Below are 110,479 nucleotides of genomic sequence, written 5' to 3'. Positions count from 1 at the left end.
CGGGTCCGCTTCGACGGCCTGCCCGGCGGAGAGAAGGACGTCGAGCTGTGGCTGCCGCAGCAGACCCGCACCGAGCTGGTCGGGCTGTGGGCGGACGCCGAGGTGCTGCCGCCGCGCCCGACCGGCCGGCGGCGCTGGATCCACCACGGCAGCTCCATCAGCCACTGCGCCGCGGCGGAGTCCCCGACCGCCACCTGGCCCGCGCTCGCCGCGGCCCTGGCCGGGGCCGAGCTGCTCAACCTGGGGCTCGGCGGCAACGCGATGCTCGACCCGTACGTCGCCCGGACCATCCGGGACCTGCCGGCCGACCTGATCAGCCTCAAGCTGGGCATCAACATCGTGAACCGGGACGCCTTCCGGCTGCGCTCCTTCGGCCCGGCGGTGCACGGCTTCCTCGACACCGTCCGAGACGGGCACCCGGACGTCCCGCTGCTGGTCGTCTCTCCCATCAGCTGCCCGGTCGTGGAGACCACCCCCGGCCCGACCGCGCCCGACCTGTCGGCCGCCGTCCCGCGGGTGGTGGCCATGGGCTCTCCCGCGGACGTCCCCGGCGGCGCGCTCACGCTCACCGTCATCCGGGCGGAACTGGCCCGGATCGTCGCGGCCCGGGCCGCCTCCGGCGACCAGAACCTGCACTACCTGGACGGCCGCCGGCTCTTCGGCCCGGGCGACGTCGCCGACCTGCCGGACGACCTGCACCCCAACGCCGCGGGCTACCGGCGGATGGGACGGCGCTTCGCCGCGCTGGCCTTCGGGCCGCGCGGGCCGTTCGCGGAGCGCCGGCGGTCCGGTCCGGGCGCGGTCAGCCCACGGTGAGCGGGCGCAGGACGCCGTCCGGGTCGTGGCGCCGCCAGAGCTCGCGCACCCGCGCGCCGGTGGCGCCCGGGTAGGCGCGGTCGAAGACGCCGGGCCCGGTGCCGCTCTCGAAGTTCACATAACTGCCGGTGCCGTGCTCGCGGACCGGCGCCCACAGGCGGTGCAGGTCGTCGTGCCCGTGCGGCGGGAAGAGGTTGCCCTGCGCCATGACCTGTGCGGTGCGGTGGGCGTAGGCGGTGGCGCCGGCCGGGACGTCGTTGATCGCGCCCCCGAGCGAGCGCAACTGGACGAAGGCCGGCCGGTGCCGGTCGCCGGCGGTCGCCATGACGGCGCGCGCCGCGTCCCGGGTCAGCGCCGGCAGCAGCGAGTTGGTGCTCACCACGGGCTGCCGGCCGGTGTTCGCGTGCTCGTGGGCGCCGGAGACCAGCGCGGTGTACGCGGCGAGCTGCGCGGTCGCCTGGAGCGGGCGGTGCCGCCCGGACAGCAGGGGGCCGAGGGCCTCGCGGACGCGGTCGGGGTCGTCGTCGGCCGCGGCGACGGTGACGGAGAGCGCGAGGGCCGGGCCGTTGGACAGGATGTGGGCGGCCGAGGTGAGCGTTCGCGGCGCGGCGGCCATCGCGGACGCCCACTGCGCCAGCGCGCCGCCCGCGGGGTCGGCCTCGAAGACCAGCTGGGCCACGCCGATGTCCCCCAGCTCCATCGCCTCGATCTCGAAGGCGGTCACGACACCCACGCCCGCGCCCGCCCCGCGCACCGCCCAGAACAGGTCCGGGTGGTGCGCGGCGTCGGCGCGCAGCGCGGTCCCGTCGGCCAGGACGAGTTCGGCGGCGCGCACCCGGTCGACGGTGAGGCCGTACGTGCGGGCGAGCCAGCCGATGCCGCCCGCGGTGGCCAGGCCGCCGGCCGCGACGTTGCCGTGGTCGCCCGAGCTGACGGCCAGCCGGTGGGGCGCGAGGGCGGCGGCAACCCGGCCCCAGCGGGCGCCCGCGCCGATCCGCACGAGGCGGGTCCCCCGGTCCAGGACCCGTACCTCGTCGAGCCCGGAGAGGTCGACGACGACACCCCCGTCGTTGGACGACCGGCCGGACAGCCCGTGGCCGCCGGAGCGCACGGAGACGGGCAGCCCCTGCGCCCGGGCCGCCGCGAGGGCGGCCGCGATGTCGCCGGGCCCCCGGACGAGGACCACGGCGGCGGGGCGGGCGACGGTGGTGTAGGTGGAGCGCAGCAGCGGGTAGCGGGAGTCGCCGGGGAGCACGGTCCGCTCCGCGAGGGCGGCCGGCACGGCGAAGGCGGCGGCCGGGGCGGCGCCGTGGCCGGGGTTCACCGGGCCACCCGCTCGCGTACGGCGGGCACGACCTCGCGGGCGAAGACCTCCATCTGCCGCCGGTGCGCGGTGACGGGCCAGAAGACGAAGGTGTCGAAGCGCAGTTCGGTCGCCCATTCGGCGAGGGTGTCGGCCCACCGGCCGGCGTCCCCGTTCAGGCCGGGGGCCCCGGAGCCGCCGATCACGCCGATCACGTTGTAGATGCGGCGGACGCGCGCCGGATCGCGTCCGGCGGCGTGGGCGGCCTCGTCGACGATCCGCTGGCGCTCCGGCACCTCCTGGGGCGGGACGTAGATGTTCAGCGGCGAGATCCAGCCGTCCGCCGCCCGGCCCGCGACCGCCAGCATCCGCGGCCGCTGCCCGCCGAGCCACAGCTCGACCCGGCGCTGCGGCACGGGGCCGGCCTGATAGCCGGGCACGGTGAGCACCTCGCCGCGGTGCCGCACGGGGCCGCCGTCCAGGGCGGTCCGCATGATCCGCAGCGATTCCTCGGTGTACGCCACCACCTCGCGCGGCGGCATCGGCGGCGCCCCCATCGAGCCGATCGCCTCCGGTATCCCGCCGCCGCCCACGCCGAGCCGGAACCGCCCGCCGGAGGCCGCGGCCAGGCTCGCGGCGGCCTTGGCGAGCATGACCGGGGGCCGCAGCCGCAGGTCGGCGACGTCGGTGAAGACGGAGATGCGCGAGGTGCGGGCCGCGACGAGGGCGGACAACGTCAGCGCGTCGAGGTGCCCGGGCTGGTACGGGTGGTCCTGCAGGGCGAGCAGGTCCAGCCCCGCGGCGTCCGCGGCGGCGGCCAGCTCCAGCGTCTCCGGCAGGCGGTCGGCGTCCGGGTCGAGGCTCAGTCCGAAGCGGAGCCGCTGTGCACGGTCGGTGGTGTCCATGGCTTCAGCGTCGGGGGGCCGTCGCCTTCGACAAAGACAAGGGTTAGTGGCTAATATTTTGTAAGTGACTTTCTATGAAACCACCGACTCCGGCATCGACGCCGAGGCCTGCACCGCCTTCCAGGCCGTCCTCGAACAGGTCGGCCGGCGCTGGACCGGCGCCGTCCTGCTGGCCGCCGCCCGCGGCGCCCGGCGCTTCACCGACTACCGCCGGATGGTGCCGGGCATCTCCGACCGGCTGCTCTCGCAACGCCTCAAGGAGATGGAGAGCCTCGGCCTCATCGGCCGCGAGGTCGTCCCCAGCACGCCCGTGCAGGTCCTCTACCGCCCCTCCGCCCGCGGCACCGAACTGCTCGCCGTCCTCGAACCGCTCATCGCCTACGGCCTGCGCCACGCGCCCGGCCCGCCGGCCGCCTCCGTGCCGGTTCGCTGACCCCGCAGCCCGGGTGGACAGCGGCGCCCGGGTCGGCCAGGCTGCCTCGGCGATCTTGTGCGGGCGAGGGATGGGGAGTTCGATGGAGCGCGTCCGTTTCCGGCCGACCTGGTACCAGAGACTGGCGCCGCTGCTGCCCGGCGCCCTCCTCGTCACCTCCCTGACGATCGCCGCGCCGCTGCTCTCGCCCCACCCCGCGGGCCCCGACTTCACGTTCGCGGCGGCGGTGTGGCTCGCGATGCCGGCGGCGCTGCTGCTGTCCGCGCGGTTCGGCGTCACGCTGACCCCTACGGCCGCGGTGGTGCACAACCCGCGGCGCAGGACGATCCGCTGGGCGGACGTCCAGGGCATCTGGGTCGAGTCGGGCACAGGAGTGCGGCGGGTGGTGATCTGCGAGGCGGGCGGCCGGCTCACCCGTCTGCGGGCACCCGCCACCGGCGTGCTGTACCAGGACGCGGCCTTCGAGGAGAAGTTCCGGACCATCGGCGAGTGGTGGCTGCGCCACCGCGGACCGCAGTGGACTCCCCTGCCCCAGCCGTGGCGCAGCCGGTGAGCCGGCTCCCCGACCCCGCGTCCGCGCGCTCACACTCACCCGGCTCCGCAATGAGTCACGCAAGAAACGCAAAATACGAACAGCCAGCCGCACTTGTGCATCACCATGCCGAAAACATCGCGCAGGAGCCTTGTGAACCGGCCTGACGGATCCTTACTGTCGCCTCACCTCACGACGTCCGCTCCGCCTCGAACGTCCCGGGCGGTCGCGCCTTACGAGAGAAGAGCTGGGGATGACACGGAGCAGCAGGAGTGCGTGGCGAAGAGCCGTGGCGGTCGTCGCGGTGGCGGCCGGCATCGGCGCCGGCATCGGCCCGGTCGGCGCGACGGCCCAGGCCGGCACCGCGTCGGCGAAGGGCGCGGTCCGTCCGGTCGTGACGCGGGCGGCACTTGACCCGGCGCTGGTCGAAGGCCGCGGCGCCGACCTCGGGTTCGTGGAGCAGGAGGCCGAGAACGCCGTCACGGACGGGGAGGTCATCGGCCCGGACCGGACCGCGTACACGCTCCCCGCGGAGGCGTCGGGCCGCAGGGCGGTCACCCTGCGGCCGGGCCGGTACGTGGAGTTCACGCTGCCGAGCGCCGCCAACGCGATCACTGTGCGGTACAGCGTCCCGGACGCGCCCGGCGGTGGCGGCATCACCGCGCCGCTCGACGTGACGGTGAACGGCCGCGCCCGTACGACGATGACCCTGACCTCGCAGTACTCCTGGCTCTACAACCAGTACCCGTTCTCCAACGACCCTCGGGCCGGACTGCTCCACGACGACTGGTGGATCACCGAGTGCGGCTGCGTGCCCAACGCGACCACCCCGGCCCCGGTGATCTCCAAGCCCTTCCGTCCGAACCACTTCTACGACGAGCAGCGCCTCCTGATGGGACGGACGTACAAGGCGGGCGACCGCGTCCGGCTGACCGTCCCCACGCGCGCCGGGGCCGTGCCGACGACCGTGGACCTCCTCGACTCCCAGCTCGTCGCGCCGCCCCGCGTCTCGCTGCTCGCCGCCAACGTCCTCGCCTTCGGTGCCGACCCGACCGGACGCCGGGACTCCGCGGGCGCCCTCGACAAGGCGATCGCCTTCGCCCGCCGCGCGCACCTGAAGGTCTACGTCCCGCCGGGCACCTACCAGGTCAACCGGCACATCATCGTGGACGACGTCACGATCGAGGGCGCCGGCAGCTGGTACACGGTCTTCAAGGGCAGGGAGGTCGCGCTCGACTCCCCCGCCCCCGACAACTCCGTCCACACCGGCGTCGGCTTCTACGGCAAGGACGCGTCGGCCGGCGGCAGCCGCGACGTCCACCTGTCGGGCTTCGCGATCGAGGGCGACGTCCGCGAACGCATCGACACCGACCAGGTGAACGGCGTCGGCGGGGCGATGAGCGACTCCACCATCGACGGCCTGTACATCCACCACACCAAGGTGGGCATGTGGTTCGACGGCCCGATGTCGGACCTGCGGATCACGGACAACGTCATCACCGACCAGATCGCCGACGGCCTCAACTTCCACACCGGCGTCACGGACTCGGTCGTCCGCAACAACTTCGTCCGCAACTCCGGCGACGACGGGCTGGCGATGTGGTCGGAGAAGACGGGCAACGCCCGCAACACCTTCGACCGCAACACCGTGCAGTCACCCGTGCTCGCCAACGGCATCGCGGTCTACGGCGGTACCGACAACACCGTCTCCGGCAACCTGATCGCCGACCCCGTCCGCGAGGGCAGCGCCCTCCAGGTGGGCTCCCGCTTCGGCGCCGAGCCGTTCACCGGGCACCTGTGGATCACCGGCAACACCACGGTGCGGGCCGGCACGTACGAGCTGAACTGGAACATCGGCCTCGGCGCGATCTGGTTCTACGCCCTGGAGAGGAACATCGACGCCGACATCCGCGTGACCGGCGACCACTTCCTCGACAGCACCTACAACGCGATCATGCTGGTCGCCGACTGGCCGGTGAAGGACACCTACTCGATCAGGAACGTGCACTTCAAGGACATCCGGGTGGACGGCACCGGTACCTCGGTCGTCAGCGCCCGGGTCGCCGGCTCGGCGTCCTTCGAGAACGTCGACGCCCGCAACGTGGGCGCGGTCGGCGTCAACAACTGCGGGTCCTTCAACTTCCCCGCCACCGGCTCCGAGTTCTCCCTGACCGACCTCGGCGGCAACGACGGCGGCGGCACCACGGGTCCCTGGCTTGGCGCGTGGCAGCTGCCCAACACCATCACCTGCGACGACCGTCCCCCGGTCGTCGCTCCCCCGGGTCCCACCCCCTGGTGACGAGCGCCCGTGCCCGGCCCGTGGGAGCCACGGGCCGGGCGCGGGCCCGCCCGCGGGGGCGACTTGACCGAACCCATAACCGCGCACCCCCTCCGGGACACCTGCGGATCCGCAACCGGCCATCTCCGCTTCGCCGAACGGGTGTCGGGTGGACACGGGCCGGCGACCAGCCGGCACATCACCCGTAAGGAACACGCAATGACACTTCGCGGGACGAGAACCGTGGGGACCGGCGCGCGCCGGACCGCCGTGGTCACCGCGCTGGCACTCGCGCTGACCGGCGCCGTGGGCGGGGCCGTGGCCACCGCCTCGGCCCCGGCGGGCGAGGAGACGCAGGGCCGCACGCCCGTCCGTGACTGGCTGCCGCAGACGCCGCAGAACTGGCCGCTCGTGGTGGACCACACCCGTACGCCCGCCGAGACCGTCACCCGCGGCCTGCAGCACTACAGCGAGACGTACGACACCGTCGGCGGCCGCCAGCAGATCCAGGTGCTCAGCGCCGACCTCGACGACCCGAACCTGCGGATCGGCATGGTCCAGGCCGGTGACACCGTCACCAACCCGGCGGACGAGACGCCGTCGTCGATGGCGCACCGCACCGGCGCCGTGGCCGGCGTCAACGGCGACTACTTCGAGATCCACGCCAGCGGACGCCCGCTCGGCGGCATCATGACCGACGGGCGCCTGCTGAAGAGCCCCAAGCCGGGCTTCGCCTCCCAACTGGGCGTCAAGCCGGACGGCACCATCGTGATGGGTTCGCAGACCTTCTCCGGCACGATCACCGACGGCTCCGCGACCCGTGCGCTCACCTCGGTGAACACGGTGAACGACCTGACCGCCGGCGGCATCACCGAGGTCACCCCCGACCTCGGCGACACCCCCGGCCTGCCCAAGGCCGCCACGCTGGTGCTCGGCCACGTCACCGACGGCGGATTCGTCGTCGAGGAGGTGCGGACCGGCGTCACCACCGTGCCGCGGCTCTCCACGGACCAGTTGGGTCTGCTCGGCGCCGGCGACGGCGGGCAGTGGCTGACCGACACCCTGCACGGCGGCGACAGGGTGGGCATCGCCACCCGCTTGTCGCCCGACAACGATGTCACGCAGCTGATCAGCGGCGTCGACACCCTGGTGAAGGACGGCGCGGTCTACAAGGACCCGACCGGCACCCCGCCGAGCGGCGCCAACCCGGAGACCGCGGTCGGCGTCACCAAGGACGGCAAGCACGCCATCGTCGTGGCCGTCGACGGCCAGGGCGGCGCCGCCAGGGCCTTCGGCGTGACCCGCGACCAGGCCGCGGGCTACATGGTCGCCCACGGCGCCTACAACGCCATGCTCTTCGACGGCGGCGGCTCCACCGGCATGGTCAGCCGCGCCCCCGGCGCCGACCGGGCCGAGATCGTCAACACACCGTCCGACCAGCCCGGCAACACCGAGCGTCCGGTCGCCAACGGCATCTTCTTCTACTCCACCGCCAAGGAGGCCGGCCCGGCCGTCGAGGTCGTGGTCAACGACGGCGAGCAGGTCACCACCGTCGCCGGCGGCTCCGTCCCGCTCGCGGTGCACTCCGTCGACCGGCTCGCGAACCCGGCGGCCGGCCAGGTCGACGTGCGCGTCGAGCCCTCGTCGCTGGCCTCGTACGAGGACGGCAGGCTCACGCCGCACCGTACGGGTTCGGGCCGGATCATCGCCCGGAACGGCCGCGCCGTCACCTCGGAGAAGCTCGAGGTCGTCAGCAGGCTGGCGGGTCTGGCGGTCTCCCCGGACAAGGCCGACCTGGACAACGGCGCCACCCAGCAGCTGACCCTCTCCGGCACCGTCAAGGACGGCGGCGAGGTGCGGATCCCCGCCGAGGCGGCCACCTGGAAGGTCACCCCGGAGAACCTGGGCACCGTCGACGCGCACGGCCTGTTCACCGCGAGCGGCGACGTCGGCGGTCTGGCCGAGGTCAGTGCCCAGGTCGCCGGCACCACCACGACCACCTCGATCGCCGTCGGCAGCGTGAGCAAGGTCATCGACCCGATGACCAGCCCGGACGTGTGGCGGCTCAGCAACAACACCACCGGCAAGCCGGCCACCCTCGCCGCCGACCCCGGCGTCGTCCCGCCCGGCTCCACCGAGTCCGGCTCGCTGCGCCTGGACTACTCGATGCCGGCCGGCTCCGGCGTCAAGCAGCTGGTGCTCTCGCCGCGCACGACCCTGAAGACCGACACCGACAACGGCCAGGTGCCCACCGGCATCGGCGTGTGGATCAAGGGTGACGGCAACGGCATCGAGCTCGCCGAGAAGTACATCGGCGTCAACGGCTCGTCGACCACGCTGTACCCGACGTTCGTGACGTGGAAGGACTGGCACCTGGCGGTCGCGCAGCTGCCGGCGGGCATGCAGTTCCCGCTGACCATCAGCTTCATCGACTTCCTGGCGATCAGCCCCAGCACCGCCTACGGCGGTTCGCTCAACGTCGCGGGCCTGCAGGCCCTCTACTCGCCGCGTCCGGTCACGGTGCCCGAGTACCACGCGATCCCCGACAACCCCAAGTGGCTGTCCTTCGAGGAGGACTCCGCCGACTTCGCCAAGCGCGGCACCACGATCCTCACCGGTGACGACGCGCACCTGCTCGCGAGCGACCCGGGTTCGGTCAGCAGCAACGTGATGGACTCCATCGCCGGGCGGCTGCCCACCCTGTCCCCGCAGGCACGCCCGGACTCCGCCCAGTTCCTCGGCGACATGCCGGACGACGGGAAGCCGGCGGACCTGCGGTACGCGAAGTCCAAGATCGACGCCCTCGGCGTCCCCGGGCGCGACATCGTCGGCAACCACGAGATCACCCAGGGCGCCGACGCCGAGAACGGCAACTACAGCGACACGTTCGGCGAGACTCACTACGCGTACAGCCAGGGCGCGGCGCGGATGATCGTCACCGACAACTCGCACGGCAGCCTGCAGTCCTCGGACCCGTTCCAGAACCCCGAGGGCGTTCAGTACCCCTGGCTGGTCCAGCAGTTGACGGACACCACCGCCAAGGACGTGCTGGTCATCACGCACATGCCGGCCTACGACCCCCACCCGGCCGCGAACAGCCAGTTCACGGACCGCTGGGAGGCGCGGATGTACCTCCGGCTGGTGCAGCGCTACCAGGAGACGCACCCGAAGCAGCACGTGATCATGATGTACGGCCACGCGCGCGGTTTCGCGGAGCAGATCCTCAACCCCGAGGGCGAGAGCGTCGGCACCGAGCAGGGCGGCATCCCGCAGTTCACCTTCGCGGACCTCGGCATGCCCGCCTACGCCCCGGCCGACCAGGGCGGCATCTACCACTTCGGTCTCGTCCGGATCGGTGACGACGGCAACCTGCAGTACACCGTCGAGCCCGCGCTCGCCTCGATCAGGGTCACGGGCCCCAAGGACCCGATCGCCCGGGGCGACCGCGTCGACCTGACCGCGACCGGCGACCAGATCGCCGGTGACAACATCGCACCGCTCACGATCCCGATCGCGGACCCCGCGTCCCACGTCTGGACGTCGAGCGACCCCAAGGTCGCCTCGGTGGACCCGTCCACCGGCGCCCTGACCGCCCACCGCCCCGGCACCGCGACCGTCACGGTGACCAGCGGCGGTGTGACGGGCACGGCCCAGGTCACCGTCCGCTGACCCCGCGGGGGTGCCCGCCCGGGCGGGCACCCCTGTCGCGGGCCGCGACCGCGCGCCCGCCCGCCACGACCCGGGCCTCTCACGGCAGTCGGTCGAGGGGCGGCCGTACGCGTTCCCCCCGCCACCGCCGTGCCGGTCCCAGCAGCGGGACCCGCATCACGCACAGGGCGAAGGCGAGCTGGCCCGACACGGGGATGACCAGCTGCTCCTCGACGTTCCGGAAGAGCAGGAACCAGGTGGGCAGAGGCAGGAGACCGGCCGGCGGAAGCCGGAACGCCAGGCTCGTGCGCGAGTTGAGGAGGGCGTAGTAGGCGCTGATCAGGAGTGACGGGATCGCGATCAGGGGGACGAGGGTGCCCAGAACGATTCCCCCTCCCCGGGCAGGTGGAGGTCCACCACCACCCAGGTGAGCGCGTAGGTCGCGGCGTAGCGCACGACCAGATCGCCGAGCCGCAGCCCGACGAACCCGAGATTGCGCCAGGGCGCGTCGGGATCCACAGCCGTCCCCCTCGTGACACCACGACTCAGCGGCACGCCGAGGTGGCATCCGCTGCGCAGGTCATCCCGGCAGCAATCTTGAACGTGTTCAATTCTGAGCGGACCACCCCCACGTACGCAGGATTCGGCGCCCCGCCGCCGCTACCCACGGCAGGTCCGCGGCGACTCACGGCGCCGCGCGCAGCCCTGCCCGGATCAGCGAGTCCAGCCGCCGCCAGGCCGGGGAGGCGGCGTTGATCCGGCCCTGGACGAGCGCGGGGATCCCGGAGGCCTCGTCCGCCTCGGGGGGCGTGCCCGCGCCGTAGCGGCTCAGGGTGGCCTCGGCGATCCGCCGGGCCAGCTCCTCGACGCGGGGATCGCCGGGATCGAGGCCGTACGCGTGGTCGTACCGCAGGAAGAGCTGCCGCAGCGCGGGATCGGACAGCATCTCGCTCTGGTCCCGGAAGAGCTCGGCCGCCCGGTCCGGGTGGGTGGCGAAGACCAGGATCCACAGATCCCGCTGGAGCTCGACCCACCGTGCGGTGAAGCCCCACCGCTCCAGGGCCTCCAGGTGGGCGTGGACCGCGGCGGGCAGCAGTGTCGGCTCGCCGGAGGCGAGTTCGCGCAGACGCGCCTGCGTGGCCTGCAGCCCGCGGATCCGGTCGGTCAGCCGGTCGTCGATGTCGAGCAGCGCCCGGCGCAGCTCCTCCTCACCGGCCGTCATCAGTCCGCGGATCCGGGCCAGCGGGACGCCGGCTTCGGCGAGCGTACGGATCCTGATGAGGGCGACGACGTCGTCCGCACCGTACCGCCGGTATCCGGAGACGTCGCGATCGGGCTCGGGCAACAGTCCCTTGGCGTGGTAGACCCGGACGGTCTTGACCGACACTCCGACGTACCCGGCGAGCTGCCCGATGGTGATCACCCGGCAATCGTGACACTTGACCCTGCCCCAGGGGCAGGGCCGCACCCTGACGCCATGGTGAACACGAACTTCGACCGCGAGACCCTGCGCGAACTGGCGGACGCCGGGAACGAGACCGCCCTCGACCGGCTGGCCGACCTCGCCGACGCCGCCGGGGACACCGAGGAACTGGGCGAACTGCTGGACGAGGGCTGCCTGCACGCCGGGTTCCTGCTGACGCGCCGCGCGTCCGCCGCGGCCGACCTGCGCGCACTGCAGCGCATCGCCGACGCGGGGTACGAAGGGGCCGGGACGGAACTCTCCCGCCTGCTGGGCGCCCCGTGCGCGGCGGCGCGTACGCGCACGGGGGACCGCACATGACGTCCCTGCCGTCAGGACGATGCCGCGGCCGACGGGCAGCAGCGAGCCCGCCCGGTCAGTCGTGCAGAAGACCGAGTCGCTCGGTGGCCCGCCGCCATCCCGCCGCGTCCGCCTGGGCGCGGGTGCGGAGCCGCGCCGCCACTTGCCGCAACTGCGCTCCGTCCGCCTCCCGGACCGACAGGAGGTCCTCCCTCTGACGTCGCACCTCGGCACCCGGCCCCGGCAGCCGGGGATCGTGCCGATCCGCGGCCATGGCGGTGACCTGGAGGCAGCGGAGGGCTCCGTCCCAGGGGCCGCCGGCGCAGGCCGCGGCCGCCTCCTCCATGGCCGCGAGCGCGTCAAGATGCATCATCACCGCGCCCTCGGGCTCCGCCTCCTCCAGGAACTCCTCCAGATCGGGGGCCTCTTCGCCGGGATCCTCGTCCTCGTCGCCGGCGAGCGGCACGTACGAGCGGAACACCTCGGTCATCGACAGGGTCTGGTAGTCCGCGACGTGCCCGGCCAACTCGTCGGCGACGTCCCGTATCCGGGTGGACGCGGATCCGTCCCCGTCCCCGCCCCCGTCCCCGTCCGCGTCCGGGAACCCGGCGACGGACCAGCATTCCCGGAGCAGTTCCCGCGCCGCTTCGGCCGCCCGGGGACCGTGGCGAAGGAAGCGCTCGTCGCCCAGGCACCCCGATATGCGCTCGGCCGCCGCAAGGCCGACCAACCCGGCCGCCCCCGGGTCGAGGGCGCCCAAGGCCGTCTGCCACTCGCGGAATTCCCAGTTCTCCATGCCCACCCCTGATACGACGCGTCCGTAGCGGCCGGCGTTCTCCCAGTCAGGTGGAAGCACGCCGTTTTCCATGCCCCGCGTGCGGCTGACGGTATCCACCTGCGCGGGATGGCGAACGTCTGCGCCGACGCGCCCCGAGCCGGCCACTCGCACCTTGCCCCGCAGGAAGCCCAGCCGCGAACGCCTACGTCTGCGTGGCGGCCACCATCGGCAGCGAGGCCCTTCCCGACAGCCGTGAGGAACCCGGGGCCCCGATCGCCGACCCCGCCATGACCTCGCGCCCCGCCCGATCGGCATCACGATGGACGTCTACACCCACGTGACATCGGCCACACAGCGTGAGGCCATCAGCCACAGGGACCGTCTGCTCAGACGCCGCCTCGACCGTGAGTGACCGCCCCCGTTGATGTCACCCGTGGATGTCAAACGCCCCGGACCGATCATGGTCCGGGGCGTCGTCGCTGCTCCCAACTGGAGCCGCCTGTCGGGTTCGAACCGACGACCTTCGCTTTACAAGAGCGGTGCTCTACCAGCTGAGCTAAGGCGGCACGGCACCGTCCCCGCTCCGGGGTGCCCGGGTGACGGGTGGGGCCATGAGAAGTGTACCCAGGCGGGGAGGGGGGAGGGTCCGGGAATTGAGGGCCGGGAGGGTGCTGACAAAGCGGGGCGGGCCAGGTAGCGTCGCGGAAGGTCCACACCCTGTGGACTAGACCTCATTCCTTTACTCGGATCGTCCGGCACGTTCCTGCCGGTGAAGGGACCACTGCACCATGGCTACTGTCACTTTCGACAAGGCGACCCGGATCTACCCGGGGTCCGAGCGCCCCGCCGTAGACGCGCTCCAGATCGACATCGCGGACGGCGAGTTCCTCGTCCTCGTCGGCCCCTCCGGCTGCGGCAAGTCGACCTCGCTCCGCATGCTGGCCGGCCTCGAGGACGTCAACGGCGGCGCCATCCGGATCGGCGACCGGGACGTCACCCACCTTCCGCCCAAGGACCGGGACATCGCCATGGTGTTCCAGAACTACGCGCTCTACCCGCACATGACCGTCGCGGACAACATGGGCTTCGCCCTGAAGATCGCGGGCGTCAACAAGGCGGACATCCGCAAGCGCGTCGAGGAAGCCGCCAAGATCCTGGACCTCACCGAGTACCTGGGCCGCAAGCCCAAGGCGCTCTCGGGTGGTCAGCGCCAGCGTGTGGCGATGGGCCGCGCGATCGTGCGTGAGCCGCAGGTCTTCCTCATGGACGAGCCGCTGTCCAACCTGGACGCCAAGCTCCGTGTCCAGACCCGTACGCAGATCGCCTCTCTGCAGCGCCGCCTCGGCACCACCACGGTCTACGTCACCCACGACCAGACCGAGGCCATGACCATGGGCGACCGCGTGGCGGTGCTCAAGGACGGTCTGCTGCAGCAGGTCGACACCCCGCGCCACATGTACGACCGCCCGGCCAACCTCTTCGTCGCGGGCTTCATCGGCTCCCCGGCGATGAACCTGGTCGAGGTGCCGATCGCCGACGGCGGCGTGAAGTTCGGCAACTCCGTGGTGCCGGTCGAGCGTGACGCGGTGCAGGCCGCGGCCGACAAGGGCGACCGCACGGTCACCGTCGGCGTCCGCCCCGAGCACTTCGACATCGTCTCCAGCGACGGCTCGGGCCTGTCGAAGGACGCGCCGGCCGGTCTGGCCGTCACCGTGAACGTCGTCGAGGAGCTGGGCGCGGACGGTTTCGTCTACGGCTCGGCCGAGGTCGGCGGCGAGCACAAGGACCTGGTCATCCGCGTCGGCGGCCGCCAGGTGCCGGAGAAGGGCTCCGTGCTGCACGTCGTGCCGCGCGCCGGCGAGAGCCACGTCTTCTCCACCTCCACCGGTGAGCGACTGAGCGACTGAGCGGCCGAGCGGTGACCGGCCGGTCACCCCACCGCTGAGGACCCATGTGGCCCGGCCCCCGCGCAAGGGGGGCCGGGCCACGGCCGTTCCAGGGAAGCCGAATCACGCCGCATTTGCGGTCATACAAGGGCGTTTCGACCATGTTCGTCAATGCGCCCGTAGTCGATCAAGGGGCATTCATCACTCATCAGAGTGGCTAAATGTCGCCAAATCATCACTCCTCGCTACCATCACTGCCGTGAACCAGGTAGCCCGCCGCATCGGCAAGTCACTCGCCCTCGTCCTCCCGGTCGTCCTCGTGCTCTCCGGAACCCTCGCCGTCACCCGCGTCCCGTGGGCGACTTCGGCGTCCGAGGCCCAAGTCCTCACCGCCTCGCACCAGAAGGAGACGGCGACCGCACGGTCGGCCCCGCAGGAGGTGCTCCGCCGCAAGCTGCTGGGCGAGGTGCAGCAGAAGAACCCCGGTGTCGCCCTGACGCACCTTCAGCGCGAGATGGCCGCGCGGCCCTCGCTGGCGCAGTACTGCGGCTCGATCGCCCGGTCGCTGGGCCGTGCCGCGGTCGCCAAGTACGGCTCGGTGCACCGCGCCCAGGCCTGGTCGCGGCCGGTCTGCGACACCGCCTTCGCGACGGGCGTGGCCTCGGTCGGATGACCCGTCGCGCGGGTCGCGTAGGGTGCGCCCATGACCGGCACGCCCGCGACCTCCCAGGCGGTGACCCAGGCCGTCCTCCTCGCCGGAGGACAGGGCTCCCGCCTGCGGCCCTACACCGACACCCGCCCCAAGCCGATGATCGAGATCCCGGGAACCGGGATCCCGATCATCGGCCATCAACTCGCCTGGCTGGCCGCCGAGGGCGTCACCGACGCCGTGGTCTCGTGCGGCCATCTCGCTGAGGTCCTCCAAGAGTGGCTCGCCGGCGCGGCGGCCGGGCTGCCGCTGCGGGTGACCACGGTCGTCGAGCGCGAACCGCTCGGCCGCGGTGGCGGCCTGAGGTACGCCGCCGCCTCGCTGCCCCGGCCCCAGGAGCCCTGGTACGCCACCAACGGCGACATCTGGACGCGGTTCTCCCTGCGGGAGATGGCCGCCTTCCACGTGGAGCGAGCCGCGGTCGCCACCCTGGCGCTGGCCCGTCCGCGCATCCCGTGGGGCGCCGTGGAGACCGACGAGTTCGGCCACGTCCTGGACTTCATCGAGTCGCCGCCCTCGCCGTTCCTGATCAACGCGGGCGTCTACGTCTTCTCCCCCGAGTTCACCGGGCTGCTCCCCGAGCGCGGCGACCACGAGCGCACGACCTTCCCCCGACTCGCCCGGGAGCGGCGCCTCGCGGGCTTCCCGCTGCCCCAGGGCGCGTACTGGCGGGCCATCGACACCGCCAAGGACCTGGCCGAGGCCGCCAAGGAACTCGCCTCCCGGCCCTGAGCGCCGGACGTCACGTCGCACAGGGGGCAGAACGGCCCAGAACGGCCCACCACGGGCACGAAGAGGCGGCCGGAGGAAGGAACCTCCGGCCGCCTCTTCCCTTGCGCCGTAGGGGCGTTACGCGACCTTCCCCGAGCCGTGCCGTGCCGGGGCGCCGAGCAGCCAGCCGGAGGTCTCCCCGCTGCCCAGCAGCCCGCCGAGCGCGCCGCCGCTGTCGGAGGAACCGCCGCCGCCGCTGCCGCCACCGCCGTTGCCGCCGCCCTGAGTCGGCGGGTTGCTGGGCACGGTGGGACGGGACGGGACGGACGGCGCGGTCTGCGCGGGCCCGCCGCCGGTGCCGCCGCCGCTGCCGGTGCTGGCCGAGGACGACCCGGGACGCGACCGCGTGGCGTTGGGCGCCGAGGACGCCGCCCCCGGGGCCGACGGCGAGGAGGACGGCGAGGACGAGGGACCGCCGGAACGGCCCGCCGAGGGTGTCGTGGAGGGCCGGGAGGACTTCTCTCCGGGCACCTCGGGCAGCGGCGAGCCCTCGAGGTTGTTGGTCGGCAGGTCCGTCGGGGCGGGGAGCTGGGACCTCGGGGTGGTGGACCGTACGGCGGTGCCGAGGGTGGCCCCGACCACGAGCGAGATCCCGGCCAGCACGGTGGCCAGCACCGCGCCGCGGCGCAGCACCCGGCGCCGCAGCTCCGTCAGCGGGGCGCGCGGGCCGAGCTTGCGCCAGGCCTCGCTGGCCAGGCGGCCGTCGGCGGAGTAGACCGGCGCCCCCGCGATGACCAGGGGGCTCCAGGCGGCGAGCAGGATGATGTCGGGCGTGTCGTACGCCGGGACGGTCCGCCAGCTCACGGTCACCAGCAGCGCCGCCGACAGCAGGGCGCCGATCGACGCCGCGAACCGCTGCCAGAGTCCGAAGACCGTCAGCACACCGGCGATGACCTGGAGGAAGGCCACCGTCAGCCCGGCGCCGATGGGGTGTGCGAGGGCGAGGTCGCGCAGCGGCTCGGCCATGCCCCACGGGTGGAGCGAGGCGAGCCAGGTGACCATCGAGCCGCGCTTGCCGCCGTCGAAGTAGACGGGGTCGCAGAGCTTGCCCATGCCGGCGTAGATCGAGATGAAGCCGAGGAAGATGCGCAGCGGCAGCAGGACGATGCCGAGGTTCATCCGGCGGCCGGGGTAGTAGGCGTGCCGGATGGGGTCCGTGCGCTCCCGGTCGCGACCGCGGCCGTACTCCTCGCCGGGCTCCTCGTACGGGTCGAAGTCGGGGTCCTCGTCCGGGCCGGCGGGCGGCGCGGTGTACGCGAACTCGTTGGTGTCCTCGGAGTCCAGGTAGTCGTCGTAGGCGCCGCGCGCGGGACGGATGCCGCCGAGCATCTCGCCGGGCGCCGGCGGCCGGCGCGGCGGGCCGACGACGGGCTGCGGCGGCTCCTCGATCCGCGGCAGCACCTGCGTCGCGGCACCGAGGTCGAGACCGTCCACCTGACCGTTGCGCACCGCGGCGAACAGCTGGCCGGCGGCGGCGTCGCCGGGCCGGCTGCGCCCGGACCACACCAGGGGGGCGCCGCGCCGCTGCGCGGCGGCGGAGGGGCGGACGGAGGTCGGGGTCACGGGGACGCGCTGGGTCCTCGTCAGGGCCCGGCCCGACGTCGCGCCGAGCTGCACGCGGAAGCTCGCGTGATTGACGATGACCTGGGCCGGGTCGGAGGAGACCTTGAGCATGTTGAGCACAGGCTCGTCGGTGATCGACGACGACCGTCCCCCCGGAGGAGTGCGGGGTGTTCTGGTGTCCACACTCATCTAACCGAGTGACACCCGATAAGGACACTGTGTGACGGGCCCCGTTGTGTCCGAGGCCCGTCAACCGGGGTTGCCGCCGGGGCGCGTCAGGGGGCGCGTCCCGGTCCGGAGGCCGGGGGCGCGCCCGTTCGGGCCCCGCGGCGCGCCGGGGTTCAGGCCCGGCGGCGCGAGGCCTCGTAGAGCACGATGCCCGCGGCGACACCGGCGTTCAGCGACTCCGCGCCGCCCGGCATCGGGATGCGCACCCGCAGGTCGCAGGTCTCGCCGACGAGCCGGGACAGGCCCTTGCCCTCCGAACCCGCGACGACGACGACCGGTCCGGCCAGCGCCTCGAGGTCCTGCAGCTCGATCTCGCCGTCGGCGGCCAGGCCGACGACCGTGAGGCCCGCCTTCTGGTAGGCCTCCAGGGTCCGGGTGAGGTTGGTGGCCCGGGCCACCTGGACCTGGGCGGCGGTGCCGGCCGAGGTCTTCCAGGCGCCCGCGGTCATCCCTGCGGCGCGGCGCTCGGGCACGACGACCCCGTGGCCGCCGAAGGCGGCGACGGAACGGACGACGGCACCGAGGTTGCGCGGGTCGGTGACCCCGTCCAGCGCCATGATCAGCGGGTCCTCGCCCGCGTCGAAGGCCTCGGCGGCGAGGTCGTCGGGGTGGGCGTACTCGTACGGCGGGATCTGCAGCACCAGGCCCTGGTGGTTGAGCCCGTTGGTGATGCGGTCCAGCTCGGGGCGCGGGGCCTCCATCAGCGGGACGCCCCGGTCGGTGGCGAGCTTGATCGCCTCGCGCACGCGCTCGTCGTTGTCGATGAACTGCTGGACGTAGACCGCCGTGGCCGGGATGTCGGCGCGCAGCGCCTCCACCACCGGGTTACGGCCGGCCACCAGCTCCGAGGTCGACTTGGCGCCCCGGCCGGAGGGGCGGCGCGACTGCGTGGAAGCGGCGCGCTTCACCTTGGCGTTGGCGGCCCGCTGCTTGGCGTGCCCCTTGCGTGCCTCCGCGGGCGGGGTGGGGCCCTTGCCCTCCAGGCCCCTGCGCCGCTGCCCGCCGCTACCGACCGTCGCGCCCTTCTTGTTGGACGTGCGGCGGTTCCTGCGCTGGCTGTTGCCGGCCATGGGTCACCTGTTTCCTGCTGCTGTTGCTGCTACTGCGTGAACGTACGTATGTCTCAATGATGACGCGGGCGCCCGGCTACCGGGAGCCGAGCGTCCAGCGCGGACCCGAGGGCGTGTCCTCGATCTCCAGCCCGGACTGCTGGAGCCGGTCGCGGATGGCGTCGGCGGTCGCGTAGTCCTTGCGGCCCCGGGCCGACTCCCGCTGCTCCAGCACCAGCCGGACGAGGGAGTCCACGACTCCGTGCAGGTCCTCGCCTCGGCCGTCGCCGGCCCAGTGCGGGTCGAGCGGGTCGAGGCCCAGGACGCCGAGCATCGCGCGCACCTCGGCGAGGCGGGCGACGGCGCTCTCCTTGTCGTCCGCGGTGAGCGCCGAGTTGCCCTGCCGGACGGTGGTGTGGACGATGGCCAGCGCCTGCGGCACGCCCATGTCGTCGTCCATCGCCTCGGCGAAGGCCGGCGGCACCTCGGCGGCCGGCTCGACCGGGCCCGCCATCTCGACGACCCGCTGCACGAAGCCCTCGATGCGCGCGAACGCCGACTCGGCCTCGCGCAGCGACTCCTCGCTGTACTCGATCATCGAGCGGTAGTGCGGGGTGCCGAGGTAGTAGCGCAGCACGATGGGCCGCCAGCGCTTGGTCATCTCGCTCACGAGGACCGAGTTCCCGAGCGACTTGCTCATCTTCTCGCCGCTCATGGTGACCCAGGCGTTGTGCACCCAGTACCGCGCGAACTCGTCGCCGAAGGCCTTGGCCTGGGCGATCTCGTTCTCGTGGTGCGGGAAGATCAGGTCGATGCCGCCGCCGTGGATGTCGAAGGCGGTGCCCAGGTACTTGTGGGCCATCGCGGAGCACTCCAGGTGCCAGCCGGGACGGCCGGGGCCCCACGGCGTCTCCCAGAACGGCTCGCCGGGCTTGACGGCCTTCCACATCGCGAAGTCGCGCGCGTCCCGCTTGCCGGTCTCGCCCTCGCTCTCCGGCTGGCGCAGGTTGTCGAGCTCCTGGTTGGACAGCTCCAGGTAGTCCGGGAAGGAGCGGACGTCGAAGTAGACGTTGCCCTCGGACTCGTAGGCGTGGCCGCGCTCGATGAGGCCGCGCATCATCTCGATCATCTCGGGCACGTGGCCGGTGGCGCGCGGCTCGTACGTGGGCGGCAGGCAGCCGAGCGCGTCGTAACCCTCGTTGAAGGCCCGCTCGTTCTCGTAGCCGATCGCCCACCAGGGGCGGCCCTGCTCGCCGGACTTGGTGATGATCTTGTCGTCGATGTCGGTGACGTTGCGGACGAACGTCACGTCGTAGCCGCGGTAGGCGAACCAGCGGCGCATGATGTCGAAGTTCAGGCCCGACCGGATGTGCCCGATGTGCGGGGCCGCCTGCACGGTCGCGCCGCACAGGTAGATCGAGACGCAGCCCGGCCGGAGCGGGGTGAAGTCACGGACCTGGCGCGCGTCGGTGTCGTACAGGCGAATAGTCACGCATCAAGGGTAGTGGCCCCGGGTGCGTGCGCCGTCCGCTTCGCGTGAGCTTCACGGTGTTGTGACGCTCGCGGGGGCCGTGGCACCGGCCGCCCGGCCTGCCGGCCGGCGGCCGCTTCACCCGTACGGCGGACGGCGCGGCCCCGCGGGCGGCGGGTCAACTCGTCCGGGCCGCCGGTCACTTCGCGTGTCGGACCACCAGGGCGGTCGCCACGGCGGCCAGTCCCTCGCCGCGTCCGGTGAAGCCCAGACCGTCGGTCGTCGCGCCGGAGACGGCCACGGGGGCGCCCACCGCGGCGGACAGGATCTTCTGGGCCTCGTCGCGGCGCTTGCCGATCTTGGGGCGCGGGCCGATGACCTGGACGGCCACGTTGCCGATGTCGTAGCCCGCCTCGCGGACGATCCGGGCCGCCTCCGTGAGCAAGGTCACACCGGGGGCGCCGGACCACTCCGGGCGCCCGGTGCCGAAGTGCGCGCCCAGGTCGCCCATGCCGGCGGCGGAGAACAGCGCGTTGCAGGCGGCGTGCGCGACGACGTCGGCGTCGGAGTGCCCGGCCAGGCCGTCCCCCTCACCCTCCCAGAGCAGGCCTGCGACCCACAGTTCGCGGCCCGCCTCGAAGGCGTGGATGTCGGTGCCGATGCCCACCTGGGGCAGCAGGGGGACGTGCGGGGCGGCGGCGGTCGGCTCAGTAGTCATCGGTGGCCCTCCTGCGGGCGAGCACGGCCTCGGCGAGGACCAGGTCCAGCGGGCGGGTGACCTTGAAGGCCTCCTCGTGCCCCGGCACGACCAGCACCTGGACGCCGAGCCGCTCCACCATGCTCGCGTCGTCCGTGACCGCCCCGGTGACCGTGGTGTGCGCCTTGAGCAGCGTCGCCCGGTCGAAGCCCTGGGGGGTCTGGACGGCGCGCAGCAGCGAGCGGTCCGGGGTGCCGACGACGGCTTCGGTGGCCGGGTCGATCTCCTTGACGGTGTCGGCGAGCGGCAGCCCCGGCACGACGGCCGGGGCCCCGTCGCGCACGGCGGCGGCGACGGCGTCGACCATGTCGACCGGCACCAGCGGGCGGGCGGCGTCGTGGACGAGCACCACCTCGACCTCGTCCGGCAGCGCGGCCAGGCCGAGCCGTACCGAGTCCTGCCGGCTCTCGCCGCCGGCGACGATCCTTATGTCCTTCGCCTCGGGCAGGCCGTGGCTGTCGAGCAGCGCCCTGACCTCGGCGACCCCGTCGGGGGGCGCCACCACCACGACCAGGGACACCGCGCGGGCGCGGGTCATGGCACGCACCGCGTGCACGAGGATCGGGACGCCGCCCAGGGTGCGCAGCGCCTTGGGCGCACCGGGGCCGAGCCGGACTCCACGTCCGGCGGCGGGAATGACTGCCGCGGTAGTCAGGTTTGTGTCCTTGGCCGAAATGGGTATCGCCTCAACGTGCCGGGCGCGAAGCCCCTGTCGGACCCTTCCGTGACCCCGACAGGGCCAGCTGCCCGGGCCCGGCACCCAGTATGCAGGGGGAAGCGACGCGCGAACGAAGACGAGGGGGCTCCTCGGCGTCGTCGAAGTGCCAGGTCACCGTGAAGGCGCCCCGGCATGCCGCAGTGCCCGGCGTATGGAACGCACCGGGCACCACGGCGGAAATCCGCGTCAGGACGCGAGGACCTCGTCGAGGAGGGTCTCGGCCTTGTCCTCGTTGGTGTTCTCCGCGAGCGCGAGCTCACTGACCAGGATCTGGCGGGCCTTGGCGAGCATGCGCTTCTCACCGGCCGACAGCCCGCGCTCCCGCTCGCGACGCCACAGGTCACGCACGACTTCCGCGACCTTGATGACGTCGCCGGAGGCGAGCTTCTCCAGATTTGCCTTGTAGCGGCGGGACCAGTTGGTGGGCTCCTCGGTGTACGGTGCGCGCAGCACCTCGAAGACCCGGTCCAGCCCTTCCTGACCGACCACGTCGCGCACGCCGACGAACTCCGCATTGTCCGCGGGCACGCGTACCGTCAAGTCGCCCTGGGCGACCTTGAGCACCAAGTAGGTCTTGTCCACGCCTTTGATCTGGCGAGTTTCGATGGCCTCGATCAGCGCGGCCCCGTGATGGGGATAGACCACGGTGTCGCCAACCTTGAACGTCATGTGACAGGTACCCCTTCCGTGGCTATCCAGGGTAACACGGGAACGGCTGGTTCTGAATGGCGTTTTCGCAGGTCAGGGCATATCTCGGGGCTTGACAAGTGCGACCGGAACGTGCTGCGAAGGACTGACGGAAGGCGGAATTCGCAGGTCGGAGCGGGTGCCGAGGGGCCCTGAAACGCCCCCGTTACACCCTGCGGACGGCCTGGACAAGGGGAGGAACATCCCGATTTGTCGCTCTCTTGCGGGGGGTCTCCCGCTACTCCGTTCGGCCGCCACGGGCTTGATGCGATCCATTTTCGCACCACGCCGGATTTCCGTCCGGCGGATGAACGGTAAATGGATCTTGCCGGTGTGGCGGGAATCGTTCGGTGGAATCCCGGAATGGATTCCGCCGCGCCCGGGCCGGACTGTCCGGCGCCCCGCGTAAGGCCCCCGGCGGCCCCTGGAACGCCCCCGGGACACCCGGGCGGGTGAAGCCCCGGCCCGCCCGGGGGTGGCCGGGTGCGGGCGCGCCGAACGGGCTCGGTAACCTGATCCCGCACCAGGTAACCCGTAAGTCCCGTACGTCCGTACCCCGCCCAAGGAGATGCCGCCGCCGTGAGCAGCAGCCTTCGACGCGGCGCTCTCGCCGCCGCCCTCGCACTCTCGCTCTTCCCGCTTGCCGCCTGCGCCGCCGGGAACAACGCGGAGACGCTGCGCATCAGGCCGGACAACGCCGCGACCAGCGTCGGCGACATCGAGGTCCAGAACGTCGTGGTGCTCACCCAGGCCACCTCCGACGGCTCCTCCTCGGTGACGGCCAAGATCTTCAACAACGGCGACGACCAGCAGACCCTGGACTCCGTGAAGGTCGGTGAGCTGGACGCCGATCTGTCCGGCCCGATCACGCTCCCCGGTCACAGCTCCGTGCTGCTCGGCGGCGACGGCAACGCGTCCGCCGTCTTCAAGGGCGGCTCCGAGAGCAAGAACGACGGGGACTTCAAGGACGTCGTCTTCGACTTCAGCAAGACCGGTGAGGTCTCCCTGCCGAGCCTGGCGCTGCCCGCCGCCGGCTACTACACCTCCTTCGGGCCGAGCGCGAAGCCCTCGCCCACCGAGACCGCGAGCCCGGGCGAGTCGCCCGCCGAGGGCGTCACGGCCTCGCCCACCGAGACGGAGACGATCACCGAGTCGCCCGCCGGCTGAGGCACCCCGGTACACGAAGGGGCCCCGGGAGCGCATCGCTCCCGGGGCCCCTTCACGTCCGGCGGTGCCGGCCGCGGCCGGTTTACGGCTCGAACTTGTAGCCCAGGCCGCGGACCGTCACCAGGTAGCGCGGGGCACCCGGGTCCGGCTCGATCTTGGCGCGGAGCCGCTTGACGTGGACGTCGAGGGTCTTGGTGTCACCGACGTAGTCGGCGCCCCAGACCCGGTCGATCAGCTGCATGCGGGTGAGGACGCGGCCCGCGTTGCGCAGCAGCATCTCCAGGAGGTCGAACTCCTTGAGCGGCAGGTCGACCTTGCCGCCGCCCACCGTGACGACGTGCCGGTCGACGTCCATGCGGACCGGTCCGGCCTCCAGCGCCGAGGGCGAGATCTCCTCGGGCTCGCCGCGGCGGCGCAGCACCGCCCGGATGCGGGCGACCAGCTCGCGCGAGGAGTAGGGCTTGGTGACGTAGTCGTCCGCTCCTATTTCGAGACCGACAACCTTGTCGATCTCGCTGTCCTTCGCGGTGACCATGATCACCGGGACGGTGGACTTCAGCCGCAGCTGCCGGCAGACCTCCGTGCCGGGCAGGCCCGGCAGCATCAGGTCGAGCAGGACCAGGTCGGCGCCGTTGCGCTCGAACTCGTCCAGCGCGTCGGGTCCGGTCGCCGCGATGGCGACCTCGAAGCCCTCCTTGCGGAGCATGTACGACAGGGCGTCACTGAAGGACTCTTCGTCCTCGACGACGAGTACTCGGGTCACGGAAGGACCTCCGGGGCGGGGATGTGATCGGGAAACGTCTCGTAGAGCGCGGAGGAGGAGCCGGAGCCGGGCCCGGGCTCCCCTTCCTCCGCCGCCACGGCGGTGGAGCGGTCCCGGGCGTCCCGGGACACCGCGGCTTCGGGCAGCCGCAGGGTGAAGGTGGAGCCCTGGCCTTCGGCGCTCCACACCGTGACCTCCCCGCCGTGGGAGGCGGCCACGTGCTTGACGATGGACAGACCGAGCCCGGTGCCGCCCGTGGCGCGCGAACGCGCCGGGTCGACCCGGTAGAACCGCTCGAAGATGCGGTCCCGGTCCTTTTCGGAGATGCCGGTTCCCTGGTCGGTCACGGAGATCTCGATCAGGTCGCCACCGGGTGCGGCGACCCTGCGGCCCGCGATCCCCACGCGGGTGCGGGCCGGGCTGTAGTTGACCGCGTTCTCGACGAGGTTGCCGAGTGCGGCCGCGAGCTGGCTGCGGTTGCCCCAGATGTACAGGTCCGGGGCACCGCCGGTGGCCATGGTGATCTGCTTGGCGTTCGCCGGATGGCGGCAGCGGTCGACGGCCTCGGCGACGAGGTCGTCGACGGCGACGGGCTCGGCGTCGTCGAGGGGGTTGTCGTCCTGGACCCGGGAGAGGTCGATGATCTCCTGGACCAGGCTGGTCAGCCGGGCGGCCTCGATCTGCATCCGGCCCGCGAAGCGCTCGACGGCCTCCGGGTCGTCACTGGCGTCCATCACCGCTTCGGAGAGCAGCGACAGCGCGCCGACCGGGGTCTTGAGCTCATGGCTGACGTTGGCGACGAAGTCTCGCCGTACCGCCTCGATGCGCCGGGCGTCCGTCAGGTCCTCGACCAGCAGCAGGACCAGGCGCGAGCCCAGTGGTGCCACCCGGGCGGAGACCGCCAGGCCCTCCCCGCGGCCGGCGCCCCGGCGGGGCAGGTCCAGTTCCACCTGCCGTATCTCGCCGTCCCGCCGCGTCTCCCGGGCCATCTGCAGCATCTGGTCGACGGCGAGCCTGCCGCCGCGGACCAGCCCGAGGGCGTACGCCGCCGAGCTCGCCTTGACCACCGTGTCGCCCTCGTCGAGGACGACGGCCGACGAGCGCAGCACGGACAGCACCGTGTCCACACCCGGCGGTAGTACGGCTGCGGCGTCGGGCCGCAGGGATGTGCGTGTGGGGCGGGCCTGTTCCCGCTCGCTCCAGCGGAACGCGAGCACAGCGATCACACCGGTGCAGAGCCCGGCGATCGCACTGGCTGCGGCGACTGCCGCGTTCACGTCCATACACCCAGGTTAGGGGGACGAAATGAGTGGCCCACAGGGTCGGAGCGTCTTCTCGAACGCGCGTTGCCAAGAGTTCACCGTGGTGTCAGTGCCGGTTCATTCCGGATGCTCGGGCGGTACGCGTGCGCCCGCGAGGTTGGGGGCGTGTCAGCGTGGGAGGACAATCCTCTTTTCGAATGGCTGAAGCGGCAACGGAAGGAATGCGATGCGCGACGCATATCACGAGGAACTCGACTCGATCGGTGACGGCCTGGTCGAGATGGCCAGGCTGGTCGGCTCCGCGATCGGGCGGGCCACCACGGCACTGCTCGACGCCGACCTCAAGCTCGCGGAGAGCGTGATCGCCGCCGACGAGAAGGTGGACGACCTGCAGCGCGAGCTGGAGAACCGGGCCATCACCCTGCTCGCCCGCCAGCAGCCCGTCGCGACCGACCTGCGGATCGTCGTCACCAGCCTGCGCATGAGCGCGGACCTGGAGCGCGCCGGCGACCTCGCCCGGCACGTGGCGAAGCTCGCACGGCTGCGCTTCCCCAACACCGCCGTCCCGCGCGACCTGCACAGCACGATCCTGGAGATGGGCCAGCTGGCTCAGCGCCTGATGGCGAAGGCCGCCGAGGTCATCGTCACCAAGGACGTCGACGACGCGCTGCAGCTGGAGGCGGACGACGACCGCATGGACGAGCTGCACCGCACGCTCTTCCAGCACCTGCTCGACGACCGCTGGAAGCACGGCATCGAGACGGCCGTGGACGTCACGCTCGTCGGCCGCTACTACGAGCGCTTCGCCGACCACGCGGTCTCGGTCGCCAAGCGCGTCGTCTACCTCGTCACGGGCGAGCACGCCGACGAGCTGTCCCCGCCGCCCACCCCGATGCCGGCGGACTAGGCCGTGTCGGCCGTACGGCGCGTGACGGCGCGCGGGGCGGGTGCACCCTCCGGGGGAAACGCTTCCGCGCGCCGTTGATGCGCCGGGGTGGGGCGTCGTTCACTGGTGAAAGGCATGCAGGCAGCCGTCGCCAACGGCAGAGGAGGGTAATCATGCCCGAGTCCCCCACGTCACCCACCGCCCGCGACCAGCCGTCCCCCGAGGGGACCCCGCAGTCCCCCGGCATCCGTGAGCTGCCCTTGCTCGGAGCGTGCGGCTGCGGATCGGGCTGCGGATGCGGCTGCCAGTCCGGAGCACCCTGCCGCTGCGGCGGCAGTTGCTGACTCCACCGACTCCACGCCACCCGCGTTCTTCACGCTCGGGGGCCCGTCCGGTCACTCCGGACGGGCCCCCGACGCCGTTTCCCCCGCTCACGCCCCGTCGTACGCGCGGCGCAGCGCGGCGAGGTCCAGCTTCTTCATGGAGTGCATCGCCTTCGTGGTCCGCGTGGCCTTCTCCGGGTCGGCGTCCGCGATCATCTCCAGCAACACCTCGGGGAACACCTGCCACGACACCCCGAACCGGTCCTTCAGCCAGCCGCAGGGGCCCTCCTCACCGCCGTCGGTGAGCTTCTCCCAGTAGTGGTCGACCTCTGCCTGGTCGGCGCAGCGGATCTGGAACGAGACCGCCTCGCTGAAGGTGAACTGGGGTCCGCCGTTGAGCGCCACGAACTTCTGGCCGTTGGCCGTGAACTCCACGGCCACCACGGACCCGGCGGGCCCCGGGCCGGCCTCGGTGTAGCGGCCGATCTTGCCGATCGCGGAGTTCTTGAAGACCGAGACGTAGAAGTCCGCCGCCTCCTCGGCCTTCCCGTCGAACCACAGGCACGTGGTGAATCCGTCGGTGGTCATCGCTGCCTCCTCCTGACGCATGGGCGCGTACGCCCTTAGGACGGCCCCGGCACCGGAAACTCATCGGCGTCACGGCGACCGCCGTCCCGGGTCATGAGCAGGTGGCCCCTGCGGAAGCGCTCCTCCGGTCCGGGCTCGCGCAGCATGCGGGCGGTCTCGGTGAAACCGGCGGTGACCGCCAGGGCGGCGAGGTCGTCGATCGGCCAGCGGTAGGCCGTCGTCACCTTGTGGTCGAACGCGTCGAGGGGGCCCCCGCCGGATTCGAAGAAGCCCAGAAGGAGGTGTCCGCCCGGGGCCAGGGTCCGGTGGAACTCGTCGAAGTACGAGGGCAGGTCGCGCGGCGGGGTGTGGATGACCGAGTACCAGGACAGGATGCCGTCCAGCTCACCGTCGGCGACGTCGTGCAGGGCGTCCATGGAGCCGACGTCGAAGCGCAGGCCGGGATACGCCTCGCGGGCGAGGCCGATCATCACGGGCGACAGATCGACGCCGAACGCGTCCAGCCCGAGGTCCCGGAGGTGCGCGGTGACGTACCCGGGGCCGCACCCCAGGTCGGCGACGGTCCCGCCACCGGCCGCCCGCACGGAGTCGGCGAAGGCCGCTATGACCGCGCGGTCCAGCGGTAGCGAGTCGAGGTAGTCGTGGAACAGCTCGGCATAGCGGACGGCGACGGCGTCGTACGCACCGGCCGTCGAGACGGAGTGAAGGGAGGGCTCGGTCACGGGCAACGACCTCAGGCTTCTAGACATCGGTGAACCAGGAGCCGATCGACTCCCACTGGAAGGCGTCCCGCCAGCCGGCCCCGCCGGCCGTCCAACCCTGCAGGGCCGCCACGACCTTCTCCGCCGAGACCGTACGCGTCCGGTAGTGCTCGGCGGGGGCGCGGTCGCGGTACTCCAGTTGGTACGTGCCGTCCGGGCGGTGCCACACCTGGGCGTAGCACTGCTCGTCCCCGGCGCACTCCAGCACCAGGTTCCCGTCGCGGGGGAGGTTCAGCACCGCCTTTTCCAGCGCGACGCCGTGCGGGCCGCCGTCAACGGGGCGGTGGCCGGGGTGCGCGCGGGAGTCGATCTCCACGGGGTCCTCTCCTTCGGGTCGGGCGGGTGGCAGTCCGCAGGCGTCGATCAGCTTGAGGAAGAGGTCCTCCACGAACGGGTCCGCCCGTTCGGCGAGCACCTCGCGCAGCGCCTTAAGATCCGCGGTGAACCCGGCCTCGGCGGCCCAGTCGGCGATCTCCCGCGCGATTCCGGGCACCTCCGCGAGCATCCATCGGACGTTCCGCTCCTTCTCGCCCTCCCCCGGGGGCGGGTCGTCCACGGGCGGCGGGGAACCGGCGATCTCGTAGTCGGCGGCCATCTCCGGGTCGAGGAAGGCGGACCATTCCGCGCCGGACGGCGTGCGGCCGCGTACGAGGCAGACGTCGCTGTCGAAGACGCTCGCGATCAGGACGGGCGAACCGGTCGCCTCGACCAGTGCGTCCAGCCACTGGTCGTGTTCGTTGTCCGGGAGCCCCGTGCCGAGTCGCAGCGTCTGCCAGCCCCCCGGCCGCGGCCCGCACACCTCCAGGTGTTCGTCGAGCTGCTCGATGCACCGCGCGGGGTCACCGAGCACGGGCAGCCGCTCCAATGGTGTGTCGCAGCGCGCCAGGACCACATCGCCGGTGTACCCCATGGCTCCCTCCCCGAAGGCTGCCGCCGATGCTAGCGACGGCCACCGACACCGGCCCCGCGGGCGCCGCGGCGGGGCGAATCCGGTTGACCGCCGCCCGCGCGGTTGCTGTACTCCCGTGCTCGGAGGGCGACTTGGGAGGACCCGTGACCGTACTGCCGGCGAGCGTGGACCGCGACATCCTCGACCACCAAATCATGCACGCGGTGCGGACGATCCGGGAAGCATTCGGCTGCTCGATCCCCGGGGCGATCGACGGGGTCTCGGCCCGGTACGAAGTGCTGCGCAGGGAGCGCCCGAACGACTTCACCTACCCGCACGAGGAGTTCGGCCGGGGCTTCCACTCCTGAGCGGCGGTGGGCACACCGGGGCCCGGCTACTCGTCCGGCAGCGCCCGCAGTCTCGCCTCCCGCCTGTCGGCGGCCGCCGACAGGCGGGAGGCGGGCGCGGCCCCGCCGTCGCCTCCGGCCGCAGGGGTCGCCTGCAGGCCGTTCCGCGCCGCGCGCAGGACGGCCCTGGCCTGCGCCAGGTCGGCGACGACGGCGACCGGTCGCCAGGTGTGTCCGTCCCACCGCGAGATCAGACGCGGGGCGTCCGGTGCGACGTGAGCGCCCCGCAGCGGCCCCTGAGCAAGCGTGCCGGCACGGAGCCGGCCCACCTTCCGTGCCTGCCGTTCCTCGCGCCGTCGCAGCCACTGCTCCAGGGACTCGCCCTCCATGCGCACCGCATGTCCCGTCAGGCGCCGGCGCACCACGGTCGCGCGGGGACGAAGTCGCCCTGCGTCTACGGCTGGTGGGAGTCGGCCGCCGCGGGGACGGCGGCCGTCACGGTCCGCTGCGGCACGGCGTCGGGCGCATCCGCCGCCGCGACGGGCGCCGGCCGGTAGGACCGCCGGTAGAGACCGAAGGCGCCGAGGAAGAGGCACAAGCTCACGGTCGTGGCGACCACCGACATCGGTGTCCCGGCCAGGTGGCGGTGGACCGGGCCCACACCGAGCGTGCCTCCGAAGCCTGCGCAGATGTCAGCCCAGCCGCTGAGGCGCGGCGACGACACCGTCTTCCTGAGCCACGGCGGAACCCAGCCGACGCAGAGGGCGGCGATACCGGGGACGAAGGTCAGCAGCCAGTAGAGCGCCAACACGGTCCATCCGATGACATTTACAGCAAGGCCCCCCATGCGACAAATGTGCGACCCGGCGGCCGCGGGCGTGATCTTCGCACGGATGTTCCGCCCCCACCGAAAGCGGTGGCCGGGGGATCCGGGTCGAGCATGCGCTCTCGCCGGACCCGAACCGACGGACCTCATGCGCCGGCACACCGGCTGGACGGCCGATGACTGCGCCGTCAGCCTAATGGCGCAACAGGACGCGCCACCCACATGGGTGAAGATCAAGCTGGCTAGTGCCCCCACAGAGGCAATCCGTGAAAGGGGAACCACATGCGCACACGTCGAATCCTCACCGCCGTCATGGCCACGGCAGCCCTCGCCGGACTCGGCCTCACAGGCGCCGCGACTGCCACCGCCGCCGCACAGGGTGCCCCATCCTTCGTCAGCCCATCCGAGTGCAGGGACGGTGGCGGAACGCCCGCCATCAACGAGGAGGGCAACCTCTGCAAGGGCGGAACGCACGACGGGGAACAGGTCGACTAGCCCCCGCAAGGCGCCCCGCAGCCACGCGCCGCGGGGCGCTCCCGCACGGGGCCCGGCCCGGAGAGCCGCAGGCTGTGCCGAACCCGGGCGCCCCGGGTCCGGGTCGGCCTTGCGGCACTTCTGCGGACGCGGATCAGGAGCATGACCACGAAAACTCCTTCTCCTCGCCCCGGGTCTTGCCCGGACATCCCCCGGGGCTGAACTCCTGATCCCGGATGCCCGCCGAAGCGGATCAAGCCCAGACCAAGGCTGCGGACACCGCCTGGCCCATGCCCTGCCCGGGCAAATGCTGATCTGCGCCAACGCCGCGTTATCGCCGCACCGTGGCCGCCGTCTTCGACGCCACCGAATCGACGCGACACAGCATTTCAGGGCTCGTAGTCTCCGAGCCGGAGAGAGGCGGGGGGAGCGATGACGGACGAGTACGTGGAGCTGGTGTGCGACGACGTGCCCCATGACGCGGTGCTCACCGATCCGGGCGTCCGCGTGCTGGATGTCACCCAGGTCGTGCGTCGGCTGAAGGGGCTGAGCGCAGAAACGCCTTGCTGAGCAGTGGCTGAGCACGATGGCTGCGGACGTGGCTCGCGGTGACTACATCGACCCGAACGCGTCCCGGACGTCGTTTCAGGAGTTCGCGGAGGGCTGGCTCGCGAGCCAGAGCGGGGACCCGAACACCCGCGCGTCGATGCAGTCCCAGCTCAGGTTGCACGCCTTCCCGCGGATCGGGTCGCGGCCGCTGGGGTCCTTCCAGCCCAGCCACATCCGCGAGTTCGTGACGCAGCTCGAAGCGTCCGGCATGTCCGGCGCGTACGCCCGTGTGATCTTCTCCAACGTCCGGGCCGTGCTCTCTGCGGCTGTAGAGGACGGCTATCTTCGCGGGAATCCGTGCAACTCGCGCACGGTGACGCTCCCCGAGATGGGCACGCGCCGGGTCGTCCCCTGGGAGCCGGGACGCGTCTTCGCCATGCGGGCCGCCATGGTCGAGCGCTTCCGGCCCATGGTGGACATGGGCGCCGGCTGTGGCCTACGACAAGGCGAGATCCTTGGACTGTCCGTGGATGAGCTGGACTTCGACAGCAGCACCTTGCACGTGGTGCAGCAGCTCAAGCTCAGTCTGAGCAAGGCTGTGTTCGCGCCCCCGAAGGGCGGCAAGCTTCGTGACGTCCCTCTGCCCGATCCCGTGGCGGAAGCACTCCAGGAGCACATCAAGCGCTTCCCACCTGTTGAGATCACGCTGCCGTGGATGCGGGCGAACGGTCAGCCCGTGACCAAGCGGCTGATCTTCACCGGGCCCAACGGTGGGCACGTCTGGCGTACGTCGCTGAACGAAGACCACTGGAAGCCCGCGCTCGCCAAGGTCGGCGTCATCCCCGGGGCCAAGAGTCGCGAGCACGCCGCCGCACGCGAACACGGCATGCATGCCCTAAGGCACTTCTACGCGTCTGTTCTCCTGGACGCCGGCGAGAGCATCAAAGCCGTGAGCGAGTACCTCGGGCACTCCGACCCGGGGCTGACCTTGAAGGTGTACGCGCACCTCATGCCCAGCAGTCGGGACCGGGCCCGGAAGGCTCTCGGCATCGCACTCCGGCCGCCGGAGTCGGGGCACTGAGGAAAGCGCCCCGACCGGCGCCATAGGGCGGCGCCGGTCGGGGCGTCATCAAGATCCTTGATTCTTCCGTCCTGTGCCGCCCAGCCAGACTTGAAGTCTCTCCACCAACCCTCGCCGGTTCGGACTCACTCGAACGCAGTCTCCGCGAAGGAGAGACCCCCTCGGTCACGGAGTGAGAGAACCAGTCGGGGCGAGAGTCTGGGAGCCTGTCGAAGATACTGACGGTATCCAGTGGCCCGGAACTTGAGGTCGAAGTAGTGACCTTCGATGTGCCACAGCGGTTCGTCACGCTTGTCTTCTGCGGTGGAGCGCCGAAGATGATCGATGTCGAGACTCAAGGCCATCCCCTTGAAGTCGAGGTCGCCTTCTACGTCCCAAACGTCCTCGAAGACGAGCGTGGACGGCGCGATCCACAAGCTGAAGTGCTTCTTAGGCGGGACTGGATGCACCCAGCGGACGATGTAGTCGATGTCGAGCAGCAGACGCGGCAGTGAGTCATCGGCGGCCCCTGGCTGCACGCACATACCGTGGATGGTGACTTCGTGCCACCCCATCTCGTCGAAGTCGGCGTCGGTCCAGATGTTCTTCGTCAGACCGGATTCCGGGTGAGTGCCTAGCTCATGCATTGCGGCATCCAATCAGAGCCGGCGAGCGCGAACGCCAGGCAGATGCCAGCGATTGCACTCTGATAGGAGCAACGTGGGCGGCGGACGCCCGAGGCTCTGAGGGCCCCGACTGGGCCCAGACTGCGAAAACGCCCCCGATCCGCACCATAGGCGCAGGTCGGGGGCGGGATCTCGATCCTTACTTCTTCTTGCCCTGGTTCTTCACGGCCTCGATCGCCGCCGCGGCCGCCTCGGGGTCGAGGTAGCGGCCGCCCGGGGTCACGGGGCGGAAGTCGGCGTCGAGCTCGTAGGCGAGCGGGATGCCGGTGGGGATGTTCAGGCCCGCGATGTCGGCGTCGGAGATGCCGTCGAGGTGCTTGACGAGGGCGCGCAGGCTGTTGCCGTGGGCGGCGACCAGCACCGTGCGGCCGGTCAGGAGGTCCGGGACGATGCCGTCGTACCAGTACGGCAGCATGCGCTCGACGACGTCCTTCAGGCACTCGGTGCGCGGGCGCAGCTCCGGCGGGATGGAGGCGTAGCGCGGGTCGTCGCTCTGGGAGAACTCGCTGCCGTCCTCGATCGGCGGCGGCGGGGTGTCGTAGGAGCGGCGCCAGAGCATGAACTGCTCCTCGCCGAACTCGGCGAGGGTCTGCGCCTTGTCCTTGCCCTGGAGGGCGCCGTAGTGGCGCTCGTTGAGGCGCCAGTTGCGGTGGACGGGGATCCAGTGCCGGTCGGCGGCCTCGAGGGCCAGCTGCGCGGTGCGGATCGCGCGCTTCTGGAGGGAGGTGTGGACGACGTCGGGGAGGAGTCCGGCGTCCTTCAGCAGCTCGCCGCCCCGGACCGCCTCCTTCTCGCCCTTCTCGTTGAGGTTGACGTCAACCCAGCCGGTGAAGAGGTTCTTCGCGTTCCACTCGCTCTCGCCGTGGCGGAGGAGGATCAGCTTGTAGGGAGCTTCTGCCATGCCAAGGAGTCTAAGAGAAAACCCCTTGGTCCCCTCCGGAGGGCGCCTGTAAGCTGCGCAGGCCAGCCTGGCCCATTACGCCTACGACGCCCCGAACACCGCGAGGAGCAGCCGCCGTGCCCGATGTCAGACGTGCCGTACGGGAGACCGTCTCGGGACTCCCCCGGACCTTCTGGTGGCTGTGGACCAGCACGCTGGTCAACCGGCTCGGCGGCTTCGTCGTCACCTTCCTCGCCCTCTACCTCACGGGGGACCAGGGGTACTCCGCCACCTACGCCGGTCTCGTCGCCTCCCTGTACGGCCTCGGCGGGGCCTTCGGCGCGGTCGTCGGCGGGGTGCTGACCGACCGGGTCGGGCGGCGCTCGACGATGCTGCTGGCGCAGATCGCCACCGCGGCCGCCACGGCGACGCTGGCGTACGTCCACGGGCAGGCGGCGATCGCGGCGGTGGCCCTGGTGATCGGCCTGGCGAGCAGCGCGTCGCGGCCGGCCGTGCAGGCGATGATGGCGGACGTGGTGCCCGCGGCGGACCGCGTACGGGCGTTCTCCCTCAACTACTGGGCGATCAACATCGGTTTCGCCGTCTCCTCGGCGGCCGCCGGCCTGATCGCCTCGCAGGGCTACTACTGGCTGTTCCTCGGCGACGCACTCATGACGCTGCTCTGCGCACTGGTGATCTACGCCAAGGTTCCGGAGTCCATGCCGGGCCACGAGCCCGCGGCATCCGGAGCGCCGCCCGCGGACGTCGCCAGGGCGAAGGAGTCCCGGGTCGGCCTCGGGGTCGTGCTGCGCGACCGGCGCTTCATGGCGTTCGTCGCCCTGACGTTCCTGCTGGGCACGGTCACCCAGCAGGGCTCAACGACCCTCTCCGTCCACATGGGCCGCCAAGGCTTCACCGCGAGCGAGTACGGCCTGGTCATCGGCCTCAACGGCCTGCTGATCGTGCTCCTGCAGCTCCCGCTGACCCGGCTCGTCGAGCGGCGGAGCGTGGCGGCGCTGCTCACCGCCGGCACGCTGCTGATGGGCTGGGGCTTCGGCCTCACCGCCTTCGCCGGTTCCGTGGGGTTCTACGCGCTGACGGTGGCGGTGTGGACGGTCGGCGAGATCCTGCACGCGCCGGCCTCGATGTCGCTGGTCGCCGACCTGGCACCGTCGCACGCACGCGGCCGCTACCAGGGGATGTACTCCCTGTCCTGGCCCGCGGCGTCCTTCGCCGGGCCGCTGCTGGGCGGGGTGGCGCTGGACCGGTGGGGCGGCGGCGTGGTGTGGGGGGCCTGCGCCGTGGTCGGCACCGTCGCCGGCGCCGGCTACTGGCTGCTGCTGCGGGAGCGCGGGGCGCGGGCCAAGCCGGTGGACGCGGCGCCGCCGGCCCCGGCCCGGGTGCCGGAGCCGACCGCGGACTGCTAGAGCGCGGTCGAGCGCGCCGCACCCCGTGCGGACGTCCCGCCGGCACGTCGCGGGGCCGGGGCGGCGGGACGCTACTCGGCGCCCTTGTCAGCCTTGCCGATCAGATGGGTGAAGGCGTCGAGGTTGCGCGTGGACTCGCCGCGCGCGGTCCGCCAGGCGTGCTCCTTACGGATCGCGTCCGCGAAGCCCAGCTCCAGCAGCGTGTTGAAGCTGCCGTCGGCGTTCTCCACGACGGCGCCGAGCACCCGGTCGACCTCCTCGGGTGTCACCGCGACGAGGGGCAGCCGGCCGGAGAGGTAGACGTCGCCGAGCGCGTCGATGGCGTAGGCCACCCCGTACAGCCGCGTGTTGCGCTCCAGGAGCCAGCGGTAGAAGGCCTCGTGGTTCTCGTCGGGGCGGCGCACGACGAAGGCGTTGACCGTGAGGGTGTGCCGTCCCACGGCGAGGGCGACGGTGGTGGAGAGCTTGCGCGTGCCGGGGAGCTTGACGACGTACTCGCCCCCGGCGCCGGTCTCCCAGTCGAGTTCCGCGTCCTGCAGTGCCTGTTCGACCGCCGCGCGTGCCGCCGTCTGCTCCCGCTCACCCATGCGGCGATCGTAGGCGACGACGGCGCTCGGCCATCGCACCCGCGTACACCTCGGCGGTCCGCGTGGCCGCGGCGTCCCAGCCGAAGCACTCCGCGTGCCGGGCGGCGGCCGCGCCCATGGCGGGCACCAGCTGCGGGTGATCGACGTAGCGGCGCAGGGCGCGCGCGTAGTCGGCGGGGTCGTGACCGGCGACGAGGAACCCGGTCTCGCCGTCCTTCACCGCCACCGGCAGTCCGCCGACCGATGCCGCCACCACCGGCGTGCCGCAGGCCTGTGCCTCGATGGCGACCAGCCCGAACGACTCGCTGTAGGAGGGCATGACCAGTACGGACGCGGCCCGGTACCAGTCCGCGAGCCGGTCCTGGGCGACCGGCGGCTGGAAGCGCACCAGGTCGGAGATGCCCAGCCGGGCGGCGAGCTTGTGCAGTCGCTCGGGCCTGGTCAGGCCGCTGCCGCTCGGCCCGCCGACGACGGGGACGACGAGGCGTTCGCGCAGCGACGGGTCCTCCGCGAGGAGGATCGCCACGGCGCGCAGCAGGATGTCGGGCGCCTTGAGGGGCTGTATCCGCCCGGCGAACAGCGGGATCACCGCGTCCTGCGGCAGGCCGAGGCGCGCGCGGGCCCCGGCGCGGCCGCCGTGGGCGTCCGGCCGGAAGCGGTCCAGGTTCACCCCGGGGTGAACGACGGCGACCTTGCGGGGGTCGGCCTCGTAGTGCCGGATCAGCTCGTCGGACTCCTCGGCGGTGTTGGCGATCAGCCGGTCGGCGGCGCCGACGATCTGCGTCTCGCCGATGACCCGGGCGGTGGGCTCGGGGGTGTCCCCCTCGGCGAGCGAGGCGTTCTTGACCTTGGCCATGGTGTGCATGGCGTGGACGAGCGGGACGCCCCAGCGCTCGGCGGCGAGCCAGCCGACGTGGCCGGAGAGCCAGTAGTGCGAGTGCACCAGGTCGTAGTGGCCCTGCCGGTGGCTGGCCTCGGCGTGCATCACCCCGTGGGTGAAGGCGCACAGCTGCGCGGGGAGGTCCTCCTTGTTCAGGCCCTCGTACGGGCCGGCGTCCACGTGCCGCACCAGGACCCCGGGGGCCAGCTCGACCGTGGGCGGCAGGGCGGCCGTGGTGGCGCGGGTGAAGATCTCCACCTCCACGCCGGGGCCCTCCGCGAGCCGCTTGGCCAGCTCGACGATGTAGACGTTCATGCCGCCCGCGTCCCCGGTGCCGGGCTGGTGCAGCGGCGAGGTGTGAACGCTGAGCATGGCCACGCGCCGCGGACGGCGCCCGCCGGCATGGCGGCGCAGCCGGCGGTGCCCACCACCGGTCAGGACCTTCGCCACGTACTGGCTCACGTCGCGTCCTCCACTTCTCCGGCGGGCGGCTGAGCGGGCGCCACCCTTCAACAGTGACAACCGGCGGAAGGCCTAGATCCATTTCCGCTTTGCCAAAGCGTGACCGTCGACATGCCCCGGATCCGGCGCCCGCCGCCTCGCATAGGCTCGACGCATGCGTGCGACACGGCCGGTCGGAGAGGTGACCCGGGGGACGACCAACCCCAACCGCCTGCGCCGCATGGACCGCTGGATCGCCGCCCAGCACGGGTCGTCCCTGCGCCGCAGCGACGACCCGCTCGCCGTGGACCTGGGCTACGGCGCCGCACCCTGGACCGCCCTGGAGCTGCTGGTACGGCTGCGCACCGCGCGCCCCGACGCCGAGGTCGTCGGCATCGAGATCGACCCGGCCCGGGTCGCCGCCGCCCGGCCGTACGCGCGCGAGGGGCTCTCCTTCGCGCACGGCGGCTTCGAGGTGCCCCTCCCGGGCGGCCGCAGGCCGGCCCTGATCCGGGCGGCGAACGTGCTGCGCCAGTACGACGAGGAGCGGGTCGCCGAGGTGTGGACGCGGCTGCGGGCCCGGCTCGCGCCGGACGGGCTGCTGGTGGAGGGCACCTGCGACGAGATCGGCCGCCGCCACGTGTGGGTGGCGCTCGGCCCCGAGGGGCCGCGCACGGTGACCTTCGCCACCCGGCTCGGCTCGCTGGAGCGCCCCTCCGACCTGGCGGAGCGGCTGCCCAAGGCGCTGATCCACCGCAATGTGCCGGGCGAGCCGGTCCACGCGTTCCTCACCGACTTCGACCGGGCGTGGGCGGCTGCCGCGCCCTTCGCCTCACTGGGCGCCCGGCAGCGCTGGATCCGCACGGTGCGCAGCCTGGCGGGTCCGGGCGGCTGGCCGGTCACCGACACCCCGGCCCGCTGGCGCCAGGGCGAGGTGACCGTCCGCTGGGAGGCCCTGGCGCCGGCGCCGCGCTGATCCCCGCCGCCGAGCCGGTCCGGCACGGCACGGGACCGGGACGGCGCGGGAGCGCGATGCGCGGGCCCGCGCCTGCGGCCGATTCGCGCCTTCGTGGCACCATCCGCAGTCATGTGACGGACCGTCAGATACGCGGCGGAGGTGCTGGGGGCGGACGGCCCGGCCGCCTACGACTGCTCCGCACTGACCGGGCCGCCTGGCGCGCCGCCGGGGTCGGCATCCCGCGCACCTCGCAGGAGCAGTGGCGGCTTCTGCCGCGCGTCCCCGTCACGCGGATACGCCCGGGCGACCTGGTCGTGTACTTCGACGACGGCAGTCACGTCGGTATCTACGTGGGCGACGGCGCCATCGTCCACGCGCCGCGCCCCGGGCGGCGGATCACGGTGGCGGGGCCGGGTCGATGCCCGTCCTCGGGGTCGTGCGCCCGGGGTGACGAGAGAGGGCCCGGCGCCCCGCTGCGACCTGCGTCCTGTGACCCCCGCCGCGTGACGCGCACCACGCCGCGATGGGGCAAACGTGACGTTGGTCATGCCCGGTTCGTCCTCCCGAGGCGGAAATCCGCAGCTCAGCACCGCATATGACACGCGCGGTTCACCAACAGGGCTCCCCCGCCGCCGGGCGCTACCGCTATGGTCGCCCTTCAGTGTTCTCGGAGCTGAGCAACCGATCCGACCGATCCGACCGCTCCGGGACGTTGCCCTCGGGGGGAGGGAAGGAATTGTCCGATGTCGCCGATGTCCGCGACCGGGCGGCGCGCCGACCAGTACGCCGCCGTGCCGGGGCCGCGCCAGGAAACACCCCTGGCCGACGGCCGGACCTCCCCTGCCCTGACCCTGCTCGTCATCGGTGACGACCCCGCCGGCGCCTTCACCGTCCCCGACCTGCTGGACGTCTCCGGCACACGCGTCCGCATCCGCCGCGCCCGCAACCTGACCGAGGCCGAGCGCCTGCTCCGGGACGACGTCAACTGCATCCTGCTGGAGCTCTCCGCCCAGGCCGCCGAGGGCGCGCCCGACGCGATGGACAGCCTGCGGCAGCTGCTGCGGCTCGCACCGCGCACCGCCGTGCTGGTGCTCACCGCGGGCACCGACACCGATGCCGAGCGCGCCGCGGAAGCCGTCCGCGTCGGCGCCCAGGACCACCTGACGCCCGCCGACCTGGACCCGTCCCACCTGACCCGGGCCATCCGCTACGCGGTGGAGCGCAAGCGCGCGGACGTCGCGCAGCGCCAGCTGACCGAGACCCGGCTGCTCGCCCAGGAGAACTCGCGTCTGGAACGCGGGCTGCTCCCCACACCGCTGCTCCACGGCGCCGACCTGCGCTTCGCCGCCCGCTACCGGCCCGGCCGCAGCCGGGCCCTGCTCGGCGGCGACTTCTACGACACCGTCCGCACCCCGGACGGCACCGTGCGCGCGATGATCGGCGACGTCTGCGGCCACGGCCCGGACGAGGCCGCCCTCGGCGTGGAGCTGCGCATCGCCTGGCGCGCGCTGACCCTGGCCGGACTGTGCGGGGCCGCCCTGCTGGGCACGCTCCAGCAGGTCCTGGAGCACGAGCGCTCCGACGACGAGATCTTCGCGACCCTCTGCCAGGTCGACATCACTCCGGACGGCCGCGCCGCCGACCTGTGGCTGGCCGGTCACCCGGCACCCCTGCTGTCGCTGTCCGGGATGGCGCCGCAGCTGCTGCCGTACGAGCACGGCGGCCCGGCGCTCGGGCTGCTGCCGCAGAAGGACTGCTGGGAGGGCGCGCGCTTCGAGCTGGGCGAGGCGTGGAGCCTGATGCTCTACACCGACGGGCTCATCGAGGGCCGGATCGGCCTGGGCGCGCAGCGGCTGGGCCAGGAGGGCATGGTCGACCTGGTCGGGCGGCAGCTGTCGGCCGGACTCGCCGGCGAGGAGCTGCTGGACGCGGCCATGACCGAGGTGCGCGAACTCAACGGCGGGGAGCTGACGGACGACGTCGCTCTCATGCTCCTGGAGTCGGGCGCCTGAACCGGCGGCCCCGGCCGGCCAGCCGGCCGGGGGAGGACCGCCTCAGCGGTTGAAGGGGCCGTACGGGCCGTCGCTGCTGCTGCCGCCGCGCCGCCGCGGACCCGACACCTGCTTGAGGGCCGGACGCACGTCGACCGTGTACACGATCACCGCGATCAGGCCGATGATCGGCAGGAACGACATGATCGGCAGGATCGCGATCAGCGCCGCCGCCACCGCCAGGATGATCAGCCAGAAGGCCTTGGTCTTCTTGTCCGCCGCCCGGTAGGCGTCCTCGCGCCGGATGGCCGCGTCGACCAGCGCGAACAGCGCGAACACCAGCAGGGCGATGGAGACCCAGCCCAGCAAGTCGTAGAAGCCCTGCACCAGCATTGCCGTCCACCTCCGTCATCGGCTCCCACCGTACCGGCACAACGGGCCGGGCACGCCATACGTGCCCGGCCCGTGATGGTCGGCCGCTCAGGAAGCGGGCTTCCCCGGCGTCGCGGGCTTCTTGGCCGGGGGTGCCTTCTTGGCCGCCGCGGGGGCGCCCTTCTTGCCCTGGCCGTCCTGCGCCGGAGACGGCGCGGGGGCGGGAGCGGGCGCCGGCTTGGTGTCCGAGACCGGTGCCTGCCGTGCCGCCGGGACGGGCTCCGGCTCGATCGCGACGGCGATGTCCTCGACCTGCTCGGCGGCCTCGCCGCGCCAGGTGGCGACCGCGTCCTTGCCGCGCTCGGCCAGGCCGTCGTACGCCTCCTTGGCGCGTACCGCGTACTCGGCGGCGCGGCCCACCTGCTGCAGCGCGAAGTCCTGCGCGGAGTCGCGCAGCTTGCGCAGGTCGCCGTCGATGGTGCCCAGGAGGTCGTTGACCTTGGCCTGTGCCTTGGTCTGCGCGTCCTTGGCCTGCGCGGTCACCTTCTCCTGCACGGCCTTGGGGTCGGTGCCGCGGATCTTCTCGATCCGCTCGGGGGCCTCGGCGCGGATCTTCTCGATCAGCGGCGGGACCTCCTTGAGCTTCTCGGCCGCGAGGTCCGCGGTCCCGGCCAGCGCGTACAGCGGGGTCGGGTCCTTGAGGGTCTTGACGATGTCTTCGGTGATCGCCATGAGGGTTTCTCCCGTTTGAGGATGGTGGCGGATACGTCTGTCGGATCGTTCGTCCCGCGCTCCGGGGCGCGGCCGGTCACCCGGCGGCCGCGGCGTCGCCGCCGCCACCGCCGCTGCCCTGTCCGGCCGGTCCGGACGCGTTCGGCTTCAGCACGGCGACGGCCTTCTTCGCCGCCTTCTTCGCCGCGTGCTCGCGCGGCGCAGCGGGCTGCTCGTCAAGAGCTTCCTCCACTGCGGCGTTCTCCTTGCGGAACGACTCGTAGATCTGCACGAGGACTTGCTTCTGCTTCTCGTTGATCGCCGTGTCGGCCAGGATGGCGGTCCGCACCTCCATCCCGTCGCCCTGGTCCCGCTCGTCGAGGATCCCGGCCTGCACGTACAGGGTCTCGGCGGAGATGCGCAGCGCCCGGGCGAGCTGCTGCAGGATCTCTGCGCTGGGCTTGCGCAGCCCGCGCTCGATCTGACTGAGGTAGGGGTTGGACACCCCCGCGGCGTCGGCGAGCTGACGCAGGGACAGCTGCGCGTTGCGGCGCTGCTCCCGCAGGTACTCGCCGAGGGTGCCGACGTTCAGTGAAGCCATGTCTCCGAGCATGCCGCGCGGTGCTAACTTTTGCAAGCAAGGTGCTTGCAAAAGTCTCGTTACGGTCGTGTGACCTACCCCCCCCCGGGTCGGGTCGCGGGCCCGCCACGCACACGCCCGATGTCGGCGCCCGCGGGCACCATGCCTGCGTGGACCTTCGACCCGAACTGCTCCCGCCGCCCGTCAGCCCGGAACGACTGGCGGAACTCGCCCGTGAGATCGAGCGGATCGAGGACCTGGCCGGATCCGGCGAACCGGCGGAGCAGGCCGTGACCGCGTTCAACGGGCGCACGGGCCACGACTACCTGCTGTCCGACTTCACCTGCTACGACGCGTCGCGCGGCCTGGAGGAGTTCGCCCGCGAGGCCGCCCGGCCCGCCCGGACACGGGTGGCCGACGTCACGCGCGAGGAACTCGCCGAGATCGTCCGCCGTGTCGAGGCCGATCCGGCCGGCGAGGACACCGACTACTACCTGCTGCTCTTCGACTGCAACACCCCGCACCCGCGGGCCTGCGACCTGATCTTCCACCCGCCGGCCGGTCTCGAGGACGCCCCGCCCGAGCGGATCGTCGACGCGGCATTCGCCTATCGCCCGATCGCCCTGTGAACGAGCCCGGGCGGCCGGTTGACCTTGACCTTGGGGCAGGCCGCAGCATCGAGGCGGCCGGGCGGCGTGCCCGGCCCGAGGAAAGGAGCCCGCCATGGAGTCGCTGACGATCGGGGCGTTCGCGAAGGCGTCCCGGCTGTCGCCGAAGGCGCTGCGGCTGTACGACGAGCTGGGGCTGCTGACGCCCGCGCGGGTCGATCCGCTGACCGGCTACCGCCACTACGCGCCCGCCCAGCTGGAGCGCGCCCGGCTCGTGGCCTGGCTGCGGCGGCTGGGGATGCCGCTGGCCCGCATACGGGAAGTGTGCGCGCTGGACGCGCCCGCCGCCGCGCGGGAGATCCGGGCGTACTGGGCGCGTACCGAGGCCGCGCACGGCGCCCGGCGGGACCTGGCCGTCTTCCTCGTCGATCACCTGTCCCGGAAGGACTCCGCCGTGAACGACGCGAACCACCCCCTGGAACTGCGCTACGCCGCCCTTTCCGACGCCGGCCTCGTCCGGCCCGGCAACCAGGACACCGCCTACGCCGGCGAACGGCTGCTGGCGGTGGCCGACGGCTTCGGCGGCGAGGGGGCGCCCGCGGGCGCCGCCGCCGTCGACGCGCTGAGGGAGATCGACACCGGCGCCGCCCCGGGCGGTCTGCTGGACATGCTGCAGGACGCGCTGGACCGGGCCGACGAGACCGTGCGCGGCTTCGCGGACTCGGGCACCACGCTCACCGCGCTCCTGTGGTCCGGGGAGCGGCTGGCCCTCGTCCACATCGGCGACTCGCGGGCGTACCTGCTGCGCGAGGGCGAGCTCTTCCGGATCACGCACGACCACACGATGGTGCAGTCGATGGTGGACGAGGGCCGGCTGACCGAGGCCGAGGCCGCCTCGCACCCCCAGCGGGCGCTGCTCGTACGGGCGTTGGGCTCGGGCACCCGCCCGGCCGGGCGCCTGCCCGACCTGCGGCTGCACGACCCGCGTCCCGGCGACCGCTACCTGCTGTGCACCGACGGCCTGTCCACCGTCGTACCGGACGGGGAACTGCACCGCGTCCTGGCCTCCGGCGCCGGGCCCGAGGCGGCGGTGCGCACGCTGGTGGAGCTGGCCAACGCCGCCGGCGGTCCGGACAACGTCAGTTGCGTGGTCGCCGATGTACACGGAAGGGCCGCGGCGGCATAGTCCTGGCCCATGGACGAGGAATGGTTTCTGCAGACCGGCCACGGGGTGCGCTTCGAATGGGGACCGGAGGGCGCCCGGCGGGTCGGGGCACACGTGGCCTGCCTGGTCGTCGTCGACGTCCTGTCCTTCACCACCGCGGTGACGGTGGCCGTCGAGGCGGGGACCGCGGTGCACCCGTACGCCTGGCGCGACGCGACGGCGGCCGCGTACGCGCGGCGGGTCGGGGCGCGGCTGGCCGTGGGGCGGCGAGAGGTGACCGAGCGCTCGCCGTGGTCGCTGTCCCCCGCCGCCCTGCGCCGTGCGCCCTTCACCCCGCGGCTGGTGCTGCCCTCCCCCAACGGTTCGGCTATCGCCGCCGCGGCCGGGGAGGCGGCGACCGTGGTCGCCGCCTCCCTGCGCAACGCGGGCGCCGTCGGCTCGTGGCTCGCCCGGCACGGCTACGGCGTCCGCGACCGTCCCGTCGCGGTGGTCGCCGCCGGCGAGCGCTGGCCCGACGGGACCCTGCGCCCCGCGCTGGAGGATCTGCTCGGCGCCGGCGCCGTCGTCGCCGCGCTGCGCCGGCGCGCGCCCGCGGCGACCCCCTCCCCCGAGGCGCACACCGCGGCCGCGGCCTTCACCGGGACCGCCGACCCCGCCGCCGCCGTCGCGGCCTGCGCCTCCGGGCGCGAACTCCGCGGCGGCGGCTTCCCCGAGGACGTCGCGATCGCCACGGAAGTCGACGCGGCCTCCGTCGTACCCGTCCTGTCCGGGGGAGCCTTCTCCTCGCGGCCCATTGCGGACCGGAACTGACCGCATGGCTGCGTACCGTCGAAGACGCGAAGGACGCCGGAGGACCGGCGCCCGAAGCCAGGACCGACGACAAGGGGAGCGCGATGCCGACGGTGGTACGGAACGAGACGGGTGAGCGGGACGCACTGCTGGCGTACCTGGAGGCGCAGCGCGGCGGGGTGCGGCGCGCGGTGCTCGGCCTCACCGACGAGCAGGCCTCCTCGCGGCCCAGCGTCAGCGAGATGAGCCTCGCCGGGCTGGTCAAGCACGTCACCAGGACCGAGGAGTCCTGGGTGCAGGGCCTGCTGCTCGGCCACGAGGACAAGAAGGGCACCGAGGCGGACTACCTCGACGGCTTCAGGCTGTTGGAGGGCGAGACCCTCGCCGGCTGGCTGGAGGAGTACGCCAGGACCGGCCGGGAGACCGAGGAGGCGATCCTGGCGCTGCCCGACCTGGACGTCGTGGTGCCGCTTCCGGACGCGCCCTGGAACCCGCCGGGCATGAAGGTCAGCGCCCGCTGGATCCTGCTCCACCTCATCGAGGAGACCGCCCGGCACGCCGGGCACGCGGACGTCATCCGCGAGTCCCTGGACGGCCGGACGGCCTTCGAGCTGGTCGCCGAGGCGGCTCAGCAGGGGAAGCCGATGGGGTGACCGCTCACGCCCGCGTCGCCACCGGTTCCTGCAGCTCCGTCACCCAGGTGTCGGGATGCCCCTCGCACTCCAGGTACAGCTCCCGGGGGTAGCCGAGGGACCGGTGGCCCTGGGCGTCGATCCAGCGGGCCAGCGTCTGCTCGGAGCGCAGGACGTCGTCCATGGAGCCGCGGTGCACGATCGTCGCCGCGCTCTCCAGCTCCGGCAGGTCGACGACCGCGAAGTCGTACCCGCCGTCCGGCTCGACCGCGACCTGCAGCCCCGCGTGGACGAGGATCGCGCCCTCCCCCTCCGGAGCGTCCTCGTAGTACGCGATCCCCGACCCGACGGGGCGCACGCCCGCCGCGTCCAGCCGCCGGCACAGCTCGTCGTACAGCGGCTGGATCACGGGCCCGATCTGCGCCGGCTCGAACCCGGCCGCGGTCGCCGTCAGCTCCGCGAGCCGTACCGCGGGCACCTTCTTGATCACCACGTCGTCGCTGGGCATCCGTCCCTCGCTCTCGATCGTGCGGAGCCTCGCCTCGACGCCCGCCAGCCGGGCCGCGTCCGCGGCCATCGCCGCCGCGAGCTCGGCGCGGCGCAGCCGCAGCATGCCGCGCAGCTCCTGCGCGCTCACCTCCTCGTCGAGGATCGACCGCACCTGATCGAGGGTGAAGCCGAGGTCCTTGAGGGCGATGACGCGGTTGAGCCGGGCGAGCTGCCCGGCGGCGTAGTGCCGGTAGCCGGTGGCGGGGTCGACACGGTCGGGGCGCAGCAGTCCGATGGCGTCGTAGTGACGCAGCATGCGGACCGACACGCGGCCGTGCCTGGCGAAGTCTCCGATGCCGAACATGACGTCTCCGAGTCCAGCGCCTCACACGGTGTGAGGGTCAAGCGCGACGACGCCCCGGCGCGCGGTCGCGCCGGGGCATCCGGAAGGACGAACGGGGTCAGCCGCGCAGCTCCGCGGCGACCAGCTCCGCGATCTGGACGGCGTTGAGCGCGGCGCCCTTGCGGAGGTTGTCGTTGGAGAGGAAGAGCGCCAGGCCGTGCTCGACGGTCTCGTCCACCCGGATCCGGCCGACGTAGGAGGGGTCCTTGCCCGCGGCCTGCTGCGGCGTCGGGATCTCCGACAGCTCCACGCCCGGGGCGGCCGCCAGCAGCTCGTACGCGCGCTCGACGCTGACCGGGCGCTCGAAACGGGCGTTGACCTGCAACGAGTGGCCGGAGAACACGGGCACGCGGACGCAGGTGCCGGACACCTTCAGCTCCGGGATGCCCAGGATCTTGCGGGACTCGTTGCGGAGCTTCTGCTCCTCGTCGGTCTCGAAGCGGCCGTCGTCGACGATCTTCCCGGCGAGCGGGACGACGTTGAACGCGATGGGCCGCTGGTAGACCGCGGGCTCGGGGAACTCCACGGCCTCGCCGTCGAAGGCCAGCTCGGTCGCCCGGTCGGCGACCTTGCGCACCTGGCCGTCGAGCTCGGCGACACCGGCCAGGCCGGAGCCGGAGACCGCCTGGTAGGTGGTCGCGACCAGGGCGGTCAGCCCCGCCTCCTCGTGCAGCGGGCGCAGCACGGGCATGGCGGCCATGGTGGTGCAGTTCGGGTTGGCGATGATGCCCTTGGGGCGGTCGGCGACCGCCTGCGGGTTGACCTCGGAGACGACCAGCGGGACCTCGGGGTCCATCCGCCAGGCGGAGGAGTTGTCGATCACGACCGCGCCCGCGGCGGCGACCTTGGGGGCCAGCGCCTTGGAGGTGGCGCCGCCGGCAGAGAACAGCACGATGTCGAGACCGGTGTAGTCCGCGGTGGCCGCGTCCTCGACCGTGACCTCGCCGTCCTTCCACGGCACGGTGCGCCCTGCCGAACGGGCCGACGCGAACAGCCGCAACTGCTCCACCGGGAAGTCGCGCTCGGCCAGCACCTTGCGCATGACACCGCCGACCTGGCCGGTGGCTCCGACGATTCCGATCCTCATCCGGTCTCTCCGATCAGTGCGTACGTACGGTCCCGAGTATCCCCCGATGCGGCGAGTGCCCGGAGTGCCGTCCCGAGGGACGGTCGGCCCGCGGGCAGCAGCGGCAGGCGCACGTCGGGGCTCGGGATGCGTCCCTGGACGTGCAGCACCGCCTTGATCACCGCGGGGTTCGGCTCGGCGAAGAGGGCGGCGGCGAGCCTCGCGAGCGCCTGCCCCTGTTCCGGGTCGTGGGAGCGGGCCAGCTCCACCCACCGCTCGGTGGCCAGGTGCGCGGAGGCGGCGATCGCCCCTTCGGCGCCCAGGGCGAGCAGCGCGGGAGCGAAGACGTCGTCCCCCGCGTACAGCGGCACCTCCCCCACCAGCAGCACGGTGTCCTGGTCGATGCCGCCGACGGCGTGCTTGAAGCCCACGATCCCGTCGATCGCGGCGATCCGGCGCACCGTGTCGGCGGTGAGGGCGAGCCCGGTGCGGTAGGGGATGTTGTAGACGACCAGCGGCACCGCGGACGCCCGGGCCAGGGCCTCGAAGTGCGCGACGACGCCGTCCTGGGAGGGCCTGACGTACGACGGCACGGAGACGAGGGCGGCGTCCGCGTCGAGCCCCGCGAGTTCGGCCGCGGCCCTGCGGGTGTCCGTCCCGCCGGCGCCGACGGTGTACCAGAGCCCCCGCTCCCGGCACACCCGCCCCACGGTCTCCCGGACGACCGCCTTCTCGGCCTCGTCCAGCATCGCCGCCTCGGCGGTCGTCCCCAGCGCCACCAGCCCGGCGACGCCTCCGTCGGCCACCTCGTGCGCCAGCCGCTCCAGGGCGCCGGCGTCCACGCGGCCGACCTCGTCGAAGGGGGTGATGAGCGGTACGTGAATACCCATGCGTCGAGCGTGGGCCCACAGCAACCTCAAGGTCCAGTTAATAGTCCTTCATCGCACCGGTAAGCAGTGCTGCACGAAGCCGCGTCCCCTAGCCTCGGGCCCCATGAGAGACGACCGGTACGAGATATCCGCCGACCCCGCCCGCGTGGACGCCGCCCTGGTCCACCACTGGCTCTCCACCGACGCCTACTGGGCCCTCGGCCGCCCCCGCGCCGTCCAGGACGCGGCGATCGCCGCCTCCCTCAACTTCGGCGCGTACGACAGGGCGACCGGCACCCAGGTCGCCTGCGCCCGCGTCGTCACCGACCACGCGACGTTCGCCTGGCTCTGCGACGTCTACGTCACCCCGGCCGCCCGCGGCCGCGGCCTGGCGACGGCCCTCGCCACGACCGCCCGCGATCACGTGCGGGGCCTGGGCGTCCGCCTCGTCCTCCTGGCCACGCATGACGCCCACGGGGTGTACGAGAAGGTGGGATTCACCCCGCTCGCGGAGCCGGGCCACTGGATGTCGTACGGGCTGTGAGGTCTAGGCGAAAGCGGTGGCCGGCGTCAGATCCTCCAGGGACCGGACGACACGCTCCGCTCGCGCCTGCCGCAACGCCTCCGCCTTGCGCTCGTTGCGCGCGTAGCCGACGAAGGGGACGCCGAAGCCTGCGGCGGCAACGAAGTCGCTGGGAGCGTCACCGATCATCAGGCAGTCCGCAGGTGCCAGGTCGAAGCCAAAGCACGCTCCAAGCAGTCCGGATGCGGCTTGAGCAACGCCGGATCCGCGGCACGGCCGTGAACGTACGACCCGAAGTGCTTTCTCAGGTTCTGCCCTTCCAGATAAGCGAGAACTGCGCGGGCGGAGTTGTTAGTCGTGGCGGCTACCTGCCGTCCACTGGCAGCGAGGTGCTGCACCAGCCAAGCGGCGTGAGGCACCGGCACGGCGGTACTCGCCGCGTGAACCTCCTCCTCCCTCGTCAGCTGCTCCTCCATTGCCGCAGCAATGCGGGCGGTGAAGTCCTCTCGGGCAGCAATCCGAAGAAAGTACAGGGGATCATCGGTCTCCGGCAGTTCCGCCGGCGACACACCCAGGCCTTCCGCACGCCACCGGAGCCGCTCAGCAATCAGGGACAACGGGTGGTCGGCGTACAGCCTGGCCATGGGCCATCAAAGGCCAGCAGCACACAGCGCGCTGAACCAAGCAGCGCACCTGGAGACCGATCACGGGTCCACGTACCACCGGGACCATTACGTCGCCTTGTGGGCATCAATACCCCGGATCACAGGACTTGACATCGCCCTAACCTCGATCTTTCGTGACGGTCCGTCGGCTTCCTCGGCGGGCCGTTTCGGTTGTTCGGGCTGGTGGTGGTCAGGTTGATGGCCCGGCTCTCGCGCCGGGTGGGCGCCGGGTTCCACGGCTCCGGTCGGGGTGATGCTGCTCGCAGGGACGGGAACGTGCTGGTCAGCCTGGGTTAGGGAGAGCTTCGAGCCGTGCCAGGGCGGCGGTGATCACGTCGGTCCAGGGCCAGTGGCGTGCGAACCTCAGGTGCTGCCGGCGGGCGGTCGTGACGATCTGGGCGGCGGCCGAGAAGAGGCGGAGCCGAAGGCGGCGGGGCTCCCACCTGCGGATTTCGCCGGTCAGAGCGAGCATGGGCATCCAGGCAAGCAGGTCGAGGGCGAGCTGGACGATCTCCAGCCAAATCTGGTTCTGCGCAGTGTCTTGCAGGGGCAGGTTGCGCAGGCCGGTGGCGCGGGCGGCCCGGATGCGGTCCTCGGCGCGTGCCCGCCGGCGGTGTCGCAGCTCCAGTGCCGCGATCGGCATGTCGGTGGTGTTGGTGGCGAAGCAGGTCAGCCGCAGTCCGTCAGCGTCGGTGATCCGCAACTGCGCGCCGGGGTGCGGCCGTTCCTTCCGCACGATCAGCCGCATCCCCTTCGGCCAGCCCTTGAGGCAGTCGCCGTCGAGTTCGGCGCCCCAGGTGCCGTCACGGATGTCGCCGTCGGGCTCGACTGCCGGTGTCCAGGCCGGGGCCGGGATCTTGAGTGCGGCCAGATGGATCTGCTCGGTGATGGTCATGCCGACCGAATACGACAGCCACCGCCCGCGCTGGGCCAGCCAGGCCACAAACTCGTGAGTACCGCCGCCGGCATCGGTGCGGATCAGCGTCTGCCGGCCTCGCCGGTAGGTCTTCGGCAGCTGGGCCAGGGCCAGTTGGGCGGCGGTGATGTGGTCCGTGGCGGTGTTGCTGCCCGCGTTTCCGGGCCGCAGCACAGCGGCCACAGGCTCGCCCGACCCGTCGATGCCGTGATCGACGAACCCCATCAGCGGGTGGTGCCCGAAGGTCTTCTTCCAGGTGGCAGCGGCGTCCTGCTTGTCGGAGTGGCAGATCACCAGAACACCGTCCAGGTCCACGGTCACCTGTCCGCCGGCGTCCGGCGCCGCTTCGCCGGCCAGTCGCCAGACGTGTTCGCGGACATGGGCACGGGCCCGGCGGATCGCGGTCAGCGCACGGTTCCCACCGGCGGCGAGGGCGTCTATCAGCCGGGAGACCGTCGGGTCTGAGGCCACTGGCCCGAACACGCCGGGCTCGGCCCGCAGCATGGCAACATCCGCGAGGCAGTCGCCGCCGAGCGCGACCGAGAGCGCGAGATCCAGCACCGTCTTGCCTGGATCGTGTACCGCGCGGGACTTCCGCCAGGGCGCCAGTGCCGTCGATATCGCCTGATCCAGACCGGACTTGCGGACCGTCTCCACCAGCAGCACGGCCCCGGCCTGCGAGACCACCCCACGACCGCCGCCCTCAGCGCGGACACGCGGGTACGACCCGATACGCTTCTTCACCTGGAAAGTGCCTCCGACAGGGGCGAGAACAAGGGCCTAGACAATCCTCATTCTCGCTGGTCAGAGGCACTTTGTGCTGTCCTGATCACCTACTGGACAACCCACTTCGTGAAAGCGCGAGGCTAAGTGCAGCAGGCGTGGGCTTCGCATCGCGGGACGTCAGCCAGCCGCCGCCGCCTCCCGGATGCCTTCACGTCGTGCAGCTTCCGGGCCCGCGCCCTCGACCGCCCCTTGCACGGACGCACCCGTACCGGAGTATCCGCGAGCGGCTCCGTGCGCCACGTACCAGGTGGTGAGTGCGCGCCGTACCTCTTCGGGGGAGGCAACCTCTCGAAGGCCAACGTTCCCGAGCCCGGTCCCGTCCTGACCAAACCGGGCCGCTGTCAAGGACGCCGTAACAGCCGGAACCACACAGTTCAGCGCCTCCAACAGATCGGTACCGGCCGCTACGGACGTAGCAAGCTTGGTCGCGCCGCGCATGAGGTCGGTGTACGCGGACTGGATCCGTTTGAACGCGAGGTAACGGGGGAGGTCCTCGCTCACCCCGTGCACTGCATCCGGCAGGCATTTCTTCATGGCGCGCACCCAGCGCCAGGTCATGTGCGCCGATTGCCAGCGGGGGTACTGCATCAGATGCAGGTGGGTGGCGAGGTCGTAGAGGGGGTCGCCGACACGTGCCAGTTCCCAGTCGATGGCCCACAAGTCCCGCGCATCGTCGACGACGAGGTTCCTGCGATGCAGGTCACCGTGCAGGAGGGCGAACGGGCGCGGAGTCATGGGCCCGAGTTCATCTGGCAAACGGTCCAGAAGGTCATCAGGAATACGTAGCTCCGAGAACAGAGAATTCAGATCGGAAGGTTTTTCGCGATAGACGCGCGCAGTGTGCCTGATAAGGTTCCGAAGAAAGGTCGCGGCATCCCCTCCGCTACGGGGAAAGGCGCCCGACGAGGAAGGCCCGTTCCCGCAGATACGCTCGGCCCGGATCTCTGCCGGATCGAGCGACGCGAGAGCCCGGAATAGATCGATGATCTGCGCCGCATGGCGCCTGCTCACGCGCATGCGAGGAGGCGTCACATCTTCCAATGTGCGCCCCTTCACGAATTGCACGAACGTCACATTCGCGGGTGCATCCGCATCACGGCCCAGATCGACGACCTTGGGAACACGCTGGATTTTCCCTTCCAGATCGACGAGGAGCTCCTCCTCGGACCGGAAGCAACGATGGTCGTACCGCACGACGTGCGCAAGCGGCACGCGTAGCTTCAGCCACGGGAACTGCGCCCGTAGAACGGGATCGGAGTCAGGGCCAAGTTCAACAGCATATGCCTCATGATGGTGCCCCTCCAAGGGGCCCACCACATCGATCGCGATTCGCCACGCGAAGTCGTAGGTAGCGCTGGTCACCGAGTTCCTCGACAGTCAGAGGGAGCAGAGCCTAGCCGCTCGCTGTCGACGCATGAGAGCCAACATCACCGCATACCTATCCGCAACTGCCGCGTCTACATGAAAATCTATCCAAGCCCCATGTGGAGCTGGGTGAGAGCGTGCATAAATATTCCGCCACAGATCCGCAACGGTGCAGCCATCGCTGCACCAAACGGACGAGGAACACGCCACTGGCGTTGACGCCCGAGACCACGTACGCTGCGGCGGCCCGCTCAGATGTTCCCGTCGGTGACCGGCGGCACCCCGCCCTCAGGCGCCACTTCCAACCAGGCCGACCGGACCCTCCGCAGGTCAAGAACGGCCGGAACCTCGGGGAAGTCCTCAGTCAGCCCTTGATTGTCGTCCACGTGTGGGTTCACGAAGCCCAGGAAACGCACGCCAGCCTCCCGTGCGGCCCGAACGTCGGCGGACGAGTCGCCGATCATCAGACAGCGGTCGGGCCGAGGCCCTCGCAGGCCGGCCACCGCACGGTTGATGCACGAGGGGTGCGGCTTCAGCAGCAACGCGTGGCCCTCGGACATGACCTGGCGCCCATAGACGTGGTGGCGGAACATGGCCTGCAGTTTGCGCGCCCGAAGGTGAGCGTGCACTGCCGTCTCTGAATTGTTCGTGGTCACGGCAACCGGTACACGGTAGTACGAAAAGGCACGGATCAGGTCCGCTACACCTTCGGTCTGTGTTGCACCTGGAGCCGATTCCGTCTCAAGCGAGGCCAGCTTGGCCTCGAGCAGCTCTACGTCGCGTGAGTCCGGCCAACGTTCTGCCGCCTCACGCAACACGTCTATCGGACTGTTCTTCTTTTGGGGGCGCAATTCTGGTAGCCCCTTCCCCGTAATGAAATCATGCAATCGATCGGTCACCCACGGCGCCGCCCGTTCCGGCGAGAAAAGATGACAGATGGGGCCGTCGAAGTCGAAGAGAACCCCTTCGACGCCTTTCAGTAAGGCTCGAAGCTCGCGATCTGAAGTCACTTAGTGAAGTGTGGCGGCACTGCCTCTGAAGTGCCAGAGGGCGCCTACGATGTTCGGGTATCGACATGACCCGTATCTCCCAGAAAGGAGCGATATGCACCCTCACGGTTGGCTCGCCATCCCTCATCTCGTGGGGGTCACCACGACGCGCCCACGGCGGCCGACCACGCAGGCCGAGCGGGGTCAAGCGGCGCGCGACCCGGCGAATTCCTGCAAGGTTCGGGCGATGTAGTCCCGCTCCGGCACCTGCTTCGACATCAACGGCCCCTGCGCTCGGGCCAAGGTTCTTACGAGATTCTCGGAGACCTTCCGCAATACCTCGTCTCGATTGTGTTGGGAATCTTCGTAGGCTCGCAGGGCGCGCATCACGTCGGGGTAGACAGACTGTGCCTTCTCGTAGGCGAGATAGTGTGGAAGGTCTTCCGTCCAACCTCTGGTTCCTGACTCGCACCCGTACCGTGCCATCTGAGACTCCCAGCACACCTGCACCCCGGCCTCCTGGTCATCCGGATAGCGCATTCGGCACAAATGTGTCGCGACCTCGTAGAGCGGGTCGCCGAACATCGCGTGCTCCCAGTCAATCACGACCAGGCCGCCGTCGTCCCGGATCAGGATGTTGTCACGATGAAGATCCGTGTGGATGAGGGAGAACGGCCTCCGCGTAAGGTCCGGAAGGCGTTCCCCGAACCGCTTCATCGCGTCGTCGGGGATTCCCAGTCGTTCCAACAGTTCCCCGTATTCTTCCTCGTTCGCTTCCGCCAGGGCGGTTCTCGCGAATTCGACCCTGTCCCGTAGGAAGCCGTCGCTGTCCCCGTCCGCAGGCCAGTCGGCGGGCAACCGCGGGATCGGACCCGACCCCATGGCGGCTAGGGTGGCCACGAAGCGCATGATGACGGTCACATGTCTGGCGTCGACCCATTCACCCCGAGGGAATCTCATGGAGAGGGGAACGCCTTCCGGGTAACTATGCAGGGAGCCCCGGTCCCCGCCGTCGTAGAGCACGCGGGGGATCTCCACTAGGTGCGCCGCCAGGCCGTCGCCAGACATCGCCGCGCCCAGGCGTCCGAGAAGTTCGTGCTCGTCGTGCCAGATCCGCTGGACCACCAGCGGGGACTCGAGCCGCTTCCTGAGCTTCACGGTCTCGCAGCCGAAGAGTCTGGCGTATTCGGGATCGAGTTCGATCCTGACGTTCTGGTTGTGGTATCCGCGGCTCACCCCGGTCGCTTGCCCTGCAATGTGGACCAACGCCTCGAAGGCGCTTTCCTCGGTCAACTCGGTGTCGGCGCACATACCGCAACCTCCGGGTCCGCTCAGGTCAAACCTGGCGCGTCAACTCCACGACGAGTGACTCGACTCGCTCACTCCAGTCCGTGAAGCTCTCCACGGGATGGAACATGGTCCTCGCCCACTCCTCGGCCTGCAGGATATGCCCGGGCACCGCACCTATTCGGCGAATGGCGCGGCCGGTAAGCAGGGCGAGATCCGGGTACACCTCCGTTGCCCGGAATTCGGCCGCCACCTGGCACAGGGCGTCCAGCGCCTCCGGAGAATGGCCGCGCTGCCTCAGCACGAACGCACGGATGAGGAGATTCCTGGCCTTGCCCGACCGGTACGACGCCCTGTCGAGCGCCTCGTCCGCACGGACCAGCGCCGCCTCCGCGTCATCGAGACGGCCCATCCGTACGTTCGCGAGGGCCACCGCGGTGTGCACCTTGCCCACTTCTCGCACGAGCCCGGTCATCCGGTGCGCGTCGAGTGCAGCCGGGGCCTCGGTGACGGCCTGAGCGGGGTTCGTGTGGGCAAGCATCTCCACGCGGTTGGTGCGAATATGTGCCAATCCGTAGTGGGCGCCTATCGCGTGGTACGCACCGTCGGCCACCCCCAGGCGCGACTCGGCCTCCGGAAGCTGGTACAGGAATCGAAGCCCGAGAGCGCTAAGCCGGTGCAAGTCGGCAGCCAGTAGAGCTTCCTGAGGCCCGCAACCGGCCAGGATCGTCTCGATCAGCTCCATCGAGCCCTTGTAGTCACCTCGCCACATGCGTATGTCCGCGAGGCAGAAGCCGGCGCGCGGGCGGGATGCCCCCTCGCTGCTCGCCCAGACCGACTCGTACGCCGAAAGAGCGGCTTGGGTCTCCCCTGCGATCCGGCGGGCGTGAGCGGCGGCCAGCGCCCGCCGACGCGCCAGGGAGTTCTGGGGCCGAAACGTCAGTCCCGCGGTGGTGTCCGCCGCATCCCTCGCGCTATCCCGCAAGAGCCGCAGCTCGAGGTCGAGCCAGGGAGCGAGCTCGTGCAGCAGCTCGTCGTGCCTGCCATTCGACGACGAGGTCATTGCGGCGCGGTGGTCGTCGACGTCGGCCAGAAGCGATTCCAGTGCTGTCACACCACCTTGTGCGATGCTCTGCTCGACCAGTTGCACCGCGGTGTCGGGTGAGTCAACACCCGCCCGCAACGCGTGGTGGAAGGCCCTCATGCCGGCGGTGGACCAGATGTCGTCGTGTTCGCCGTGTTCGTAACGGTGCTGCCAGAAGTTCCAGAGAACGGTGTGAGTGCGGCGCAGGGAGTGGCCTTCCAGCTTGCGGTCCAGGCCGCCCGGCACCAGGGGGTGCAGCCTGTACCACCCAGGGTGTTCCAACGGCGCAACCAGCGACTGGCGCTGGATGAGGTCCTCCCATTCGATCACCCCGTCGAGCCGGGGAAACTCCCTCAGAATCCACGAGTACATGTCCTCGTCGAAGGTGTCGGCGAGGGAGAGGATCTGGAGCAGCCGCATTTCGTCGCCCGAACTGAACGAGAAGAACCTGCGGTAGATCTCGGACGAGTCCCGGACCTTCTCCCCCGAACCCGGTGCCCGGAGCTCCAGGTCGGCCGCAAGGTGCAGGTAGTACGGCACGCCACCGGCGGCCTCCGCCAGCTTTCCCCGCTGCGCCTGGTCCGGGACATTGCGTTCCTCGAGCAGTGCGGTGCTGTCGCTCATGTTGAGGGCACTGAGCTGCTCCTTGTGCACCACACTCGGCCAGGGTACGCCGTACGAATCCCATGAGAGTGGTTCCCGGCTGGCCACCACGACGAGGGCGGGGGCCAGCCCAAGCAACAGATCACGCAGCCATGCGGCTTCGAGTGCGGAGGATCCCCACGGACTGGGATCCGGTACCAGTTCCTCGTAACCGTCGACGAACACTACAAGGTTCCGCTCGGAACGGCGGTTCCGAGCGGACCGGTTCCGCTGGGAGCGGAAGTCCGCAATGTCCTGCGTGAACAGCTTGACGAGTGCGTCTTGGCGCTCGCGGGGAGGCATCTCGTCGAACGCCCGGAGCGTGTCGTCGGACTCGACGAGCCGATGCCGGTTCTTGTCCTTGATCGCCTTGCCCCACATGTCGATGAGCTGTAACGCGACGCCGAACACGGGGGTTGTCAGGGCATTGTCCAGTATGTCCGTGAGAACCCTACTGTTCTCGACCGCGGGAAACCTCTCCCGGGTAATGGTCAGAAGTGGGTTATCGTGCTGCCAGATGACGGCTTGGGCGATGTCGAACCGGTCGAACCTCACACCTTGCTTGACGAGCCCGTACCGGAGGATCGCCAGAGCGTCGTTCTGCCGCCTGAGGTACCGCGATTCCAGGTCGATCCTGGCTTTGAGATACTCGTCCCCACGAGTGCGGCTGCTCAGCTCGCCCATCAGCCGCGTCTTGCCTATACCGCCGCGACCGTACAGATTGAGGATCTTCAGTCCGTTGGGGATGTCCTGCAGAGCCTGCTCATAGAGTTCCAGCAGAAGTTCGCGATTGTAGAACCTGCCCAGCAATGGAAGTTCGCTCACCACCTGGCACCCTCTCCCCCGGCAACACCACCACTGTCCAACTCGTCCCAGGTTGCTGGACGTTACATGTTGCGGTCAAGGAGTCACCCCCGGCCTGGGAGGGCCCTCAATACGCGATGGTGTCCCAGAGGGAGTCGAACCACTGCTGGCATGCCGCGAGCCCTTCCGCTGCCATCGGGCCTCCACCCGTCGCCCAGCACGTCGTAGATGGGGATCGCATCGCCCCACCCCCGAGGTCCCGCAGGCCGAGAGCTTCTTCTCGTAGGCGGAGACGCCGTTGCGGTACATCCGTACCCACACGTCGCTGTGCGCGTTCGCCCGGGTTGGTCCGCCATCTTCACGGGGCGTTCCGCGACGTTGCTGCAAACGGGTGGACCACCCAGCGCGCCGTTGAGGATGTGGTACTTGGTCATCGGCGTGACCCTGACCGACTTGATCTCAGTCTTGACCTCGCGACGGCCAGTTCGGGCGGGAAAGAGCACTGGCATCTCGCCGAACCACGCCTTGAGTCGCATGGCGACGGCGGAGGCGGGAGTACCCCGCGAAGGTGCTGCAGACCGGACCGTCGAGTCCAGTAGGACGCGCTCGACGGCGGCGGATGTCAGGCGGGCTTGGCTAGCCTCGTCCACAGAGAGTCGAACCACTCCTGAGAGAGTTCCACACGTTCCCGTGGCTGCGGGTAAAGCTTGGCTCCGACACCCAGGACGTCATGGATTTTGATGGTCGCATCGTCGACGTTGATGACGTTGTCCGTGACGACGTACATGCCGTCGAGGGCCAGGTTTCCATTGATCAGGTAAAGCTTGTGCAGAGGTGTGACCGGAACCAGGCGCACTTCGACCTTCACCTCGGGTACGGCGCCCTGACCGGCCAGGTTCTCAAGGTTCCTCAGGGCCCGGATGTGAGCCGCGGACAGACTGTCGAGCCGCGCCATGGGGCGCTCGTCATCGGGGTCGTCGACATTGCGCGGGAAGGCCAGTCGCACGTCGGTACGCGGCAGGAGCAGGCGCAGGTGGATCGAGGACGGCCGGATATCCCCGCGGATGATCCGTTTGATCTGCTGCACAATTGCCGCGTTGAGCGACTCCGCCGTCAGGCAGTATGCGTCGATCGTGATGTCGTCCGCCTCGAACGCCTCCGCGATGGCGTCGTCCAGTTCGATGCTGCCGGCTTCCACCGTCGCCGTGGCGGTCCCATTGGCATGGGCGGGGACGGCGGACTGGCGCCAGTCGCGCGCGAAGACCCCCTTGCCCTGGGCCGACTCCACATAGCCCTTACCCTCCAGCGCCTTGATCGCCTTCTGGACGGTGGCACGGGAGACGTCGAAGCGGTCCACCAGCTCCGCATGCGTGGGCAGTTGGGCACCGGCAGCGATGTCGCCGCCCTCGATTTCGTGGCGCAACGCATCGGCCACGCGCTCGTACTCGCGCCTGGGCCCACGGGCGGTGCCGTCGTTGCTCACGTGACCCACACTACAGCTTTACGCCAGGCAAGTGGAGTTGACTGCATGGAGTTTAGTGATCTGCAGCCAGCGGCAACATGACCATAGAGGAATGCAGTCAACTGGTCCGGCCGACAATCAAGTTGGGCCAGTGGACGCCATCGGGGGCCGCAGCCTCTCCGTCCCGACGACGCGCCGGGGATGACCGCGGCTGAGAGTGCAGCGCCACGACGCTTCGCACGCATCAGCAGCATCACGCTTCCGCTCAGCCACATACCGACCTTCGGGTCAAATCTGCCCCCTTCGCGCTCTACGCGCGGAGGGAACGATCCCGCGCGCCTCGAAGGAGTGAATCGCTATGCCCGCAATCGCTCTCTGTGCCTTCGCGTTCGAGCAGCTCGTCCAGTGGCGGTACGGCGCGGCCGGCGCCTTCGCCGTCGGACTCTTCACGGTGGGCCACAAGGCCCGGAACACGACGTTCACTTGCGTCGGACTCGCGGTGATCGCGCTGCTCCTGGCCCAGTAGGGCCGGGACGGCAGCGGGCCCGCGCCTTGGGGTCGGCCACCTGGGAAGGGGGTGGGTCATGCTGTGGAGCCATGTGATGGCCGCGCTGCTGGAGCAGTACCTGGCCTGGCGGTACGGGCCGTTGATGGGGCTGGGCGTACTGCTGGTGGCCGTCGGGCACAGGGCACGTTCCAGCTACGCGATGTGCGTCGGCGGGGTACTCGTCCTCCTGGTGCTGGTGTCGTACGGACACCACTAGCGACGGCTAGAACGTGTCGATCGGCCAGGGCTTGCGCGCCGTACGGAACAGCGCGTCGACGCGGGCCACGCCGCCCGGGCGGGATTCCGTGACGCCGCCCGTGACGGTCAGGCGGGCCGCCGACTCGTCGCCGAGGTACAGGGAGGCGAGGGCGGCCGCGGTGAGGGAGACGTCCGGGGCGGCGGAGGGGGCCGCCTCGGCGGTGGCGGTGCCGTCGGCGGCGGCTTCGAGGCGGAAGCGGCCGGCGGCGTACCCGTCGGGGTCGGTGACGTCGAGGACGACGGTGCCCGGGGCCGCGTACGTACGGGCCGCCAGCGCCCGCGGCACATCAAGAAGGCGCAGCCACAGGAAGTCGCTGGTGGAGTGGACGTGGGCCGCGCGCGGGTCGTCCAGCAGCAGCGGCAGGACGTCGTCCTGGCCGCGGAAGCCGGTGCGTACGGTGGCGACCCAGTCCATGGCGAGCAGGTAACGCCACAGCGCGCGCTCCGCCTCGGGGGTGGCGGCGATCAACTCCCGCACGGTGAGCGGGACCTTCGGGAACATCCCGTGCCAGGTGTCCTCGGCCGTGTACGCGGCCAGGCCGTCCACGCGGCCGGAGGCGTCGCGGTAGAGCACGAAGGTCGGCTCCTTCCAGGGGAAGGAGGGGTTGATCACCGTCCCGGTGGCGTACTCCCAGTTGCGCTCGGTGCGGTTGATCGCGCCGGGATGCCGCAGCCGCACCCGGTCGTGGAGCTGGGGCCCGAGCTTGAGGACCTCGGACGGGTCCGCGACGTCGATGCGTCCGCTGCCTGACGGCGCTCCCTGGGGGCGGCCGGCGCGCGCGGTGTCGACCTCCCACTCGGTGACCCCGGCGGCCGGCCCGAAACCGAAGCGGCCGTAGATCCGGTACTCCGCCGCGACGAGGATCGCGACCGGTTCGCCGCGTCGCACGGAGGCGTCGAGTTCCGCGGCCATCATGCGGGAGGCCAGGCCGCGTCGGCGGTGCGTGGCGGTGACGGTGACATTGGTGATCGCCGAGGCGGGCAGCACCGCGCCGCCCGGCACGGTGAGTTCGCGGGGCATGCTGCGGAACGTGGCCACGCAGCGGCCCTCGTCGAAGGCGCCCTGGGTGCGGTCCAGGTCCGTCTGGGGGCGACGGAGTGCGATCTCCTCCTCGGTCACCGACGGGGGCCGGTGAAAGCCGATCTTCGCGGCGCGCAGCCAGCCGGGGAAGTCGCAGTCGCCGATCGTACGGACCTCAAGGCTCATGTCCCGCACGGTAGGCCGACCTCGGCCCCGGCCGCATCCCGTTTTCGCGACGCTGACGTCAGTCGCCCGCCAGCAGGTCGTCCACCCGCGCCTCGCCCTCGCGGTAGCGGCGGGCGATCTCGGTGCTGCAGCCGTCGACCGTCCGCTGCAGGGACTGCCGGCAGCGCGAGACCTGCTGCTCGTTGCGGACCAGCCGGCCCATCGCGTCGTGGAGTTCCTGGTCGGTGCGTGCCTCGAGGTCGGAGAGCTGGACCTCGGCGAGCATCTCCTCGGCGAGCTGCCGGTAGCGCTCGCTGTGCGGGGTGCCCAAAGTGACGTGGCGGGCGGAGGAGCGGTGCCGGGACGGGGAGTCCGTGAGGATCTCGGAGAGCCGGTCGAGCACGGGGGCGTCCGGGGCGGTGCGCCGGGCGAGTTCGGCGCGGAGGATGTCGATCCGGCCCTGGAGGAGCCGCCGCAGGTAGGAGAGGTCGGCCTCCTCCAGCTGGGCCTCGCGGCGCGCGGTGCGCAGACCTTCGAGGGTGAGGCCGGCGAAGTCGGGCTGGGGGGTGCCGGCGGTGAGCGGGGAGCGCGGGCCCGGTGCCTTGAGCATGCGATCGCCTTCCGCCGTGCCGGTCGTGATGCTGTGCTTCATCGCTGTCCGTCCCCTCGTCCCCCACGTCGGGCAGATATCGATCGTGCCACCGAGTAGCTGCGTCGCGCAGGCACCTGCACCCGAACGGCGGCTCCGGACAGTTGTACGTGAGTCCAAGCGGGCGTACGGCCCGGGTGCCGCGCGCCCCCGCCCAGCCGGGACAATGACGGCATGCGAGCGGTGGCCCAGCGGGTGAGCGAAGCGAGTGTCGTGGTGGACGGCGAGACGGTCGGGGAGATCGCCGGTCCCGGCCTGTGCGTGCTGGTGGGGGTGACGCACGACGACACGGAGGAGAAGGCGGCCCAACTGGCCCGGAAGCTGTGGGGGCTGCGCATCCTGCCCGGGGAGAAGTCCTGCTCGGACATCGCCGCGCCGCTGCTCGTGATCTCCCAGTTCACCCTCTACGGTGACGCCCGCAAGGGGCGCCGCCCCACCTGGAACGCGGCGGCGCCCGGCCCGGTCGCCGAGCCGCTGGTGGACGAGGTCGTGGCGCAACTGCGGTCGCTGGGCGCGCACGTGGAGACGGGCCGGTTCGGAGCGGAGATGAAGGTCTCGCTCACGAACGACGGCCCGTTCACGGTCGTGCTGGAGATGTAGGGCGCCTACGGCTCGACGACGGTCTCCTGGCTCGCCGCCGTCCCGTCCGCCAGCAGCGCGGCGTCCACGGGCGTGTTGCGCTTGATCACCGCGAGGGCGATCGGGCCCAGCTCCCAGTGCCGGGCGGAGGAGGTGACGGTGCCGACCGGGCGCCCGTCCGGCCCGTCGGCGGCGAGCCGTACGGGGGTGCCGTGGCCGGGCAGCTTGACCTCGCTGCCGTCTAGGTGGAGGAAGACCAGGCGGCGCGGCGGCCGGCCGAGGTTGTGCACCCGGGCGACGGTCTCCTGGCCGCGGTAGCAGCCCTTGTCGAGGTGGACGGCGGTGTCCAGCCAGCCCAGCTCGTGCGGGATGGTTCGGTGGTCGGTCTCCAGGCCGACCCGCGGCCGGTGCGCCTCGATCCGCAGCGCCTCCAGGGCGAGCACGCCGACGGGGGTGCCGACCTGCCCCGCGAGGTCCTCCAGTTCGCCGCGCGGCACGAACACGTCGCGGCCGTACGGGACCTCGCGCACCGGCCAGTCACCGGGGACGGCGGCGATGCTGCCGGCGGGCAGGTGCACGACGGCGTACTCGCCGGTCCGGTCCGAGACGTCGACCTGGTAGAAGAACTTCATGCTCTCCAGGTACGCGATGAGCTCGCCCTGCGTGCCGGGCTCGACGTGCATCCAGGTGGTCGTGCCGTCGTCGACGAGGTAGAGGGCGTGCTCGATGTGGCCGTGCGCGGAGAGGATCAGCGCCTCCGTGGCCTGGCCGGGCGGAAGGTCGCTGACGTGCTGGGTCAGCAGCAGGTGGAGCCACGCGAGGCGGTCCTGGCCGGTGACGGCGACGACGCCGCGGTGGGAGAGGTCGACGAATCCCTTGCCGTCCGCCAGTGCGCGCTGCTCGCGGAAGAGGTCTCCGTAGTGCGCGGCGACTCCCTCGTCGGGGCCTTCCGCGGGGACGGCACCGGGGAGCGACAGCAGGGGACTGGTCGTTGTTTGGCGCTGCATGCCCACCACCCTACGTCCGGTTACTTGAACCCTCAGGCGTTCGGGGCTTCCCCGCGCAGTCCGCGCAGCGACCGAAGATCGCGAAGTGCTTCATGTCGGTCTCGAAGCCGTACGTCTCGCGCAGCCGCGCGGTCAGCGGCTCGGCGACGGACACGTCGGCCTCGATGACCGACTCGCAGTCCCGGCACACCAGGTGCATGTGGTGGTGCCGGTCCGCGAGGTGGTAGGTGGGGGCGCCGTGCCCGAGGTGGGCGTGGCTGACCAGGCCCAGCTCCTCGAGGAGTTCCAGGGTGCGGTAGACCGTGGAGATGTTGATGCCGGAGGCGGTCTTGCGCACCTCGGTCAGGATGTCGTCGGGAGTGGCGTGCTCCAGCGCGTCCACAGCCTCCAGGACAAGCTGTCGCTGCGGCGTCAGCCGGTAGCCGCGCTGCCTCAGATCGCTCTTCCAGTCCGTGGTGACCACGAGGACAGTCTAGGCAGGGAAAAGGGGGATCACGGAGTCGTGATCCCCCTCGGGCAGCCGTACGGGGCCGCGGGGCCCGCTCGGCGGCGGGCCGGGCGGACGGCTCAGCGGAAGAAGGCGATGCCGTCGTCGGGGAGGTCCTTGAGGTCCTTCGCCCACTCGCTCGGGTTGACGACCTTCTTCAGGTGCGCCGACATGTAGGGGCGCAGCGGCACCTCGGGGGTGGCCTTCTCGCCGACCCACATCAGGTCGCTCTTGACGTAGCCGTACAGGCGCTTGCCGCCGCTGTACGGGGGCGCGTCGCCGAGCCGGGCCACGGCGTCGGTGACGAGGTCGATCTGCGGCTTGGCCTCGGCGAGCTCGCCGTACCAGATCTCGATGACGCCGTCGTCGCGGGTCATGGTGATCTCGACCTTGCGGTCCTTGTCGATGCGCCAGAAGCCGGACTCGCTCTCCAGCGGCTTCACCGGCTTGCCCTCGGCGTCCAGCACCCAGGTCTTGGAGGTGTACTCCAGGAACGACCGGCCGTCGTGGCTGAAGATCACTTCCTGCCCGAAGTTGCACTTCTCGGCGCCCGGGAAGTCGAAGACGCCCGCGCCCTCCCAGGTGCCCAGGAGGAAGGCGAGGGGGACGAGGTCGGGATGCAGGTCGGAGGGGATCTCGATCATGTTCAGCGCTGTCCCTGGTAGAGCTTCTTCACAGCCAGAGCGGAGAACGCGATGACGCCCAGGCAGACCAGGACGAGCAGGGTGTCGAAGAAGAACTCGATGGGGCTCACGAGTGTGCTCCTCGGGCAGGCGCGGACGGTCGGCGGCCCGGTGGGGCCGGGTACGAGTCTAGTGGGCGGGTACGGGCGCGGCCGCGCGAGGTCCGCGCGCCGCGCCCGCACCCGGTCTCCCGCGTACGGCCCGGGTCAGCCGAGCAGCTGTGCCTGGAGCAGCACGGTCTGGTGGAACGGCACGGCGGGCTGGGTGCCGGCCTTCTCCATGTGGACCACGGCGAGGGTGTCGCCCGCGGTGATGTACGCGGCGCGCAGGTGCGTGGCACCGCGCGGCGAGGCCTCGTTGTACGGCGAGACCATCTCCCCCTTGGGAACGGCCGAGTCGTCGTCGCTCCAGGTGGTGTCCGTCTGCGGGTGGGCGGCCTGCGCGAAGGAGGCGGGGACGATCAGCTCGTTCCTGACCCGGGTCGTGTACGGCTCGGTGGCGAACTGGACGAGGTAGATCTCGGTGCGGGTGCCGTCGGGCATGGTCCAGGCCCGTGCCGCGATGTGCCGGAGCGTGTTGTCGTCCAGCGCCGCGCGGAACTTCTTGCGGACGTCCTCCGGGTAGATCTCCACGAAGTCGGCCGTCGGCAGCCAGCCGCCGCGGTCCGGGAACGACGTGTCCCTCTTCGCGCCGCTGGGAATGGGGAGCAGCAGCGTCCGCAGGTCCGCGTGGTGCCGGCCCGCCGGGTTGTCCCTGTCCATGGCACCGGGCTGTCCGGCGGGCAGCTTGGGCAGCTTCAGCGCCGGGTAGGTCCAGCGCCCGTCGTCCGGGGTCTCCAGGCCCGGGATCTCGGTCCGCTCGGGCTGCGTGACGGCGTACGCCGCGGCACCGCCGAGGACGGCGAACACCACGACGGCAGCGGTCCAGCGCACGGCGGCGCGCAGGCCCCGCCGGTCGCGTAGGCGCTTGCGCGGGCCGGGCGTCACGGACTCGGCGGGGGTCGCCTCGGCGGGCACCGGCTCCGCGACGGCCTCCGCGGGCTCGGTGAGCTCCGTGAGCTCCGCGGCATCCGCGGCATCCGCGACGGCAGGCCCGACGGTCTCCGCCGGGGTGCCCGCGGGCTCCGTCGCGGCCCCGTCCGACGGGGTCTGCGCGGCCTCAGCCGGGCCGACCCCCGCCGGCACGGCGGCCGCGGGACCGGAGTCCGTGAGGGTCTCCTCCGCCGGGGCCGCGGACTGCGCCGGGATCTTCTTCACGTCGTCGCTCTGGGTCTGCTCGGTCATGCGGCCTCTCCCGGGTCCTGCACGCGGTCGAGCTGCTGCTTGAGCAGGTCGGCCGCCTCGGTCTTCCGCAACGGCGACGTGCCGGTCACCGACATGCGGATCAGCAGATCGCCCTCGGTGGCCTGGCACACCATGCTGTCGAGCTTCTGGCCCGGCTCCTTCGGCGGCAGGACGCAGCGCGCCTTGTTGTGGCCCGCGATCTTCGGGCCGTTGCGGAAGACGCCGAGGGCCTTGGTGAAGGCGGTGAAGAACTCGGTGTCGGCCTTCGCGGAGCGCTTGTTCTTCATCTGGACGATCTGGGTCTCGACGAAGAACCTCGACTGGTCCTCGCGGTAGGTGCGCATGCCCATGCCCTGGATGTGGAGCCGGGCGACCGCCTTGCGGACCATGTCGCGCTGCTTCTTCGGCACCCCGTCCAGGTCGCCGCGCATCAGTTCCTCGGCCCGCTCGGCCGAGAGCTCGGCGTCGTTGCCGAACTCGGCGATGTCCGGCCCCGGGGAGTAGTCGTCGGGCACCGGCAGCAACAGCTTGCCGAGAGCGCCGTAGTGGCTGCCGCCGGACCTGGTGCCGTACTCGCTGGTCTTCTTGGGCTCGGGGGCCTTCCAGGTCTGCGCGCTCGCCTGCTTCGCGTCGTCCTTCTGGTGCTGGAGGACGGTGAAGCCGATACCGCCGCCCGCGATGACGGCGACCAGTGCGGCGGCCGTCCCCAGGGCGACGCCGCGACGGCTCCTGCGGGGCGCCGGAGTGCTCTCCTCCCCGGCCGGGGCGAGGGCGGCCGCCTGCGTGTCAGCGGTCTCGGGTCCGGGCGCCGTCCCGCTCGCCGTCTCCGCCGGCGTCTCGCTCGCCGTCTCCGTCCGCGGTTCCGCCGACGTCGGCTCGGTCACGGCGGGAGGGATCGTCTCGTCGTTCACATGCGCTCCCACTGCCGCTTGGCCACAGCCTTGATCGTGGACTCGCTGATCGGCCGCCCCGAGGACATCCATATGTCGATCATGACGTTGCCCTTGCGGGCCAGGGCGCGTGCCATGTGGACCGGCAGGTAGCCGGCCTTCTCCTTGGTGTAGACCCAGACCCTGCCGTCGCGCGTGCCCGGGATGGCGGAGCCCCCGTAGCCCGCGTACTTCTTGGTCGGCATGTACTCCTGCTGCCCTTCAAGCTCCAGGGGTGTGACCGCCATGTACTCGTCGCGGAACTGCACCAGGCGGATCTCGGTCGTCGTCGTGGAGGATCCCGAACCGGTCTTCCACGTCGCCGCGGCCAGCCGCCTGAAGTCGCCGTTCAGGAGGTCCGTGAAGACCCAGCTCGGGTCCTTGAAGGTGTCGGCGTAGTCGTAGAGCGAGACCCAGCCGTCCTCGCCGTACGGAACGGTCCAGTCCTTGGCGCCCTTCGGCCGCTTCAGCAGCAGCTTGCGCAGGTCCCCGTCGGAGGTGACCAGCGTGTCCTCGGCGGCCGTCAGCGGCTTCGCCGCGGGGGCGGCGCCCTTGGGCTGCACGAGCTTGTGCTGGGCCAGCGGCGGGAGCGGGGTCTCGGGACGGTCGTACTGGATCTGGTAGCCGGCGCCGGCGCCCGCGAGGACGCCGAGGACCGCCGCGCAGGCGATCAGCAGGGTGGTCCGGCCGCGTCTGCGCGGCGGGCGGACGGGGGGCCCGTCCGGAACAGGGGCGACCTGTTCCTGGACGGGGGTGTCCTGGGACAAGGGGTTCTCCACTGGGGTGTTCGTGGGTGGGTGCGGACGGCGGGCGGGACGGTCCGTACGTCCGGTGTGCCGTGCGGCTCAGCGGCCGGTCCTCAGACGCCGGTACTGCTTGTCGAGGAGCCGGGCGAGCAGGTCCTTGCCGGGGGTCTTCGCCCCGGTGACGGAGAGGGTGATGTGCACGTCGCCCTGATGGGACAGGACGATCACCGAGCCGGTGCTCTCCGCGGAGGAGGACGACAGCCGGTAGGCCTTGGCGGGGCTGCCCGACGAGGGCAGCGTGATCCGGGTGCCCTGGTAGGAGAAGTCGTTGAAGTACGCGGTGGCGGAGCTCTCGCTCGCGAAGCGGACGAGCTGCGCGGAGACCTCGTAGTCGCCGTCGCCGGTGAGGTAGGTCCGCTGGGCCGCCGCCTTGAAGCCGTGGGTGGCCAGGGCCTGCTTCACGTCGGCGGAGTCCGCGACCTCGGAGCGGGAGAGCTCCGTGCCCTCCTCGTCCCCGTAGACCTCGGCGTCCGCCGGCGGGGCGAGCAGGAAGTAGCGCAGGTCGCCGCGGTGCCTGCCGCCGTCCACGGTGCCCTTGAGGGTCTGGGTGGGCGAGGGCGCGGCCGTCGCGGCGGGACTCGGGGACTGCGCCGGTGACGGCGATGCCGGGTCGCTCGTCCCCGGAACGGCACTGCTCGGTGCGGCCCCGCCGGGGAGCCCGGACGCGGACGGCGACGATGACGAGGAGCCGAACGCCACGACGGCCCCCGCGGTCAATGTCGCGAGCACAACAAGTCCGACGATCGAGGCGATCACGACGCCGGTACGCGAATCCGTACGCGCTTCCACAAGCCCCCCCGGGCAGAAATCCGCGGTCGGCGCGCTGATCGCGCCCACGCGGCGAACGCATTATGCCGAGCGTCGGCAAACGCTCTCAATGTTTTTCCTGTGAGACGGCCCAGCTTAGGGTATGGCCCATGGCGAAGAAGCTCGTGATCAAGGTAACCGCAGGTGCGGACGCTCCCGAACGCTGCTCCCAGGCGTTCACGGTGGCGGCGGTGGCGGTCGCCAGCGGCGTGGAGGTGTCGCTCTGGCTGACCGGCGAGTCCTCGTGGTTCGCGCTGCCCGGACGGGCCGCGGAGTTCGAGCTGCCGCACGCGGCGCCGCTGCCCGAGCTGATCGAGGGGATCCTGGCGGGCGGGCGGATCACGCTGTGCACGCAGTGCGCGGCGCGCCGCGACATCACGGAGAAGGACGTCCTGGAGGGCGTTCGGATCGCCGGTGCTCAGGTCTTCGTCAGCGAGGCCATGACCGACGGAACGCAGGCGCTCGTCTACTGAGAGCCACCGCCGCGGACCCGGGACATGTCTCCGCAGGGCGTCAGTGCTGGTCGCGGTGGTCGTCGCGGCGGTCCAGCTCGCGCCACCACTCGTCGGAGGTCGGGTCTCCGGTCTCGTCCCACCAGCGCTCGTTTGGGCCCCTGCGGTTGGCGACGACGGCGGCGATCGGCGGGATGACCATGGCCACCACGCACATCCCGACGGCCACCGGCACCGACCACAGGCGCACCAGACTCCACGCCAGGACGAAGAGCAGAACGCAACTGCCCATCATGGCGTAATACCAGCGACGACGACGCCTCGTGGACACCCTTCCACCGTACGACCCGAAGGGCCGCACTCCCACTCGGTGGCCCGGTGGAAATGCGGCCCTTCGCGTTCGGGCGGCCGTCGGGTCAGACGGCGATGGCGACCTCGGTGAGGTCGCCCCGCTGGGCCACGACGGCACGGTCCACCGTCGCGCCCGGTACGAGGGCGCGCAGCGTCCACGAACCGGGGGCGGCGAAGAAGCGGAACTGGCCGGTCGCCGAGGTCGGCACCTCGGCCGTGAACTCGCCGCCGCCGTCCAGCAGCCGGACGTAACCGGTCACCGGCTCGCCGTCGCGGGTCACGGAACCCTGGATGATCGTCTCGGTCGCCACGTCGATGCCGGCCAGGTCCGGGCCGCCTGCCTTCGCTCCACACATGGTGCTGATTCCTCCGGGTCGGGGTCTCGGGGGCTTACTTGGCTGCGCCGAGCTCGATCGGCACGCCGACGAGGGAGCCGTACTCGGTCCAGGAACCGTCGTAGTTCTTGACGTTGGGCTGGCCGAGCAGCTCGTGCAGCACGAACCAGCTGTGCGCGGAGCGCTCGCCGATGCGGCAGTAGGCGATGGTGTCCTTGGCCAGGTCCACGCCCTCGCCCTCGTACAGCTCCTTCAGCTCGTCGTCCGACTTGAAGGTGCCGTCGTCGTTGGCCGACTTCGACCAGGGGATGTTCCGGGCGGTCGGGATGTGGCCCGGGCGCTGGGACTGCTCCTGCGGGAGGTGGGCCGGGGCGAGCAGCTTGCCGGAGAACTCGTCGGGCGAGCGGACGTCGACCAGGTTGAGGTTGCCGATGGCGGCCACGACGTCGTCGCGGAAGGCGCGGATCGAGACGTCCTGGGCCTGGGCCCGGTACTCGGTGGCCGGGCGGGCCGGGACCTCGGAACCGTCGACGAGGTCGCGGGAGTCCAGCTCCCACTTCTTGCGGCCGCCGTCGAGGAGCTTGACGTCCTGGTGGCCGTAGAGCTTGAAGTACCAGTACGCGTAGGACGCGAACCAGTTGTTGTTTCCGCCGTAGAGGACGACGGTGTCGTCGTTGCCGATGCCCTTCTCCGACAGGAGCTTCTCGAAGCCGGCCTGGTCGACGAAGTCACGGCGCACCGGGTCCTGGAGGTCCTTCTTCCAGTCGATCCGGACGGCGTTCTTGATGTGGTTCTTGTCGTACGCCGACGTGTCCTCGTCGACCTCGACGATGACCACCTTCGGGTCGTCGATCCGGGCCTGGACCCAGTCGGCGTCCACCAGGACGTCACTGCGGCTCATTGCTGTCTCCTCCGGGGCAGTTGCGGATGTCTCGGCGCACGGACGGGTGCGCACGGGTGCCGGCTGCGCTGCACGGGCGCGTCACGGCGTTTGCGCGGGGAAGGACGGGGCGGCGTGCGGCGCCGGAAGACGGCGCGGGGGCCCCTAGGGGACGCGACAGAGCATGGCGGCGACACGGCACAGGTCGACTGCCCGCCGCTTCGTGAGGTCCGCCTGTCGCTTCATGGGCTCGATCGTAGGGAAGGGGACCGGCCGGTGTCACCGCCGGTCCGCATACCGAGAAAAGACTGTCCGTACTTCGAGACGAACAGCGGGTACCGGGGAGTCCGCCGTCGGACCGGCGCCCCGGCTCCCGCGCATCGACTGCGGAGCGGACGCCCCCGTCTCACTGGGCGAGAACGACCTTGGTGCCGGTCGCCGCGACGCTGATGCCGTCGGCGGTCGCGGTCACCGAGCTGAGCTCGATGCCCTCCGGCAGGCCCGACAGGGCGCGGGTGAAGTCGATCCGCTCGCGGATCAGGTCCTCCACGACCGGAGGCAGCGACTCCAGTCCCGGTATCTTGCCCGCGGTCAGCTTGATGCCGCCCTTGCCCGCCACGCTGACCTCGCTCACCACGCTGCGCTTGACCGTGCCGACCGGCGTGGAGACCTCCACCCCCACCTTGACCCGGCCCTTGCCGTTCTCCGAGGCGCCCCCGTAGCCGATGGTCACACCGCTCGGAGCGGCCTTGGCGAGGTCTTCGTAGCTGACGAGGGCGGTGCCCTCGGCCGTGTCGGCGACCGCGCTGCTGAAGCCGCTGCCCAGGCTCACCCCGTGCAGATCGGCCTGGAAGCGGGCGACGCGCAGCGTCTGGCCGCCGGTGCCGGTGGCCTGCACGCCGTCCGCGGTCACCTCGACGTCGTCCAGCTTCTCGGCCAGCACCTGTGTGAGGAACGGGAAGCCCTTGATGTCGATCCCGGGTGGCGAGGTCAGCCCGAGCGTCTGCTGCGCCCGGTCCGCCGCCTCAGACTCCGCGAAGTGCACGGCGATCCGGTCCGCCGCGACGAACAGGCCGCCGAGGACCACGACGAGGACAAGCAGGATCCGGACAGCACGCATCAGTCAACCCCCGAGTCGGTGTTCGGACCGACCCTAGTGCGTCTCAGCCCAGCAGTGCCCGGGCCATCACGTACACGGCCGGGGCCGCGGCGGTCAGCGGCAGGGCCACACCCGCGGTGAAGTGGACGAACCGGGACGGGAAGTCGTAGCTGGCCACCCGGAGGCCGATCAGCGCGCAGACCCCGGCGGCCAGCGCGACCAGCGCCGCGTCGGAGGTCTCCAGCTGCCCGAGGGCGATGCCGCTGCCCGTTGCGGCGGCGAGCGCGACCAAAACCGAGACCACGCCGGGCAGCGGGATCGCCCGGGCGAGCGTCGCCACGGCGACGGCGATCACCGCGGTCACGACGGCGTCGGTGCCCCGCGGGTCGGCCGTGGTCGCCAGGAAGCCGGTGGCCAGGATCGTGATGAGCGTCGAGGCGGAGGTCGCGGTCAGCGAGGAGAGCCGTTCCTCGGGGCTGCCGCGGTGGCGCAGTTGCAGGACGAGGACGAGCAGCAGCCAGACGCCGAGGGTGCCGATGATCACCGCCGGGGCGTTGTCCACCCCGTCGACCAGCACGGCGGCCTCGGCGGTGACGCCCGCCAGGAAGGCCAGCACGATGCCCTGCCGGGCCGGCCACATGCCGTTCAGCCGGAACCAGCCGGCCGCGGTGACCGCCTGCAGCACCACGCCCGCCGCGGCGAGCGCGGGGCGGCCCAGCAGCGCCCCGCCGGCCAGCACCAGCGCCAGCGCGGCCGTGACGAGGGCGGGCTGCATGCCGGGGGCGATGATCGGCGAGCCGGTGCGGGACGCCTGGCGGCGCCGGGCGGCGCGGCCGCCGCCGGGGGGCGGCTCCGGAGCGCCGTCTACGGGCGGGAGGACGGCGGTGGTGTCGGGCGCCGGCATCGGGCCGGCGCCGCGGTCGTACCAGTCGTGGTTGTCGGTCACGTGCTCATCCTCCCGCGAACGGCGGGAGCACCTCGACGGTGCCGCCGTCCGCCAACCGGACCCCGGCGTGGTCCCGGGTGCCGACGGGGTTGCCGTCGACCAGGAACGAACAGTTCGCCAGTACGCGGGCGAACTCGGGGCGGGACGCGTGGCGCTCGCGCGCCGCGTCCAGCGCCTCGGCGAGGGTGCCCTCCCGGTACGGCTCCTCCGCTGCGCCGGCGGCGGCCTTGGCCGCTGCCCAGTACCGGATGGTTCCGTGTGCCGCCATAGCGGTCCTTCCGTTCGCCCGTGCGGGTCCTGCCGCGGTCCATGATGGCGCAGCGCGGGCGGCACGCGGCGGCCGGGCCCGGTGGTGCGGGGTCCCGGCGTCAGGCGGGTGCGCCGGCGGGGCGGGCCCGTCCGGTCGTCCACCCGGCGATGCGGCGCAGGAGGTCGGGCGCCGCGGCGTTCTCGGCGTGGCCGAATCCGTGCTCGATCCAGAGTTCGGCCGCGCCGCCCGCGGCGTCGGCGAGGGAGAGCGGGTGGTCGAGCGGGAAGTAGCCGTCGCGGTCGCCGTGCACGACGAGCAGCGGGGTGGGCGCGATGGACCGCACGGCCTCGACGGGCGGCACGGGCACGGGGTCCCAGTCCTTGTCGTGGATGCGGGTGTGCAGCAGTCCCCGGGAGACCAGGCGTCCCACGGGCTGGGTGATCGCCCAGTGCACCCGGCGCATCGGCGCCGTACCGCGGTAGTACCAGCGCGCGGGCGCACTCACAGAGACGACCGCATCAATGTGCGCCCCCTCGTGTGCCGGTTTGCGCCCCGCGTGCCGCAGAACGACGGAGCCGCCCATGGAGAAGCCCACCGAGGCCACCGCGGGGTGGCCGAGCCGCCGTGCCCAGCGCACCGCCGCGTCCAGGTCCAGAACCTCGCGGTCGCCGACCGTGGAGCGCCCGCCCGAGCGGCCGTGGCCCCGGAAGGAGAAGGTCACCACACCGCCGACACCGGCCGCGCCGGCGAAGATCTCCGCCGCGCGGCGCACGGCCGGCCGCTCCAGGGCGCCGGTGAAGCCGTGCGCGACCACGATCGCGAGCCCTCCGGGCGTCGATCCAGGCAGGTAGGCGGCGTCGATCGGCACCCGGTCCTCGGCCGTCAGCACCGCTCGCAACCCACCGGAAATGATCGACGGGACACACGACCGCGCAACCGCGGACTCACTTACCGACTCCATGTGGGCTATTCTCTTGGGTCAAGAGGATCCGGGCAGCGTCGCCCCCGGGTCCTTTCGTGCTTTCCGGGCGACCGGAGCGCACACGTCGGCGGACGCACACGTCCTCGCAGGGACCGAGGAGGGTCGCAATGGGCAAGCGGAACACGCATGACCGGACGATGAACGATGGGAGCGGCCGGTGAGCTCTCTCCTCCTCCTGACGAACGCGCTCCAGCCGTCCACCGAGGTGCTCCCCGCGCTCGGACTGCTGCTGCACAACGTACGGGTGGCCCCGGCCGAGGGCCCCGCGCTGGTGGACACCCCCGGCGCCGACGTGATCCTCGTCGACGGACGCCGCGACCTGCCGCAGGTCCGCTCGCTGTGCCAGCTGCTGCGCTCCACCGGACCTGGCTGCCCGCTGGTCCTGGTGGTCACCGAGGGCGGCCTGGCGGCCGTCACCGCGGACTGGGGCATCGACGACGTCCTGCTGGACACCGCGGGGCCCGCCGAGGTCGAGGCGCGGCTGCGGCTGGCGATGGGCCGCCAGCAGACCGGCGTCGACGACAGCCCGATGGAGATCCGCAACGGCGACCTGTCGGTGGACGAGGCCACGTACAGCGCGAAGCTCAAGGGCAGGGTCCTGGACCTGACCTTCAAGGAGTTCGAGCTGCTGAAGTACCTCGCGCAGCACCCGGGCCGGGTCTTCACCCGCGCCCAGCTGCTGCAGGAGGTCTGGGGCTACGACTACTTCGGCGGCACGCGCACCGTCGACGTGCACGTACGGCGCCTGCGCGCCAAGCTCGGGCCCGAGCACGAGTCACTGATCGGCACCGTCCGCAACGTCGGCTACCGCTTCGTCACCCCGGAGAAGGGCGACCGGCCGGCGGAGGAGGAGGCAGGGGCCGCGCGGAGCGGGCAGGCACCGGCGGAGGGGGCGGCCGTGACCCCCTCCCGGAACGGCTGATCACACGGTGGTCACGCCTGTGGACAGACGGTGGGATGCACGGGTGTACCCGCGTAGACTCGGCCCGTGGCAAAGGTGACGCGTGACGATGTGGCAAGGCTTGCGGGGACCTCGACCGCAGTCGTCAGCTACGTCATCAACAACGGACCCCGGCCGGTCGCACCGGCCACCCGCGAGCGCGTGCTCGCGGCGATCAAGCAACTGGGCTACCGCCCCGACCGGGTGGCCCAGGCGATGGCGAGCCGCCGCACGGACCTCATAGGGCTGATCGTGCCGGACGCCCGGCAGCCGTTCTTCGCGGAGATGGCGCACGCCGTCGAGAGGGCGGCCGCCGAGCGCGGCAAGATGGTGCTGGTCGGCAACTCGGACTACCTCGACGAGCGCGAGGTGCACTACCTGCGCGCCTTCCTCGGTATGCGCGTCTCCGGGCTGATCCTCATCAGCCAGGGCCTCAGCGAGCACGCCGCGCTGGAGATAGACGCCTGGGACGCGCGGGTCGTGCTGATGCACCGGCGGCCCGAGGCGATCGACGACGTCGCGGTCGTGACGGACGACGTCGGCGGCGCCCAGCTCGCCACCCGGCATCTGCTGGAGCACGGGCACGAGTACGTGGCCTGCCTCGGCGGCACCGAGGCCACCCCGAAGTCCGGCGACCCCGTCACCGACCACGTCGAGGGCTGGCGCCGGGCGATGCACGAGGCCGGCCGCTCCGTCGAGGGGCGCCTGTTCTCCACCCCGTACAACCGCTACGACGCCTACCAGGTGGGCCTCGAACTGCTGTCCCACCCCGACCGGCCGACCGCGATCGTCTGCGCCACCGACGACCAGGCCATCGGCGTACTGCGGGCGGCCCGCGAACTGCGGATCGACGTGCCCGGCGAGCTGGCCGTGGCCGGCTTCGACGACGTCAAGGAGGCGGCGCTCACCGACCCGCCGCTGACCACGGTGGCCTCGGACCGCGAGGCGATGGCCCGTGCGGCGGTGGACCTGGTGCTGGACGACGGGCTGCGGGTCTCCGGCTCGCGGCGCGAGCGGCTGCGGCAGTTCCCGTCCCGGCTGGTCGTGCGGCGCAGCTGCGGCTGCCACTGACCCCCGCGCCGGCCACGGCGGGCGGCTCCCGCCCGCCGCGGCCGGCGACCTGGCTACGGGCCGTGTAAGCCTCGGCCCTGACCTGCGGGTTTCGTTCTTTATATCGGGCATACGGAACTCTGCCCCGGTTCTCAGGCCGTGCTCAGGAAGCTCTCATGTTCGGTGAGCACAGTCATAGGCATGAACGAAGACGCCCGTCGCAACGACGCCCACGACCCGCAGCAGCCGCAGCAGTCCCACGGCGCCGGCGGGTACCCGCCCCGGCCGCCGTACGAGCCGCACCTTTCGTACGGCAACCCGGCGCCCTACGCCTCGCACCCCCAGCCGGTGGCGCAGGCGCAGGCCCAGCCCCGCACGCGCCGCCCGGTGGCACTGGTCGCCTCCGTGGCGCTGGTGTCCGCGCTGATCGGCGGCGGGACGGCCGCCCTGGTGGGGCGGGCGACCACCGCTCCGGCCGCGGCAGGCACCTCGACGAAGGTGATCGGCACCAGCAGTTCGGGCAACACCGGCGTCGCGGCCGTGGCCGCCGCCGTCAGCCCGAGCATCGTGGAGATCAGCGCGACGTCCGGCGCCGGGGAGTCGACCGGTTCGGGTGTGGTCGTCACCGGCGACGGTGAGATCGTCACCAACAACCACGTCGTCTCCGGGGCCGACTCGGTCAAGGTGACCTTCAGCTCCGGCAAGACGGTCACCGGCAGCGTCGTCGGCACTGACGGCGGCAAGGACCTCGCGCTGGTGAAGGCCGAGGGCGTGAGCGGCCTGCCGGTCGCGTCACTGGGCGACTCCAGCCGGGTCACGGTCGGCGACCAGGTCGTCGCCATCGGCTCCCCCGAGGGCCTGACCGGCACCGTCACCAGCGGCATCGTCTCCGCGCTCGATCGCGACGTCACCGTCTCCACCGGCCAGAGCCAGGGGCAGCGGCCCGGCGGCGGGCCCGGCCGGTGGCCGTTCGAGTTCGGCGGCGGCCAGTACAACGGCGACGTCGGCCCGTCCACGACCACGTACAAGGCGATCCAGACCGACGCCTCGCTCAACCCCGGCAACTCCGGTGGCGCCCTGATCAACATGAGCGGCGAGATCATCGGCATCAACTCGGCCATGTACTCCGCCGCTTCCTCCTCCTCCGGCCAGGCGGGCAGCGTCGGTCTCGGCTTCGCCATCCCGGTCAACACCCTCAAGGCAGACCTCGACACCCTGCGCAACGGCGGCAGCGACAGCTGACCGCACCGCATCGAAGGGATGTGGCCACCATGAACGTCTTCCTCAGCACCTCCCTCCACCCCGCGACCGTCCCGTCCGGCCCCGCCGACCGCGCGCTGATCCCCTACCGGGAGCCGGCCGCCCGCGAGCCCGAGATCGCGACCACCCGCCGGTACGCGCGCCGCTACGCCCGCCGGGCGATTGCGGCCCACCGCCTCGCCGCCGTGCGAGGCTAAGAACCGGAGCACCCCGCCGCACGCCCCGGCGGCACCCGCCGCCCCCGACCCTCATCCCGCGAGGTGGAAGACCATGAGCCCCGGCGAGAACGACGAGGCCCCCGCCCGCATCCTGATCGTGGACGACGAGCCCGCGGTCCGCGAAGCACTCCGGCGCAGCCTCGCCTTCGAGGGATACCAGACCGAGCTGGCGGAGGACGGCCTGGCCGCCCTGGACCAGGTCGCCTCCTACCGACCCGACGCGATCGTCCTCGACGTCCTCATGCCGCGCATGGACGGCCTCACCGCCGCCCGCAGGCTCCGGTCCGGCGGCACCACCACCCCGATCCTCATGCTCACCGCCCGCGACACGGTCGGCGACCGGGTCACCGGTCTCGACGCCGGCGCCGACGACTACCTCGTCAAGCCCTTCGAGCTGGACGAACTGCTGGCCCGGCTGCGGGCGCTGCTGCGACGCAGCGCGTACGCGGCGGTGCCGGGCGCCGACACCGCCGAGGAGAGCGCGCTGTCCTTCGCCGACCTGCGGATGGACACCTCGACCCGCGAGGTCACCCGGGCCGGCGTGCCGGTCGAACTGACCCGCACCGAGTACACCCTGCTGGAGATGTTCCTCGCGCACCCGCGCCAGGTGCTCACCCGCGAGCAGATCCTCAAGGCGGTCTGGGGCTTCGACTTCGAGCCGAGCTCCAACTCCCTGGACGTGTACGTGATGTACCTGCGGCGCAAGACCGAGGCCGGCGGCATGCCCCGGCTGGTCCACACCGTGCGGGGCGTCGGCTACGTGCTGCGCTCCGCGGAGGGCAAGGGCTGATGCCGCGCATCCCGCGCTTCCGTTCCCTGCCGCTGCGCTCCCGGCTGGCGATCCTCACCGCGGCCGCCGTGGCGGTCGCCGTGGCCGGGTGCGCGCTGGCCTGCTGGTTCATCGTGCGGGCGCAGCTGAACCAGCGTCTGGACGACTCGCTGCACGACGCCTCGACCGGAGGGGGACACGCGGCCACGGAGGTGCTGCGGCTGCGCGGCTGCCTGAGCGAGCCGGACAGCAACACCGACGACTGGCGGGTCGTCGCCAATCCGTACCGCGCGTCCATGCAGCTCGTCACCGTCAACGGCACGTCGTGCTGGGTGCTCGGCGACCAGACGCTCCCGGTGACCAAGGCCGATCTGGCCGTCCTGCGGCGGGAGAGCCCGAAGTCGCTGCAGACCGTGACCGCGGCCGACGGCACCGAGATGCGGGTCCTGACGCAGCAGGCAACCATCACGTCCCGCGACCAGAAGGTGCCGGTCGCCATCTCCACCGCGCTGCCGCTCAGCGAGGTGACCGGGCCGCTGAACACCCTCGCCCTGGTCCTCCTGGCGGTCAGCGGCATAGGGGTGCTCGGCGCGAGCGCGGCCGGCCTCGGGGTGGCCCGCGCGGGGCTGAAGCCGGTGGACCGGCTCACCGACACCGTGGAGCACGTCGCGCGCACCGAGGACCTGAGCGTCCGCATCCCGGTCGAGGGCCGCGACGAGATCGCCCGGCTGTCGGCCTCCTTCAACTCCATGACGGCCGCGCTGTCCTCCTCCCGCGAGCTGCAGCAACAGCTGATCGCGGACGCCGGGCACGAGCTGCGCACCCCGCTCACCTCCCTGCGCACCAACATCGAGCTGCTGGAACGCAGCGAACTGACCGGCCGGGAGCTGCCCCCCGAGGACCGCCGGGAGCTGATGCTGTCGGTGAAGGCGCAGATGGGCGAACTGGCGGCGCTGATCGGCGATCTGCAGGAGCTGTCCCGCCCGGACGTGGCGCACGGCGGCGCGCCCTCGCAGACCGTGGCGTTCCACGAGGTCGTCGAGGCCGCGCTGGAGCGGGCCCGGCGGCGTACCGGCCCCGACCTGAAGATCACCGCCGAGCTGGCGCCTTGGTACCTGCGGGCCGAGCCGTCCGCCCTGGAACGGGCGGTGATCAACCTCCTGGACAACGCCGTGAAGTTCAGCCCGCCGGCCGGCACGGTCGAGGTGGACCTGCACGGCGGCGAGCTGACGGTCAGGGACCACGGCCCCGGCATCCCGCCCGAGGACCTGCCGCACGTCTTCGAGCGCTTCTGGCGTTCGGCCTCCGCCCGCAGTCTGCCCGGCTCGGGCCTCGGCCTGTCGATCGTGGCCCGTACGGTGCAGCAGCTCGGCGGCACCGTCGCGGTGCACCCCGCGCAGGGCGGCGGCACGGTGGCGGTCGTCCGGCTGCCCGGGGCGCGGACCCCGCCGCCCGAGGCGCCGGGGGCCTGACCGGGCCCGCCGGCTACCCGGCGTGCCAGCGCTGCGCGTCGCCGGTGCCGGTGGGGGCGAAGGAGAGGGTGGAGCCGGGGGCGGTGCCGTCCGGCTGCATCGCGGTGCCGGGGTCGATCCGGGGGCGGACCCGGCCCAGGGAGTCGACCAGGAACTGCAGGTTCGCCGCGTTCCTGCCCTCGACCGACGAGCAGGCCCAGATGCCCAGGCCGCGGTCGGTGTCGCCGCGCGAGTCCAGGCAGAAGGAGGAGTCCGCGCCGTTGACCAGCAGGCCGCGGGAGTCCACCCGCCACTGCTGGGAGGCCGAGCCGGAGTCGCAGCCGGCGACGATGACGTCGTCGCCCTTGTCGAACTCCTCGTCCCGTACGTCCAGGCAGAGGCCCGACGCGTCGTTGACGACCTGGCCCCAGTCGCCGCCCGGCACCCTGCGCGGCGGGTCGGCGCCGGGTGTGCGCGTCGGCCGCGCGGGTGAGCGGGTCGCCGACGCGCTCGCGGTGGCGGAGGCGGAGGGCGTACGCGAGGGACCGCGGGTCGCGGTGGGGCTCGGGGTGACGGTCTGCGTGGCGGTCGCGGTGACCGTGACGGAGTCCGCCGGCGGCCGGGGCAGCGCTCCGTCGTTGCCGGTCGGGGCGGGGTCGTCGCCCGTCGCGTACACCAGACCGGTGGCCGCGAGGCCGGCGACGGTGACGAGCAGCAGGGAGACCAGGGGCGAGGGGTAGCGGGTGCGCAGGCTCAGCAGCCGCTCCAGCGGGCCGGGCCGCCGGCGCCGGCGGGACATGGCGGGCGCCGCGGGCGGGGCGGGTGCGGCGGCGGGCAGCGCGGGGGCGGAGCGGGCCGCCAGGTAGGCGGGCCCGGCCCAGCCGAGCAGAGCCGCGGCGAGCAGCGGCCGGGGGTCGTGTTCGAGGGCGATCAGCGTCTCCAGCGCGCCGGAACAGCCCTGGCAGTGCGCGAGATGCCGGTCCACGTCCTCGTTCTGCCGGGCGTCGTCGCGTCGGGCGGCGGCGTCCAGGAGCCTGCCGAAGCCCTTGCACCGGGGGTCCTCGCTGCGGTCCAGGTACGTCCGCAGGTAGGCCTCGCGCAGCGCGTCCCGGGCCCTGGCGGTCAGGTCCGCGACCTCCGTGGGCCGGTCGCCCGTCCAGCGGGCGACGTCGGGGGCGTTCTCCCGCTCGACGACCGTGTGCCACAGCAGGCCCTGGGTGTGCTGCGGCAGGACCGCGAAGGCTCCGGACAGCACGGAGCGTTCGGCCAGATGGAGCCGCGGATGGACGGGCAGCCCCGGGAGGCCGGGAAGGCGCCGCTCGGCGCCGCGGATGTCGTCGATGAAGGCGGCGTAGTCGTCACCGAGCCGCTCGCGGCGGGTGCCGGCCGCCCACACGGCGGCGGCCTGGTGGACGAGCATCAGCAGCCGGTGCCGCCACGGGCCGCGGGGGTCGATGCCCCGGTGCACCTCCTGCCAGGCCAGCGCGAAGGCCTGCGCGGCGAGTTGGTCGGCGGCGGCCCGGTCGCGGGCGCACAGCCGTGCGTAGCAGGCGACCGCGGGCAGATGGCGGCGGCGCAGTTCCTCGGTCGCCGGGTAGGCGGTCGGTGCGCCGGCCCGTACCCGCTCGGTGAGAGCGGCGTCGGACAACTGGTCGTCAACGGGCGCTTGGTGGGTTTTGGACACAGCGGACCACCCGGACACATCGATGGGTCTGGAGGGACAGGGCTGCCCATGGTGAAGCACAAGTTACCGCCGAGGAAAGTGTTTCCGCTGGTAACTCCCCTTCGACGCAAGGGGTAAGCGCCTTCCTCGCACACGCTGCGGCCGGCGGGTCACCCTGAGCCGCCGTTCTCGCTCAGCGGATGACGTGCGGCAGGAAGCGCGCGTAGGTGTCGGTGACCAGGCCCGCCGACTCGCGGATGCCGAGCCCGGCCGCCTCGTCCGCCACGACCCACGCGCCGAGCACCACGTGGTTGCCGTCGAACACGGGCAGCGGGGCCAGTTCCTGGTAGCAGCAGGGCTCGTCGGCGCGTGCCTCCGCGGCCTGCCCCGCACGGTGCACGGTGACGCCGGCGCCCTCGCGGCCGAGCAGCGGCTTGGCGACCCAGCCGGTGGTCCGGGCGAGTTCGCGGGGGCCGTCGAGGTGGGCGGCGAGAAGGTTGGGGTGGCCCGGGTAGAGCTCCCACAGGACGGCCAGGAGCGCCTTGTTGGAGAGCAGCATCTTCCAGGCGGGCTCGATCCAGCAGGTGGTGCCGGTGCCGCCGCCGTTGTCGAGGGTGTCCAGGACATGGCCGCCGAAGGGGTCGCCGGCCAGCCACTCCCAGGGGTAGAGCTTGAAGCAGCTGCGGATGAAGCGCAGCCGGTCGTCGACGAAACGGCCGGAGAGCTCGTCCCAGCCGATCGCCTCCACGGACAGGGCGTGCGTGTCGAGCCCGGCCTGTTCCGCGGTCTCCCGCAGGTAGGCCACCGTCATCAGGTCCTCGCCGAGCTCGTCGGTCTCGGTGTGAGCGAAGTGCACCGGGCCGGGCGGCAGCAGCGGGGCCTGGCGCCGCCACGCGTCGACGAGGCGTTCGTGCAGGGAGTTCCACTGGTCGGCGCCGGGGAAGCGGTCCTCCATCCAGAACCACTGGGCGCTGGCCGCCTCCACCAGCGAGGTGGGGGTGTCGGCGTTGTACTCCAGCAGCTTCGCCGGGCCGGTCCCGTCGTAGCGCAGGTCGAAGCGCCCGTAGAGGGAGGGGAGTTCCGCCCGCCGCCGCCAGGACTCGGCGATCCGGGCGGCCAGGCGCGGGTCGTCGACGCCGAGTTCGGCGAAGCGGTCCTCGGCCACGATGTGTTCCGCGGCGGCGAGGCACATCGCGTGCAGCTCCCCGACGGTCTCCTCCAGGGCCTCGACCTCCGGGAGCGAGAACTCGTAGTACCCGCTCTCGTCCCAGTACGGCCGCAGGGAGCCGTCGGGGTAGCGGGTCAGCGGGTAGACGACGCCCTGCTCCTCCACGATCCGCTGCCAGCCGGGGCGCGGCTCGACGGCGTGCCGGCGCATCAGCCGCCGCCGGACCCGTGGCCCGACCCGTGGCCGCCGAAGCCCCCGGTCTTCACCGACGACTTGTCGAAGCTGCCGCCCTTGGCCTTCCCGTTGCGGACGCTGCCGCCGTAGTAGTAGCGGCCCTGGCCGCTGCCGTCGTCGCACTTCTCGGGCGGGAGTGTGCGGTAGGTGTCGGGGTCCACGCAGCGCTCGTCGGGTTCGGAGCCGCACGCGGCCAGCGCGGCGGCGAGCACGCCCATGCCGCCGAGGATCACCGTGCCGGACCTGAACCGCCGTCGCCCCGTAGTCGTCATGTCCACAGCGTAGGGAGCGCGGGCGGGCGTTGCGAGGGCGGGGTGACGGGGCGGGGACGGGGCGGAGACCGGGCGGGGGACGGGGCGGGCCGCCGCGAACGACGGGGGCGGCCGTCGGTGTCGACGGCCGCCCCCGGTGCGGTGCCCGGTCGCGGGACCCGCCCGCTCCCGCCGCGTACTACTGGACGATCGTGATGCGGTTCGCCGCCGGGGCCGCCAGCGGCGCGGAGGCCGAGGAGTTGGCGGTCAGGTAGGCGTTGAGCGCGGCCAGGTCGTCGCCGCCGACGAGCTCGCCGGTGCCCTTGGCCAGCTCGCCGAAGCCGTCACCGCCGCCGGAGAGGAAGGAGTTCATCGCGACGCGGTAGCTCCCGGCCGGGTCGATCGGGGCGCCGTTCAGGCGGATCGAGTCGGTCACGACGCGGGCGGCGCCGGACTTGGTGAGGTCCAGCGTGTAGGTCAGGCCGGCCGAGATCTGGAGGATCTTCGGGGCGGCCTCGTTGCTGCCGCTGACCTGCTGCTGGAGCGCGGTGACCAGCTGCGCGCCGGTCAGCGTCCGCAGGTTGACCGTGTTGCTGAACGGCTGGACCGCGAAGCCCTCGCCGTAGGTGACGACGCCGTCGCCCTCGCTGCCGGAGGCCTTGTGCACCAGGTCGGTGCGGATGCCGCCGGGGTTCATCAGCGCGATCGAGGCCGAGGGGTCGAGGGTCTTGGCGTACGCGAGCTGCGCGTCGGCGATGAGGTCGCCGAGGGCGGACTCGCTGCCGGCCCGGGTGATGTCCTGGGAGATGTAGCCGACGGTGCGGCCGGCGACCGGGGCGGCCAGCGTCTGCCAGCGGCTGATCAGCGAGGTCATGTCCGCGGCCTTGTTCTGGGTGCGGTCCACGACGTGGTTGGAGCCCCGGACCGAGGCGCGCACGATGTCGTGCGTGCGCGTGTCGTACTTCATGTCCAGCTCGGTGAAGAGCCGGCCGAAGGACGCCGCGCTGGTGACCAGGCGGTCGTTGCCCTTGGGGTCGGGGATGGTGCAGACGTACGCGTTGTGGGTGTGGCCGGTCACCAGCGCGTCGACGTCGGCCGAGGTGTGCTTGGCGATGTCGACGATCGGGCCGGACAGACCGGTGCCCGAGCCGCCGGCGTCGCAGTCGTAGTTGTACGCGGAGGAGGCGGGGAAGCCGCCCTCGTGCACGAGCGCGACGACGGCGTTGACGCCCTTGCGCTTGAGCTCCTTGGTGTACTTGTTGATCGTCTCGACCTCGTCGAGGAACTTCAGGCCCTTGACGCCCTCGGCGGTGACGATGTTCGGGGTGCCCTCGAGCGTGACGCCGATGAAGCCGACGCGGACGCCCTTGACGTTCTCGATGGTGTAGGGCTTGAGCAGCGGGCGGCCGGTCTTCTCGTTGACGACGTTCGCCGAGAGGATCGGGTAGTCGGCGCCCTCGAACGCGCGGCCCTTCTCGTAGCAGCCCTCGACCGGGTGGCAGCCGCCGTTCTGCAGACGAAGCAGCTCGTCCTTGCCCTCGTCGAACTCGTGGTTGCCGACGCCGGTGACGTCCAGGCCCAGCTTGTTCATGGCCTCGACGGTGGGCTCGTCGTGGAACAGGCCGGACAGCAGCGGGCTGGCGCCCACGATGTCGCCGGCGGCCACGGTCAGCGAACGCTCCTGGCCCTGGCGGGCGGTGCGCAGGCTGGAGGCCAGGTACTCGACGCCGCCGGCGTCGATCGTCTTGGTGGTGCCGTCCGCCTGGAGCTCGGTGACGCGGCCGGAGGAACCGGCCGGGGGCTCCAGGTTGCCGTGGAAGTCGTTGACGGCGAGCAACTGGAGGTCGACGGTACGGCTGCCGTGGCCGTGACCCCCGGGGTGGGTCTCGTGGGCCTGGGCGGTCGGGCTCGCTATGACGAGCGCACCGACCGCGGCCAGACCGGCGGTCGCGGCGGCGACGCGGCGGGCTCCGCGGCGACGCGGGTGGGTCACTGACATGGGTCCCCTTGGACGTGGGCGATGGATGAGAGGCGGAGGACTGCCGCAGCCTATTGTCAACGCGCGTAGTTGTCAGTGGCTTTGCGGTTACGGGCAGGTTTCGACTGATCGGTGCATGCCGAGCCGCCATGAACTTCGTCTCGAATGACGGAAGGATCTGTCTCGCCATTCAAACGGGCGGCATAGTTGGATCCACCACCCACCGAGGAGGTGCACGCCATGCGCCGCCGCTGGCTGATGCTCGCCCTGGGCACCGGGGCACAGACCGCCGCCTGCGCCTTCGTCTACGGAGTCCCCTATCTGGCCGCCGCGTTGCGGGACACGGCGCACCTGACCCTGCCGCAGATCGGCCTCCTCATCGCCTGCCCCACCGCCGGGCTGGTCGCCGCCCTCGTCGCCTGGGGCGCGGCCGCGGACCGGTACGGCGAACGCGTCGTCATCGCCGCCGGGCTGGGCGGCGCCGCCGCGCTGCTCGCCGTCGCGGCCAGCCCGGTGGGCGCGGGGGGCGGGACGACGGCGCTGGGCGCGCTGCTCGCCCTTGCCGGGGCCGCGGGTGCCTCGGTGTACTCCGCGAGCGGACGCCTCGTCATGGGCTGGTTCTCCGCCGGTGAGCGGGGGCTGGCCATGGGCATCCGGCAGACCGCCACCCCGCTCGGCATGGGCGTGGCCGCGCTGACCATGCCCCCGCTCGCGGCCGCGTACGGGGTGCGCGGCGCCTTCGGCTTCCTGGCCGCGGTGTGCGGGGTCGTCGCCTGTCTGGTCGCGCTGTTCGCCGCCGACCCGGCACGCCCGCAGGCCGCTCCCGGGGCGGCCCCGGCGGCCAACCCCTACCGGGGTTCGGCCACCTTGTGGCGGATCCACGGCGCGGGCGCGCTGCTGGTCGTACCGCAGTTCACGGCGGGCGCCTTCGCCCTGGTGCTGCTGGTGGACACCCGGGGCTGGTCCGCGGTCGGCGCCGGCCGGCTGATCGCCCTCGCGCAGGTGCTGGGGGCCTGCTTCCGGATCGCCGCGGGGCTCTGGTCGGACCGGGTCGGCAGCCGGCTGCGGCCGATGCGCCAACTGGCCGTCGCCACCGCCGTGGTGGTCGCCGCGGCGGCCACGACCGCGGCCTTCCCCTCCCCCCTGACCGCGGCCGCCCTCGTCCTGTCCGTCGGGGTCACCGCCAGTACCAACGGCCTGTCGTTCACCGCCACGGCCGAGCGCGCCGGCCCGTCCTGGTCCGGACGCGCCCTCGGCGTCCACAACACCGGCCAGAACCTGACCGCCGCGGTCGTCCCGCCCCTGAGCGCCGCCCTCATCTCGGCCACCGGCTACTGGCCCGCCCTCGCCGCCGCGGCGTTCGTGGCCTGCGGTGCGGCGGCACTGGTGCCGATGGACACCTCCCGCACCCCGGCGGTCGTAAGCTCGGTCCCATGACCGACGCAGCAGCGCAGCAGACCGCCGTGGGCCCCCGCCGGATCGAGACCCTCGACGAGCTGGACCCCGGCCGGGCCGACGCGGTCCTCGCCCTGATCGGGGCGGCCGCGGAGGTCGACGGCCAGGCCGCGGTCTCCGAGCAGGGCCGGCTGAACCTGCGCGGCGGCGCCCGTGACGGCGTACGGCACCTGCTGGTCGAGAGCGACGGCGTGCTCGTCGGGTACGCCCAACTGGAGGACACCGACCCGGTCGAGGCCCCCGCCGCCGAGATGGTCATCCACCCCGCGCACCGCGCGCAGGGCCACGGCCGCGCCCTCGGCCACGCCCTGCTCGCCGCCTCCGGCAAGCGGCTGCGGGTGTGGGCGCACGGCGGCCACCCCGCCGCCCGCCACCTGGCCGGGCTGCTCGGCCTCGCCCTCTTCCGCGAGCTGCGGCAGCTGCGCCGCCCGCTGGAGGAGGGGGCCGGCGCCCCGCCGCTGGGCGAGCCCGTGCTCCCCGCCGACGTCACCGTGCGCGCCTTCGTCCCCGGTCAGGACGACGCCGCCTGGCTGGCGGTCAACGCCGCCGCCTTCGCGCACCACCCCGAGCAGGGCAGCCTCACCCAGCGCGACCTGGACGACCGCAAGGCCGAGCCGTGGTTCGACCCGGCGGGCTTCTTCCTCGCCTTCCGCGGCGACCGGCTGGCGGGCTTCCACTGGACGAAGGTGCACGAGCGCGAGCGCCTCGGCGAGGTCTACGTACTGGGCATCCACCCCGACGAGCAGGGCGGCGGCCTGGGCCGGGCCCTCACCCTGATCGGCCTGCGGCACCTCGGGCACGACCGCGGCCTGCCCACCGCGATGCTCTACGTCGACGCGGACAACGCCCCCGCCCTCGCCGTCTACGAGCGTCTCGGCTTCACCACGCACGAGGTCGACCTGATGTACCGAACGGAGACCTGAGCCCCACGCGGACGGGCGGTACGGCCCCCGGAGGGGGCATCGGGGGGACCGCCCGGACACGGCCGGTACGTACGGCGATTTCCTGACCGCCACCTGCCCGTTACCGGCGATTCAAACTCGCTTGCGAGCATCTGTGAATGCAGTCGCCCACCACGCCCCACCGCCCCCCGTTCGACCTGCCGGTATCCCGGCGCGCCGGGGACAATGGAGGCATGGTCGGCGGCCGGGTTCCGCACGCCGCCGTCCACGTGATCGACGTGCCGGATCCGGAGGAGGGCTCGCACCCATGGCCTCGATGAATTTCCCGACGAACGCCCGGACCGAACGGTCCGGCTCCGGTGATCCGGCCGAGTCCGGGACCGAGGCCGAGGCCGAGCAGTCACCGGCCTACGGCCGCCCGCACGTCGTCCCGCCCCTGCACCCCGAACTCAAGCGCCTGGACGGGCTCTCGACGGTGCCGCGCCCCGCGGAGCAGACGGGCGAGGCACTTCCGGCCGACGCCGCCGAGGGCGAGGCCGGGGACGAGGAAGAGCTCCCGCTGAACCGCTTCCTCGACCGCGAGCAGAGCTGGCTGGCGTTCAACGAGCGCGTGCTGGAACTCGCCGAGGACACGGCCACCCCGCTCCTCGAACGGGCCAACTTCCTCGCGATCTTCGCCAGCAACCTGGACGAGTTCTTCATGGTCCGCGTCGCCGGGCTGAAGCGCCGCATCACCACCGGCGTCGCCCAGCGCTCGGCCTCCGGCCTGCCGCCCACCAAGGTGCTGGAGAACATCCTCAGCCGCGCCCGCGAGCTCATGGCCCGGCACGCCGCCTGCTTCCAGAACGACGTGGCCCCGGCGCTCGCCGAGGAGGACATCCACATCATCCGGTGGAACGACCTCACCGAGAAGGAGCAGGCCCGGCTCTTCACCCTCTTCCGGAACAAGATCTTCCCGGTCCTGACCCCGCTGGCCGTCGACCCGGCGCACCCGTTCCCGTACATCTCCGGGCTGTCCCTGAACCTGGCCGTCACCGTGCGCAACCCGGTCTCCGGGCACGAGCACTTCGCCCGGGTGAAGGTCCCGCCGATCCTGTCCCGGTTCCTCGAGGCCGGCCCGCAGCGCTTCGTCCCGCTGGAGGACGTCATCGCCGCACACCTGGAGGAGCTCTTCCCCGGCATGGAGGTGCTGGACAGCCACATGTTCCGGGTGACCAGGAACGAGGACCTGGAGGTCGAGGAGGACGACACGGAGAACCTGCTCCAGGCCCTGGAGAAGGAGCTGCTGCGGCGCCGCTTCGGCCCCCCGGTCCGCCTGGAGGTCGAGGAGTCGATCGCCCCGCAGGCCCTGGACACCCTGGCCCAGGAACTGAACATAGAGGACGCCGAGGTCTACCCGCTCCCCGGGCCGCTCGACCTGACCGGGCTGTTCGCGATCGCCGGGCAGGACCGTCCGGAGCTGAAGTACCCGAAGTTCGTCGGCGGCACCCACCCGGACCTGGCCGAGGTCGAGTCCGCGCACGCCACCGACGTCTTCGCGGCGCTGCGCGAGCGCGACGTGCTGCTGCACCACCCGTACAACTCCTTCTCCACCTCCGTGCAGCGGTTCCTGGAGCAGGCCGCGCAGGACCCGGACGTCCTGGCCATCAAGCAGACCCTGTACCGCACCTCCGGCGACTCGCCGATCGTGGACGCGCTGATCGACGCCGCCGAGGCCGGCAAGCAGGTGCTGGTGCTGGTCGAGATCAAGGCGCGCTTCGACGAGCAGGCCAACATCAAGTGGGCCCGCAAGCTCGAGGAGGCGGGCTGCCACGTCGTCTACGGCCTGGTCGGACTGAAGACGCACTGCAAGCTGTCGCTGGTGGTCCGCCAGGAGGGCGACACCCTGCGCCGCTACAGCCACGTCGGCACCGGCAACTACCACCCGAAGACCGCCCGGCTCTACGAGGACCTCGGGCTGCTGACCGCCGACCCGCAGGTCGGCGCCGACCTGTCCCACCTGTTCAACCGGCTCTCCGGCTACTCGCGCCGCGAGACCTACAACCGGCTGCTGGTGGCCCCGCGCAGCCTGCGCGACGGGCTGGTCCAGCGGATCCTCGCGGAGATCGCCCACCACCGCGAGGGCCGGCCCGCATACATCCGGATCAAGGCCAATTCGATGGTCGACGAGGCGGTCATCGACGCGCTGTACCGGGCCTCCATGGCCGGCGTGCCCGTCGACGTCTGGGTGCGCGGCATCTGCGCGCTGCGCCCGGGCGTGCCGGGCCTGTCGGAGAACATCCGGGTGCGCAGCGTGCTCGGCCGCTTCCTGGAGCACTCCCGGGTCTTCGTCTTCGGCAACGGAGGCGACCCCGAGGTGTGGTTCGGCAGCGCCGACATGATGCACCGCAACCTCGACCGCCGGATCGAGGCACTGGTCCGGGTCGCCGATCCGGCGCACCGGGCCTCTCTGAACCGGTTCCTGGAGACCGGGACCTCGGACTCCACCTCGTCCTGGTGGCTCGGCCCGGACGGGGACTGGATCCGGCACAGCACCGACGCCGAAGGGCGTCCGCTGCCCCACATCCAGGAGATGCTCATCGATGCGCGGAGGCGCCGGCGTGGCCCAGCGACACCCTGACACGGCAGCGACGCCCGCCGGTCCGACGACCGGCGGGCTGCCCGACCGTGAGGCCGGTGCGGTCCTCGGACAGTACCTGCGGGAGGAGGCCACGGCCTTTCTCCGTGCACTGGCACCACGCGAGGGCGAGCCCGGCCGGCCCCAGGACGACACGGCGGAGACCGGCCGCCAGATGCGCCGCTCGGCCCGCCGCATCGCCGGCACCCTGCACACCTTCGGGTCGCTCACCGACCCCGGCTGGGCCGACCCCCTGCGGGGCGAGCTCGGCTGGCTCACCGACACCCTGGGCCGCGAGCACCGCTACGCCGCCCGGCTCGGCCGCCTGATCGGCGCACTGCAGCGGCTGGCCTCCGCCGAGGACACCGCCGGCATCCCCGCCGCCCCCCTCCACGCCGACGACGACCTCGGCCTGTGGCTGCCGGTGCCCGCCGCGCCGGACCCGGCCGTACCCCCCGCCTCGCTCCCGGAACCGGTGGCCGCGGCGGCCCACGCCGCGGGGAGCCGTCGCTCCCCCGCCCCGCCGCAGGCCGGCGAACGCGGCGGCGCGGGCGGCGGTCCGCTCGCCGTGGGCGCCGCCCGGGCCGGGGCCCTGCTGGAGCGTCAGCTCACCCTCGCCCGGACCCGGGCGCACTCCGCCGCCCTGCAGGCCATGGGCTCCTCGCGCTTCCACGCGGTGGTCGACGCGGTGGCGGTGCTCGCCTCCGAGGTGCCGCTGTCCCCGGCCGCGCGCAAGCCCGCAGCCACCGTGCTGCCGCTGCTCGCGGAGCAGGCCCACGCCCGGCTCACCGAGGCCGCGGCCGCGCTGCCGCTGACGCGCGCACGGCACCCGTACAACGGCGAGACGCTCCATGCCGCGCTCACGGGCGAACTGCCCGCCGAGCGCCAGGACGCCGCGTGGAACCGGGTCCGCGTCCTGCTGCGGCTGCGCCGCTACACCCAGGAGGTCCTCGCGTACGACGACGGGGAGTCCGCCGCCCGGCTGGCCGCCGCGGCGCGGGTGCTGGAGCAGCACCGGGAGGCCGCGGAGGCCGCGGCCGCGGTCACCGCCGCCGCCCGCACCCCGCGGATCGCCCCCGCCACCGCCTACGCTCTGGGCGTGCTCCACGCCGACCAGCGCCTGGAGGCCGAGGCGGCCCGGTACGCCTTCGCCCACCTCTGGACGCGCTGACCCGTCCGGCCCGTACGCGCGGGCGGCCCGACCCGCGACCCGCAGCCCGGAAAGGAGCCCCGCCATCGCCTCCACCGGCACCGCCGACAACCCGATCCTCGCCGCCGGAGCGGTGCTGTGGCGCCGCTCCCCGGTCGACGGCGGCCTCGAGATCGCGGTGATCCACCGCCCCAAGTACGACGACTGGTCGCTCCCCAAGGGCAAGTTGAAACGCGGGGAGAGCGCGCTGGACGGCGCGCTCCGCGAGGTCAAGGAGGAGACCGGCCTCGACTGCGTGCCCGGCCGGGTGCTGCCCTCCTCCACGTACGTCGTCGAGGGGCGTACGAAGATCGTGCGCTACTGGGCCGCCGAGGCGCGCGAGGGCTCCTTCGCCCCGAACCGCGAGGTCGACCGCTTGATCTGGCTGCCGCCGACCGCCGCGCGCAACCGGCTCACCCATGAGCGGGACCGTGCCGTACTCGACGCGTTCCTCCGCGGAACGCGCCCCTGACGCTGGCACGCTGAGACGTACGCCACTCGGTGTGGGCTACGGCACCGCACTGATATGCGAGGTTCACCTTGCGTTCACCCTCGGCCGTCGACCACTTCACCTGATCTGCCTAATTTCGGCCTTACCGGTGAGCGAGCAGCCGCCGGGTGGATGCAGAAATCCATACCTCTGCTTCGCCGTCCACCGGCGGGCTTCAGGAAGGAATCACCAAAGGTGAAGCTTCAGCTTCAGCGTAAGAGCGGGCTCCGCGCGCTGGCCGTCGGCGCGGTCGCGGTTTCCGGTGCCCTCATGCTCACCGCGTGCGGTTCGGACGACAACACGAACGCGGGCGGCGACAGCAGCAAGGCCCCCACCTCGTCCAGCAGCATCAAGTGCGCGGACAAGGGCGGCCAGCTCCTGGCCTCCGGCTCCTCGGCGCAGCAGAACGCCATGGACGCCTGGGTCAAGAACTACCAGCAGGCCTGCTCCGGCGCCCAGATCAACTACAAGGCGTCGTCCTCGGGCGAGGGCATCATCGACTTCAACAACGGCACGGACGGCTTCGCCGGCTCCGACTCGCCGCTGAAGCCCGAAGAGGTCGAGGCCTCCAAGAAGATCTGCGCCACCGGCACCGGCATCAGCATCCCGATGGTCGGCGGCCCGATCGCCATCGGTTACAACGTCTCCGGCGTGGACAACCTGGTTCTGGACGCCCCCACCCTGGCCAAGATCTTCGACTCGAAGATCACCAACTGGGACGACGCGGCCATCAAGAAGCTGAACCCGGACGCCAAGCTCCCCAGCTCCAAGATCCAGACGTTCCACCGCCAGGACGAGTCCGGCACCACGGACAACCTCACCAAGTACTTCAACGGTGCGGCCAAGGACGCGTGGCCGTACGAGCACGCCAAGGCGTGGGCGGGCAAGGGCGGCCAGTCCGCCGCCAAGTCCGCCGGTGTCGCGGCCCAGGTCAAGCAGGTCAACGGCTCGATCGGTTACTTCGAGCTCTCCTACGCGACCGCCAACAGCATCAAGACGGTGAAGATCGACACCGGCGCCTCCGCCCCGGTCGAGGCCACCGCCGACAACGCCTCCGCCGGCATCGCGCAGGCCAAGGTCGTGGGCACCGGTGCCGACCTGTCCCTGGACATGTCCGCCGCGTACACCACCAAGGCCGACAACGCCTACCCGATCGTCCTGGTGACCTACGAGATCGCCTGCGACAAGGGCAACAAGGCCGAGACCCTGCCGCTGGTCAAGTCCTTCCTGGGCTACACCGCCTCCGAGGAGGGCCAGTCGATCCTGTCCGAGGCCGGCTACGCGCCGCTCCCGGCCGAGATCGCCACGAAGGTCCGCTCCACCGTGGACGCCCTGTCCTGACCCAGTCGGCCGGCCCCGCGACACGCGCGTCGCGGGGCCGGTCGCACTTCCGGTGCACCGCCGCCGGGGGAGCGATCCCCCACCCAGACCGGAGAAAAAACCGATGGCTATAACTGCACAGAACCCCACTCCGCCAACGGAGTCGAAGCGCGCCGGGGGGAGCGTCACCCGCCCCGGCGACAAGATCTTCTCGGGCCTCTCCCGTGGTTCCGGCATCCTGCTGCTGGTCGTCATGGCCTCGATCGCGGTCTTCCTGACGATCCGCGCGATCAACGCGATCTCCAAGGACCACGGAAACTTCCTGACCACCTTCGAGTGGAACGCCAACGCCAACCCGCCGGTCTTCGGCATCGCGGTGCTGGCCTACGGCACGATCGTCAGCTCGATCATCGCGATGGTCATCGCGGTCCCGATCGCGGTCGGCATCGCGCTGTTCATCTCGCACTACGCGCCGCGCCGCGTGGCCTCCCCGCTCTCGTACATCGTCGACCTGCTCGCCGCCGTGCCCAGCATCATCTACGGCCTGTGGGGCGCGCTCTTCCTGGTCCCGCACCTGACCGGCCTGAACATGTGGCTGGACGAGTACCTCGGCTGGACCGTCGTCTTCGAGAAGGAGGACCCGCAGGGCGCGGCCCGCTCGATCTTCACCGTCGGCGTCCTGCTGGCGATCATGATCCTCCCGATCATCACCAACGTCAGCCGTGAGGTCTTCCGGCAGGTGCCGCGCATGCACGAGGAGGCCGCCCTGGCCCTCGGCGCGACCCGCTGGGAGACCATCCGCATGTCGGTGCTCCCCTTCGCCCGGTCCGGCATCATCAGCGCCTCGATGCTCGGCCTCGGCCGCGCGCTCGGCGAGACGATGGCCGTCGCCACGGTGCTGTCCGCCGCGCCCATCCTGTCGGTGCACGTCCTGGATCCGGTCGGCGGGACCTTCTCCCAGAACATCGTCGCCAAGTTCGGCGAGGCCAACGAGTTCGGCCGTGACGCGCTGATCGCCTCCGGTCTGGTGCTCTTCGTCATCACCCTGCTCGTCAACGGCGCCGCCCGCGCGATCATCGCCAAGCGCAAGGAATACTCGGGGGCCAACGCATGAGCCACGCAGTCGCAGACAAGCGCTCCGCGCCCGTGGTGCCGCAGCGGGCCCTGGCCCAGCGCCGGCTCCCGAAGTGGGCTCCCGCGGGCATGGCGGCCGGCGCGATAGCGCTCGCCGTCGGCATCGGGCTCGGTGCCGGCCTGGACAGCAAGCTCCAGTGGGGCCTGATCGCCGTCCTGCTGTTCGTGCTCGGCACCTACGCGATCGCCACGGCGGTCGAGGGCCGCCGCCAGGCCAAGGACCGGGTCGCCACCAGCGTCGTCTGGGCCTCCTTCGTCCTCGCCGCGCTCCCCCTCTACTCGCTGATCCAGACCACGGTCAGCAAGGGCGTCAAGATCCTCGACGGGGCCTTCCTGTCGCACTCCATGAACGGCGTGCTGACCATCGGCGAGGGCGGCGGTGTCTACCACGCCATCATCGGCACCCTGGAGCAGGTCGGCATCGCCACCGCCATCGCGGCCCCGATCGGCATGCTGACCGCCGTCTACCTGGTCGAGTACGGCAAGGGCCGGCTCGCCCTGGCGGTGACCTTCTTCGTCGACGTCATGACGGGCATCCCGTCGATCGTCGCCGGTCTGTTCATCCTGTCGACCTGGAACCTGCTGCTGGGCTTCGGCCCCTCGGGCTTCGCCGGCGCCATGGCCCTGGCCATCCTGATGATGCCGGTCGTCGTCCGCTCCACCGAGGAGATGCTCAAGCTCGTCCCGAACGAGCTGCGCGAGGCCTCGCTGGCGCTCGGCATCCCCAAGTGGCGCACCATCGTGAAGGTGGTCATCCCGACCGCGATCGGCGGCATCACCACGGGCGTCATGCTCGCGGTCGCCCGCATCGCCGGCGAGAGCGCCCCCATCGCGCTGTTGGTCTTCGGCAACAACCTGATCAACAACGACCCGTTCAACGGCCCTCAGGCCTCGCTGCCGTTCTACATCTACCAGCAGTACCAGAACGGCAACGACGCGAGCTATGACCGGGCGTGGGCGGCGGCACTCGTGCTGATCGCCTTCGTCATGATCCTCAACCTGATGGCGCGCGGCATCGCGCGCTGGAAGGCCCCGAAGACCGGTCGCTGACGCGGCCAACATCAGCGACCCAAGGATTGCGAGCATCACCACCATGGCCAAGCGAATCGACGTCAGCGGACTCTCCGCGTACTACGGCGGCTTCAGGGCGATCGACGACATCTCGATGAACATCGAGCCGCGCACGGTGACGGCCTTCATCGGCCCGTCCGGCTGCGGCAAGTCCACCTTCCTGCGCACCCTCAACCGCATGCACGAGGTCACCCCCGGCGGCCGCGTCGAGGGCAAGGTGCTCCTGGACGACGAGAACCTCTACGGCCCCGGCGTGGACCCGGTCTCCGTGCGCCGCACGGTCGGCATGGTCTTCCAGCGCCCCAACCCGTTCCCGACGATGTCGGTCTACGACAACGTCGCGGCCGGCCTGAAGCTCAACGGCGTCAAGAAGAAGAGCGACCTCGACACGATCGTCGAGAAGTCGCTGCGCGGCGCCAACCTCTGGAACGAGGTCAAGGACCGCCTCAACAAGCCCGGCTCGGGCCTGTCCGGCGGTCAGCAGCAGCGTCTGTGCATCGCCCGCGCCATCGCGGTCGAGCCCCAGGTCCTGCTGATGGACGAGCCCTGCTCCGCGCTCGACCCGATCTCCACCCTCGCCATCGAGGACCTGATCGGTGAGCTCAAGGAGCGCTTCACCATCGTCATCGTGACCCACAACATGCAGCAGGCCGCGCGCGTCTCCGACCGCACCGCCTTCTTCAACCTCTCGGCGGTCGGCCAGCCCGGCAAGCTCATCGAGATCGACGACACGGAGCGGATCTTCTCCAACCCGTCCGTCCAGGCGACCGAGGACTACATCTCCGGCCGCTTCGGCTGACAGGTCCCGCAGCCGCCCCCCAGCCGTCCTGCGGTGCTGCATGGCGGTGCCACCGCAAGGCGAAGGCCCGTCCCCCGTTCCGGGGGGCGGGCCCATTTGCGTCCCGGCCGGGGAAAGGCCGGAGGCGGCGGCCGGTGCCCGGCCGCCGCCTCCTCCTCGTGCCTGTGCCGCCGGGCCGTGGGCGGCTCAGCCGAAGGCCACGTGCACCACGGCGTAGACCAGCGCCGCCACCAGCGCCGCGGCCGGCATCGTGATGAACCAGCCGATCACGATGTTCTTGGCGACGCCCCAGCGGACCGCGTTGACCCGCTTCGTGGCGCCCACACCCATGATCGCCGAGGTGATGATGTGGGTCGTGGAGATCGGCGCCTTGAAGATGTAGGCGGTCGTGTAGAGGATCGACGCCGCCGTGGTCTCCGCGGCGAAGCCCTGGGGCGGGTCCAGCTCGATGATCTTGCGGCCGAGGGTGCGCATGATGCGCCAGCCGCCCGCGTACGTGCCGAGCGAGAGCATCGCGGCGCAGGCGAACTTCACCCACAGCGGGATGCCGTCGCCCTCCCCCTGCACGTCGGCGATGGTCAGCGCCAGCACCACGACGCCCATCGTCTTCTGCGCGTCCTGCAGGCCGTGACCGAGCGCCATACCGGCCGCCGAGACGGTCTGCGCGATACGGAAGCCGCGCTTGGCCTTGTGCGGGTTGGCCCTGCGGAAGATCCACAGGATGGCCAGCATCACCAGGTAGCCAACGACCAGGCCGACGACCGGCGACAGGAACATCGGCAGGATGATCTTTTCGACCACCCCGGACCAGATGACCCCGGTGCCGCCGGCCAGCGCCGCCCCGACCAGCCCGCCGAACAGCGCGTGGCTGCTGGAGGAGGGCAGGCCGTAGTACCAGGTGATGAGGTTCCAGACGATCGCCCCGACCAGCCCGGCGAAGAGGATCGCCATGCCGGTCTGCCCGTGCGGCGTCTCGATCAGGCCCTCGCTGACGGTGTGGGCGATCCCGGTGCCGAGGAAGGCGCCGGCGAGGTTCATCACCGCGGCCATCGCCAGCGCCGCCCGCGGGGTCAGCGCCCGGGTGGACACGGAGGTGGCGATGGCGTTCGCGGAGTCGTGGAAGCCGTTGGTGTACGTGAAGAAGAGCGCGACGCCGATGGTCACGACCAGAGAGAAGGTCTCCACCGGGGTCAGGACTCCTTGACCGCGATGGTCTCCACGGTGTTGGCCACGTGCTCGAAGGCGTCCGCCGCCTCCTCCAGGACGTCCACGATCTGCTTCAGCTTGAGCACCTCGATGGCGTCGTACTTGCCGTTGAAGAGGTGGGCCAGCAGCTTGCGGTGGATCTGGTCCGCCTGGTTCTCCAGCCGGTTGACCTCGATCCAGTACTCGGTGAGGTTGTCCATGGTCCGCAGGTGCGGCATGGCCTCGGCGGTCAGCTCGGCCGCCCGCGCCAGCACCTCGATCTGCTGTTCGACCCCGCGGGGCAGTTCCTCGACCTGGTACAGCACGACCAGGTCGACGGCCTCCTCCATGAAGTCCATGATGTCGTCGAGGGACGACGCCAGGGAGTAGATGTCCTCACGGTCGAAGGGCGTGATGAAGGAGGAGTTCAGCTGGTGGAAGATCGCGTGCGTGGCATCGTCCCCCGCGTGCTCCGCGGCACGCATCCTTTCGGCGATCTCCGAGCGGGTGGCCGAATCGGCCCCGAGCAGTTCCATGAGGAGCTTCGACCCTGTGACGATGTTGTCCGCGGATGCGGCGAACATGTCGTAGAAGCTCGTCTCCCTGGGGGTCAGACGAAAGCGCACGTGAAGTCCTCGGAATACATCGGTTTCGGTCGCATTGATGCTAGGCGCATCATCCGGCCACAACTAACCGGCGTCCTACAGTGTCGCTCATCGCCGCGGGTGCGCCCCAGCAGGGGTTCTCCGCGCACCCTCGCACATTGGGGCGAATTCGGTACGATATACCCTGCCGGGGTATGGGGGGCAGGAGGGACATTCATGACGGTCACCGAGACCGGCGGCGCCGAGGGGCAGACGCAGTCGCCCACGGACGACGCCGGGCACGCCGCCACCGCGGGGGACACCCACGGGCACGGGGCGCACCAGCACGGCTACGCCAAACAGAAGGACCAGCACCTCAAGCGGCTGCGCCGCATCGAGGGGCAGATCCGCGGTCTGCAGCGCATGGTCGAGCAGGACGTGTACTGCATCGACGTCCTCACCCAGGTGTCGGCCGGCACGAAGGCCCTGCAGTCCTTCGCTCTGCAGTTGCTGGAGGAGCACCTGCGGCACTGCGTCGCGGACGCCGCGGCGAAGGGCGGACCCGAGGCCGACGACAAGGTGGCCGAGGCCACCGCCGCCATAGCCCGGCTGCTGCGGAGCTAGCGACCGGCCCCTGCCGACCGCCGGGTCCCCTGCGCGGGCACGCGGGGGCTCACGTTCAGCACCTCGTCGATGCGCTCGGAACTCAGCCGTTCCTCGGTCGTCGCCGACGCCGCGATCATCAGCTCGCAGCACAGCTCGATCTCCGCGAGGGCCACGTGGACCTGGTCGTCCTGGTCCAGGAGCCACACCGCCACGTGCACCACCTCCTCCCCGCCCAGCGTAGGGACCGGTGCACGGTCCGTGCATGACACGGACGGACCATTTCGGCAAGCCCTCAGGGGCCGGTCGCAGAAACGATCTTCCCCGTGTAGATGTCGGTCGCGCGGGGCAGGGTGACCCGCACCGGCGCCCCGAAACCATACATGCCGGTCGTCGAGACCACCGTGACCTGCGCCGGCGCGCTCCGTACGCCGGCGCCGCCCCCGTTGCTGAAGGTGAAGCGCTGCCGCACCTTGCGCAGCCGGCCCTCCTCGTCGAGCCAGGCGTCGAACGGCACCCGGGTCACGGTGAAGCCCTCCGCCGCGGCCGCGAGCTCCGCCCGTACCAGCGGGGAGGCGACCCGCGCGGCGTCCGCGATGTCCGTGACCCCCTGGTAGTGGCGCACCCGCACCCCCTCCAGGGTCTCCGTCCCGGCCTGCCGCACCTCCCGCGCCGCCCGCAGCAGCTCCGCGGCGACCAGGGGATCGGTCGCGCCGCCCGTGACGAGGTTGCCGTCCGGCAGTCGGGTGGTGTCGACCCGCACCCACTTGTCGGCGGGCACGCCCTCGCCGCGGTTCTTCATGTAGAGGGCACCGGGCGTCAGCAGCTCCGTGACCGGCTCGTGCTCCGCGTCCCCGGCCGCGTCCGGCGGCAGGACGACCCGCAGCCTGCCGCGCCGCTCGGCGTAGTCGAAGGTTCCGCTGCCCCTGATGGCGATCTTCGTGCCGCCGCTGGCCATCTCCATCGACGTGGCCACCTTCGAGCTGCCCTCGGCGACCAGCGAGTCCACCGCCCGCCGCAGGGTCTCCCCGGCGCCGACCGGGAGGTTGTCCACCTCGGCGGCCCCGCCGCTCGCCGAACACCCCGCCACCGCCAGTACGCACACCCCGAGACCCACGACTGCCGCAGTCGCCCGGCCGAGCTGCCCCATCTCCGCCAACCCCCCGCACCATGCCGCGCCTCGGACGTCGTGGGGCATAACGAGGTGCAGGGCACCGCGTCACGGCCGGTAGCTTTGTTCCGTGCCTCCCAGCGATCCGGCCCCGCCCGCCCACCGGGCCACCACCTCCGACAAGGGCGCCTTCTCGCACGCGACCTGCGTCTGCGGCTGGCGGGGCCCGGCCCGCCGCGCCCGCGACCGCGCCCGCCGCGACGCGTCCGAGCACGAGCGGGGCTGACGCCGGCCCGGCGCACGTCACACTCCCCGGCCGCAACCGGTCACCTGTTCCCCACCGTCCTCACGGACGACCACACGGGGAAGCGGAGCGGGAGGCCCCACCTTGAACCGACGAACTTTGATCCGCGGCGGCGCAGGCATCGCCGCGGCGGGCTGGCTGACCGCGGCCTGCACCCCGGAGAGCGGCCGCCCCGCGCACGCGGGCAGCCCGGCGCCCGGCACTCCCGGCGCCGCCACGACGCCCGCCGGAACGCCCTCACCCAGCGCCTCGCCGACCGTGCGCCCCGACTGGAAGGCCCTCGGCCGCAGCCTGGGCGGCCGCCTCGTCCTGCCCGACGACGCGGACTACGCCACCGCCCGTCTGCTGTACAACACCCGCTTCGACGGACAGCGCCCCGCCGCCGTGGCGTACGTCTCCGGCACCGAGGACATCCGCGAGTGCCTGGACTTCGCCCGCCGCACCGGCGTGCCCGTCTCGGTCCGCAACGGCGGGCACTCCTACGCCGGCTACTCGGGCGGCAAAGGCCGGCTCGTCCTCGACGTCTCCTCCATGGCCTCCGTGGCCCTGTCCGGCGGCACGGCGACCATCGGGGCCGGGGCGAAGCTCATCGACGTCTACACCCGGCTCGGCGCGAGCGGGCGCACCCTGCCGGCCGGCTCGTGCCCGACGGTCGGCATATCCGGCCTCACCCTCGGCGGCGGTCACGGAGTGCTCAGCCGCGCGTACGGGCTGACCTGCGACAGCCTCACCGGCGCCGAGATCGTCACGGCGGGCGGCCGCGTGCTGCGCTGCAGCGCCGGCGAGAACCCGGAGCTGTTCTGGGCGCTGCGCGGCGCGGGCGGCGGCCAGTTCGGTGTGGTGACCCGGCTGACGTTCGACACCCAGGCCTCCCCGCAGGTCGTCACCGGTTACCTGAGCTGGCCCTGGAGCAAGGCCGCCGCCGTCCTGCGCGCCTGGCAGGAGTGGGGGCCCACCCAGCCCGACGAGATATGGTCCGCACTGCACCTGGACAAGTCGGGCACCGGGTCCCCGCAGATCAGCATCGCCACCGTTGGCATCACCTCGCGCGACGGGCTCGCGAACGCCGTCGACCGGCTCGCCGACCGCATCGGGGCCTCCGCGACCACCGTCTCCCTGCACCCGCGCTCGTACCTCGACGCGGCCCTCGCCTACGCCGGCTGCTCGAACCTGAGCACCGCCCAGTGCCACCTGCCCGGCAACACCCCGGGCCGCAGCCCCTCCGGCCGGCTCGGCCGGGAGACCTACGCGGCACGCTCCGACTTCTACGACCGATCGCTCTCCGCGGCCGGCATCCAGACCCTCCTGTCACAGGTGGAGGGGCTCCGTTCCGGCTCCGGCAGCGTCTCGCTCACCGCGCTCGGCGGCGCCGTCAACCGCGTCTCGCCCACGGCCACCGCCTTCGTGCACCGGCGCTCGCGCTTCCTGGCCCAGTACATAGAGGCACCCGGTACCACGAACTGGCTCGCCGGGCTCCACACGGCCATGCGCCGCCACGCCTCCGGCGCCGCCTACCAGAACTACACCGACGCCACACTGACCGACTGGCGCACCGCCTACTACGGCTCGGCCGCCGACAAGCTGACCCGCCTGAAGGACCGCTACGACCCCACGCGGCTGTTCGCCTTCCAGCAGGCCCTCTAGGACTCCAGGACGAGGTACGCCGGCGGCGGCCGTCAGGCGGCCAGGTCCCTGTCGACCGCCGACGGCTCCGGGTACGGCTCACCCCGGCGGGCCTCCGCCCGGGGCGCCGCCTGCACGAGCACGCCCAGGCGGGAGTCGGCCACGGCCTTCGTCAGCGGGGTGAGCAGGGCCAGCGCGGCCGGGGCGAGCAGCAGCGCGACGGCCGTGCCAAGGGCGAAACCGCCCAGCACGTCGGTCGGGTAGTGCACGCCCATGTAGACGCGGCAGAAGCCCTCGGCGAGAGCGACGGCGACGGCGGCCAGGCCCCAGGTGCGGCTGACCATGAACAGGCCCATCGCGACGGCCATCGTCAAGGTGGCGTGGTCGCTGACGAAGGAGAAGTCGGTCTTCCCCTCCACCAGGACGTCGATGCCCTTGTGTTCCAGGAAGGGCCGCGGCCGGTCCACGAAGTTCCGCAGCGGGATGTTGAGCACCAGCGCGACCGCCGCCGCCAGCCCGGACCAGATCACGCCCGCCACGGCCGTCGGCGCCTCGGCACCGCTGCGGCGCGCCACGCGCCACCAGCACCAGCCGGCGATCAGGACCATGAGCAGGACCAGCCCGTACTCGCCGACGGCCTCCACCGCGCGGTCCAGCCAGCGCGGGGCGTCCTTGGCGAGCCCGTTGATGTCGCGGAGCAGGCTGACGTCGGGGTTCGAGCCGTCAAGCGAGAGCTCTGCCACCGGTGTCCCCTAACTGTCTTCCGCCGCACCCCCGTGCACGTCCGTGTGGGAGTCGATTCTCCCCCGTCCAACGGGCGGCACGGTACGTCGCGTTCCGGTCTCCACCGGATGATCACCAAGGTGTTATCGAAGGGAGACACGTTCCCGCATGCCGGGGCGGGATGTCCACCCACAGCGACGCCGCGGCGGGCGGGCGACGGTCACACCGCCGCGGCGCCCGCCGCCGTCACCCGCGTCGCCCCGATGTAGTCCGGGGTGTCGATCTTGTCGAAGCGGATCACCGCGCCCGTGTAGGGGGCGTTGATCATGTATCCGCCGCCGACATAGATCCCCACGTGGTGGATGGACCGCGGATCCGTCAGGTCGTACGCGAAGAAGACCAGGTCACCCGGGAGCAGCTCCTCCCGCTTCGGGTGCGGTCCGGCGTTCCACTGGTCGTTGGCCACGCGCGGCAGCTCGATCCCCACCGAGTGGTACGCCGCCTTCGTCAGGCCCGAGCAGTCGAACCGGCCGCCCTGCTCCGGCGTGCCGTTCCCGCCCCACAGGTACTTCGTCCCCAGCTTCTGCTGGGCGTAGTAGATCGCGCCCGCCGCCTGCCGCGACGGCCCGACCGGGCCCACGGGTGCCGCGAAGCTCTTCTGCAGGGTCGTGATGATCCGGACGTAGTTCTGGGTCTCGCGGATCCTCGGCACCCCGCCGGACCGGATGACCCGGTACGCGCCCGCGTTGTAGGCGGCGAGCATGTTCTCCGTCGGATCGCCCGGGACGTCCTTGACATAGCGGGCCAGCTCGCAGTCGTACGAGGCCGCCGAGGGAATGGCGTCCGCCGGGTCCCACACGTCGCGGTCGCCGTCACCGTCGCCGTCCACACCGTGCGACGCCCACGTGCCGGGGATGAACTGCGCTATCCCCTGCGCCTGCGCGGCGCTCTGCGCCCTCGGGTTCCAGCCGCTCTCCTGGTAGAGCTGGGCCGCCAGCAGCGCCGGGTCGATGGCGTCGCAGAGGTTCCCCCACTTCTGCACCAGGTCCTGGTACGCCGCCGGCACCGCCCCCCTGGCGAGCGTCACCGCCCCGCCCCCGCCCGTCAGCTTCGCCGCCACCAGGTACGTGCCGACGACGAGCAGCATGACGAACGACATGAAGAGGCCACCCACGACCCCCGACACCAGCCAGGCCTTCCGCGCGGTCCGCGAAGCCGCCGTCACCCGCCCCACCCCTTCGTCACATCACCCTGCCCGGCACGGAAGGTGACGGTGCGCCAGGCCCTGGGGAGCATCCCCACCCGCAGCGCCGCCAATCGTTGCCCTCCGCTCACCACCGTGATACACAGAGTAGTCAACAAAGTCTCATCGAACACCGGATCGCACGCCAGTGTGTCCAGTCTGACGGTTGCGGCCCGGATCACATTGGGGAATCGGCTGAGAAAGTCGCCGAGTCGACATACGACGGCGACATCCTCCGCCAAGATAGACCTTGGCTCCTTGCGCCCCGGCGAGGACGTCAACTGATCTAGCGTGGTGGTGAGTTCTCATGTTCCTGGCAGCCGAGAAGGGCGACATCAACACCATCATCGGTGGTATCGCCCCGGACTGGGGGCCTTTCGGTTCCCTGGGGAACGAAGCACGCGTCATGATCGAGGTGGTCATGGCAGTGGCGATCCTGCTCTGCCTGGCCATCGCGATCTGGGGCGCGGCGAAACAGCGCATCGGAGCGACGGCGCTCCGCGACACCTTCAGTGCGGAGCAGGGCAAGGGACTGATCATCGCCGGCCTGACCGGCGTGTTCATCATCGGCTCCCTCGGCACGCTCTTCACCATCGTCTACGGGATGGCGGTCTAGCGACCACGCGTCGGACTCCGCACCATCCCCCGCGCACTGTCCCCAAGGGGCCCGTCCCGGCCCCGCACCCCACCCGAGGCTGTCTGCTGATGCCCACTCACCCGATGACCCCCGAGGGGGCGAGCCCCCGATGAGCCTCGGCCAGGACGGCCCCCCGACCCGTACCCGTCTCCCCGAGCCCCCGCCCGGCACGGGCGGCCCCGCCCGCCGTCCGCAGCGCTCCAGCCGCAGCCTCGTCACGGTCGTCGGCGTCGTCGTGCTCCTCATCGCCGCCATCGCCTTCGCCAACCGCGGCGGCGGCTCCCCCTCCGGCTCCCCCGGCAGCGGCGGCCAGGGCGGCACCTCCAACGGCGCCCGCTCACAGCCCACATCCCCCACCGGCACGAAGCCGGTGGACGGCAAGAACGCGGGCATCCCCACGGGGTACGCCCGCACCGACCAGGGCGCGGAATCCGCGGGGGCCAACTACGCGGTGGCGCTGGTGTCCGCCGACATCCTCAACCCGGACCGGCGGCACCAGATCGTGCAGCGGCTCTTCACCGACAGCACGGTGAACGAACTACAGGCCAAGCTCGACGCCGCCTACTCGACGGACTTCCTCGCGAAGCTCGGCCTCGACGAGAACGGCAACGCGGCCGAGGACATGGTCTACGTCTCGCGGACCGTCCCCGTGGGGACCACGACCACCGACTTCCGCGGCGACACGGCGACGGTGGAGGTCTGGTGCACGGGAGTGTTCGGCACCGCGGGCGAGGGCTCCACGAACCCGGTCGTCAACGACTGGTTCACGATGACGCTCAAGCTGCGCTGGGCGGACAATGACTGGAAGGTCGAAAGCTTCTCCCAGAAGGACGGCCCCGCACCGGTCAACAGTGACCGCACCGCATCGACCGCCGACGAGATCGCCAACGCCGTGAAGCAGTACGGGGGGTTCACTTATGCCCGGTAGCCAGCGCCGTGCCACCACGATCGGCGCCGCCCTGGTCACCCTGCAGACGGCGGCGGTGCTCCTGTCGGCGCGGGCCTTCGCGGCACCGTCACCGACCCCCTCCCCAACAGGCGGCAAGGACGAGTGCGAACTCATCGTCGGCCCCGCACGCGACTACTGCGAAAGCGGCAACGGCTCCGGCCGCACCCCGTCCGTCGCGGACTCGCTCGACCCCCTGGACTCGCTCGCGCGCGGCTGCGCCGACGCCGCCGCCTGGGTCATCGACGGCCTCTCCGACGCCGTCAACAAGACCGCCGCCGTGGACTTCACCAACAAGGCGTTCCTCACCCAGTACGCCGTCGTCTTCGCCGCATCCACCTTCCTCACGCTCCTGCTGTGGCTGCTGGCCGTCGCCAAGCGCGCCGTGCGCGGGGTGCCGCTCACGGAGGCCCTCACCGAGGCCGTCGGCTTCCTCTGGCTCACCGTGATCGCCTCCGCCTTCACGCCGCTGATCCTCTACACCGTCGTGTCGGCGACCGACGGCATCACGGAGGTCATCGCCTCCGGCACGTCCGCCAGTACGGACACCTTCTTCGGCTCGTTCCAGGACGCGTTGACCAAGGACTCCGACATCGGCGGCGGCCCGATCATGCTGATCGTGGTCTCCCTGGTGTCCGTGCTCGCCGCCGGCGTCCTCTGGCTCGAACTCGTCATCCGCGCCGCGCTGCTGTACGTCGGCGCCCTGCTCGGCACCGCCGTGTACTCGGGCCTGGTCGACAAGAACATGTGGCACCACGTGCGCCGTTGGGCCGGGATCATGATCGCGGTGATCCTGGTCAAGCCCGTGATCGTCGTCGTGCTCGGCCTCGCGGGCGCGCTCAGCGGCTCCGACGGGCCCACCGCGTTCGGCGCCGTCGTGTCGGGTCTGGCCATCATCCTGCTGGCCATCTTCGCCAGCGCGATGATCTACCGCTTCGTCCCCGGCTTCGGCGACGACGTGGCCAGCCTCCGCAACAACCGCAAGGCGAGCGCCGAGTCCCAGGCCGCCGCCGTCATCTCCTCCCCGGCCGCGCTGGTGAAGCAGGGCATCAAGGCGCACAGCACCCGCGGCGGCCCCCAGGAGCAGGCCACGGGCGGCGGCGCACAGCCCGCGAACGCCGTCCCCAGCGGCATCGCCGCCCACAGCAGCCGCAACGGCACCGCCCCGGCACCGGCCCCCGCGCCGCGCACGAACCCTGACCGCGGCAACGGCGGCGGGCCCAGCAAGACAGCAGGAGGCGAAAGCCGGTGACGTCCCAGCCCTACGCCCCACCGCAGCAACGCCGCACGTACCTGATCGGCAAGGCGCGTCCCAACGCCATCGTCGGCAAGAACCGCGAGACCGGCGAGATCACCCTGATCATCGTCGGCGCGTTCCTCGGCATGATGTGCGGCCTGCTGATCCCCGTACTGCCGCTGCGCATCCTCGGCCTGACAGGCTGGCCGCTGCTCGCCTTCGCCGCCGTCTACATGCCGTACCGGCGCCGCACCTTCTACCGCTGGTTCGAGATCAACCGCAGCTACCGCCGTACGCTGCGCTCCTCGGCGGCGTACCGCTCCGCGGCCGCAGAGGCCGGCACCCGGCTCGACGGCCGCGAGGTGGAGATCGGGTCGCCGCCCGGTATCGGCCGCATCACCTGGCTGTCGGCGCCCTTCGGCCCGGACGAGATCGCCGTGCTCCTGCACGTGGACCGGCGCACCGTGACCGCCGCCATCGAGATCGAGGGCCCCGGCGTGGGCCTGCGCGACAGCGAGGACCAGGAGGCCCTCGTCGAGCGCTTCGGCACCCTGCTCAAGCACGTCGCCAATGGGGACGGCTTCGTCACCCGGCTCCAGATGCTCGCCCGCACCCTGCCCGCCGACCCCGACGCCCACGCCAAGGACGTCGCCCAGCGCGGCGACGACCGCGCCGAGCAGTGGCTCAAGGACTCCTACGACCAGCTGCAGTCGATGGTGTCGACCTCGTCCGAGCAGCACCGCGCCTACCTCGTCGCGTGCATGCACTACAGCCGCGAACTCGCCGCCGAGGGCAGCACCATCGCCCGCGCCGCGGGCGGCGGCCGCAAGACCCTCGACAAGGACGCCGGCATCGCCGCCGTCATGGCCCGCGAGCTCACCGACATCTGCGCCCGCCTCACCGAGGCCGACATCCGGGTCCGGCAGCCGCTCGGCCAGGCGCGGCTGGCGTCGCTCATCCACTCCATGTACGACCCGGACCACCCGATCGACCACATCCAGGCGATGACCCGCCGCAACGCCTGGCCCGCGGAACTGGACGCCACGGAGCCCACCTTCCTCCAGGCCAAGACCCGCGAGTCGGCGACCCGCGCCCCCTGGTGCCACTCCACGGCCTGGGTCAAGGAGTGGCCGCTGACCCCCGTCGGCGTCAACTTCATGGCACCGCTGCTGGTCCACACCCCGGACGTGATCCGCACCGTCGCGGTCTGCATGGACCTCGAGCCGACCGACGTCGCCATCGAGCGCATGCTCACCGAGAAGACCAACGACGACGCCGAGGCCAGCCGCGCCGCCAAGATGAACCGCGTCGTCGACCCCCGCGACATCGCCCACCACTCCCGCATCGACCAGCGCGGCGAGGACCTCGCCTCCGGGGCGGCGGGAGTGAACCTGGTCGGCTACATCACGGTCTCCTCCCGCTCCCCGGAGGCCCTGGCCCGCGACAAGCGCACGATCCGCGCCTCGGCGGGCAAGTCGTACCTCAAGCTGGAGTGGTGCGACCGGGAGCACCACCGGGCATTCGTCAACACGCTCCCGTTCGCGACCGGCATCCGCCGCTGAGGGGCCGGGAGGTAGCACCATGCGCCTGTGCGCACTTGACGCTCCGTCTCCAGGGACGGCGCTAATGGGAAGGACGACAGGGACAACGATGCCACGCCGGAGCCTGCGCCCCGGGCGCGACGACCGCTGACGCCGAGGAGGCGCTCCACCCATGCCCATGCTGGACCCCCTCGCAGCGCTCACCGACGCCTTCACCAGCTTCCTCTTCGGCAAGGTGGAGACCACCCGGCTCCCCGTCCGCACCTCCACCGGTCAGGCCCAGGCCGTCTACATGCCGACCGCGGCGCCCGGCCTGGGCGACTCGGGCGTGATCATCGGCCGCGAGGTCTACTCCGGCAAGGGCTACATCTACGACCCGTTCCAGCTGTACGGGCAGCAACTCCCCGCCCCTCACTGGCTGGTCCTCGGCGAGTCCGGCAACGGCAAGTCCGCCCTGGAGAAGACCTACGTCCTGCGGCAGCTGCGCTTCCGCGACCGCCAGGTCGTCGTCCTGGACGCCCAGGGCGAGGACGGCGTCGGCGAATGGAACCTCATCGCCAAGGCCCTCGGCATAACTCCCATCCGCCTCGACCCGATGGCGGCCCTCGACGGGGGCATCAAGCTCAACCCGCTCGACCCGGCGATCACCACCACGGGCCAGCTCGCGCTGCTCCGCACGATCATCGAGGTCGCGATGGGCCGCGGCCTGGACGAGCGCTCCGGCTTCGCGCTCAAGGTGGCCCACGCCTACGTCCACGAGACGGTCACCGACCGCCAGCCGATCCTCACCGACATCGTGGACCGGCTGCGGCACCCCATGGCCGACTCCGCCGAGTCGATGAACGTCGACCTGGAGGACGTCCGCGCCTGGGGCCTGGACGTCGCCCTCGTCCTGGACCGGCTCGTCGACGGCGACCTGCGCGGCATGTTCGACGGCCCGACGACCGCCGGCATCGACCTCGACGCCCCGCTGATCGTCTTCGACCTGTCCCACATCGACCGCAACTCCATCGCCATGCCGATCCTCATGGCGATCGTCGGCGTCTGGCTGGAGCACACCTGGATCCGCCCCGACCGGAAGAAACGGATCTTCCTGGTCGAGGAGGCCTGGCACATCATCAACAGCCCGTTCGTCGCCCAGCTCTTCCAGCGACTCCTGAAGTTCGGCCGCCGTCTCGGCCTGTCCTTCGTCGCCGTCGTCCACCACCTCTCCGACGTGGTGGACGGAGCTGCCGCGAAGGAGGCAGCGGCGATCCTCAAGATGGCCTCGACACGCACCATCTACGCCCAGAAGGCCGACGAGGCGCGCGCCACCGGCCGCGTGCTCGGCCTGCCCCGGTGGGCGGTGGAGATCATCCCCACCCTCACCCCCGGCATCGCCGTCTGGGACGTCAACGGCAACGTGCAGGTCGTCAAGCACCTCATCACCGAGAGCGAGCGGCCGCTGGTCTACACCGACCGCGCCATGACCGAGGCCTCGGACGACGACGGAACGGACGGGTACGACCAGCCGCGGGTCTCCCTCGACAAGCAACTGGCCGACGACGCGGTGGCCTGAACGGGGACCTCACCATGGCGAGAGCGCAGCACCACGGGCAGGAGCGCGAGGGCGGGATCCCGGACGGGCTGATCCTCGGCATCATGGGCTTCCTGCTCGGAATGACCATCCTGGTGTGGACGGGCACCGGGATAGCCGGTCTCGTCTCCCACGGGGCGTGGCCCGCCGAGGTCCACTTCACGCGCACCCCCGTGGCCATGCGCCACCTCATCGCCGAACCCCACGACATCGCCGGGGCCTGGCGACCCGCCCCGCCGGAGGGGCTGCCCGGATCCGGGCTGTTCTGGGGCGTGTTCATCGGGCAGTTGATGGTGCTCTTCGTCCTCACGGTCTTCGTGATGGGCGTCATCGCCCGCACCCGGCTGCGCCACGCCGCGCGCCGTACGGCCGCCCTGAAGGCCGCGGAGGCGGCCGTGGAGCCCGAGACCCCGGTCCGGCCCCGCCAGGCCCCGCAGCGGCCCGTGGAGGCCCCAACGGCGGTCGACCCCGAGCCCGAACCCGTACCGGTGGGCCCTGCCGCCGCGCCCACGGCCGGTCCGGCGGGTCCTTCCGTCACCACCGATCACGAACTCACCCGCACCTACGCGGCGTTCGCGGCCCTCCGCAGCGACAAGGGCAAGCGCCTCGTCCAGCCGGCCGTACTCAACGCGGCCGGCCCGGTCCTCGTGACCACCGCCGATCCGGACACCTTCCACCAGACCGTCGGCAACCGCGCCAAGCTCGGCCCGGTCCACGTCTACGACCCGGCCCACTTGGTCGACACCCCGGCCCGGCTCCGCTGGGCACCGCACTCGGGCTGCGCGGACGTCCCCACCGCCGTCACGCGCGCCCGCGCCCTGCTGTGCCCGGTGCGGCCCCGCGCCGCGGCCGACGCCGCGATGTTCGACGCCGCCGAGACCCTCCTGCGCTGCTGGCTGCACGCGGCCGCCGTCGACGGCCAGCCGTTCCGCCAGGTGCACCGCTGGGCGGGCGGAAGCTCGGGTCAGGACGCCGTCCGCATCCTGCGCACGCATCCCAAGGCGGCCTCGGGCTGGAGCGGTGAGCTCGAGTCCGTCCTCCACGCCCACACCCACCGCCGCGACGCCGCCCAGGCCCTCGTCCACCGCGCCCTGGAGTCCCTCAACTCCGTCCACATCCGGGACGCCTGCAATCCGGGACGCACCGACGGCCTCGAACTGGAGTCATTCCTCACGGATCTGGGCACGCTCTATGTGGTGGGCGAGCCGAACGAGGACCCGCGAACCCACCCGGGTGCGATGCCGTTGCTCACCGCACTCGTCTCCAGCGTGGTCGAGCACGGCCGGCGCATGGCCGCAGGGTCATCCTCCGGTCGGCTCGACCCACCAATGACCCTCGTGCTGGACGACATCGCCGCCCTCGCGCCGATCCCGGAGCTCCCCGATCTGCTGGCCACCGGCACCGCCGCGGGCCTGCCCACCCTGGCCGTGCTGCGGTCCCCCGAACAGGCCCGCGACCACTGGCGCGGCCCGCTCTGGCACCGCGCCGACGCCCGCCTCGTCCTCGGCACCCAGCCCCCGGCCCTGCTCGACGAGGTCCCGGACGCCGTGCGCCTGCCCTAGGCCGTGTCGTCAAATGAGTGCCGGCCGCCCGAAGGGCGGGCTCGGCGGCTCCCCCGGCTGACGCTGGGAGGGGCCCCCTGGTGCGGTGCATCGCAAGGCGGAGGATCGTCCTCGTAGGGGGCTACTCGGACGATTCGACAACGCAGCGTGCGGGCACCTCCCAGCGTCAGCTGGGGGAGCGCCGTGCCAGGCGTCGCTGAGTGGGGGCACCCCCGGCCGAAGGTCGGGGGAGGGCATGTGACGACACGGCCCAGCGCCACGCCCTACGGCCGCTTCAGCTCCATCTCGTACTCGGTCTGCGACTCATCCAGCGGGAACGCCATCGTCCTCCCCGTCCGCACGAAACCGAGCCGCTTGTAGAAGGCCTGTGCGCGGTGGTTGTCCTCATGCACCCACAACCGCACCCGCCGCACCCCCTCGGGCAGTTCCCACGACCACGCGATCGCCGCGCCCAGCAACTCCGTGGCCAGCCCGCCGCCCCGGAACTCCGGCCGCACGTACACGCCGACCAGATGCGTCTGCGGGACGTCGAACTCCTCGCCCGTCTCGACGAGTACGGCCACATTGGCGACCCGCTCGCCGGCCTCGTCCTCCGCGATGAACGACTGGGTCTGCGCCCGCTGCCGCCACACCTCGTCGTCGAACGCCGCCTCGGTGTCATGGGTGTTGACGAAGGCGAGGGCCGCGGCGGGATCCTTGAGCGCCTCCAGCCGCAGAGCCCGCTGCGCGCGCCATTCGTCGGGGTGGGACGTGCGTATCGTGTAACTGCTCATACCGCGATCGTACGCAAAAAAGCCCCGGCTCCCGAGTGATTAAACTCGGGAGCCGGGGCTCAATATTTGTTCGGCGGCGTCCTACTCTCCCACAGGGTCCCCCCTGCAGT

General features: G+C 71.7%; 113 protein-coding genes, 1 tRNA gene and 4 pseudogenes (1 of these 118 cut by a window edge). 53 read left to right on the top strand and 65 right to left on the bottom strand.

Features of this window, described 5'->3' with window-relative positions; genetic code table 11:
* Positions 1-816, top strand: the 3' portion of a protein-coding gene (locus tag PV342_RS29630; protein ID WP_400805773.1) for a GDSL-type esterase/lipase family protein. Its footprint begins 399 nt before the window's first position; the window shows 816 of its 1,215 coding nt (coding positions 400-1,215); the start codon falls outside the window, past its left edge; the stop codon is at positions 814-816.
* Here the strand turns inward: PV342_RS29630 and PV342_RS29625 are convergent.
* Together PV342_RS29625 and PV342_RS29620 are read right to left on the bottom strand one after the other, a co-directional pair.
* A complete protein-coding gene (locus PV342_RS29625) occupies positions 803-2,140 on the bottom strand; it encodes an FAD-binding oxidoreductase (protein WP_400805775.1) in 1,338 nt (445 codons plus the stop codon). The genes PV342_RS29630 and PV342_RS29625 overlap by 14 nt on opposite strands.
* On the bottom strand, positions 2,137-3,024 hold the full coding sequence (locus tag PV342_RS29620) for an LLM class flavin-dependent oxidoreductase (protein WP_400805777.1): 888 nt from the start codon (positions 3,022-3,024) through the stop codon (positions 2,137-2,139). The genes PV342_RS29625 and PV342_RS29620 overlap by 4 nt, the downstream gene beginning before the upstream one ends.
* A 64-nt stretch (positions 3,025-3,088) precedes the next feature.
* Here PV342_RS29620 and PV342_RS29615 point away from each other — a divergent pair, with 64 nt between their 5' ends.
* The 4 genes from PV342_RS29615 to PV342_RS29600 all read left to right on the top strand — a co-directional run bounded on the left by PV342_RS29615 (position 3,089) and on the right by PV342_RS29600 (position 9,936).
* A complete protein-coding gene (locus PV342_RS29615) occupies positions 3,089-3,457 on the top strand; it encodes a winged helix-turn-helix transcriptional regulator (protein WP_400805780.1) in 369 nt (122 codons plus the stop codon).
* 82 nt (positions 3,458-3,539) lie between these two features.
* Entirely contained in the window at positions 3,540-4,010 is a 471-nt protein-coding gene (locus PV342_RS29610) for a hypothetical protein (RefSeq protein ID WP_400805781.1), read from the top strand.
* A gap of 232 nt (positions 4,011-4,242) precedes the next feature.
* Complete coding sequence (locus tag PV342_RS29605; protein ID WP_400805784.1) at positions 4,243-6,288, top strand: glycosyl hydrolase family 28-related protein; 2,046 nt, start codon at positions 4,243-4,245, stop codon at positions 6,286-6,288.
* Between the two features lie 198 nt (positions 6,289-6,486).
* The gene (locus PV342_RS29600) at positions 6,487-9,936 is read left to right on the top strand and encodes a phosphodiester glycosidase family protein (protein WP_500319337.1); all 3,450 of its coding nucleotides are present in this window, start codon (positions 6,487-6,489) and stop codon (positions 9,934-9,936) included.
* A 339-nt stretch (positions 9,937-10,275) separates the two neighbouring features.
* Here the strand turns inward: PV342_RS29600 and PV342_RS29595 are convergent, their stop codons facing one another.
* Entirely contained in the window at positions 10,276-10,434 is a 159-nt protein-coding gene (locus tag PV342_RS29595; RefSeq protein WP_400805790.1) for a hypothetical protein, read from the bottom strand.
* 166 nt (positions 10,435-10,600) lie between these two features.
* Entirely contained in the window at positions 10,601-11,338 is a 738-nt protein-coding gene (locus tag PV342_RS29590) for a MerR family transcriptional regulator (RefSeq protein WP_400805792.1), read from the bottom strand.
* 54 nt (positions 11,339-11,392) lie between these two features.
* Here PV342_RS29590 and PV342_RS29585 point away from each other — a divergent pair, with 54 nt between their 5' ends.
* The gene (locus PV342_RS29585; protein WP_386995483.1) at positions 11,393-11,698 is read left to right on the top strand and encodes a hypothetical protein; all 306 of its coding nucleotides are present in this window, start codon (positions 11,393-11,395) and stop codon (positions 11,696-11,698) included.
* 55 nt (positions 11,699-11,753) lie between these two features.
* Here PV342_RS29585 and PV342_RS29580 read toward each other — a convergent pair whose 3' ends face one another.
* Entirely contained in the window at positions 11,754-12,533 is a 780-nt protein-coding gene (locus PV342_RS29580) for a hypothetical protein (RefSeq protein ID WP_400805796.1), read from the bottom strand.
* 229 nt (positions 12,534-12,762) lie between these two features.
* Between PV342_RS29580 and PV342_RS29575 the strand changes: the two are divergent.
* A pseudogene (locus tag PV342_RS29575) lies at positions 12,763-12,867 on the top strand (integrase); the annotation flags it as partial.
* A 78-nt stretch (positions 12,868-12,945) separates the two neighbouring features.
* Here the strand turns inward: PV342_RS29575 and PV342_RS29570 are convergent.
* A tRNA-Thr gene (locus PV342_RS29570) sits at positions 12,946-13,021 on the bottom strand.
* Between the two features lie 222 nt (positions 13,022-13,243).
* Between PV342_RS29570 and PV342_RS29565 the strand changes: the two genes are divergently transcribed.
* The 3 genes from PV342_RS29565 (at position 13,244) to PV342_RS29555 (ending at position 15,782) form a co-directional block, all read left to right on the top strand.
* On the top strand, positions 13,244-14,362 hold the full coding sequence (locus PV342_RS29565) for an ABC transporter ATP-binding protein (protein ID WP_018559592.1): 1,119 nt from the start codon (positions 13,244-13,246) through the stop codon (positions 14,360-14,362).
* A 238-nt stretch (positions 14,363-14,600) separates the two neighbouring features.
* Positions 14,601-15,014, top strand: a complete 414-nt coding sequence (locus PV342_RS29560; RefSeq protein WP_018559593.1) for a hypothetical protein — start codon at positions 14,601-14,603, stop codon at positions 15,012-15,014.
* A gap of 30 nt (positions 15,015-15,044) precedes the next feature.
* Positions 15,045-15,782, top strand: a complete 738-nt coding sequence (locus tag PV342_RS29555) for a nucleotidyltransferase family protein (RefSeq protein WP_018559594.1) — start codon at positions 15,045-15,047, stop codon at positions 15,780-15,782.
* A 117-nt stretch (positions 15,783-15,899) separates the two neighbouring features.
* Here PV342_RS29555 and PV342_RS29550 read toward each other — a convergent pair whose 3' ends face one another.
* From PV342_RS29550 to PV342_RS29525, 6 genes are all read right to left on the bottom strand, one after another.
* The gene (locus PV342_RS29550) at positions 15,900-17,573 is read right to left on the bottom strand and encodes a DoxX family protein (protein ID WP_400805799.1); all 1,674 of its coding nucleotides are present in this window, start codon (positions 17,571-17,573) and stop codon (positions 15,900-15,902) included.
* A gap of 152 nt (positions 17,574-17,725) precedes the next feature.
* Entirely contained in the window at positions 17,726-18,682 is a 957-nt protein-coding gene (gene rlmB, locus PV342_RS29545; RefSeq protein WP_018559596.1) for a 23S rRNA (guanosine(2251)-2'-O)-methyltransferase RlmB, read from the bottom strand.
* A 76-nt stretch (positions 18,683-18,758) separates the two neighbouring features.
* The gene (gene cysS, locus PV342_RS29540; protein ID WP_392614264.1) at positions 18,759-20,153 is read right to left on the bottom strand and encodes a cysteine--tRNA ligase; all 1,395 of its coding nucleotides are present in this window, start codon (positions 20,151-20,153) and stop codon (positions 18,759-18,761) included.
* Positions 20,154-20,331: 178 nt separating this feature from the next.
* Entirely contained in the window at positions 20,332-20,850 is a 519-nt protein-coding gene (gene ispF / locus PV342_RS29535; protein WP_400805802.1) for a 2-C-methyl-D-erythritol 2,4-cyclodiphosphate synthase, read from the bottom strand.
* A complete protein-coding gene (ispD, locus tag PV342_RS29530) occupies positions 20,840-21,571 on the bottom strand; it encodes a 2-C-methyl-D-erythritol 4-phosphate cytidylyltransferase (RefSeq protein ID WP_089227713.1) in 732 nt (243 codons plus the stop codon). Before ispD ends, ispF begins: the two co-directional genes overlap by 11 nt.
* A 222-nt stretch (positions 21,572-21,793) precedes the next feature.
* Positions 21,794-22,276, bottom strand: coding sequence for a CarD family transcriptional regulator (locus tag PV342_RS29525; RefSeq protein ID WP_018559600.1), 483 nt, complete (start codon positions 22,274-22,276; stop codon positions 21,794-21,796).
* A gap of 597 nt (positions 22,277-22,873) precedes the next feature.
* On the opposite strand from PV342_RS29525, the gene PV342_RS29520 reads away from it, so the two are divergent.
* Positions 22,874-23,461 carry a DUF461 domain-containing protein gene (locus tag PV342_RS29520; RefSeq protein ID WP_400805805.1) on the top strand — a complete coding sequence of 196 codons (588 nt, stop codon included), beginning with the start codon at positions 22,874-22,876 and terminating at the stop codon, positions 23,459-23,461.
* A gap of 82 nt (positions 23,462-23,543) precedes the next feature.
* Here the strand turns inward: PV342_RS29520 and phoP are convergent, their stop codons facing one another.
* Together phoP and phoR are read right to left on the bottom strand one after the other, a co-directional pair.
* Positions 23,544-24,224 (bottom strand): two-component system response regulator PhoP, encoded by a 681-nt coding sequence (phoP, locus tag PV342_RS29515; RefSeq protein ID WP_018559602.1) that lies wholly within the window; start codon positions 24,222-24,224, stop codon positions 23,544-23,546.
* Entirely contained in the window at positions 24,221-25,507 is a 1,287-nt protein-coding gene (gene phoR, locus PV342_RS29510; RefSeq protein WP_386995498.1) for a two-component system sensor histidine kinase PhoR, read from the bottom strand. Before phoR ends, phoP begins: the two co-directional genes overlap by 4 nt.
* A 205-nt stretch (positions 25,508-25,712) precedes the next feature.
* Between phoR and phoU the strand changes: the two genes are divergently transcribed.
* A complete protein-coding gene (gene phoU / locus PV342_RS29505) occupies positions 25,713-26,393 on the top strand; it encodes a phosphate signaling complex protein PhoU (protein WP_018559604.1) in 681 nt (226 codons plus the stop codon).
* A gap of 410 nt (positions 26,394-26,803) precedes the next feature.
* Here phoU and PV342_RS29500 read toward each other — a convergent pair whose 3' ends face one another.
* Genes PV342_RS29500 through PV342_RS29490 form a run of 3 tightly spaced genes read right to left on the bottom strand, consistent with a single transcriptional unit; the run spans position 26,804 to position 28,954 of the window.
* Entirely contained in the window at positions 26,804-27,283 is a 480-nt protein-coding gene (locus tag PV342_RS29500; protein WP_018559605.1) for a VOC family protein, read from the bottom strand.
* 35 nt (positions 27,284-27,318) lie between these two features.
* Positions 27,319-28,005: a class I SAM-dependent methyltransferase gene (locus PV342_RS29495; RefSeq protein ID WP_400805808.1), complete on the bottom strand. Its 687-nt coding sequence runs from the start codon at positions 28,003-28,005 to the stop codon at positions 27,319-27,321.
* Positions 28,006-28,024: 19 nt separating this feature from the next.
* Positions 28,025-28,954: a hypothetical protein gene (locus tag PV342_RS29490; protein ID WP_500319329.1), complete on the bottom strand. Its 930-nt coding sequence runs from the start codon at positions 28,952-28,954 to the stop codon at positions 28,025-28,027.
* Positions 28,955-29,097: 143 nt separating this feature from the next.
* On the opposite strand from PV342_RS29490, the gene PV342_RS29485 reads away from it, so the two are divergent.
* On the top strand, positions 29,098-29,301 hold the full coding sequence (locus PV342_RS29485) for a hypothetical protein (RefSeq protein WP_500319327.1): 204 nt from the start codon (positions 29,098-29,100) through the stop codon (positions 29,299-29,301).
* A gap of 26 nt (positions 29,302-29,327) precedes the next feature.
* Here the strand turns inward: PV342_RS29485 and PV342_RS29480 are convergent, their stop codons facing one another.
* Positions 29,328-29,669: a DUF6087 family protein gene (locus PV342_RS29480; RefSeq protein ID WP_500319325.1), complete on the bottom strand. Its 342-nt coding sequence runs from the start codon at positions 29,667-29,669 to the stop codon at positions 29,328-29,330.
* A gap of 65 nt (positions 29,670-29,734) precedes the next feature.
* Positions 29,735-30,091, bottom strand: coding sequence for a hypothetical protein (locus tag PV342_RS29475; protein ID WP_500319323.1), 357 nt, complete (start codon positions 30,089-30,091; stop codon positions 29,735-29,737).
* A 297-nt stretch (positions 30,092-30,388) separates the two neighbouring features.
* Here PV342_RS29475 and PV342_RS29470 point away from each other — a divergent pair, with 297 nt between their 5' ends.
* The 3 genes and pseudogenes from PV342_RS29470 to PV342_RS29460 form a co-directional block, all read left to right on the top strand.
* Positions 30,389-30,601 (top strand): hypothetical protein, encoded by a 213-nt coding sequence (locus PV342_RS29470; protein WP_360999741.1) that lies wholly within the window; start codon positions 30,389-30,391, stop codon positions 30,599-30,601.
* Positions 30,602-31,012: 411 nt separating this feature from the next.
* Complete coding sequence (locus PV342_RS29465; protein ID WP_400805819.1) at positions 31,013-31,150, top strand: hypothetical protein; 138 nt, start codon at positions 31,013-31,015, stop codon at positions 31,148-31,150.
* A pseudogene (locus tag PV342_RS29460) lies at positions 31,134-32,210 on the top strand (tyrosine-type recombinase/integrase); the annotation flags it as partial. The gene PV342_RS29465 and the pseudogene PV342_RS29460, both read left to right, overlap by 17 nt.
* A gap of 125 nt (positions 32,211-32,335) precedes the next feature.
* On the opposite strand, the gene PV342_RS29455 reads toward PV342_RS29460, so the two are convergent.
* Together PV342_RS29455 and PV342_RS29450 are read right to left on the bottom strand one after the other, a co-directional pair.
* On the bottom strand, positions 32,336-32,836 hold the full coding sequence (locus PV342_RS29455) for a hypothetical protein (RefSeq protein ID WP_400805822.1): 501 nt from the start codon (positions 32,834-32,836) through the stop codon (positions 32,336-32,338).
* A 178-nt stretch (positions 32,837-33,014) separates the two neighbouring features.
* Positions 33,015-33,776, bottom strand: coding sequence for a phosphoglyceromutase (locus PV342_RS29450; protein ID WP_400805825.1), 762 nt, complete (start codon positions 33,774-33,776; stop codon positions 33,015-33,017).
* 116 nt (positions 33,777-33,892) lie between these two features.
* On the opposite strand from PV342_RS29450, the gene PV342_RS29445 reads away from it, so the two are divergent.
* Positions 33,893-35,182: an MDR family MFS transporter gene (locus tag PV342_RS29445; protein ID WP_400805828.1), complete on the top strand. Its 1,290-nt coding sequence runs from the start codon at positions 33,893-33,895 to the stop codon at positions 35,180-35,182.
* Positions 35,183-35,253: 71 nt separating this feature from the next.
* Here the strand turns inward: PV342_RS29445 and PV342_RS29440 are convergent, their stop codons facing one another.
* Together PV342_RS29440 and mshA are read right to left on the bottom strand one after the other, a co-directional pair.
* Positions 35,254-35,769, bottom strand: a complete 516-nt coding sequence (locus PV342_RS29440) for a YbjN domain-containing protein (RefSeq protein ID WP_386995516.1) — start codon at positions 35,767-35,769, stop codon at positions 35,254-35,256.
* The gene (mshA, locus tag PV342_RS29435) at positions 35,762-37,111 is read right to left on the bottom strand and encodes a D-inositol-3-phosphate glycosyltransferase (RefSeq protein WP_386995517.1); all 1,350 of its coding nucleotides are present in this window, start codon (positions 37,109-37,111) and stop codon (positions 35,762-35,764) included. The genes PV342_RS29440 and mshA overlap by 8 nt, the downstream gene beginning before the upstream one ends.
* A gap of 154 nt (positions 37,112-37,265) precedes the next feature.
* Between mshA and PV342_RS29430 the strand changes: the two genes are divergently transcribed.
* The 3 genes and pseudogenes from PV342_RS29430 to PV342_RS29420 all read left to right on the top strand — a co-directional run bounded on the left by PV342_RS29430 (position 37,266) and on the right by PV342_RS29420 (position 40,060).
* A complete protein-coding gene (locus tag PV342_RS29430) occupies positions 37,266-38,066 on the top strand; it encodes a class I SAM-dependent methyltransferase (protein WP_018559613.1) in 801 nt (266 codons plus the stop codon).
* A gap of 141 nt (positions 38,067-38,207) precedes the next feature.
* A pseudogene (locus tag PV342_RS29425) lies at positions 38,208-38,499 on the top strand (C40 family peptidase); the annotation flags it as partial.
* A 292-nt stretch (positions 38,500-38,791) separates the two neighbouring features.
* A complete protein-coding gene (locus PV342_RS29420; protein WP_360999729.1) occupies positions 38,792-40,060 on the top strand; it encodes a PP2C family protein-serine/threonine phosphatase in 1,269 nt (422 codons plus the stop codon).
* A 42-nt stretch (positions 40,061-40,102) separates the two neighbouring features.
* Here the strand turns inward: PV342_RS29420 and PV342_RS29415 are convergent, their stop codons facing one another.
* The 3 genes from PV342_RS29415 to PV342_RS29405 all read right to left on the bottom strand — a co-directional run bounded on the left by PV342_RS29415 (position 40,103) and on the right by PV342_RS29405 (position 41,723).
* Positions 40,103-40,432: a DUF2516 family protein gene (locus PV342_RS29415; protein WP_018559616.1), complete on the bottom strand. Its 330-nt coding sequence runs from the start codon at positions 40,430-40,432 to the stop codon at positions 40,103-40,105.
* An 87-nt stretch (positions 40,433-40,519) separates the two neighbouring features.
* Positions 40,520-41,143, bottom strand: a complete 624-nt coding sequence (locus tag PV342_RS29410; RefSeq protein ID WP_400805833.1) for a hypothetical protein — start codon at positions 41,141-41,143, stop codon at positions 40,520-40,522.
* 76 nt (positions 41,144-41,219) lie between these two features.
* Positions 41,220-41,723, bottom strand: a complete 504-nt coding sequence (locus tag PV342_RS29405; protein WP_089227663.1) for a helix-turn-helix domain-containing protein — start codon at positions 41,721-41,723, stop codon at positions 41,220-41,222.
* Between the two features lie 149 nt (positions 41,724-41,872).
* Between PV342_RS29405 and PV342_RS29400 the strand changes: the two genes are divergently transcribed.
* From PV342_RS29400 to PV342_RS29385, 4 genes are all read left to right on the top strand, one after another.
* Positions 41,873-42,331: a bacteriocin immunity protein gene (locus tag PV342_RS29400; RefSeq protein WP_400805835.1), complete on the top strand. Its 459-nt coding sequence runs from the start codon at positions 41,873-41,875 to the stop codon at positions 42,329-42,331.
* 94 nt (positions 42,332-42,425) lie between these two features.
* Positions 42,426-43,496 carry a MerR family transcriptional regulator gene (locus PV342_RS29395; RefSeq protein ID WP_400805838.1) on the top strand — a complete coding sequence of 357 codons (1,071 nt, stop codon included), beginning with the start codon at positions 42,426-42,428 and terminating at the stop codon, positions 43,494-43,496.
* 9 nt (positions 43,497-43,505) lie between these two features.
* Positions 43,506-44,285, top strand: coding sequence for a 2-phosphosulfolactate phosphatase (locus tag PV342_RS29390; protein ID WP_400805841.1), 780 nt, complete (start codon positions 43,506-43,508; stop codon positions 44,283-44,285).
* A gap of 83 nt (positions 44,286-44,368) precedes the next feature.
* Positions 44,369-44,917: a DinB family protein gene (locus PV342_RS29385; protein WP_018559622.1), complete on the top strand. Its 549-nt coding sequence runs from the start codon at positions 44,369-44,371 to the stop codon at positions 44,915-44,917.
* Positions 44,918-44,921: 4 nt separating this feature from the next.
* On the opposite strand, the gene PV342_RS29380 is transcribed toward PV342_RS29385, so the two are convergent.
* From PV342_RS29380 to PV342_RS29370, 3 genes are all read right to left on the bottom strand, one after another.
* Positions 44,922-45,749, bottom strand: a complete 828-nt coding sequence (locus PV342_RS29380; RefSeq protein WP_386995527.1) for a MerR family transcriptional regulator — start codon at positions 45,747-45,749, stop codon at positions 44,922-44,924.
* Positions 45,750-45,846: 97 nt separating this feature from the next.
* Complete coding sequence (locus PV342_RS29375) at positions 45,847-46,875, bottom strand: aspartate-semialdehyde dehydrogenase (protein WP_018559624.1); 1,029 nt, start codon at positions 46,873-46,875, stop codon at positions 45,847-45,849.
* Positions 46,872-47,744 carry a dihydrodipicolinate synthase family protein gene (locus PV342_RS29370; protein WP_500319316.1) on the bottom strand — a complete coding sequence of 291 codons (873 nt, stop codon included), beginning with the start codon at positions 47,742-47,744 and terminating at the stop codon, positions 46,872-46,874. Before PV342_RS29370 ends, PV342_RS29375 begins: the two co-directional genes overlap by 4 nt.
* 103 nt (positions 47,745-47,847) lie before the next feature.
* Between PV342_RS29370 and PV342_RS29365 the strand changes: the two genes are divergently transcribed.
* Entirely contained in the window at positions 47,848-48,267 is a 420-nt protein-coding gene (locus tag PV342_RS29365; RefSeq protein WP_500319314.1) for a GNAT family N-acetyltransferase, read from the top strand.
* A gap of 3 nt (positions 48,268-48,270) precedes the next feature.
* Here PV342_RS29365 and PV342_RS29360 read toward each other — a convergent pair whose 3' ends face one another.
* The 8 genes from PV342_RS29360 to PV342_RS29325 form a co-directional block, all read right to left on the bottom strand.
* On the bottom strand, positions 48,271-48,435 hold the full coding sequence (locus PV342_RS29360; RefSeq protein ID WP_500319312.1) for an HAD family hydrolase: 165 nt from the start codon (positions 48,433-48,435) through the stop codon (positions 48,271-48,273).
* Positions 48,435-48,890: an HAD family hydrolase gene (locus PV342_RS29355; protein ID WP_500319310.1), complete on the bottom strand. Its 456-nt coding sequence runs from the start codon at positions 48,888-48,890 to the stop codon at positions 48,435-48,437. The genes PV342_RS29360 and PV342_RS29355 overlap by 1 nt, the downstream gene beginning before the upstream one ends.
* A 304-nt stretch (positions 48,891-49,194) precedes the next feature.
* Positions 49,195-50,571, bottom strand: coding sequence for an IS1380 family transposase (locus PV342_RS29350; RefSeq protein ID WP_500319308.1), 1,377 nt, complete (start codon positions 50,569-50,571; stop codon positions 49,195-49,197).
* A 159-nt stretch (positions 50,572-50,730) separates the two neighbouring features.
* The gene (locus PV342_RS29345) at positions 50,731-51,975 is read right to left on the bottom strand and encodes a phosphotransferase family protein (protein ID WP_500319306.1); all 1,245 of its coding nucleotides are present in this window, start codon (positions 51,973-51,975) and stop codon (positions 50,731-50,733) included.
* Positions 51,976-52,229: 254 nt separating this feature from the next.
* Entirely contained in the window at positions 52,230-52,988 is a 759-nt protein-coding gene (locus PV342_RS29340) for an HAD family hydrolase (RefSeq protein ID WP_500319304.1), read from the bottom strand.
* Between the two features lie 183 nt (positions 52,989-53,171).
* A complete protein-coding gene (locus PV342_RS29335) occupies positions 53,172-54,278 on the bottom strand; it encodes a phosphotransferase family protein (protein ID WP_500319302.1) in 1,107 nt (368 codons plus the stop codon).
* A gap of 25 nt (positions 54,279-54,303) precedes the next feature.
* A complete protein-coding gene (locus PV342_RS29330) occupies positions 54,304-56,805 on the bottom strand; it encodes a hypothetical protein (protein ID WP_500319300.1) in 2,502 nt (833 codons plus the stop codon).
* 601 nt (positions 56,806-57,406) lie between these two features.
* The gene (locus PV342_RS29325; protein ID WP_500319298.1) at positions 57,407-58,267 is read right to left on the bottom strand and encodes a winged helix-turn-helix domain-containing protein; all 861 of its coding nucleotides are present in this window, start codon (positions 58,265-58,267) and stop codon (positions 57,407-57,409) included.
* A 337-nt stretch (positions 58,268-58,604) separates the two neighbouring features.
* Here PV342_RS29325 and PV342_RS29320 point away from each other — a divergent pair, with 337 nt between their 5' ends.
* Positions 58,605-58,772, top strand: a complete 168-nt coding sequence (locus tag PV342_RS29320; protein ID WP_392614338.1) for a hypothetical protein — start codon at positions 58,605-58,607, stop codon at positions 58,770-58,772.
* Positions 58,773-58,830: 58 nt separating this feature from the next.
* Positions 58,831-59,010, top strand: coding sequence for a hypothetical protein (locus tag PV342_RS29315; protein ID WP_500319296.1), 180 nt, complete (start codon positions 58,831-58,833; stop codon positions 59,008-59,010).
* Between the two features lie 6 nt (positions 59,011-59,016).
* Here PV342_RS29315 and PV342_RS29310 read toward each other — a convergent pair whose 3' ends face one another.
* Together PV342_RS29310 and PV342_RS29305 are read right to left on the bottom strand one after the other, a co-directional pair.
* Positions 59,017-60,258: a GNAT family N-acetyltransferase gene (locus PV342_RS29310; RefSeq protein ID WP_500319294.1), complete on the bottom strand. Its 1,242-nt coding sequence runs from the start codon at positions 60,256-60,258 to the stop codon at positions 59,017-59,019.
* Between the two features lie 58 nt (positions 60,259-60,316).
* Positions 60,317-60,847: an RsiG family protein gene (locus PV342_RS29305; protein WP_329191097.1), complete on the bottom strand. Its 531-nt coding sequence runs from the start codon at positions 60,845-60,847 to the stop codon at positions 60,317-60,319.
* A gap of 213 nt (positions 60,848-61,060) precedes the next feature.
* Between PV342_RS29305 and dtd the strand changes: the two genes are divergently transcribed.
* Entirely contained in the window at positions 61,061-61,486 is a 426-nt protein-coding gene (dtd, locus tag PV342_RS29300; RefSeq protein ID WP_326573114.1) for a D-aminoacyl-tRNA deacylase, read from the top strand.
* Between the two features lie 5 nt (positions 61,487-61,491).
* On the opposite strand, the gene ygfZ is transcribed toward dtd, so the two are convergent.
* The 7 genes from ygfZ to PV342_RS29265 form a co-directional block, all read right to left on the bottom strand.
* Positions 61,492-62,472 carry a CAF17-like 4Fe-4S cluster assembly/insertion protein YgfZ gene (gene ygfZ, locus PV342_RS29295; RefSeq protein ID WP_026251093.1) on the bottom strand — a complete coding sequence of 327 codons (981 nt, stop codon included), beginning with the start codon at positions 62,470-62,472 and terminating at the stop codon, positions 61,492-61,494.
* A 10-nt stretch (positions 62,473-62,482) separates the two neighbouring features.
* The gene (locus PV342_RS29290) at positions 62,483-62,935 is read right to left on the bottom strand and encodes a Fur family transcriptional regulator (protein ID WP_360999678.1); all 453 of its coding nucleotides are present in this window, start codon (positions 62,933-62,935) and stop codon (positions 62,483-62,485) included.
* 104 nt (positions 62,936-63,039) lie between these two features.
* A complete protein-coding gene (locus PV342_RS29285; RefSeq protein ID WP_018559641.1) occupies positions 63,040-63,603 on the bottom strand; it encodes a heme-binding beta-barrel domain-containing protein in 564 nt (187 codons plus the stop codon).
* A 245-nt stretch (positions 63,604-63,848) separates the two neighbouring features.
* Positions 63,849-64,925 carry a hypothetical protein gene (locus PV342_RS29280; protein ID WP_500319290.1) on the bottom strand — a complete coding sequence of 359 codons (1,077 nt, stop codon included), beginning with the start codon at positions 64,923-64,925 and terminating at the stop codon, positions 63,849-63,851.
* Positions 64,922-65,836 carry a hypothetical protein gene (locus PV342_RS29275; protein ID WP_500319288.1) on the bottom strand — a complete coding sequence of 305 codons (915 nt, stop codon included), beginning with the start codon at positions 65,834-65,836 and terminating at the stop codon, positions 64,922-64,924. The genes PV342_RS29280 and PV342_RS29275 overlap by 4 nt, the downstream gene beginning before the upstream one ends.
* Positions 65,833-66,621, bottom strand: a complete 789-nt coding sequence (locus PV342_RS29270; protein WP_400805875.1) for a hypothetical protein — start codon at positions 66,619-66,621, stop codon at positions 65,833-65,835. The genes PV342_RS29275 and PV342_RS29270 overlap by 4 nt, the downstream gene beginning before the upstream one ends.
* 78 nt (positions 66,622-66,699) lie before the next feature.
* Positions 66,700-67,416: a hypothetical protein gene (locus PV342_RS29265; RefSeq protein ID WP_500319286.1), complete on the bottom strand. Its 717-nt coding sequence runs from the start codon at positions 67,414-67,416 to the stop codon at positions 66,700-66,702.
* A 161-nt stretch (positions 67,417-67,577) separates the two neighbouring features.
* On the opposite strand from PV342_RS29265, the gene PV342_RS29260 reads away from it, so the two are divergent.
* Positions 67,578-67,940, top strand: coding sequence for a DsrE family protein (locus tag PV342_RS29260; RefSeq protein WP_018559648.1), 363 nt, complete (start codon positions 67,578-67,580; stop codon positions 67,938-67,940).
* A 40-nt stretch (positions 67,941-67,980) separates the two neighbouring features.
* Here the strand turns inward: PV342_RS29260 and PV342_RS29255 are convergent, their stop codons facing one another.
* The 8 genes and pseudogenes from PV342_RS29255 to PV342_RS29220 all read right to left on the bottom strand — a co-directional run bounded on the left by PV342_RS29255 (position 67,981) and on the right by PV342_RS29220 (position 72,741).
* Complete coding sequence (locus tag PV342_RS29255) at positions 67,981-68,214, bottom strand: hypothetical protein (protein WP_386995589.1); 234 nt, start codon at positions 68,212-68,214, stop codon at positions 67,981-67,983.
* A gap of 121 nt (positions 68,215-68,335) precedes the next feature.
* Positions 68,336-68,626 carry a DUF1416 domain-containing protein gene (locus tag PV342_RS29250; RefSeq protein ID WP_018559650.1) on the bottom strand — a complete coding sequence of 97 codons (291 nt, stop codon included), beginning with the start codon at positions 68,624-68,626 and terminating at the stop codon, positions 68,336-68,338.
* A 34-nt stretch (positions 68,627-68,660) separates the two neighbouring features.
* A complete protein-coding gene (locus PV342_RS29245) occupies positions 68,661-69,506 on the bottom strand; it encodes a sulfurtransferase (RefSeq protein WP_400805881.1) in 846 nt (281 codons plus the stop codon).
* Between the two features lie 144 nt (positions 69,507-69,650).
* On the bottom strand, positions 69,651-69,731 hold the full coding sequence (locus PV342_RS29240; RefSeq protein ID WP_354797803.1) for a putative leader peptide: 81 nt from the start codon (positions 69,729-69,731) through the stop codon (positions 69,651-69,653).
* 160 nt (positions 69,732-69,891) lie between these two features.
* Positions 69,892-70,605: an LmeA family phospholipid-binding protein gene (locus PV342_RS29235; protein WP_400805882.1), complete on the bottom strand. Its 714-nt coding sequence runs from the start codon at positions 70,603-70,605 to the stop codon at positions 69,892-69,894.
* A 43-nt stretch (positions 70,606-70,648) separates the two neighbouring features.
* Positions 70,649-71,365: pseudogene (locus PV342_RS29230) on the bottom strand (hypothetical protein); the annotation flags it as partial.
* A 169-nt stretch (positions 71,366-71,534) separates the two neighbouring features.
* The gene (locus PV342_RS29225; protein WP_018559654.1) at positions 71,535-71,798 is read right to left on the bottom strand and encodes a MoaD/ThiS family protein; all 264 of its coding nucleotides are present in this window, start codon (positions 71,796-71,798) and stop codon (positions 71,535-71,537) included.
* A gap of 100 nt (positions 71,799-71,898) precedes the next feature.
* Entirely contained in the window at positions 71,899-72,741 is an 843-nt protein-coding gene (locus PV342_RS29220) for an alpha/beta hydrolase (protein WP_500319283.1), read from the bottom strand.
* Positions 72,742-72,919: 178 nt separating this feature from the next.
* On the opposite strand from PV342_RS29220, the gene PV342_RS29215 reads away from it, so the two are divergent.
* The 6 genes from PV342_RS29215 to PV342_RS29190 all read left to right on the top strand — a co-directional run bounded on the left by PV342_RS29215 (position 72,920) and on the right by PV342_RS29190 (position 78,471).
* Positions 72,920-73,684, top strand: coding sequence for a response regulator transcription factor (locus PV342_RS29215; RefSeq protein WP_500319281.1), 765 nt, complete (start codon positions 72,920-72,922; stop codon positions 73,682-73,684).
* 66 nt (positions 73,685-73,750) lie between these two features.
* A complete protein-coding gene (locus tag PV342_RS29210; protein ID WP_026251096.1) occupies positions 73,751-74,773 on the top strand; it encodes a LacI family DNA-binding transcriptional regulator in 1,023 nt (340 codons plus the stop codon).
* Positions 74,774-74,953: 180 nt separating this feature from the next.
* On the top strand, positions 74,954-75,994 hold the full coding sequence (locus PV342_RS29205; protein WP_500319279.1) for a S1C family serine protease: 1,041 nt from the start codon (positions 74,954-74,956) through the stop codon (positions 75,992-75,994).
* Positions 75,995-76,023: 29 nt separating this feature from the next.
* Positions 76,024-76,209 (top strand): hypothetical protein, encoded by a 186-nt coding sequence (locus PV342_RS29200; protein WP_089227694.1) that lies wholly within the window; start codon positions 76,024-76,026, stop codon positions 76,207-76,209.
* A 73-nt stretch (positions 76,210-76,282) separates the two neighbouring features.
* The gene (locus PV342_RS29195) at positions 76,283-77,020 is read left to right on the top strand and encodes a response regulator transcription factor (RefSeq protein WP_018559660.1); all 738 of its coding nucleotides are present in this window, start codon (positions 76,283-76,285) and stop codon (positions 77,018-77,020) included.
* The gene (locus tag PV342_RS29190) at positions 77,020-78,471 is read left to right on the top strand and encodes a sensor histidine kinase (protein WP_386995569.1); all 1,452 of its coding nucleotides are present in this window, start codon (positions 77,020-77,022) and stop codon (positions 78,469-78,471) included. Before PV342_RS29195 ends, PV342_RS29190 begins: the two co-directional genes overlap by 1 nt.
* A 13-nt stretch (positions 78,472-78,484) precedes the next feature.
* Here PV342_RS29190 and PV342_RS29185 read toward each other — a convergent pair whose 3' ends face one another.
* The 4 genes from PV342_RS29185 to PV342_RS29170 form a co-directional block, all read right to left on the bottom strand.
* On the bottom strand, positions 78,485-80,134 hold the full coding sequence (locus PV342_RS29185) for an RICIN domain-containing protein (RefSeq protein WP_500319276.1): 1,650 nt from the start codon (positions 80,132-80,134) through the stop codon (positions 78,485-78,487).
* A gap of 172 nt (positions 80,135-80,306) precedes the next feature.
* Positions 80,307-81,491 carry a glutathionylspermidine synthase family protein gene (locus tag PV342_RS29180; RefSeq protein WP_449708360.1) on the bottom strand — a complete coding sequence of 395 codons (1,185 nt, stop codon included), beginning with the start codon at positions 81,489-81,491 and terminating at the stop codon, positions 80,307-80,309.
* The gene (locus PV342_RS29175) at positions 81,491-81,787 is read right to left on the bottom strand and encodes a hypothetical protein (RefSeq protein ID WP_360999644.1); all 297 of its coding nucleotides are present in this window, start codon (positions 81,785-81,787) and stop codon (positions 81,491-81,493) included. Before PV342_RS29175 ends, PV342_RS29180 begins: the two co-directional genes overlap by 1 nt.
* A gap of 178 nt (positions 81,788-81,965) precedes the next feature.
* Positions 81,966-83,765, bottom strand: a complete 1,800-nt coding sequence (locus tag PV342_RS29170; protein ID WP_400805899.1) for a bifunctional metallophosphatase/5'-nucleotidase — start codon at positions 83,763-83,765, stop codon at positions 81,966-81,968.
* A 186-nt stretch (positions 83,766-83,951) separates the two neighbouring features.
* Here PV342_RS29170 and PV342_RS29165 point away from each other — a divergent pair, with 186 nt between their 5' ends.
* From PV342_RS29165 to pstB, 9 genes are all read left to right on the top strand, one after another.
* Positions 83,952-85,181 carry an MFS transporter gene (locus PV342_RS29165; protein ID WP_500319273.1) on the top strand — a complete coding sequence of 410 codons (1,230 nt, stop codon included), beginning with the start codon at positions 83,952-83,954 and terminating at the stop codon, positions 85,179-85,181.
* On the top strand, positions 85,178-86,122 hold the full coding sequence (gene mshD / locus PV342_RS29160; RefSeq protein ID WP_386995577.1) for a mycothiol synthase: 945 nt from the start codon (positions 85,178-85,180) through the stop codon (positions 86,120-86,122). The genes PV342_RS29165 and mshD overlap by 4 nt, the downstream gene beginning before the upstream one ends.
* A gap of 286 nt (positions 86,123-86,408) precedes the next feature.
* A complete protein-coding gene (locus PV342_RS29155; protein ID WP_386995578.1) occupies positions 86,409-88,721 on the top strand; it encodes an RNA degradosome polyphosphate kinase in 2,313 nt (770 codons plus the stop codon).
* A complete protein-coding gene (locus tag PV342_RS29150) occupies positions 88,684-89,889 on the top strand; it encodes a CHAD domain-containing protein (protein WP_500319271.1) in 1,206 nt (401 codons plus the stop codon). The genes PV342_RS29155 and PV342_RS29150 overlap by 38 nt, the downstream gene beginning before the upstream one ends.
* 112 nt (positions 89,890-90,001) lie before the next feature.
* Positions 90,002-90,379: an NUDIX hydrolase gene (locus tag PV342_RS29145; protein ID WP_329186511.1), complete on the top strand. Its 378-nt coding sequence runs from the start codon at positions 90,002-90,004 to the stop codon at positions 90,377-90,379.
* 213 nt (positions 90,380-90,592) lie between these two features.
* Entirely contained in the window at positions 90,593-91,738 is a 1,146-nt protein-coding gene (pstS, locus tag PV342_RS29140) for a phosphate ABC transporter substrate-binding protein PstS (RefSeq protein ID WP_386995580.1), read from the top strand.
* Positions 91,739-91,841: 103 nt separating this feature from the next.
* Complete coding sequence (gene pstC / locus PV342_RS29135) at positions 91,842-92,831, top strand: phosphate ABC transporter permease subunit PstC (RefSeq protein ID WP_018559672.1); 990 nt, start codon at positions 91,842-91,844, stop codon at positions 92,829-92,831.
* Entirely contained in the window at positions 92,828-93,901 is a 1,074-nt protein-coding gene (gene pstA / locus PV342_RS29130; RefSeq protein ID WP_360999622.1) for a phosphate ABC transporter permease PstA, read from the top strand. The genes pstC and pstA overlap by 4 nt, the downstream gene beginning before the upstream one ends.
* A gap of 43 nt (positions 93,902-93,944) precedes the next feature.
* On the top strand, positions 93,945-94,721 hold the full coding sequence (gene pstB, locus PV342_RS29125; protein WP_089229416.1) for a phosphate ABC transporter ATP-binding protein PstB: 777 nt from the start codon (positions 93,945-93,947) through the stop codon (positions 94,719-94,721).
* Positions 94,722-94,907: 186 nt separating this feature from the next.
* Here pstB and PV342_RS29120 read toward each other — a convergent pair whose 3' ends face one another.
* Both PV342_RS29120 and PV342_RS29115 read right to left on the bottom strand, forming a co-directional pair.
* Positions 94,908-95,906 carry an inorganic phosphate transporter gene (locus tag PV342_RS29120; RefSeq protein WP_018559675.1) on the bottom strand — a complete coding sequence of 333 codons (999 nt, stop codon included), beginning with the start codon at positions 95,904-95,906 and terminating at the stop codon, positions 94,908-94,910.
* A gap of 5 nt (positions 95,907-95,911) precedes the next feature.
* A complete protein-coding gene (locus tag PV342_RS29115) occupies positions 95,912-96,532 on the bottom strand; it encodes a DUF47 domain-containing protein (RefSeq protein WP_026251102.1) in 621 nt (206 codons plus the stop codon).
* Between the two features lie 195 nt (positions 96,533-96,727).
* Here PV342_RS29115 and PV342_RS29110 point away from each other — a divergent pair, with 195 nt between their 5' ends.
* Positions 96,728-97,114, top strand: coding sequence for a metal-sensitive transcriptional regulator (locus PV342_RS29110; protein WP_500319267.1), 387 nt, complete (start codon positions 96,728-96,730; stop codon positions 97,112-97,114).
* Here the strand turns inward: PV342_RS29110 and PV342_RS29105 are convergent.
* Positions 97,111-97,317, bottom strand: coding sequence for a hypothetical protein (locus PV342_RS29105; protein ID WP_018559678.1), 207 nt, complete (start codon positions 97,315-97,317; stop codon positions 97,111-97,113). The two genes, PV342_RS29110 and PV342_RS29105, sit on opposite strands and share 4 nt — an antisense overlap.
* A gap of 71 nt (positions 97,318-97,388) precedes the next feature.
* The gene (locus PV342_RS29100) at positions 97,389-98,243 is read right to left on the bottom strand and encodes an SCO4651 family lipoprotein (protein ID WP_400805936.1); all 855 of its coding nucleotides are present in this window, start codon (positions 98,241-98,243) and stop codon (positions 97,389-97,391) included.
* A gap of 91 nt (positions 98,244-98,334) precedes the next feature.
* Between PV342_RS29100 and PV342_RS29095 the strand changes: the two genes are divergently transcribed.
* Both PV342_RS29095 and PV342_RS29090 read left to right on the top strand, forming a co-directional pair.
* Positions 98,335-98,490: a hypothetical protein gene (locus PV342_RS29095; protein ID WP_018559680.1), complete on the top strand. Its 156-nt coding sequence runs from the start codon at positions 98,335-98,337 to the stop codon at positions 98,488-98,490.
* 102 nt (positions 98,491-98,592) lie between these two features.
* The gene (locus tag PV342_RS29090; RefSeq protein WP_396348447.1) at positions 98,593-100,152 is read left to right on the top strand and encodes an FAD-binding oxidoreductase; all 1,560 of its coding nucleotides are present in this window, start codon (positions 98,593-98,595) and stop codon (positions 100,150-100,152) included.
* Positions 100,153-100,184: 32 nt separating this feature from the next.
* On the opposite strand, the gene PV342_RS29085 is transcribed toward PV342_RS29090, so the two are convergent.
* Positions 100,185-100,874 carry a phosphatase PAP2 family protein gene (locus tag PV342_RS29085; RefSeq protein ID WP_400805916.1) on the bottom strand — a complete coding sequence of 230 codons (690 nt, stop codon included), beginning with the start codon at positions 100,872-100,874 and terminating at the stop codon, positions 100,185-100,187.
* 200 nt (positions 100,875-101,074) lie between these two features.
* On the bottom strand, positions 101,075-102,013 hold the full coding sequence (locus PV342_RS29080; RefSeq protein WP_051102081.1) for a C40 family peptidase: 939 nt from the start codon (positions 102,011-102,013) through the stop codon (positions 101,075-101,077).
* Between the two features lie 391 nt (positions 102,014-102,404).
* Here PV342_RS29080 and PV342_RS29075 point away from each other — a divergent pair, with 391 nt between their 5' ends.
* From PV342_RS29075 to PV342_RS29050, 6 genes are all read left to right on the top strand, one after another.
* Positions 102,405-102,713 carry a DUF8827 family protein gene (locus PV342_RS29075; protein WP_018559685.1) on the top strand — a complete coding sequence of 103 codons (309 nt, stop codon included), beginning with the start codon at positions 102,405-102,407 and terminating at the stop codon, positions 102,711-102,713.
* Positions 102,714-102,843: 130 nt separating this feature from the next.
* Positions 102,844-103,662: a DUF8175 domain-containg protein gene (locus tag PV342_RS29070; protein WP_400805919.1), complete on the top strand. Its 819-nt coding sequence runs from the start codon at positions 102,844-102,846 to the stop codon at positions 103,660-103,662.
* The gene (locus tag PV342_RS29065; RefSeq protein ID WP_400805922.1) at positions 103,652-104,932 is read left to right on the top strand and encodes a hypothetical protein; all 1,281 of its coding nucleotides are present in this window, start codon (positions 103,652-103,654) and stop codon (positions 104,930-104,932) included. Before PV342_RS29070 ends, PV342_RS29065 begins: the two co-directional genes overlap by 11 nt.
* Positions 104,929-106,479, top strand: a complete 1,551-nt coding sequence (locus PV342_RS29060; protein ID WP_400805924.1) for an SCO6880 family protein — start codon at positions 104,929-104,931, stop codon at positions 106,477-106,479. Before PV342_RS29065 ends, PV342_RS29060 begins: the two co-directional genes overlap by 4 nt.
* 157 nt (positions 106,480-106,636) lie before the next feature.
* Positions 106,637-108,016 carry an ATP-binding protein gene (locus tag PV342_RS29055; protein ID WP_386995593.1) on the top strand — a complete coding sequence of 460 codons (1,380 nt, stop codon included), beginning with the start codon at positions 106,637-106,639 and terminating at the stop codon, positions 108,014-108,016.
* 14 nt (positions 108,017-108,030) lie between these two features.
* On the top strand, positions 108,031-109,596 hold the full coding sequence (locus tag PV342_RS29050; RefSeq protein ID WP_500319263.1) for a type IV secretory system conjugative DNA transfer family protein: 1,566 nt from the start codon (positions 108,031-108,033) through the stop codon (positions 109,594-109,596).
* Positions 109,597-109,859: 263 nt separating this feature from the next.
* Here PV342_RS29050 and PV342_RS29045 read toward each other — a convergent pair whose 3' ends face one another.
* The gene (locus tag PV342_RS29045; RefSeq protein ID WP_500319262.1) at positions 109,860-110,369 is read right to left on the bottom strand and encodes a GNAT family N-acetyltransferase; all 510 of its coding nucleotides are present in this window, start codon (positions 110,367-110,369) and stop codon (positions 109,860-109,862) included.
* Positions 110,370-110,479: the final 110 nt, after the last annotated feature.

The sequence above is a fragment of the Streptomyces sp. PA03-3a genome (assembly GCF_033792735.1).
Lineage (GTDB): Bacteria > Actinomycetota > Actinomycetes > Streptomycetales > Streptomycetaceae > Actinacidiphila.
Note: the sequence above shows the minus strand (reverse complement) of the source record. Positions and strands in the feature narration are given on the sequence as shown.

What these genes read in the sequence shown, in the direction of transcription:
- PV342_RS29045 (WP_500319262.1), bottom strand. Translation starts at nt 110,369, where the DNA reads ATGAGCAGTTACACGATACGCACGTCCCACCCCGACGAATGGCGCGCG.
- pstB (WP_089229416.1), top strand. Translation starts at nt 93,945, where the DNA reads ATGGCCAAGCGAATCGACGTCAGCGGACTCTCCGCGTACTACGGCGGC.
- PV342_RS29220 (WP_500319283.1), bottom strand. Translation starts at nt 72,741, where the DNA reads ATGGAGTCGGTAAGTGAGTCCGCGGTTGCGCGGTCGTGTGTCCCGTCG.
- PV342_RS29055 (WP_386995593.1), top strand. Translation starts at nt 106,637, where the DNA reads ATGCTGGACCCCCTCGCAGCGCTCACCGACGCCTTCACCAGCTTCCTC.
- PV342_RS29310 (WP_500319294.1), bottom strand. Translation starts at nt 60,258, where the DNA reads ATGAGCCTTGAGGTCCGTACGATCGGCGACTGCGACTTCCCCGGCTGG.
- PV342_RS29065 (WP_400805922.1), top strand. Translation starts at nt 103,652, where the DNA reads ATGCCCGGTAGCCAGCGCCGTGCCACCACGATCGGCGCCGCCCTGGTC.
- PV342_RS29175 (WP_360999644.1), bottom strand. Translation starts at nt 81,787, where the DNA reads ATGACGACTACGGGGCGACGGCGGTTCAGGTCCGGCACGGTGATCCTC.
- PV342_RS29620 (WP_400805777.1), bottom strand. Translation starts at nt 3,024, where the DNA reads ATGGACACCACCGACCGTGCACAGCGGCTCCGCTTCGGACTGAGCCTC.
- PV342_RS29405 (WP_089227663.1), bottom strand. Translation starts at nt 41,723, where the DNA reads ATGGCTTCACTGAACGTCGGCACCCTCGGCGAGTACCTGCGGGAGCAG.
- PV342_RS29285 (WP_018559641.1), bottom strand. Translation starts at nt 63,603, where the DNA reads ATGATCGAGATCCCCTCCGACCTGCATCCCGACCTCGTCCCCCTCGCC.
- PV342_RS29440 (WP_386995516.1), bottom strand. Translation starts at nt 35,769, where the DNA reads ATGGGTGAGCGGGAGCAGACGGCGGCACGCGCGGCGGTCGAACAGGCA.
- ispF (WP_400805802.1), bottom strand. Translation starts at nt 20,850, where the DNA reads ATGACTACTGAGCCGACCGCCGCCGCCCCGCACGTCCCCCTGCTGCCC.
- PV342_RS29370 (WP_500319316.1), bottom strand. Translation starts at nt 47,744, where the DNA reads ATGGGTATTCACGTACCGCTCATCACCCCCTTCGACGAGGTCGGCCGC.
- PV342_RS29170 (WP_400805899.1), bottom strand. Translation starts at nt 83,765, where the DNA reads ATGTCAGTGACCCACCCGCGTCGCCGCGGAGCCCGCCGCGTCGCCGCC.
- PV342_RS29260 (WP_018559648.1), top strand. Translation starts at nt 67,578, where the DNA reads ATGGCGAAGAAGCTCGTGATCAAGGTAACCGCAGGTGCGGACGCTCCC.
- PV342_RS29605 (WP_400805784.1), top strand. Translation starts at nt 4,243, where the DNA reads ATGACACGGAGCAGCAGGAGTGCGTGGCGAAGAGCCGTGGCGGTCGTC.
- PV342_RS29470 (WP_360999741.1), top strand. Translation starts at nt 30,389, where the DNA reads ATGCGCACACGTCGAATCCTCACCGCCGTCATGGCCACGGCAGCCCTC.
- PV342_RS29195 (WP_018559660.1), top strand. Translation starts at nt 76,283, where the DNA reads ATGAGCCCCGGCGAGAACGACGAGGCCCCCGCCCGCATCCTGATCGTG.
- PV342_RS29410 (WP_400805833.1), bottom strand. Translation starts at nt 41,143, where the DNA reads ATGGCGATCACCGAAGACATCGTCAAGACCCTCAAGGACCCGACCCCG.
- PV342_RS29415 (WP_018559616.1), bottom strand. Translation starts at nt 40,432, where the DNA reads ATGCTGGTGCAGGGCTTCTACGACTTGCTGGGCTGGGTCTCCATCGCC.
- PV342_RS29180 (WP_449708360.1), bottom strand. Translation starts at nt 81,491, where the DNA reads ATGCGCCGGCACGCCGTCGAGCCGCGCCCCGGCTGGCAGCGGATCGTG.
- PV342_RS29490 (WP_500319329.1), bottom strand. Translation starts at nt 28,954, where the DNA reads ATGGGGTACACCGGCGATGTGGTCCTGGCGCGCTGCGACACACCATTG.
- PV342_RS29335 (WP_500319302.1), bottom strand. Translation starts at nt 54,278, where the DNA reads ATGTGCGCCGACACCGAGTTGACCGAGGAAAGCGCCTTCGAGGCGTTG.
- PV342_RS29555 (WP_018559594.1), top strand. Translation starts at nt 15,045, where the DNA reads ATGACCGGCACGCCCGCGACCTCCCAGGCGGTGACCCAGGCCGTCCTC.
- PV342_RS29385 (WP_018559622.1), top strand. Translation starts at nt 44,369, where the DNA reads ATGCCGACGGTGGTACGGAACGAGACGGGTGAGCGGGACGCACTGCTG.
- PV342_RS29200 (WP_089227694.1), top strand. Translation starts at nt 76,024, where the DNA reads ATGAACGTCTTCCTCAGCACCTCCCTCCACCCCGCGACCGTCCCGTCC.
- PV342_RS29455 (WP_400805822.1), bottom strand. Translation starts at nt 32,836, where the DNA reads ATGCATGAGCTAGGCACTCACCCGGAATCCGGTCTGACGAAGAACATC.
- PV342_RS29050 (WP_500319263.1), top strand. Translation starts at nt 108,031, where the DNA reads ATGGCGAGAGCGCAGCACCACGGGCAGGAGCGCGAGGGCGGGATCCCG.
- phoR (WP_386995498.1), bottom strand. Translation starts at nt 25,507, where the DNA reads ATGGACGTGAACGCGGCAGTCGCCGCAGCCAGTGCGATCGCCGGGCTC.
- ygfZ (WP_026251093.1), bottom strand. Translation starts at nt 62,472, where the DNA reads ATGCAGCGCCAAACAACGACCAGTCCCCTGCTGTCGCTCCCCGGTGCC.
- PV342_RS29390 (WP_400805841.1), top strand. Translation starts at nt 43,506, where the DNA reads ATGGACGAGGAATGGTTTCTGCAGACCGGCCACGGGGTGCGCTTCGAA.
- PV342_RS29365 (WP_500319314.1), top strand. Translation starts at nt 47,848, where the DNA reads ATGAGAGACGACCGGTACGAGATATCCGCCGACCCCGCCCGCGTGGAC.
- PV342_RS29075 (WP_018559685.1), top strand. Translation starts at nt 102,405, where the DNA reads ATGTTCCTGGCAGCCGAGAAGGGCGACATCAACACCATCATCGGTGGT.
- PV342_RS29205 (WP_500319279.1), top strand. Translation starts at nt 74,954, where the DNA reads ATGAACGAAGACGCCCGTCGCAACGACGCCCACGACCCGCAGCAGCCG.
- PV342_RS29450 (WP_400805825.1), bottom strand. Translation starts at nt 33,776, where the DNA reads ATGGCAGAAGCTCCCTACAAGCTGATCCTCCTCCGCCACGGCGAGAGC.
- PV342_RS29070 (WP_400805919.1), top strand. Translation starts at nt 102,844, where the DNA reads ATGAGCCTCGGCCAGGACGGCCCCCCGACCCGTACCCGTCTCCCCGAG.
- dtd (WP_326573114.1), top strand. Translation starts at nt 61,061, where the DNA reads ATGCGAGCGGTGGCCCAGCGGGTGAGCGAAGCGAGTGTCGTGGTGGAC.
- phoU (WP_018559604.1), top strand. Translation starts at nt 25,713, where the DNA reads ATGCGCGACGCATATCACGAGGAACTCGACTCGATCGGTGACGGCCTG.
- PV342_RS29245 (WP_400805881.1), bottom strand. Translation starts at nt 69,506, where the DNA reads ATGAGCCGCAGTGACGTCCTGGTGGACGCCGACTGGGTCCAGGCCCGG.
- PV342_RS29110 (WP_500319267.1), top strand. Translation starts at nt 96,728, where the DNA reads ATGACGGTCACCGAGACCGGCGGCGCCGAGGGGCAGACGCAGTCGCCC.
- PV342_RS29235 (WP_400805882.1), bottom strand. Translation starts at nt 70,605, where the DNA reads ATGCGTGCTGTCCGGATCCTGCTTGTCCTCGTCGTGGTCCTCGGCGGC.
- pstC (WP_018559672.1), top strand. Translation starts at nt 91,842, where the DNA reads ATGGCTATAACTGCACAGAACCCCACTCCGCCAACGGAGTCGAAGCGC.
- PV342_RS29100 (WP_400805936.1), bottom strand. Translation starts at nt 98,243, where the DNA reads ATGGGGCAGCTCGGCCGGGCGACTGCGGCAGTCGTGGGTCTCGGGGTG.
- PV342_RS29155 (WP_386995578.1), top strand. Translation starts at nt 86,409, where the DNA reads ATGGCCTCGATGAATTTCCCGACGAACGCCCGGACCGAACGGTCCGGC.
- PV342_RS29320 (WP_392614338.1), top strand. Translation starts at nt 58,605, where the DNA reads ATGCCCGCAATCGCTCTCTGTGCCTTCGCGTTCGAGCAGCTCGTCCAG.
- PV342_RS29150 (WP_500319271.1), top strand. Translation starts at nt 88,684, where the DNA reads ATGCGCGGAGGCGCCGGCGTGGCCCAGCGACACCCTGACACGGCAGCG.
- PV342_RS29430 (WP_018559613.1), top strand. Translation starts at nt 37,266, where the DNA reads ATGCGTGCGACACGGCCGGTCGGAGAGGTGACCCGGGGGACGACCAAC.
- PV342_RS29250 (WP_018559650.1), bottom strand. Translation starts at nt 68,626, where the DNA reads ATGTGTGGAGCGAAGGCAGGCGGCCCGGACCTGGCCGGCATCGACGTG.
- PV342_RS29480 (WP_500319325.1), bottom strand. Translation starts at nt 29,669, where the DNA reads ATGGAGGGCGAGTCCCTGGAGCAGTGGCTGCGACGGCGCGAGGAACGG.
- PV342_RS29585 (WP_386995483.1), top strand. Translation starts at nt 11,393, where the DNA reads ATGGTGAACACGAACTTCGACCGCGAGACCCTGCGCGAACTGGCGGAC.
- PV342_RS29360 (WP_500319312.1), bottom strand. Translation starts at nt 48,435, where the DNA reads ATGATCGGTGACGCTCCCAGCGACTTCGTTGCCGCCGCAGGCTTCGGC.
- pstA (WP_360999622.1), top strand. Translation starts at nt 92,828, where the DNA reads ATGAGCCACGCAGTCGCAGACAAGCGCTCCGCGCCCGTGGTGCCGCAG.
- PV342_RS29255 (WP_386995589.1), bottom strand. Translation starts at nt 68,214, where the DNA reads ATGATGGGCAGTTGCGTTCTGCTCTTCGTCCTGGCGTGGAGTCTGGTG.
- PV342_RS29225 (WP_018559654.1), bottom strand. Translation starts at nt 71,798, where the DNA reads ATGGCGGCACACGGAACCATCCGGTACTGGGCAGCGGCCAAGGCCGCC.
- PV342_RS29380 (WP_386995527.1), bottom strand. Translation starts at nt 45,749, where the DNA reads ATGTTCGGCATCGGAGACTTCGCCAGGCACGGCCGCGTGTCGGTCCGC.
- PV342_RS29375 (WP_018559624.1), bottom strand. Translation starts at nt 46,875, where the DNA reads ATGAGGATCGGAATCGTCGGAGCCACCGGCCAGGTCGGCGGTGTCATG.
- PV342_RS29550 (WP_400805799.1), bottom strand. Translation starts at nt 17,573, where the DNA reads ATGAGTGTGGACACCAGAACACCCCGCACTCCTCCGGGGGGACGGTCG.
- PV342_RS29355 (WP_500319310.1), bottom strand. Translation starts at nt 48,890, where the DNA reads ATGGCCAGGCTGTACGCCGACCACCCGTTGTCCCTGATTGCTGAGCGG.
- PV342_RS29525 (WP_018559600.1), bottom strand. Translation starts at nt 22,276, where the DNA reads ATGACGTTCAAGGTTGGCGACACCGTGGTCTATCCCCATCACGGGGCC.
- PV342_RS29240 (WP_354797803.1), bottom strand. Translation starts at nt 69,731, where the DNA reads ATGAAGCGACAGGCGGACCTCACGAAGCGGCGGGCAGTCGACCTGTGC.
- PV342_RS29600 (WP_500319337.1), top strand. Translation starts at nt 6,487, where the DNA reads ATGACACTTCGCGGGACGAGAACCGTGGGGACCGGCGCGCGCCGGACC.
- PV342_RS29500 (WP_018559605.1), bottom strand. Translation starts at nt 27,283, where the DNA reads ATGACCACCGACGGATTCACCACGTGCCTGTGGTTCGACGGGAAGGCC.
- PV342_RS29420 (WP_360999729.1), top strand. Translation starts at nt 38,792, where the DNA reads ATGTCGCCGATGTCCGCGACCGGGCGGCGCGCCGACCAGTACGCCGCC.
- PV342_RS29305 (WP_329191097.1), bottom strand. Translation starts at nt 60,847, where the DNA reads ATGCTCAAGGCACCGGGCCCGCGCTCCCCGCTCACCGCCGGCACCCCC.
- mshD (WP_386995577.1), top strand. Translation starts at nt 85,178, where the DNA reads ATGACCGACGCAGCAGCGCAGCAGACCGCCGTGGGCCCCCGCCGGATC.
- PV342_RS29315 (WP_500319296.1), top strand. Translation starts at nt 58,831, where the DNA reads ATGCTGTGGAGCCATGTGATGGCCGCGCTGCTGGAGCAGTACCTGGCC.
- PV342_RS29395 (WP_400805838.1), top strand. Translation starts at nt 42,426, where the DNA reads ATGGAGTCGCTGACGATCGGGGCGTTCGCGAAGGCGTCCCGGCTGTCG.
- rlmB (WP_018559596.1), bottom strand. Translation starts at nt 18,682, where the DNA reads ATGGCCGGCAACAGCCAGCGCAGGAACCGCCGCACGTCCAACAAGAAG.
- PV342_RS29610 (WP_400805781.1), top strand. Translation starts at nt 3,540, where the DNA reads ATGGAGCGCGTCCGTTTCCGGCCGACCTGGTACCAGAGACTGGCGCCG.
- PV342_RS29565 (WP_018559592.1), top strand. Translation starts at nt 13,244, where the DNA reads ATGGCTACTGTCACTTTCGACAAGGCGACCCGGATCTACCCGGGGTCC.
- PV342_RS29080 (WP_051102081.1), bottom strand. Translation starts at nt 102,013, where the DNA reads ATGTCGTTCGTCATGCTGCTCGTCGTCGGCACGTACCTGGTGGCGGCG.
- PV342_RS29465 (WP_400805819.1), top strand. Translation starts at nt 31,013, where the DNA reads ATGACGGACGAGTACGTGGAGCTGGTGTGCGACGACGTGCCCCATGAC.
- PV342_RS29190 (WP_386995569.1), top strand. Translation starts at nt 77,020, where the DNA reads ATGCCGCGCATCCCGCGCTTCCGTTCCCTGCCGCTGCGCTCCCGGCTG.
- PV342_RS29280 (WP_500319290.1), bottom strand. Translation starts at nt 64,925, where the DNA reads ATGACCGAGCAGACCCAGAGCGACGACGTGAAGAAGATCCCGGCGCAG.